The sequence below is a fragment of the Streptomyces sp. P9-2B-2 genome (genome assembly GCF_030406865.1).
In the GTDB taxonomy this organism is placed as follows: Bacteria; Actinomycetota; Actinomycetes; order Streptomycetales; family Streptomycetaceae; genus Streptomyces; species Streptomyces platensis.
The window spans coordinates 8,006,295-8,121,637 of sequence record NZ_CP129126.1 but is presented as its reverse complement, the minus strand read 5'-3'; the positions used below and the strand labels follow the sequence as shown (position 1 = coordinate 8,121,637).

Genomic DNA, 115,343 nt, shown 5'->3' with positions numbered 1-115,343 from the left:
GGCACCTCACTCACCACCTTGCCACGTTCCCCCGCCCACCGTCGGCCCACCACCGGCTGCACCCGCGCACCCACCGAACGTCACCGCCGGAGGCCGTCTGACCTGCGGCGCTGCCGGTCGAGACGACAGCGCCGCGAGCGGGGGCAGCCGCCACCACGAGCCGGGCCGGTCAGCCCGGCTGCGGGGATCCGGCCTCCGAGGCGGCGCCGGCCCGCGGCGCGCCGTCGCACAGCGCGGCGGCGCCGCAGAGGGCGGATTCGGGGCGGATCGGGACCCCGTTGGTGCGCAGCACGTCACGGACGTCGAGGATCAGCGGGAAGACCTCCTGGTTCCAGTCCTCGCCCTGCTCGTCCCAGGCCCGCTGCTCGGCCTCGACCGCCATCCGGTCCTCGGCGAACACCCGCTCGGTGAAGCGCCGGATCAGCGGCCAGGCGAGATGCAGGGCTCCCGGGATCGGCGGCTTCGCGATCATGAGCAGGCCATAGGCGTGATTGGTGCGCTGCTCCGTGTCCTCCGGGACGTAGGCCGCCCAGAGGGAGAAGGACGGGAGGTCGGACTTCTCGGGAACCGCGAGGAGGGTCTGATAGGGGTACGCGGTGCGCACGGTGATGACGTCGGGCGACTCACCGCCGCCGAATCCCTCACCGGACAGCAGACCGGCGCCGCGGTCCTTCTTTCCACCGGCGGAAGTGAACAGATACCGGGCCTCCACGAATTCCGGGCCGGTGTCGTACCCGAGGAGCTCGGGCTGAATGTTGCCGAGAACACCGCGGTGCAGGAACTGGTGGTTCATATCCAGCAGGTTTTCGTGCATGAACGAGTAGTGGCAGTGCACCGTGCGCGAGAACACCATGGTCTTGTGCTTGGCCGAATCGTATTCCGGCAGCTCGGGCAGCGGAGTCGTGGCTGCTTTCTCCGGATCACCCGGGAAGACGAAGACCAGGCCGTACCGTTCGCGGACCGGATAGGAGCGGACCCCGCGCGGCGGCCGGTCGACTCCCTTGGGAAGGTACGGGATCTGCGAGATCCGGCCGTTCCCGCGATAGGCCCAGGCGTGGTAGCAGCAGCGCAGCGTATCGCCCTCCACGACGCCCAGGCTCAGCGGTACCTGGCGGTGGGCGCACCGGTCCTCCAACGCGAAGACCGCGCCGCTCGCACCGCGATAGAGCGCGATCCGCTCCCCCGCGAAGGCGGTGGCGAAGGTCTTGTTCTTCGGCACGTTTCCGGATACCGCGACCGGATACCAGAAATTCGGATTGATGCCCGTACGACGGAGATCGGCCGTCGCTCCGGGGCGGAATTCCCGCATCCGGTCCGGGCCACCGGCCGCCCCGGACGCCGGGCTTCCGTCCCTTGCGGGCTGAGCCTGGGTCATACGTTTCTCCCTCGCGCGCGGGTCAGTGATACGGAACGGGAGAACGTCGGGTATCCGGCGGGACAGCGCGCCGTAGGGGTTCTCCGGGATCACCTTGTGCGTTTCCCCCGGCACGACGGCCATCAGGCTCGCCCCCGAGGGTGACGGGGGCCCGTCCGGCGGATCATTTGCTAGGCCATTCGGCTCCCAGCCATGACTCCGCGGCCGTGGTGGAGCCCTGGCCCGGGGTTGCCAGGCCAGGGCTCACCGCGGTGATCAGGGGCGTCGGACCGGCGCGGCGCATGGCAGCCTCGACGGGCCGCGCCGGGCCGTCACGACCAGCGGACCGGGAGATGCCGTGGGCCGCGGAGCAGGGCGCCCAGCCGCCAGCGCAGGTCGGCCGGGTGGGCGTCCAACTCCAGCTTCGGGCAGCGTTCCAGGAGGGTGCGCACCGCGATCCGGGCCTCCAGGCGGGCGAGCGGGGCGCCCAGGCAGAAGTGGATGCCATGACCGAAGGCCACATGGCCGCGGGCGTCGCGGGTGATGTCGAAGCGGCCGGGGTCGTCGAAGCGGAGGGGGTCGCGTCCGGAGTCGGCGATCACGGGGAGCACGACCTCGCCGCCGCCGGGGATCACCGTGCCCGCGATATCGACCGGGTCGAGGGTGAAGCGGAAGGTGGCGGTCTCCAGCGGCCCGTCGTAGCGCAGCATCTCCTCGACCGCGCCGTCGATGAGGGACAGATCGGCGCGCAGCGCGACGAGTTGTTCCGGGTGGGTGAGCAGCGCCAGCACACCGTTGGCGATGAGGTTGCCGGTGGTCTCGTAACCGGCGATCAGCAACAGCTGGGCCATGCCCAGGAGTTCTTCATGGCTGAGCCGGTCGCCGCCCTCGTCGCTCACCGCGATCAGATCGCTCAGCAGGTCGTCGCCGGGCCGGGCGCGCTTGGTCTCCACCAGGTCGTCGAGGTAACCGGTCATGGCCGTCAGGACTTCCCTGGTCCGCGGCGTGGGGGCGCCGACCATCAGGATGTCGGTCCAGGTGCGGAAGGTGTCCCGCTCCAGGAAGGGCACCCCCAATAACTCGCAGATGACGGTGATCGGGAGCGGGAAGGCCAGCGCCTCGACGAGATCGGCGCGGCCGTCGGGGGCCGCGAGCATCGCCGCCAGCAGCTCATCGGTCAGCTCCTGGACGCGCGGCGCGAGGGCCGCCACCCGGCGCGCGGTGAAGGCGCGGGCCACCAGGCCGCGCAGCCGGGTGTGTTGCGGCGCGTTGGCGCGGAGCATCGACACGCCGCTGGACACCGGCTGCATCGGCTGCGCGGACGAGGCGTGCCGCCACTCCTTCGACAGCCGGGAGTCGCTGAGCGTCGCACGGACCTCGTCATAGCCGACGACCAGCCAGACGGCCGTGCCCTCCGGGAGGCGTACGCGATGCACCGGGCCTCGCTCGCGCAGTCGCGCGTACACCTCGAAGGGGTCGCGGACGAAGTCCTCGCCCATTGCCGCCAGTTCAACGGTTCCCATCGGTTCGGTGGTCATCCGGCCTCCTGTCCGCCGTGGCCTTGCCCCGGGACGACTGGGTACGGGGAAACCCTCCCCGGCGGCGGGGCCACTAACCACGGCCGGAGCCGCGTCTGCCGTCGGCCCGCTCGGGGCCCGCGGCAGACGCGGCATCCAGGACCGGTCCCGTCTACCGCTGGGTCAGGTACAGCAGCAGAGCGGAGATGACGGCCCCGGCCACCCCCTCGATGGCATGGGCGGCGGTGAAGCGGGCGTACTTCCTGAGCCACGGGCGCCGTGACTCCGCGGGAACACGCGGTGGGGGTTGCCGGTCCTCCGCATGATCCTTCATGGGCGTCTCCTTGATCGGTGGTGGTACGTGCGGGCCGTGGCTCGCCGCCGGGCCTCTGGGGAAGGCCCGGCTCAGCTGCCCGGCCTCGTCAGCGCCCCGCACACCCCACGGACAGCGGGGCCTGCGGCTCGGCGAACTGCTGGAGCTCGGGCCCGGAACGCGCCAGCAGCCAGCCGGGGTCCGGGAGCGGCGCGCCGGGGGCCGGATTGGGCAGATGCCGGCGCGGGGAGTAGCCCAGGGCGGTGGCGATGGTGCGCCACAGGCGCGCGTCGATGAGGTTGTCGTCGGCCGCGTGGTGGATCGCCAGGCAGTGCGCGGAGAGCTGGTCCTCGGCGCCGGCGGCGAACCGCCACCAGAAGACCGCCGCGTCCCGCCGGTTGATGGAGTAGAGCAGGCACGCGAAGGTCCGGGCGCCGACCGCGTCGTAGTCCCGGGCGAACTTCTCCAGCCGCCCCCTGTGCCCCCCGCGCAGCACCGACTCGCACAGGGTGTGCAGATGCCGGCGCAGCTCCTCCGGGCCCGCCGTGGCGCTCGGAACGGGCCGGGGCCGCGGGCGTCTGGGCAGCGGCCGGGCCCGGCCGGGGTGCGCCGGGGCCGGGCCGCGGTCGTACCGCCCGTCGGACACCGGGCGGGCCGGGGGCGGTGTCTGCCGCTCGGCCTCGGCGATCCGCTCGGCCAGTCTGCGCGTGAAGGCTTCCGGGTCGTGGTCGGCCAGTACGCTTCCCACCTCATCGGCTTCGGCCTGCAGAATGTCTTCGATGGTCACGACGGTTCTCCTTCCTGATCGTTCCGGAGATAGGAGGCCGCGAGTTCCTTGGCGAGCTGGCGGCCGCGGGAGTAGTAGGTGCGCGCCGTGCCCGGGGTGATGCCGAGGGTCTCGGCGATCTCCTCATAGCTCAGCTGCGCCACACGGAGCCGGACGCAGTCCGCCTGCACCGGCTCCCGGCGGGCCAGTTCGTCCATGGCGCGGTCCAGGGCGTCAAAGGTGCCCAGGTGCAGAATCTGGTCGACGCAGGACTGGTGGAGCCCGGCTTCCGCGGCGGCGGCGCGTTCGCGGCGGGTCGCCCGGTTACGCGAGCGGAGGTAGTCCTTGATGGCGTCCCGCAGGACGCGCAGGCACAGGGCCCGGAAGTTGGGGTGCGTCTGGAACTCGTCCCATTTCGCATGGATCTTCATCCCGGCTATCTGCACCACGTCCTCGGCGTCCTGACGGTGGCGCAGCAGCTGGTACGCATAGCCGAGGTAGCCGTACTGCGCCTCCTTGAAGAACGCGGTGAAGTCGCCCCGGAGGCCGCCCATCGGGTCGGGGCGCAACTGCTGTCCGTCTCCGTAATCGCTCACCGGGCGGCCATCCCTCGGCCTGCCACCGGCGGTCGGACGGCCCCGGGGTGGACCCGCGCCCGAAGGTCCCGTTCCGCACCGCACCGGCTTCCGCGGTCCGGGTCACACAACGTGCTGCCGGCCGGCGGGCCGCAGGTCCGCGAGGCGGTGTGGGTGCTCTCGCGCACACGGGCGCGGAGCACAGCCGGGATCGTCCTGGCCGCGCCGCCCATGGCTGGCGTGCCCCAGGGCCACTGGTAGACCACTGCCTCTCCTTTCGCTGTTCGCGGTGATCTCCCCAGCGTCCGGATGACGCCGGAGAAGACCGCATCTCTTGCCCCTAGACCGCCCGTCAGGCCGTGATTGTTAATCAGATCCGCGGACCAAAATGACCATCCGCAGTCACCCGCTCACGTTGAGCTTCTGACCTGCGGCGTTGGCGGATCGCCCGCGGCGGGAGTGGCGCGGATCACACTCCGGTGCGGGTGGTGCGGGCGGGTGCGCCACCCGCTCGTCGGCCGCCCGCACACGCGCAAGGGCCTCCCGGCACCGACGCGGATGTCGCCATCCACACCGGGCCGGAAGGCCCTCACCTCGTCGGAGTGCCACCCCGGGCGTGTCACCCGTCACCCACGCCGGAAGAACACGCCCGGGCCGCGGTTCGCCAGGGACGGAAGGGGACGTTCCCTGCCGAGGCGCGGGCGCGGTGGCACTGCTCGCCGGGTCATCGCGGCAGCGGACTCCCCCGGGCCCCGGCTGCCCCATGGGCGCTGGTGGCGGAGCGGCCGCTCACAGGTAGGTGTATCCGCCGCCGACGAGCACGCTGCCGGCCACGGTGGTGACCACGACGGGAACGTTGCCGAGCGGACCGGCCGGGGTGAAGCCGATCAGGGCCGTACCCGACGGGTTGACCGAAACCCCGGTCGCCGCCACCCCGTTGAACGTGACCGACGCCCCGTTCAGATTGCTGCCCGTGATCACGAACGCCGTACCGCCCGCGGCACTGCCCGACGGCGGCGACAGCAGGGTCACCACCGGCAGGGGCGGTGCCGTGTAGGTGTAGCCGCCCGGGACCGTGGCGCTGCCCGCCGGTGTGGTGACCACGACCGGGACATTGCCGAGCGCGCCGGCCGGGGTGAAGCCGACCAGCGCCGTCCCCGAGGCGTTGACCGAAACCCCGGTCGCGGCAACCCCGTTGAACGTGACCGACGCCCCGTTCAGATTGCTCCCGGTGATCACGAACCCCGTACCACCCGCGGTGCTGCCCGACGTCGGCGACACCGACGTGGCGACGGGCGGCGGTGCGGTGTAGGTGAAGCCGCCGGCGACGGTGGTGGTCCCGGCCGGTGTGGTGACCATGACCGGGACATTGCCTACGGGGCCGGGCGGTGTGGTGCCGGTGAGCACCGTGCCCGCGGCGTTGATGGACACGCCGAGAGCCGCGACGCCGTTGAAGGTGACCGTCGCGCCGGTGAGGTTGCTGCCGACGATGGCGAACGCGGTACCGCCCGCGCTGGAACCGGTGTTGGGCACGAGGGCGGTGACCGTCGGGCCGGTCGGCGTAGTGACCGTGTAGGTGTAGCTGACCGGGTTGGAGTTGCCCCGGGATGTGGTGGCGACGACCTGAACGGTGCCCGCGGCGTGGGCCGGTGCGAGGACGGTGACCGAGTTGCCGTTGGGGTCCTGGGCGACGATGGTGGCGGGGACGCCGCCGAAGGTGACCAGAGTCGTGCCCTGGAGGCCGGACCCGGTCAGCAGGACGGCGTTTCCCCCGGCGGTCGGCCCGGAGTCCGGAGTGTCGTCGTAGAGTCTGGGATATCTGGGCCAGTCTCCCCCTCCCCCGTCCCCGCCGGGCCAGGAGCCCGGGGCCTGCGGATTTCCTTGCTGCTGTATGACGTCGGACATGACTTCTCCCTGGGCAGCCTCCCGCTCCGTCGCCCTTTCACGAGTCGATTCGTGAACGGGTCATCGCAGAGCGGAAGTTGCCGCCGTCGAATGTTTGGGTGCCTGCGACGGTAGGGTTCCCGACGGATCGGAAGAAGGCGTGTACGCGACAGCAATGATGCGTTCGGCGATCAAAATGACAATACGTAGATGAGCGTCACGCCCGCATCACTTCCCGGCGTACGCCGGGAATCCGCCGCCCCTTTTTCCACGCCGTGGGTGCGGGCGGCGGGCGCGCGGGGAGGTGGCTGGTGGCGTTTCGCACGGAAGACCACTCGCTGAGGTACGCGCACGGGCCCGGGGACGGATAGCACTGTCCCCGGGCCCGTTCCCATCCTGCCGATCGATCCCCTCATCGAGGGGAAGGCCGATTACAGGTGGTAGATGGTGGCGGCCCAGTTGGCCTTCCAATTTCCGTCGCCGTACTGGAGATTGACGGAGCACCTGCCGATATTGCCGTCACAGTTCAGGCTGTTCGCCGGGACCGGAGCCGCCAGCCGGGTGCCGTCGCCGGAGCGGAGTCCCTGGTGGAAGATGGTGGCGGACCAGCTCGCCCGCCAGTATCCGTCACCGAATTGCAGGTTGGCGATGCACTTTCCGGTGTCGCCATCGCAATTCAGCGCGGTCACCGGAACCGGTGCGCGAGAGGCGGACCGGGGTGTCTGGTGGAAGATGTTCGCGCCCCAGCTGGCCTTCCAATTGTTGTCACCGAAGCGGAGGTTGGCCGTGCACTGATAGGTGTCGCCATCGCAGTTGAGCGCCGTCACCGGAACCGGAGCGGCGGTGGCCGGGCCGGCCAGCCCGATGGCGAGTGCCCCGAGGGCAGCGCAGGTGCCGACGATGGTGCGTCGCATAGCCGTGTCCTTCCGTCGTGGGCGCGCAGCGCGCCCGACCACGGAGCAGGATCTGCCGAATTCCCCTCACTCCGAGGCCGCACCCAAGGGCCTTCAACAGAAGGTGTGACGGCCCGCACCCACGCCCGAACCGGATGCGGCGCCGACCCTCGGCATGGGTGGTGAACAGCGCAAACGTTGTGATCCAGGGGCGCGAAGAGGGGCGCATTCATAGTGCCCCCGGTGGTGTGTGGCGCAGGCCCCGAGCGCGGTCCGGCCACCCGCGGCAGTTCCGGCGAAATGGTGCTTCCGTGCGGAGCGGCTGGGGGCATGAGGACACCGCCCAGGCGGGTAGATACTTCGGTTCGCGGCGCCGGGTGGGCGGGGTCCGTCACCGGAACGGGTGACCGGGTGCTCCGGTTGGCGTAGGTGGTCCTGCGAGGTGGCAGGTTCGGTGCTGGGCTGGCGAACAAGCCGTTCACCGGCTGCCTTTGGTGTGCCCCTGTACCTCTTCCGTATCGACTCCGCCTCTGCGTTCCGGGAGCCGGCTTCGCCTGCGTGCGAATTTCCCGAAGCCCCCGGAGCACCGCAGCTCCCCTGAAGGAGAGAAGTGACCACTACCTCGTTGCGCCCGACCGGTGCTCCCGAAATCGAGCAGCTTCCGGAACCGCCGCTGCGCCGATCCAAGGAAATCCAGGGCAACATTCTTTCCGCTTTCAACAAGGACTACATGGCGTTCCGCTACGTCCGCTTCCCGGACGGTGCGGGCGGCCGCGGCTGGCTGTCCGTCATGCTGAATACGGTCTCGGTGTCCGCCACGGTCGAGGACTTCAATGAGGAGTTCTCGCTCTCCCGCCGGGCCTACGGCCAGGACCCCGCCCTCATCGCGACCTGGGTCGGGGTTTCCCTGACGTTCCAGGGCCTGCTTCAGGTGGCCAGGGAACCCGAGAAGGTGAAGAAGGACCTGGCGCCGTTCGAGTCGTTTGTGAAGGGTGCGGACGGACAGGCCGCGAGCATGGGCGACGACGGTACGAGCGCGCCCGAGCACTGGCATTTCGGCTCGGACCGGTCCGGCGTACACGCCGTGCTGATCGTCGCCGCGGACACCGAAGACGCGCTCAACGAAAAGCTCCGGAATATCACCGCCGCGGATTCGGCGCACGGCGTGACCCTGGTCCATCAGGACGACGGCCGCACCCTGACCGGAGATCTGCGCGGGCATGAGCACTTCGGGTACAAGGACGGCATTTCTCAGCCGGGGGTCAAGGACTTCCACCGCGAGGACCGGGAGAACCCCGGATTCCGGGAGAACCGCCCGGGGTCCAATCTGGTCGAGCCCGGCGAGTTCGTCTTCGGTCACAAGAGTGAGAGCGGAGCACCGCCCGAGGCTCCCAAGTGGCTGGACAACGGCTCCCTCCAGGTGGTGCGCCGGCTCGCGCAGGACGTGCCCGGCTGGAATGAGGCCGTGAAGCGCGAGGCGGGCAAATTCCAGCCGCACGGCATCTCCGAGGAGCTGCTGGGCGCGTGTCTGGTCGGCCGCAAGAAGGACGGCACGCCGCTCGCGCAGGGCGAGAACCCGGTGACCGGCGTCGGTCCGGAGCGCAACGACTTCACCTACGAGAACGACGGCAAGGGGGAGCAGACCCCCTGTGCCGCGCACATCCGCAGGTCGCATCCCCGGCACTTCGAGCCCACCCAGAAGCACCGCGTCATGCGCCGCGGCATTCCGTACGGCCCCGCGTACACGGGCGGCAATCCGGACGACGAGCGCGGCCTGATGTTCGTGTGCTATGGCACCTCGCTGGAGCGGCAGTTCGAGTTCCTCCAGCGCGTCTGGTCGAACAACCCCAACTTCGTGCCGGGCGACCCCGGTTCTCCCAACGGCATCGACAAGGTGACCGGCACCATCCGGCAGGGCGGTTCGGGCAGCCCGGATGCCCACATCGAGCTGGCCGACGGCGAGAAGGGCACCGTCTCGATGAACCGGTTCGTGCAGACCACCGGTGCGGTGTACGCCTTCACCCCTTCCATCAGCACCCTGCGCCGACTCGCCGCGAACGAGTCCCTGGAAGCGAAGGGCTGAGCCGCCATGACCGACATCCGCCGTGAGCACACCGGAGCCGAGCGCGCCGACGAGAAGACCTACCAGCAGCTCGCCCGCGAACTGCTGCTGGTCGGCCCCGAGCCGGCCAACGAGGACCTCAAGCTGCGCTACCTCGAAGTACTGATCAACAAGGGGCTGGAGCGCCCCGCCGTCCCCAAGCGCATCCTGATCGTCGGAGCGGGCATCGCCGGTCTGGTGGCCGGCGATCTGCTGACCCGTGCCGGTCACGATGTGACGATCCTGGAGGCCAACGCCAACCGGGTCGGCGGCCGCATCAAGACCTTCCACGCCAAGAAGGGCGAGCCGCCGCCCTTCACCGACCCCGCGCAGTACGCGGAGGCCGGGGCGATGCGCCTGCCCAGCTTCCATCCGCTGACCCTGGCGCTGATCGACAAACTCGGCCTGAAGCGGCGGCTGTTCTTCAACGTCGACATCGATCCGTCGACGGGCAATCAGACCGCCCCCGTCCCGCCGGTGATCTACAAGTCCTTCAAGGACGGCAAGATCTGGACTTATGGCGACCCCAGCCCCGAGTTCCGGGAGCCGGAGAAGCGCAACCAGACCTGGATCCGCACCAATCGTGCCCAGGTGCGCCGCGCCCACTACGCCCAGGACCCGTCCCAGATCAACGAGGGCTTCCATCTCACCGGCTGCGAATCGCGGCTGACCGTGTCCGAGATGGTCCACCAGGCGCTGGAGCCGGTGCGCGACTACTACTCGGTGCTACAGAGCGACGGAAAGCGCGTCAACAAGCCGTTCAAGGAGTGGCTGGACGGCTGGGCCGGGGTCGTCCGCGACTTCGACGGCTTCTCCATGGGCCGCTTCCTGCGCGAGTACGCCGGGTTCAGCGATGAGGCCATCGAGGCGATCGGCACAATCGAGAACATGACCTCGCGGCTGCACCTCGCCTTCTTCCACAGCTTCCTGGGCCGCAGCGACATCGACCCCACGGCCACGTACTGGGAGATCGAGGGCGGCAGCCGGAAGCTTCCGGAGGCGCTCGCCAAGGATCTGCGGGACCAGATCGTGATGGGCCAGCGGATGGTGCGGCTGGAGTACTACGACCCGGGACGCGACGGCCACCACGGCGGACTCGCCGGACCGGGCGGCCCCGCCGTCGCCATCCAGACCGTGCCCGAGGGCGATCCGCAGGGGCCGGTCGAGACCTGGACCGGGGACCTGGCGATCGTCACCATCCCGTTCTCCAGCCTGCGGTTCACCGCGGTGACCCCGCCGTTCTCGTACAAGAAGCGCCGGGCCGTCATCGAGACGCACTACGACCAGGCGACCAAGGTGCTGCTGGAATTCTCCCGCCGCTGGTGGGAGTTCACCGAGGAGGACTGGAAGCGGGAGCTCGACGCGATCGCGCCGGGGCTGTACGACTACTACCAGCAGCGGGGCGAGGACGAGGCCGAGGCCGCACTGGCCGTTCCGCAGAGCCTGCGGGACCTGCCCACGGGGCTGCTCGGCGCCCACCCGAGCGTGGACGAGAAGAACATCAGCGCGCAGCAGGTGGAGTACTACCGCAACTCCCCGCTGCGCAGCGGCGTCCGCCCGGCCACACATGCCTACGGCGGCGGTTCCACCACCGACAACCCCAACCGCTTCATGTACTACCCCTCACACCCCGTCCCCGGCAGTCAGGGCGGCGTGGTGCTGGCGGGCTACTCCTGGTCGGACGACGCCGCGCGCTGGGACTCCTTCGAGGACGCCGAGCGCTACAGCTACGCGCTGCTCAACCTCCAGTCGGTGCACGGCCGCCGGATCGAGGTCTTCTACACCGGCGCCGGCCAGACCCAGAGCTGGCTGCGCGACCCGTACGCCTGCGGAGAAGCAGCGGTCTACACCCCGCACCAGATGACCAGCTTCCACCTCGATGTGGTGCGGCCCGAGGGGCCGGTGCACTTCGCCGGTGAGCATGTGTCGCTCAAGCATGCCTGGATCGAGGGTGCGGTGGAGACGGCCGTACGCGCCGCCCTCGCCGTCCACGAGGCGCCCCCGGCGGACGAGAGCGTCATGGGCGCACGTGCCGCGGCGCCCCGCGAGCGCCGGGCCGCCGCCGGGTCGTCGGATGAGTCACGCGAGGGGGTGCTGACATCATGACCACCTCCCCGACCTGCACGGTGGCCGAGTATCTGGCCCGCCGGCTGGAACAGCTCGGCATCACCCATCTGTTCGGCGTTCCGGGCGACCACCTGGGCCCGTTCCTGTCGACCCTGCACGAGAAGACCACAGTGCGCTGGGTGGGCACCCCCACCGAGGGCGGCGCGGGCCAGGCCGCGGACGGCTATGCCCGGGTGAAGTCCGCCGACGCGGAGATCGTGCTCGGCGAGCAGGGCATCGGCGCGGTCGCGGTCACCTACAGCGTGGGCGCGTTCAACCTGCTCAACTCGATCGGCGGGGCCTTCGCCGAGTATGTCCCGCTGATCGCGATCAACGCCGCGCCGTCCTACGAGCAGTGGCTCAACCAGCAGGCGATCGGCCTGCTCACCTCGCACATGTCGCAGCGCCCGGAGAGCAACCTGGAGGTCTACCGCCAGGTCACCGTGGACGCCCAGGCCATCTCCAACCCGGGGCTGGCCCCCACCCAGATCGACAGCGCGATCACCGCGTGCCTCTCGCACCGCCGGCCGGTCTATCTGGAGGTCATGGATGACGTCTGGGGGGCAGAGTGTCCCGCACCCCAGGGCCGGCTGACGCGGCGCGAGCGGCCCGTCACCGCGAAGAAGCAGCAGATGCTCGACCGCGCGGTCGAGGCATGTGTGGAGCTGATCCGGGAGTACGGCAACCCGATCCTGTGGGCCGGTGAGGAGATCGACCGCTTCCGGCTGTCCGACGAGTTCGAGAAGCTGGTGCACGAGACCCGCATCCCGTTCTGCACCACCATCGGCGCCAAGTCCGTGGTGTCCGAGTACACCCCGGGCTTCTCCGGTGTCTACAACGGCAAGGCCAGCAACCCGAAGGTCGCCGAGGTCTTCAACAACGCGGGCTGCCGTATCGGCCTGGGCTCGTGGGCGACCTCGAAGAACCTCGGCGGCGTGCGGTCGATCGGGGACGACTGGGCGGTCGCCGCCCACGACGGGGTGCATGTCGGCGCCTCGTACTTCCCCGACGTGCAGCTCGCCCGGTTCCTCCCCGCGCTGCGGAAACGCCTGGTGGCCGAGTTCGGCGACGGTGCCTTCGCCGCGGACTACTTCGCCCGCGCCCATCAGGCGGGCCTCGCGGTCCCCGACAGCACCGACGCCTACCTGGCCTCCCAGACCGGCGGACCGTACCCGGAGAACGTGACGTACGACAGCCTCTTCCGGCACCTCAACGCCTTCCTCGAAACGCAGAACAGCGAGCCGCCGCAGGAGCGCAGCAACCCGTTCACGGTGGTGTGCGACGCCGCGTTCGCGCTGATCGGCTCGATGAATCTGCGGATGGCCGAGCGCGCCTCGTACGTGGCGCAGAACAGCTGGCTGTCCATCGGCTACTCGGTCGGCGCGGCCACCGGGGTGGCGCTCGGCCGGAGTCAGGCGGAGAAGCGGCCGATGGTCTTCGTCGGCGACGGCTCGTTCCAGGAGACGTGCCAGGAGATGTCCACGCATGTGCGGCACGGTCTGTGCCCGGTGGTGTTCGTCCTGGACAACGAGGCGTTCTACGGCATCGAGCAGATGCTGGTGCACCCCTGCTACTACCAGGACGGCACCCCGCGCTCCGACGGCGCCGACTTCTACAACGAACTGCACCCCTGGCGGTACGAGAAGCTCGCGGACGTCTTCGGTTCCGCCAAGCACCCGATGCACGGCTTCGCGGTCCGCCGGCACGACGAACTCACCACCCTGCTGAAGCGGATCGCCGAGCCCAGCGACGCGATCAACCAGGGCCCGATCGTGGTGCGGGTGCAGCTGGACCGGCACGACTATCCCGAGGCGCTCAAGTACAAGGTCGCCGAGAACTGTCCGCCGCCCGTCGGCGGGGCGTCGGAACGGAGCAGGCGATGACCGGCCGGTACCCGACTCGGTCGCGTTGACGCAGAGTCTGTTCTGAGACCTCCCTGACGTTGCCCGCGTTCGGGATACGGGGCCCGGCCGGCAGGTGACTGCCGGCCGGGCCCGCGCGCTTCCACGGTCCGGCGTCCGTACCGGGCTGTGTGACAAGCGACTTCGTCGGCTGAACATTCGTCGCACGCTGAACGCCTTGATCACCTGCCGATAGGTTCTGACCATGACTGGTGATTGGCGGACGGACCGGATCGGCGCGGCGCTGCGGGGTGAAAACCCGACGGTGCTGCGGCGGCTGGAGTCCGGGTTCGCGGCGATCGGTGATGTGCAGTTTCTGCCGGGGTACTCGGTCCTGCTCGTGGACACACCGCATGTGCAGCGGCTGTCCGACCTCCCGAAGAGCAAGCGGCTGTCGTTCCTGTCCGACATGGACCGGCTCGGCGAAGCGGTCGAGCGGGCCTGCCGCCGGCTGGACCCGGCCTTCCGGCGGGTCAATCTGGAGATCCTGGGCAACACGGATCCCTTCCTGCACGCGCACGTCTGGCCGCGGTTCGACTGGGAACCGGCCGAGGCGGTGGGCGCGCCGGTATGGCTCTATCCACGCGACCGGTGGAGCGACACCCAGTTCCGGCTCGGCCCACAGCACGATGCCTTGAGGGAAGCCATCGGCAGCGAACTGGACCTGCTGCGCTCCGCGGAGTGAACCGAAGGTGCCCCCGCAGGTGACCATCACCCACCTGAGAGAACCCGACCGGAGTGCTACGACGATGCGGCACGCCGGTCGGTGCCGGACCGGTGCTCCGCGGGACGGCGTTCCGTCTCGTCGACCGCCGCGCGGCGCGCCGCCCAGAGCAGCAGGAGGCAGGCGCACGACGCGAACACCGCATTGCTCAACACGTCGTCCCGCAGGGGGCCGCCGGACTCGGGGCGGGCCGGGAACGAGACCCATACGTAGGGCGGACACGCCCTAGGAGTCGTCGGCGCCCGTCGGCTGGTGGAGGGCCCGGTCCGGGGGCGATGGGGGGAGGAGGAGTTCGGCGACGGCGCCGCCGTCGGGGGCGTTGGAGAAGTGGAGGGTGGCGTCGAGGACCCTGGCCTGGCCGACGGCGATGGTCAGGCCGAGGCCGTGGCCGGTCTTCTTGCCGCTTCCGGAGTGGCTGCTGAAGCGCTGGGGGCCATGGTCGAGGAGCCGGCCGGGGTAGCCGTCGCCGTGGTCCCGCACGGTGATGGTCCGGCCGTCGACGGTCAGGATCACCGGCGGGCGGCCGTGCTTGTGGGCGTTGGAGACGAGGTTTCCGAGCACGCGCTGGAGCCTGCGCTGGTCGGTCTCCACCCGGGCGTCCCGCTCGATGCGGACCTCGGCGGCCAGCCCGGTGGCCAGCACCGCACGCTCGGCCAGCGGCCCCAGCTGATGCAGATCGATGTCGGCCCGCTCCACCTCCGCGTCCAGACGGGAGATCTCCAGCAGGTCCTCGGTCAGCCGGCTCATGGTCCCGATCCGGTCCTGCACCATCTCGGTCGGACGGCCGGGCGGCAGCAGCTCGGCCGCCAACCGCAGGCCGGTCAGCGGGGTACGCAGCTCATGCGCCACATCGGCGGTGAATCGCTGCTCGCTGTTCAGCTTGGCCTGGAGTGCGGCGGCCATCGCGTCGAGTGCGGCCGCCACCGCGGCGGCCTCGTCCTGGGCCTGGTCGGGCCGCAGCACCCGGGGATCGTCCACCCGGGCGTCCAGATCGCCGGTGCTGATCCTGCGGGCGACCTGGGCCGTGCGGTGCAGCCGACGGGTGATACGGGAGACGGCGAACAGCCCGACGAGGAGGGTGAGGGCGATCGCGAAGGCCGAGGAGCCGATGATGGCCCGGTCCAGCCCGCGGAGCGCGGCGGCGCGCTGGGTGTGGTCGAGGTGGACGGCCAGCGCCCTGCCGTCTGCGGGGGTGACGGCCCACATCACCGGGCGGCCCCGGTGTTCGCCGAGCTGGGTGCCGCGCTCGCCGTGCCGCGCCAGGGTGAGCAGCGAGGCGGGGAGGTCGGCGGGGTTCACCGCGGCGTTGCGGCCGAGCGGCTCCCCGGCCACGTACGCCGCCGCGACGGTGTCGAGCTCGGCCAGGGCGGCGCTGCGGGCCTGGTCTTCGGTCTGCCGGCCGACCAGGACGTGCACCAGCACGCCGACCACCGTGGCGAGCACACAGCACATGACGATGACGAAGACGGCGAACTTCCAGTACAGCGTCGCCGTCCATGCGGGCAGCCGCAGCCGCGCACGAGGCCGGCCGGCGCTCATGGCGTCCTCTTCGGTGCGGGGGTGGCGGGATCCGCCTCGTCGAACTCCATGGCCCGCAGCGTCATGGCCTGCGTCCGGGGGTCCCACTCGTAGACGGTGCGGGTGGCGTATCCGGGGGTGCCGGTGGGCTCCCGCAGGATCAGATCGCCGTTCGCGATCTCGACCGACAGCGGAGTCGCGCCGGCGTCCATGATCCGGGTGACCACCCCGTGGCGCAGCGTGAAGACCCATAGCGCCAGGGAGCGATCCAGCGCCTCGATGCCCACGATCAACTCGGGCTTCCCGTCACCGGTCAGATCCAGGTACTGCGGTTTCCGCACCGGGCAGTGCTCCGGTGCGTGGGCGCAGGCGTTGATCCTGCTCTCGGTGGCGGAGTCGAACTGCGGTCCGCCGTCGAGGGCGGAACCGGCGTCCACCTGCGCCTTGACGACGGTGAGCAGCGGCGCCTCGCTGATGTCCCCGGACGGCACCCGGGGCACCCCGGGAACGGCCGCGGGGAGGTTCTCGCCCTTCCCCCGCTCGGGCTGCGGCGCGGGCTTGCGGTTCGGCCACAGCCGCACCGGGGCGGAGGCGGCCGAGGTGTGGCCGGCGCTCTGTGGCTCCCCGCTCTCCGTACAGCCACCCAACAGCGCCGCGATGCCCGTCGCCGCAAGTGCGAGCGACGTCATCCGTACCGGCCCCGGGGCATGCGAGGAGCGGAGCAGAAGCACATCTCTTCCAGTCGTGGTGCGGGCTGAGCCTGTCCGGATCATAGTCGCTGTGCGTTGCCACGCGGCCGGAGATATCCGATATGCCCGAAAGGTAAGGATCAGACTGTTTGCCCCGCGGAGCCTCGGTGTCAGGCTCCGCGGACGCCCAGCCGCGCATAGTCGTAGCCGCCGTAGACGTCGGCAACATGGACATCGGTCAACCGCGGGCTGCGCCAGCTGACGTACTTGCCGTAAACGAACGGCAGGTAGTAGGCCTCCCCGGAGACTTTGTGGTTGATCTCCTCGTAGGTCTCACCGGCCGTGTTCGGGTCGGTTTCGGCGACGGCCTTGTCGAGAAGCTTGTCGAGAGTCGGGGAATCGACTTCGGTCTGGTTGAAGTTGCCGCTCGGCAGGCGCATCCGGCTGTCGACGAGCGGGCGCCAGAAGGCCTGCCCCGTCGGGAAGTCGGCACCCCAGCTCGCGAGGACGATCCCGTAGCCCCGCTTCCGCACCTCGTTCGGCGCCCCGACAAGGGTGGGCATCCGCGCCCCGTCGAAGCGCTCGACCTCCGCCTTGATGCCGATCCTGGCCAGCGCACTCGTCAGCGCTTCTGCGGCGTCGTTGTCCGACGGCCGGTCATTGCGTACCGCGATGGTGGTCGGGAAGCCGTTCGGCCGGCCGCACTTCTTCAGCTCATCCCTGGCCTTGGTCAGATCCGGCTCGCCGCGGTGCTTGAGCACGCCGTACGGATCGAAGGTCGCATCGGCGCCCTTGATGCCGGGCGGGAGCAGACTCGGTGCGAGGTCGCCGCCCGCGGCGGGGCCGCCGAGCGCGGTCTGAAGACTCCGGCGGTCGGCGGCGTAGGCAACCGCCTTGCGGCAGTGGACGTTGCCCATCGGCTGGACCGTCTGCGGAAAGGCCGCGTAGCGCACGAGGCCGGACCGTGGGGTGTCCAGGTTCTTGTTGAGGTCGCGGTCCGACAGCACCCTGGCTCGGGCGGCCGGTCCGAGCCCTGTGGTGCCCAGCGCCAGGTCGCCATCGCCGCTGGTCAGACTGCTGTCCACGGAGTTCTGATCGCCGGTGATCCGGACCCTGATCGCTTCCGGGAGGGCGTTACGGATCGGGTCGGACCACGGCTTCCAGTGGGGGTTGCGCACCAGCTCCAGCGATGTGCCCGGCTGATACGAACGGAACTTGTACGGACCGCTGGAGAACGGCCGGAGACCGTATTTGGCCTTGGTGTCCTGGCTCTTCTTCACGGGCGAGGCGGCGATCGTGGCCAGCAGCTGCTCGAAGTCACCGTTGGGACGGGGCAGTTTGAAGACGATGGTGCCGGGACCGGGCGTCTCGATCGCGGTCAGGCCCTTCGCCGAGGTGTCCTTGTACGGGCCCCGGTAGGTCCCCTCGGGGTCGAGCGCCTCCCTGAGGTAGCCCGGTCCGCCGGTGATGACGTCCGTCGCCCAGAGCCGCTCGATGCCGTACTTGATGTCCTCGGAGGTGACGGGCGACCCGTCCTCCCAGGTGACCCCCTGGCGCAGGGTGTAGGTGTAGGTCCGGCCGTGGTCGGTGATCGTGGCCTTGGATGTGGCCAGATCCGGGGTGAGTACGGTGTCTTTCGACTCCGGGGCGTAGGTCACCAGTTGACGGGTGTAGTAGCGGGCGAAGTTCGCTACGAAGCCGTAGTAGCCGCGCTGCGGGTCCCAGGAGTCGGCATCGATGGAGCTGACGAACTTCAGCGTGCCGCCCTTGCCGCCCCCCGGCTTGAGGATGTGGCCGACAGCGGCGTTGTACGAGGCCTTGGTGACGCCGTCCTTGGACTTGTCCTCGTCGGATTCTCCCCGAGCACCGTTCAGCAGAGCGAGGGTGATGGAGATGCCCGCGACCAGGAGTGCCGCCGACACCACCGCGATGGTCCTGGTCCGGACGGATGCCGAACTTGCCGGGAACCTCGCCGCCTGCCCGTCAGCGGTGCGGGCAGCGTTCGGCGGCGGGGGCTGTCGGGGAGTGGGGGTTTGCGGCTGCGGGTGCGGCTGCGGGCGGTCATCGCTGCGGGACGGCTCGACCGGCGACGGTGACGGCTCGGCCGGCGGCTGGGGACGATGGGCGACATGGTCTGCGTGGGCCCGGTTCCTGGCCAGGGCGATCAGCCCGCCGGTGTTGCGGTTGCGTTGCTGGGGCAGTGGTCTGGCCTTGGCCGCGAGCGCGGCGTAGAGGTGCCGGTAGAGGGTCTGCATGTCCAGCAGGGGCGGGCCGTCGGCGATTCCCTCGGTCAGCGCGGTGATCAATTCGCCGCTGAACGCGGTGAATTCCTCACCGGGCGGGGACAGCGCCTTCCGTGTGGGCGCGGAGGCCGCCATCAGGGACGTGCCGTCGATCAGCGCGTGGTCGGCCACCTGGGTGGTACCGCTCATACCGCCCGCCAGGGCCCGCCCGCTGTAGCAGCAGTCCAGGATCACCACCTTGTGCCGGGCGCCGATCCGCGGGTCCAGGACCGCCCGGCGCACCCACTCGAAGGGCAGCGCGCTGTAGAGCCGCTCCTGATCCGAGCCGGGCAGCGCCAGATACAGCTCGTCACTGTGCGGGTCGATGAGTCCGTGTCCGGCGTAGTAGACGACCAAGGTGTCGGTGGCGCGCAGGGCGACACGGCTGAGGGTGTCGAGCACGTCCTGGGCGCTCGGCGGCTGGGACAGGGCGACGCAGTGCGCGGGCGGCAGCCCCCATAACTCCGGGTCGGTGAACGCCCCGGTGAGCCCGGCCAGATTGCGCTCGACGGCAGGCAGGGCCGGCATGCTCTCGTAGTCATGGACACCGATGAGCAGGGCCTGCGAGGCAGCGGGGTCAGGGAGGATCGTCACGGTGACCGCTGATCCGTTCGGCCTCCGCCGGCGGCGTCCCCGGACGGCTGCGGGCAACTCGGGGGCTGCACGCTCGCGTACCCCTCTCCCGGGCCTGCGCCCGCTGCGCGAACTGATCAGGATGCCGATACTAGAGGGTCTCCGGGTGCCCGTCCGGAGAGCCGGGGAAGTCCCGGGCGCCGGTCGGCGCGGAGGGGCGGCGCTCGCGCGGCGGCGCCCCGGCGCGGCAGACTCAGCCGCCCTGTGCGGACGGGGCCGAGCCTGCCGGACCGGGGCGCCGGCGGCGGATCGCGGTGTGGTTACGGGGCCATCTCGTACGCCCCGGACAGTGCCTCCACGCGCTGCCAGACGCGCGCCGAACGGGCGTCGTCGACGACCGGGCGGCGGACCGCGCCCAGCGCCCAGCTCTGCTGCGCCGCGGTGGCGGAGTCCTTGCCGTGCAGCTCGACGGCGTGTGCGGAGAAGTCCCGGACGAGGACGGCGAACAGTTCGTCGAGCACGTCCTCGTCGAGGCCGGTCAGCTGCGCCTGCTCCAGGATCAGCTGGCCGTGCACGACCAGCGCGAACAGCTGGCCGATGGCGAGCAGCAGATCGAGGTCGCGGCTCTGCTCCTCGTCGGGGGCGGCGGTGGTGACGAACTCGCAGAGCGCGTCGGCCTGTTCGCGGAAGCGGGCGACGTTCGCCACCCCGGCGAAGGCGTCGTAGGCGGTGCGCCAGTCGTGGAAGCGTACGGCGCCCAGACCGCGGGCCGGTCCCTGCCGGAAGAGGAACGCGTCGTCGGCCGCGTCGAGGCGCGTCGGCACGGGCGCGTACTCGGCCGGGTTCAGCAGATGGTTGCCCATGAACTTGAGGATCAGGGCGAGGTTGACGTGGACCGTGCCCTCCAGCTTCGGCAGGCCGCGGATCTCGGTCGCGGCCTGGGCGAAGTAGGTGTCCTTCTCGAAGCCCTTGGCGGCGATCACGTCCCACATCAGGTCGATGACCTTCTCGCCCTCGGTGGTCACCTTCATCTTCGTCATCGGGTTGAAGAGGAGGTAGCGGCGGTCGTCGGGCCCGGCGGAGCGGAAGTAGTCGACGGCGCGGTCGCTGAACAGCTTCATGCCGACGAGGCGGACGTAGGCGTCGGTCAGCTCGCGGCGGACGTGCGGGAAGGCGGTGACGGGACGGCCGTAGAGGATGCGGTTCTGCGCGTGGGTGACGGCCTCGTACATCGCGTGCTCGCAGATGCCGATCGCGCCGGTGCAGAGGTTGAACTTGCCGACGTTGACGGTGTTGAGGGCTGCGTCGAAGGCGGCGCGGCCGGTGTGCAGGATGTCGGCCTCGGTGACCGGGTAGTCCTCCAGGCGGAACTCGCTGACGTACTTCGAGGAGTCGACGACGTTCTTCACCAGGTGGTAGGCCGGGTGGCGGCTTTCGGCGGCGAAGAAGACATAGCCGTCCGGGCCCTCGATGTCGGTGCGGCGGCCGAAGACGGAGACGAGTCCGGCGGCGTTGCCGTTGCCGATGTAGTACTTGGATCCGGTGGCGCGGAAGCCGCCGTCACCGTCCGGCTCCAGCAGCATGTCGGTGGAGTAGATATCGGCACCGTGAGCCTTCTCCGACAGACCGAAGGCGAACACCTCGCCCTGGGAGAGGAGTTCGGCCGCGCGGGCGCGGACGGCGGCGTTGTCGCTCTGCCAGACCGGGCCGAGGCCGAGAATGGTGACCTGCCAGGCGTACCAGTAGTCGAGCCCGTAGAAGCCGAAGATCTCGTTGAGCGCGGCTATCCGGGCGGTGTCCCAGCGCTTGTCCTGGTTTCCCTCGGCGGCGGAGGCCGGGGTGAGGAAGGTCGCGAACAGCCCTTCCTTGCTGGAGAACTCCAGGAACTCCGACAGCCAGGCGCGGGAGCGGTAGTCCTCGATCAGCTGGCGCTTGCCGCGGTTCTCGAACCAGTCGACGGTGGCGCGCAGCAGCCGGCGGGTCTCGGGGTCGAAGTGCGCCGGGTCGTAGGTGCGGGGGTTGAACAGCAGCGGGTCGGCCATGGATGTTCGCCTTTCCGGCTCAGGTTGCGGATTGCGGGTGGTGGAAGAGGAAACTCGGGGCTGAGACTGCCCTGAACGCGGCGGGCCGGGGAGGCGTGTTGCTCACCCGGGCGCCGGTCGGTTCAGCGCTCGGGTCGGAGTCGGTGGAGGGTGGCGAGTACGTCGTCCAGCCAGTCGAGGGTCATGCGCTCGTAGGCGATACCGCCGCGCAGGACGACATGCTGGAGTTCCTGGCCCGCGTCGGGCGTGGCAGGCGCCTCGGGGCCGGTGAAGTCACGCCGCTCCCCCGCCAGATAGTGCGCGAGGCGGTCGCTGTGGATCTGATGGTGCCGCTCGACCTCACGGATCAGCGCGGCGGGATCGTCGAAGGCCGCACCGCGGATCTTCACCGCGAGGTCGTGCCGGACGCTCTCCGGTTCGATCGGCTCGTGCAGCCACTCGGCGAGCGCCGTCCGGCCGAAGGCGGCGACGGAGTACTCCTTCTTGTCCGGCCGGGCCTGCTGCGGCACCTCGCGGACATCGATCCAGCCGTCGCTCTCCATACGCTTGAGGACGCGGTAAATCTGCTGGTGGGTGGCGGTCCAGAAGTACCCGATGGACCGCTCGAACCGCCGGGCCAGCTCATAGCCGGAGCCCGGCTTCTCCAGCAGGGAGACAAGAATCGCGTGCTCGAGCGCCATACCCCGATCCTTCTATGCAACGAGTTGCATAGACAAGAGCCGACGCGGGGGTGAGACACGGCTCACCCGGGTGCCCCTTGGGGCGCTCAGGCGTCGGCGCCCCGAGCGCGACAGCCCAGCCCGCCAGGGCTCCGCCCTCTCAGCCCGTCAGGGTCGGCGCCAGCTGCCATTCGCCGGAGTGGCCGGGTGGGAGTGCCAGGTCGCGGCGGACGGCCGCGTAGTACCCCTCGCGTGCGGTGCGCTGGCGCTGGAGCATGACTGACCATGCTTCCGGGCTGTGCGTCCGGTCTCGCAGGAAGGCTTCCATCTCCATCACTACGACGACCCACTCCCGGGCCTTCTCCACCACGTCCGGGGTGCCCAGCATCAGCAGCGCCTCCCCGGCCGGATCCCGGGCATCAGTGGCCTCGGCCAGGTGTGGCGCCGCTTCCTCGGGTGACAGGGGGTGCGGGTGAGGGTCGTTGCCGAGGTGGGCCGCGATCCGGTACGTCAGGGTGACACTCTTCTTCAGCGCCCTGGCGAAGTCGGCGTAGGTCGTCAGCCGCCGCTCGGCCCAATGGGCCGCCTGCTCGCGACGGAAGCGGACTTGATCGCCGCGCACGCTGACGAAGTACGAGCCCAGGGCGCCGATTACTACGCCGATCAGGGCGGGGAGTTGTTGTATGAACGCCGACATGGCCACACGGTATAGCGCAGTGGCAGGCGCGACTTGATGTCGTTTCCGCCCCGCCCGCCAAGACGCGCTCCTACTCCCCCACCGCCCCATCGGCCAGTTCGCGGGCGATGTCGAGGTGGCCGGCGTGGCGGGCGTACTCCTGGAGGAGGTGGAAGAGGATCCAGATCAGGGTGGGGCGGTCTTCGTCGGGCGGGATCGTTCCGCCGAGGGTGGCTGCCCGGTCCTCCAGGTGGGCCGCCGCGACGATGGCGCGGGATCGGGTGCACTGCTCCTGGAAGAATTTCTTGATGTCCTCGAAGGATTCTTCGGGGCCCACGTGCCACGGTCCTGGGCGGGTCTTGACGTCGGCCCAGGGTTCTTCGATGTGTTCGCCCTCGAATCCCCATTGCAGCCATCGCAATTCCACACAGGCCAGGTGCTTGAACAGTCCAAGGGGCGACCACCCGCTGGGCACACGGCTGGCCCTCAGCTCCGCGTCGGACATTCCCTCCAGCTTGCGCAGCACGGCGTTCCGGTAGAAATCGAGGTACCCCGTCAGCAGGTCGTACGGGTTGGTGAGAGTTACCGGGGGCTCTTCGGCGGGTTCGATTGTGTGGACCATGGTGAGGACCTTAGGGAGGCGGGGGTGGCCTGTCCAGGGTTCGGGTGGGCAGTGCCGAGGGCCCCGTGTAATGCACGGGGCCCGTCGGCGGGAGACGCCGACGGGCCGCAGGGTCAGTCGCTCAGCTCAGCACTTCAGATCGAGGACGTGGATGCTGGGAAGTATTCCCTCTATCCGGTAACAGTGGTTCTTGTCGGCCTCGTTGACGTACAGCGACGTGGAGCCTCCCGACCAGTGCACCTGGACGGTGACCCCGGTGGCTTCCGCGGGGAAATACGCTTTCCAGCTGTCGCCCACCGGCCGGTAGTTGTGGCAGTAGTTCTTCTTCTCTATGCCCTCCGGGCCCTTCCACTCATAGCAGGTGTCGATGAGCGACGCCGCCTGGTGGTCGAACTGGAGATAGTTGTCCGAGGCGGCAGTGGCGGTGGGTGCCGTCAGTACCGCGCCGGCCAGGGCGAGGCCCAGGGTGGCAGCACCGTATGCCAGGGAACGCTTCTTGCTTCGCATGCTGGAATTCACCTCTCGCTTCAATGGTCCGGGCACGCCTAGCATGCCTTGTCGGTTCTCTTCGGGCCCCAGGTGTAGCCGCTCAGCTCGTAGCAGTGGCTACTGCTCAAGTCGGTGATGTGCGGCGATACGTTGTCACCCGCAATTTGCCCGTCCACCGTCACCTCGACCTTGACGCCCTGGGCGTCATCGGGAATTTCCACCCGCCAGTCCGTGCCGATGGCCTTCCCCTTGTCGCAGGAGTCCGGGGTGGTCGAGGACGCCCAGTGGTAGCAGGTCTCGGCGATGAACCAGCCCTTGTTGCTGAAGCTGATGTATTTGCCCGAGCCCGCGGCCGCGGCGGACGGCGCTGTCATCGCGCCGCCGACCAGCGCGAGGCTCAGAGCGGCGACCCCGTAGGCCGCCGACTTCTTGATATTCCGCACAGGTAGACCCTTCGTGAGTGTGTCGCGTGTGGGAGCGGCGGCTCAGCGGCCGTTCTTGAGGGTGGAGCCGCAGGCGACCACGTCGGTGTCGGCGCGTGCCGAGGTGTTGAGCGGGATTTCGGTGCGCAGTCCGGAGATCTTCGCGCCGCCGAACTCGCCACCCTGGATGGTCACATCGGAGACGCGCTGTTCCATGTCGTGGCCCAGCTGGAGCATCCCCTTCTGCCCGGGCTTGATGGTGATCCTGATGTCGCCACTCTTCGACTCGGTGTTGGTCTCGCTGTACTGCGCGGAGGCGCCCACGCCCAGCTTGTCCTTGACCAGGGTGATATCGACGCTGGCACCGACATTCCAGCCCCAGCTGAAGGTGCGGGTGCCGCTGAGCGTCTGGTTTATTTCCGCGGCGCCGGGACTACAGTTCTGAATGGGTCCGATGCCCATCCCGGCGTTGTCCACGTCGAACCACTTGGTCACCTGCTTGGAGTCCAGGGTCGTCGACGAGCAGGACACCTGGCTGTTGTTGCACTGTTCCAGTGCGCGCTTGACCTCTTCCGCGGAATTCACCTGGTAACCGTTGTCGTAGGTGACAGAAGGGCTGCCTTCCTCCACCCACTTGTCGGTGTGGCCATTGACGTCGGGGAGGCTGGAGCCCTGTGCGGCGGATGCCGCGGGCGCCGCCAGGGCGAGCGCGGCGGCGACGGCGCCGAGAGTGAGCGCCATACGGGATACGGAGGTGGATGTGGAGATCAATGTTTCCTCGCTCTGTTCTGGGTCATTCCGATGTGCAGGAAGGTGTGACGGCGGCGCTTTCTGCGATATCCGGGTGGTTCAGCAGCCCGTTTCCTGGAGCTTCGGCCGGTCGACGAGACCGGTGATCTCGAAGCAGTGGTTTCGGTTGGTGTCGGTCACCGCGGCGGTGTCCACCGTGGCGTAGTCGACAATGCTGGTGCTGAGATCGATCTTCGCGCCGGTCGCTTCCTCGGGGAAATACGCCTTCCAGGTGTCATTCACCGGCCGGACGTTGTGGCAGTAGTTCTTGCCCTCGGCGTCACGCCACTTGTAGCAGGTATTGGCGAGGATGCCGGCGTGGTTGGTGATCTGGATGTAGTTCTGGGAACCCGCGTAAGCGGCGGGCGCGGAGAGTACGGTGGAGAAGCACGCGGCCCCCACCGCGAGAAGACCGAATACAGCCCTTTGGTTGATCTGCACGGTAGTTACTCCCTCTTGCACTGTCCGGTGGCGCCGGGAGAATTCGACGCCGTGCGATGAGTAAGTCATGAGAAAGCTGCCGAATCAATTGGATCCGGCTAAGACTTCGGTACCCGGAGATTCCCCTTCGGGGCAACCACGAGAAATGCCACGGGAAGACGGGAACCACAGCTTTCGACCACGAGGAACCACGGTTCGCGCCGGCAGCGGACCACAGGAGCGCCGGCCGCCCACGGCCATACCGAAAGCCCCCCACCCGAAGAGGACGGTGAGGGGCTTCTGCGTGAAAGTGAGGGGCTACTGGCTCAAAAGGGAGGGTCGCGGGGGCTCGCGGCCGTACGACCGCGCTCAGCAGTCCGCCGGGTCGCTTCCCCCGCGGCTCCTGCCCGCTTCGGCCAGCGCCGCCGCCAGGTGTGGGCGTCCGGTGATGCCGAGCTTGCGGTAGGCACCGGTGAGATGGGTTTCCACGGTGCGCAGGGAGACAACGAGGAGTTCGGCGATCTGTTTGTTGCTGTAGCCCTGCGCGGCCAGGGTGCCGACGCGTTCCTCCCCTGCCGTCAGCCCCCGGAGGCCCTGGCTTCCGGAGCGGGCGACGCGTCCGCCGGCGAGGTGCAGCCCCTCCTCCAGTCGGGTGGCGAGCACCGTGGCACCGCACCCGACGGCGAGGTCCAGGCCCTCGCGCAAGGTTCTGCGGGCGCCACGCTTGTCGTCCCGGCGCAGCAGGGCGACACCGAAGTCGTGGCAGGCGCGGGCGAGTTCGAGACGTGCGGGGGTGGGTCGGAGTACGGTCACGGCCTCGGCCAGCAGGTCGAGCCCCCGGGAGCCCGCTGCGGCCAACCCCGCGGCCCGCAGCGCCACCCCGAGGGCCCTGGGGAGCCGGCAGCGCCGGGCGAGGTCCAGCTCCTGTTCGGCCAGCGCGTGGGCCGACTCGGCTTCCCCCAGGGCGAGATGGACGGGCACCGCGCGAGAGCGCCACGGGGACATCGCCGGGCTGACCGTCCCCAGCGCCTCGGAGTGGTGGCCGCACTCGCGGAGCAGGGAGAGCCCGGATCGCGGCTCCCCCTGGGCGATCCGCAGGGCGGCCAGGCTCATCAGGAACCGGGGCCGTTCCCACGCCACTTCCGTCTGTCCCGCCACGGCATGGGTGACCGCGACGCGCTCGGCGGCCTCGACCCGGCCCTGGGCGAGCAGCGCGTCGATCCTGATCGTGTCCAGGGTCAGCGCGTACGGCAGCCGCCCGGTGGGGGACGCGTGGTCGGCGGCGTCCTGAGCCGCGGCGAGGGTCTCGGCGATATTGCCGCGGCGCAGCGCCAGTACGGCGCGGTAGACCGTCAGGGAGGAGACCAGCAGTTCCATGCCCCGGCCGGAGATCTCCCGGGTCAGATGGCGGTTGAGCCGGTCGGCCGTGTCGAGTTCGTCGAGGTACAGCAGCGTCTGGGCGACGAAGTAGTGCAGCGGGAACAGGTCGTGGGAGAACGCCGGCAGGTTGACGGACGCCCGCTCGACGAGAGCGGTGACGTACGGGGCGGGCAGGGCCGCGCGCAGGGCGTGGAAGGCGCGGATGGCGAGCAGTTGGCGTTCGCCCGCCGTACGGTCGGCCGGCTCGTCGTCCCGGTCGGGGGACGGCGCCGGGGCCGGGCCGGTGACGGACGGCCTCTCGAACTCCATCCAAGAGCGCAGCGCGCTCATCCGCAGCGCCAGCTCGCGATCGGCGGCCCCGGGGCCCGCGGTGGGCCGTTCGCTTAATGCCGCGATCTTCCGGTCCACGCTCGACAGATCCGTCCGGGACCCCCGGGAGAGGAGCAGGGAGTAGGCCAGCACCCCCAGGGCGTCGCTGCGGGCCGCCTCGTCGGTCAGCCCTTCCAGTGCGCCGGTGACGCAGGAGATGGCCAGCGCGGCATCGTAATGGCTGGCCGCGGTGCCCAGTTCCAGGAGCACCCGGGCGCGCTCGGGCTCGTCCAGCGGCTGGTGCAGCGCGGAGCGCAGATAGGTCACGGCGGTCTCCGGTGCGCCGCGGCGCAGTGCCTCGGTCGCCGCCCGGCGCAGCGCCGGCAGGACCCAGGAGCCGTGCACCGGGCCGGCCGCCAGCAGATGGGCGGCGACCTCCTCATCGGGGCGCCCGCTCAGACAGGACACCTGGGCCGCCCGCGCATGCCCGACGCCGAGTTCCTCGGGTGACAGCGTGGCCAGCACGGTGTCGCGGACGACGGGATGGGTGAAGCGGGGGTCGCCGTCCGCCCGCAGCAGGCCGAGCGACCGCAGCTCCTCGGCGGCGGACTGCACCACGGCCCGCCCGGTCCCGCAGTACGCGGCGAGCAGCTCCGGCGGCTTTCGGTCGCCCAGGAAGGCCAGGGCCCGGGCCAGCGCCACGACCTCGTCGGACGCCTGGCAGAGCCGGTGGGAGATCTCCCCGCCGAGCGTGGAGAGGGTGACCGTGGGAATCCGGTCCCGGAATTCCGTCGTCGGCTTCACACCGCTGCGCTGGGCCTGGTGGAGCAGGGCGCGGACGAACAGCGGATGCCCGCCGGTGGCGGCGTGGCAGGCGGCCCAGAAGGCCGCTTCCGGCTCCTCGGCGCCCCAGAGCGTCCGCACCAATTGCCCCACGCCGTCCACGTCGAGCGGCTCCACGACGAGGGTGTGGCAGTTCGCGGGCCGGACGAGCTCGGCGAACAGCGGATCGAGCCGTCTGCCCTCGGCGCTGCGGGTGGTCACGGCGATCAGTACGGGGTGGCTGTCCGCGCGCCCGATGAAATGGACCAGCCAGCGCAGGGACGGCTGATCGATCCACTGGAGGGCGTCCACGGCCAGGAGCAGGGGCTGCCGGCGGGCCAGCCGGGAGACCAGTGCGTTCAGTTCCCGCAGCGTCGTCGCCGTGACATTGGCGTTCTCGGGCAGCGGATCCGTGGCGGCGGCGTCGTCCAGGGCCCGGAGCGTGGCCGCCGCCGACCCTGCCAGCAGGCGTGCCCGGTCGGTGTCGGAGACCGCCGCCAGCAGCGGCTTGAACAACTGCCGGACGGCGCCGAAGGCGAAGGCGCGCTCCAGGGGGTGGCAGCGGGCCCGCAGCACACGGAACTGCCCGTTACGCTCCCACCAGGTGCTCAGCAGGGCCGATTTGCCGATGCCGGCCGACCCTTCGAGCTGTACGACGCGGGGACGGCCGGACAGTACCTCGGCGGCCACGGCGTCCATGGCAGCGAGTTCGCGTTCGCGCCCCACCAACGGCCAGTCGTCACCGCACGCGTCACGGGAATGTGCGAACGTCACCAGTTGCTCAACTCTCGTCGTTCTCGTCTGGTTTTCGAGACGTTCCGATGACGACTGCGGTTGCCTGAGCCGGTCGCCCAGATGTGTGTCCGCGGCCGGTGCGTGCCCTTACATCCCGGCGTCGCGTGCAACCATGTCGCAACCTTGCCCGGAGTTAACTGGACCGGCGCCGCCGGGACGGCTCGATGAGCACGATCCGGGCGGGTCCGGGCGGCCCGCACCGTCCCACCGAACGACATCCGTTTCCGCTGGTCAGGAGCGGAAGGGCCAGGAGAGGACGACACATGTACCCACCGGGGACAAAGAATCTGCCGGTCAGCCGCCCCGCCACGAGGCCGGGCCGCTTCTGGAAGCCGGGCCGTTTCTGATGGCCGCCGGCGACGGGTGCGAGACGGCCGCTCCGGGCCCCGCGGCCCCGGAGCGCACGGCGCGGATCGGGCTGACCGCGGCGGCGACCGAACTGCTGCGGCTGCTGCGGAAGGAGCACGGCCCGCTGATGTTCCACCAGTCCGGCGGCTGCTGCGACGGCAGCGCCCCCATGTGCTACCCGGCGGGGGAATTCCGTACGGGATCGTCGGATGTGCTGCTGGCCCGGCTGGGCGTGGAGGGCGTGCGGGAGCCGGTGGACTTCTGGATGTCGGCCGACCAGTTCGCGCGCTGGCAGCACACCCATCTGACGGTGGACGTCGTACCGGGGCGGGGCAGCGGGTTCTCGCTGGAGGCGCCGGAGGGAGTGCGCTTTCTGATCCGCTCACGGTTGTTCACCGAGGAGGAACGCGCGGGGCTCAGCGGCTGAAGCGGCAGGCGGCCGGGTGCCGGGTGCCGGGAGACGCCGGGCGGGCACAGAGTGAGGCCCCACGCACGGGGGAGAGCGTGGGGCCTCACTAGTAGAAACGGGTGGAAGGCGGTTCAGGTTCCCGCACGGTGAAGATTTCGCGAGAAAATCTTGTACGGACCGGGCGCGGTGCCGTCCATCCCGCCCCTCAGGCCTCGCCCTGCACCAACCGTTCCAGCATCTCCTGGAAGTCCGCGTCCGCCACCACCCGCAGCCCGCCCCCGTCCGGCTCGCTCAGCGGGGTCATCACGCCCCGGCGCCACCAGAACACCCTGGGGCTGATGGCGCCCGCCGCGTCCTCGTGACCGGCCGCCGCGAACTGCGCCATGGCCTGAAGCGCCGGGATGACCTGCGCGTCATGGATACGGTGGAACGCCAGCTGGTGCCGGAAGGGCAGCGCGACCAGCGCACCGTCCGGCGTGAGCCCGGTGCCCATGAGCCGCTGCACCAGCTCGTCGAGGACCAGCACCCGGCTCGCGGTGAAGAATGAGTCGCCGAGCAGCACCTCGAACGCCGAGCCGTCGCCGCGCCGCACCGTCTCATGCCCTTCGACCGGCAGCGCCCGCAGATTGTTCATCGCCCGGATCCGCAGCTCGGCCACGTCCCCGAGGTCGGTCAGCGAGTCCTCGCTGAGCATCTGCACCGCCTCGGGCAGATCGAGGGCGAGCACTTCCCGCAGCCCCGGCGCCGGCGCCCGGCCGTAGCGGAAGGAGTCCGAGGCGGGCAGCGTCTCCTGGGCGACCACACGGGGGTACAGACAGGCCCGGATCTCGTCCTCGCTGAGGATCTCCAGCGGCTGCGGGCCGTCCATCGTACGGAGCACCTTGCCGACGTGATCCCGGATCAGCACGGGCCAGCTGCGCTCCCCGCGCCGGTCGCGGTGGCACACCGCGGCGAGGTTGCCGAGGCCGAACTGCCGGCCGGCGGAGTCGGTGACCACGCCCGCGTACGCGGTGACTTCGAGCCCCCGTTCCGCGAAGGCCTGCCGGACCTGTGATCTGAAGACACCGCCCTCGCGCTCGGAGAAGAAGCTGAACTCCCCGTCGCGTGCCAGGTCGCGGGAATCCCGCTTCGGTCCTCGGCGGAACAGGCCCATCTCTTCCTCCCGGCAGCGGCCACGCACAACGGCCATGAATGGGCCGATCGTAACGGGTGCCCCGCCGCCCTCGTCGCCCTGCTCGCCGCCGCTCACGGAGGTGACCGGCGCGGGGAGACGGGGCGGCGGGGACGGGAGGGAGGAGGGAGGAGACGGGACAGCCCTCAGCCGCCGATCGTGACGTCGATACAGGCGTAGAAGGCGTTCGCGGTGTCGGCGATGTTCCAGACCGCGAGGATCTTCTGCTTGCCGGTGAGGCCGCCGAAGTTGACGGTGTGCGAGACCGTCGCCGGTGGCTGCGCACCGCCGTCATTGAACTCGGCGACCTTCCGCCCGCCGGCGAAGTATTGCCAGGTACTGGTGGAATGACGGGCGGTCAGCCGCCAGTTGAAGGTCTGGGAGCTGCCGATCGGGGTGACTTTCCAGCCCTTGCTGTCATCGTCGAGTTCGGCGAACCGGCTGTTGCCGCCGCTACAGCTGGTCAGCCCCTTCGGGCCCTCGACGCTCTGCGGCTCCCACTTGATCGGACCGCATTCGATACTGCCCGCGGCGCACTGCGCCTGCCGGCTGGGCGGCGAGGACACATAGCCGTGCGCGCTCGCCGGGTTGACCGGCAGGGTGACAACGAGCAGCGGGGCGAGGCCCGCACCGAGGGCGAGGGCCAGCTTTCTTTTCTTGTGCATGTCAAACCTTTCGCGAGAGAGGCCGCCACGCGAGAGCGGTGGACCCGACGCCGCCGCGGCGCCGCACGTCCACCCAGGGGGAGCCTCATCGAGGGGGGTGGATGACGCGAAGGTGCACACCAATTGGTCTAGACTTTACTCTCTGACCGCGTACGGTCAAGAGGCGCGGAGTGTGGGAGCGGTGCGGTGCCATGTCGACGGCAGACCATGGCGGCGGCCGCGCGCGTGCCGGACCCTCAGGCGTCCAACTGGCTGCACTTGTAGCCTTCTTGATTCAGCGTCAGGCTTCCAAGGCGCCCCCGTCAGCGAGCGGAAGAGACCCCGGCCGGTGCGCTGGAGGCCCGGACGACCAGGTGCGGAGCGAGCCGGATCGTGCTGCGTGGGCCGGGGTCTGCGGCGGACGGCCGGCGGCTCAGCAGGCGGGCGGCCTCGGCGGCCAGTTCGCCGACCGGCTGGCGGACGGTGGTCAGCGCGGGGTCGGCGAGACCGGCGAGCGGGATGTCGTCGAAGCCGGTGACGGCGACCTCGCCCGGTACGTCCGCACCGAGCTGCCGCAGCCGCTGGAGGGCACCGGCGGCGATGAGGTCGTTGGCGCAGATCAGGGCGTCCGGCCGGGAGGGCCAGAGACGGTCGACGGCGGCGCGTCCCCACTCCACCGAGAAGTCGCCGAGCGCGACGCGCCCGGGGGCTTCGGGGTCCAGCGCCGCGGCCCCCGCCTCGTAGGCCGCACGCCGCTCGACCGCCGCCGACGCGGTCCCGGCGGCTCCCACGAAGCAGGGGCGGCGGCGGCCGGTGGCGGCCAGATGATCGAGTACGAGGGCCATACCGGCGGCGTTGTCGACGGCGACGGAGTCGGCGACGCCGGGGCCGCAACCGCGGTCGAGCAGCACCAGCGGCACCTGGGCAGCCGCGCTCGCCACCGCCTCCCGGCTGCGCCGCTCGTCGACGGGTATCAGCAGCAGCGCGTCGACCCGCCGTCCCAGGAACGCGCCGATCCGGGCCGCCTCGGTCACCGGGTCGTCGTCACAGTCGGCGAGCAGCACGGCCCGCCCCTCGGCGTGCAGCGCATGCTCCAGCTCCCGGACGAGGGAGGGGAAGAAGGGGTTGGTGATCTGCGGCAGGACGAGACCGACGGTGCCGGTGGAGCGGCTGCGCAGGGCGCGGGCCACCTGGTTGGGGCGGTAGCCCAGCCGCTCGGCCGCCTCGCGTACGGTGCGGGCGGTCTCGGCGCCGACCGGACGGGTGCCGGCCAGCACGCGGGAGACCGTGGCGATGGAGCAGCCCGATGCCAGCGCGACGTCTTTCAGCGTGACTTCGGCCACCGTCTCCCGGCTCCCTTCGCTCGGCCCGCCCGGACCGGAGGGAGCATACGCTCACCTGTCCGCCTGGCAAACGTTGTCCCATGCGAGGTGGTTCTCCCCGCCACACCGGCCGCACTTCGTCCCGATAACGCCCGGTAGGCCAGAGATTGAACCGTTGACAACCGGCCAGTCCATGAGTCAAGTTTCCGGAGAACGTTTTCCCATGGTGCGCGCTCGTGGCTGACTTCCCGCCCGGGCTCGCCATGGGTGACCGCCGGGCGCGCTGTGCACCGGAGGCCATGCCGGCCCCGCATCACCACTCCGCACCACCTTTCCGAGCAGCAGAGCAAAGGGGCTCTTCCGTTGGCCAGAAAGATCATCCTCGACTGCGACCCGGGGCATGACGATGCGATCGCCATGCTCCTGGCACATGGCAATCCCGATGTCGAGCTGGTCGCCGTGACGACCGTGGTCGGGAACCAGACGCTGGAGAAGGTGACCCGCAACGCGCTGTCCGTGGCGCGGATCGCCGGGATCACCGGCGTGCCCTTCGCCGCCGGCTGCCCGCGTCCGCTGGTCCGGGCCATCGAGACGGCGCCGGACATCCACGGCGAGACCGGTCTGGACGGCCCGGAGCTGCCCGAGCCGACCATCGAGCTGGACCGCCGGCACGCGGTGGACCTGATCATCGACACCGTGATGTCGCACGGGCCCGGCGAGATCACCATCGTCCCGACCGCGGGGCTGACGAATATCGCGCTGGCCGTCCGCAAGGAGCCGCGGATCGCGGAGCGGGTCCGCGAGGTCGTCCTGATGGGCGGCGGCTACCACGAGGGCAACTGGAGCGCGGTCGCCGAGTTCAACATCATCATCGACCCCGAGGCCGCGCATATCGTCTTCAACGAGCGCTGGCCGGTCACCATGGTCGGCCTCGATCTGACGCACCAGGCACTGGCGACCCCCGAGGTCGATGCGAAGATCGCCGCGGTCGGCACCCGCCCCGCCAAGTTCGTCGGTGAGCTGCTGGACTTCTTCCGCGAGGCCTACCGCGAGAACCAGGGCTTCACCTACCCGCCGGTCCACGACCCGTGCGCGGTCGCCTACGTCATCGACCCGGACGTGATGACCGTACGGAAGGCCCCGGTCGACATCGAGCTGCGCGGTGCGCTGACGGTCGGGATGACCGTCACGGACTTCCGGGCGCCCGCGCCGGACGACTGCACCACCCAGGTCGCGGTCAAGCTGGACCACGAGCGGTTCTGGAACCTCGTCGTGGACGCCCTGGAGCGGATCGGCGACATCGAGGCATGAACACATCCACCGCCAAGAACACCGCCACCGAGATGAGCACCGCCACCGGCCGGCGCCCCGCCGAGGGGACCGGCGGCGGGTCCGGGGTCCGTATAGGCGTGCTGGTCACCGCGCTGCTCGCGGCCTGTTTCGCCTTCCAACTCAACGCCAGCATGCTCAGCCCCGCGCTGAAGAACATCGAGGACACCCTCGGCGCCAGCTCCGCGGAGATCGGCCTCACCCAGACCGCGTTCTTCACCTCGGCGGCGCTGTTCTCGCTCTTCCTCCCGCGGCTGGGCGATGTCATCGGGCGCCGCCGGGTGCTGGCCGGAATGCTCGGCCTGATGGTCGTCGGCTGTGTCGTCGCCGCGCTGGCGACCAGTGTGCCGATGCTGTTCGCCGGCCGGATCATCCAGGGTGTCTCCGGTCCGGTCGTCCCGCTGTGTCTGATCATGCTGCGGGTGGAGGTGCGGGAGCCGAAGCGGTACGGCACCCTGCTGGGCGTGATCACCGCCGTCAACGGCGGTATCGCCGGGGTCGACTCCCTCGCGGGCGGCTACCTGGCCGACAGCCACGGCTTCCAGTCCGTGTTCTGGGCGATGGCGGTCGTCGCCGCCCTGGCTGCCGTCCTGGTCGCCACCCTCACCCCCGAGTCGAAGGCGGCCGCCGCGACCCGGATGGACTGGCCCGGGGTCGCGCTGCTCGTGGTCTCGGTCGGCTCGCTGCTGATCGCGCTCAACGAGGCGGGCAAGCTGGCCGCCGCCAACTGGCCGCTGATCGCCGTCCTGTTCGTCCTCTCCGCTGCTGCCTTCGCGCTGTTCTGGCGGACCGAGAACCGCAGCGGGCACCCCCTGGTCGCCACCAGGCACCTCAAGCAGCGGGCGACCTGGGCGACCCTGCTGACCACCGTGCTCACCATGACCGGCGTCTTCGCCGTCATGAACGGGCTGATCCCGGCCTTCGCACAGGACGCCCAGGCCGGACTCGGCATGAGCGCCGAGCAGTCCGCGTGGTGGACGCTGTCGCCGTACGCGCTCGCCGGGCTCGCCATGGGCCCGCTGGCCGGCCGCCTGGCCGCGACCTTCGGCTACGGGCGCGTCCTGCGGTGCGGTCTGGCCGGGTCGGTGGCGACGGTCGCGCTGATGCTGCTCACGATGCACAGCCAGTCGCAGATCCTGCTGCTGGTGACGTCCGTCCTGGTGGGCATCGCCTACGCGGGCGTGGCGAACATCGTCCTCAACGGGCTGGGCATCGTCCTCTCCCCCAGCGAGAACCCGGGCTTCCTGCCCGGTCTGAACGCGGGCGCCTTCAACCTCGGCGCGGGGCTCAGCTTCGCGCTCCTGTACGCGGTGAAGACGGCCGCGTCCCCGGCGGACCCGTCGTCGTCCGGTGGCTACACCGCCGGCATGATCGCGGGCGTGGTCATCCTGGCCGCGGCCATCGCGACGTCCTTCCTGATCCCGAAGCCGGTGGCGGCCGAAGCTCAGGACTGAGGCGCCCGCCGGACACCACGGGCCGCCCGCCGACCGCGAAATCCGGTCGGCGGGCGGCCCGTTGCGGTGTCCGCCGTCAGTGGTGTCCGCGTGCGGTGTCCGCGGCCCCGCCGAAGAGCCGTGCCACGGCGCGGAAGGGCAGGGTGACGACGGTGGCGAGGGCGCCGCCGATCGACCTGAGAACGTCTGCGATCGCACGCAACATGAGGGGACCTCCGTCATGACCGTCCGGCACCACATCTCAAGTGCCGCCGTCGGCCGGGTCGTTGGGCCGGGAGCGCCTGCCGGGGCGGCAGGTCACCCGGGTGTCGTGTCGTCCGTCCAGCGCAGGATGGCGCCGAGCCCGCCGGACGGTGCCCGCTCGGGGTCACGGACCACCACGATGTCGGCGCCGCTGGCCACCGCCGACCGCACCAGCGCGTCATCCGCCCGTGCGGCAGCCGGACGCGTCTCGCCGAGGTACGGCAACTCCGTGCCCCGTACGCCGAGTTGGTCGACTTCGGAGCCCACCCAGACCTGCCGGGCGATGTCCGAACCGTGCGGGCTGACGAGCAGGGTGTCGATCCGGTGTTCCCGCGCCGCCTCGATCAGGGCGGGGATGCCGGCCGCGGCGTGCGGGGCGCTCTTGCCTCCCGGCCCCGCACCGGTGCGGAAGCGGTCCGCCACCTGCGCGATGTGTTCACGTTCCTGAACTGCCCTGACCTGGGCGATGTCCCGGTCCACCAGCGTACTCTCGGCGCCCGGCGCCCGCCCGCCGTGCTCGCTCTCGTAGGTGAGGGCGCGCAGCGGTTCGGGCAGCTTGTCGTGCACCAGGTGGCGTTCGCGGGCGTCGCCGATCAGGACGATGGCCTCGGCGCCGCACTCCTCGAACGCCTTGCGCACCGCATCGGCGATCTCTCCCGCGTTGTGTTCCCAGGTGTTCTCCACCTTGGCGCGGAAGTGGCCTTCGGACCAGTCGCCCGAGGCGGTGCGGTGCAGGGGCCAGTCGGCGCCGCTGACCTGGCCGGCGTCCTCGGTGCCCCGTTCGCCGAGGACGGCGAAGTCCGCTCCCGCCCGGTCCAGACGGACCACCAGGCAGACCGGGTCGTCGCCGACCGCCGCCAGGAAGGGAGTGACTCTGGGTACCGGCCCCCAGGCCGCGAACGGGGTGGCGGGAGGCCCGGGAAGCGGCGTGTCGAGCACGATCTCACCATGGGCGGCGAACAGCACCCGCCCCGAGTGCTCCCCGGACTCGCCCGCGTGCCGGGTGAGCAGTGCTTCGTGCACCGCACCGCAGGTGGCCTCGTCCGCGCCGAGCGCGAACAACTGCGCCGTGGTGGCGCTCGCCGTCAACTCTTGCTGTTTCTCGGCGTCCTCGGTGCTGTGCGAGATATCGGCATAGACGGATGCCCAGGGGCCTGGCCGGTCGATGACCGGTTGCAGGAGCGAGATTCGCATGGCGCTGCCTCCTTGGCTTCCTCGGATTCCGTGGATTCTCCTGTTGGTGCGTGGGCCGTCATCAGTGGGCTGCCTTACGAATTCCCGTTCCCGAAAGGCGTATGCATCAAGGGCATATGCATCTGCCGTGACGTTCCGTGCCTGACCGCACGTTTTCCGTAGGCGGGCTTGAAAGGGCGCCGCCGGGTTGTTAGGGCTGAGGGAGCAGGGAAACTGGGAGTAACGCGACGGGTCTGTATGACTCGTGGAGCCGGAGGCACCCATGGTCATGGAACACGGAACGGACAAGACCGGCCCCGCCCGGGACGAGATGATGAAGAAGCAACTACGGGGGCAGTTGACGGCGGAGCGTTCCCTGCGGACGGATGAGGAGCATGAACTCCAGCCGGCGGGCGAGGACCAGCCGGTGGCGGCGTGGTCCCCCGAGAGCGAGTTCCGGGGCGGCACACCGAGCGGCATGACCGAGGAGGACGTGGGACTGCGCTCCGAACTCGCCCAGCACCTCGGGCGCAGCCTGTACCCGGCCGACAAGTACGCGATCATCGAGACTCTGCGGCGCAACAACGCACCGGACCGGCTGGTCGCCATGGCCGAGCGGCTGCCCGCCCACGAGCGGTTCGGCAATGTGCAGGGCATCGCCGAGGCCGTCGGGATCGCGACGGAGCACCGGCGCGCCTGAGGCCGGGCCGGTCCGCTCGTCCTGGCGCTGCCGGGAGCCACCAGGAGGCGGACAATTGGTCGTAGAGCACCTGCCGCACCCCGCGGCCGGGCGAAGGGACGGGAAGAGGGAGGGCGGTTATGTCCGACGACGCGATGGGCGACGAGGTCTACCAGCCGCCCAGATCCGACCCCCGGGACAACCCCAACGCGCTCGACATGGAGGACGCCCTGGACGAGCCGGACCTCGACCAGACGCTGGACTCCGGCTATTCGCCGCCCGAGCGGCCCTTCGTGGTGAACCACGAGGGAACCACCGCGCGCGAGCTGCACGACCGTGAATCGCTGGAGCACCGGCTGTCGGTGGAGGTACCGGAGGTCTGCGCACCCGACGGCGACGGGATCGGCGATCTCCCGGGCGGGGTGGGGGAACCGACCGACCTCGAATGCGGCGAGGAACGGGCCGGCCGGCTCGTGGGCTCCGACGAGGGGTTCTGGCGCGGCGGCAGCAATGACATCGCCGCCCGGGACGTCGGAATCGACGGCGGCGCCGCGTCGGCGGAGGAGGCGGCGGTGCATATTGCCCGGGACGACGCGGGGGACGTGGAGCGGGAGGTCTAGGGGGTGTCCGGGCGGATATGAACGTCGAGCACCGATTAAATGGCGCACGCATTGCCCCGGTGACCTGGCCGCCGAGCACGATCGTGTGATGCCGTGTTGCCGCAGCAGATATTCCAGCGGCGTTTCACGGAATACCGAGTGCCGCGGATTCGCCACGAACAGCGATTTTTCGTCGGGCCGGACCGGCTCCACCGGATCGGCATGCGGGCCGCTCAGGACGTCCAGAAGGCCGTCGCTCAGAGGAATCGCGCATGTCGATCACGATGAGCGCCCTGCCGGACATGGCGCCCCCGGTCAGCCGGGCTGTCCCGGGTCCTCGGAGACATGACCGTCCTCCAGCGCCTGGCCGAACGACAGCGTGCGGCCCTTCTTCTTCCGGGGCAGCGGGCGGTAGCTGCCCCGGTCCCAGACGATCACGGTGCCCGCGCCGTACTCCCCCGCCGGGATCACGCCCGCCCATGTGGCCACCTGCCCTTCGTGCCGGTGGCCACATCTCTCACTGTCGCGCGGGGCGCCCGGCGACGCATGTGCGGCCGCCTCGCCTCCGCACGGGACCCGGCCTACACCGTCCTCCCCCAACGTGCCGCCATGGGTCTGCCGCCCGCAGAATGACAGGGGAGCCAGGTGTACCCGGGCGCACACCGGTTAGCCGACAAGGCACCACGGTGTGCCCGCGCCGGCCGACGGCCCGCACCGGACGGTGGCCCTGTTCGGCCCGGCGCTCCGAGCACCATCCTCGACCGCAGGAGTCCACGTGAAGCGACGTCGTCCTCGGATCGTGATCGTCGGAGCCGGCTTCGCCGGTTACGAATGTGCCCGCACGCTCTCCCGGCAGGCCAAGGGGGCCGCCGAGATCGTGCTCATCAACCCCCATGACTACTTTCTGTATGTGCCGCTGCTGCCGGAGGTGGCGGCCGGAATCCTGGAACCCCGCCGGATCTCGGTCTCCCTCACCGCGACCCTGCCGGGCGTCCGGCTCGTCCTCGGCGAGGTCCACGAGGTGGACTTCGATGCCCGCCGGGTGACCTACACCGACCCCGAGGACCGGGACGGTTCGCTGTCCTACGACCGGCTGGTGCTGACCGTCGGCAGCGTCAACAAACTGTTGCCCGTCCCGGGCGTCGCCGAGCACGCCCACGGCTTCCGCGGGATGCCCGAGGCGCTGTACCTCCGCGACCACATCACCCGGCAGATCGAGCTGGCCGCCGAGGCCGAGGACCCGGCCGAGCGGGCTGCCAGGACCACCTTCGTCGTCGTGGGCGCCGGCTACACCGGGACCGAAGTCACCGCCCACGGTGTGCGGTTCACCGACTCCCTGGTCCGCCAGAACACCGGCCTGCGGGACGGCCCACGCCCCCGCTGGCTGCTGCTGGACATCGCCGACCGGGTGCTGCCCGAGCTCGACGAGCGGCTGTCGCACACCGCCGACCGGGTCCTGCGCTCCCGCGGCGTCGAGGTCCGCACCCGCACCTCCGTCAAGGAGGCGACCCCGGACGGGGTCCTGCTGGACGACGGCGAGTTCGTCAGCAGCCACTCCCTGATCTGGTGTGTGGGCGTACGGCCGGACCCGCTGGTCGAGTCCTTCGGGCTGCCCACCGAGAAGGGACGGCTGTGCGTCGACAAGTTCCTGGGCGTGCCCGGCCGGCCGGAGGTGTTCGCCTGCGGTGACGCCGCGGCCGTGCCCGACCTGACCCGCCCCGGTGAGATGACGCCGATGACCGCCCAGCACGCCCAGCGGCAGGGCAAGGTCGCGGCGCAGAATGTGGCGGCGTCCTGCGGACAGGGCACCCCGCGCGCCTACGAGCACCATGACCTGGGCTTCATGGTGGACCTGGGCGGCATCCAGGCCGCCGCGAACCCGCTGCACATCCCGCTGTCCGGCCCGCTCGCCGGGGTGGTCACCCGCGGCTACCACCTCCTGGCGATGCCGGGCAACCGCGTCCGGGTGGCCACCGACTGGCTCCTGGACGCGGTGCTGCCGCGGCAGGCCGTCCAGCTGGGTCTGGTCCGCTCCTGGTCGGTGCCGCTGGACACCGAAACCCCCGAAGTGGCCCGGGTGGGTGGCAGTTCGTAACAGCCGGGGCGACCCGGAAGTGCCGGGACGCCCACTGCGGAGGGTTCTGCTTGGCTGACCGGTGAATGGTCCGTGCGGCGTGTACGGGCGGTGTGTACGGGCGGCGTCCGCAAGCCGTCGGGCACAGGATTCCGGAGGCGAGAGATGGACCTGCACCGCAGCCCGGCCGCCCGGCATGGCGGGACACGATGAGCGGGCAGCTCACGGACCGCGCCGCACCGGGCGACCCGCAGACCTTGCCGGCGCTCCGTATCGTCGCGCCCGAGATCGAGGGCCCCGAGGACGTGGTGGCCGCTGCCGACGGCACGCTCTTCGCGGGGGCCGCGGACGGTGCGATCTGGCGGCTGCGCCTCACGGCGCCGGGCGCGGTGGACAACGCGACGGCCGTGGCCCACACGGGCGGCAGACCGCTCGGCCTGCAGCCGCTCCCCGGCGGTGAGCTGCTGGTCTGTGACGCCCGGCGCGGTCTGCTGTGCGTCGACCCGCGGCACGGGAGCGTCCGGGTGCTCGCCGACGAGGTGGCCGGCGCGCCCCTGCGGTTCGCCAGCAATGTCACCGCGGCGGCGGACGGCACGTTCTACTTCACCGTCTCCAGCCGTCGTTACGGTCTGGACGAGTGGCTGGGCGACTTCCTGGAGCACACCGGAACCGGACAGCTGCTGCGCCTGCGCCCCGGCGGCACGCCCGAAGTCCTGCTGGACGGGCTCCAGTTCGCCAATGGCGTCGCCCTCGCCCCGGACGAGTCCTTCCTGCTCGTGGCCGAGAGCGGGGCCCGCCGCCTCAGCCGCTACCGGCTCACCGGCCCCCGGGCCGGCACCACCGACACCCTGGCCGACGAGCTGCCCGGCTACCCCGACAACCTCTCCCTCGGTCCCGACGGCGCATTCTGGGTTGCCCTGGCCCGACCCCGGTCAGCCGGTGTGGAGTTGCTGCACGGTATGCCGCGCGGGGTCCGGCGGACGGCCTGGGAGGTGACGAAGCGACTGCGGCTCTCGCTGCCTCCGCACCCGACGGCGCGGGTCCTGGCGTTCCGCCCCGACGGCGGCCCGGCCTGGGATCTGACTGCCGAGCGGTCTCCGTACCGGATGGTCACCAGCGTCTGCCGGACGGAACATCTCCTGGCGCTGGGCAGCGTGGCGGAACGCGGTATCGCCGTCTGCGCGTTCTCCGGCGCGGACGGTTCGTCCCCCGCACGCTGACCCGCCGGACGAACGCTGCCCGCCCACCGCGCGTGCCGTGGCGTGCCGGGTCGCTACACCACCCGATCCGCTTCGGCTTCGTCCTCCCCTGGGAGCCGCACATCGCTGACCGCGATATTGACCTCCACGACTTCGAGGCCGGTCATCCGCTCCACCGCGGAAATCACGTTCTCCCGGACCGCCTGCCCCACATCGGGGATGACCTCGCCGTACTCGACGACGATGTCCAGGTCCACCGCCGCCTGTTTCTCGCCGACTTCGACCTTGACACCGTGCGTGGTGGTCGTGCCGCCCCCGGGTACGCGTTTACGCAGGGCTCCCACCGACCTCGAGAGCCCGCTGCCCAGGGCATGGACTCCTTCCACATCACCAGCCGCCAGGAAGGCGATCTTCGCGACCACACCATCGGCGATGGTCGTGCGCCCCAGGCTCCCGGTGTTCCGCGACCCGCGCGCTGCGGACTCGGTCATTGCGCATCACCCCAGTGCTCCATTGAGGGGAAGTCTTCGGCCCTCTCTTCACGCTATGGCCGTACGGGTGACGCTGCCTCCCGAAAGCGGCCGCGACAGCCATCAGCCCCTCGGCGCGGCACTCCGCCTCGTTTGCCGATACGGCAAGGAAGCTTGTCATTTTCGCCGGCTCGGGCGGAACATCCCGGCAAGGGCGGCAGGCCACGGAAACGGCGCTGCCGCACCGCACCGAGGAGCACGACCGAGGAGGACTCTCATGGCCCATGACGTCACCGTCCCGGACGAGGAGTACTGGGACGCCCGCTACGCGCAGAGCGACCGGATGTGGAGCGGCCGCCCCAACTCCGCCCTGGTCCGGGAGGCCGGCGACCTCTCCCCGGGCAGCGCACTGGACCTGGGATGCGGGGAAGGGGCGGACGCCATCTGGCTCGCCGAACAGGGATGGCAGGTCACCGCCGTCGACATCTCCGGTGTCGCCCTCGGCCGGGCGGCCGGGCACGCGACGGCGGCCGCGGTCGCCGACCGCATCATCTGGCAGCAGCACGACCTCGGTGCGACGTTCCCCGCCGGCACCTTCGACCTCGTCACGGCCCAGTTCCTGCACTCGCCCAGCGACGCCATGCCGCGCGAGGACATCCTGCGGAAGGCCGCCGCTGCCGTCGCACCCGGCGGTGTGCTGCTCGTCGTGGGCCATGCGGGACTGCCCGCCTGGGAGCCCGGCTCCGAGGTGCACCTGCCCACTCCGGACGAAGTCCTCGCGGGCCTCGGACTCCCCGACGGCCAGTGGGACCTGCTGCGCTGCGAGGAACACCCGAGCTTCCGGACCTGTCACGACGGAAAGCCGGATCCCCGCACCGACAACACCGTGAAGCTCCGCCGCCGGGCCGCCTGACCCCCGTTGCGCCGACCCCGGCGAGCGGTCCCCACCCCATCGGAATGCGCCAAGTCCCGTACGGCACAGGGGTGTTGACCGCCGCCCGGGTCCGGGCCCCGCGATAAGGTCCTGGCCCCGGACCCGCCCCGGGCCTGCCGGGACCGGGGGCAGCGGGGGCTTGCGGTCACCAAGGACATCTGTCAAAAGGGTGCCGCTCCCGGTGGCAGATCCGTATCGTCTGCTCGCGCCGGAGCCTTCTCGCCCCGGGATCTCCGCACGAGATCTCCCCCGGGCGCCCGTGCCTTCGATGGCAGTGCCAGCAGCTAGGGAGCAATGGTGACACCCCTGATCGTACCCGTCATGATCACATTCGGGATCTTCCTGCTCGCCATGGTGACCGTGGGCATCTGGACGTATCAGGACACCGTGACCTTCTCCGACTTCGCGCTGGGCGGGCGCCGGCTGAGCGCACCGCTGGCGGCGCTGTCCGCGGGTGCCAGTGATATGTCCGGCTGGCTGTTCCTGGGACTGCCCGGCGCGGTGTACGCGGCGGGGATCGGCGCCTCATGGATCGCCGTCGGCCTGGCCCTCGGCACCTATCTCAACTGGCTGCTGGTCGCGCCGCGGCTGCGTACGTACACCGAGCTGGCCGGCGACGCCAAGACGCTCTCGGCGTATCTGGAGGAACGCTTCGAGGACGGCAGCAGAATGCTGCGCCTGGTCTCGGCGACCGTCACCGTGGTGTTCTTCACCGTCTACGTGGCGAGCGGACTCCTGGCCGGGGGCGTGCTGTTCGAGGGCATCTTCGGCGGCGGCTTCGAGTTCGCCCTGACCGTCTTCGCCGTGGTGATCGTCGTCTACACCGTCCTCGGCGGCTTCCGCGCGGTGAGTGTGACGCACTCGATCCAGGCCACGGTGATGTTCTGCGCGGCGGTCGCACTCCCCGCGATCGGCATCGCGACGCTGGGCGGCTTCGGCGCACTGCGCGGAGCGCTCAACCGCGAGAGCCCCGCCCTGCTGGACATGGGGGCGGAGGCCGGCTTCGACGGCAGCCGGTGGACGTCCGGTGGGCCGCTCGGCGCGGTGGCGGTCATCTCCCTGCTCGCCTGGGGGCTGGGCTACTTCGGCCAGCCGCACATCCTGGCCCGCTTCATGAGCATCCGCAGCACCAGCGAGATACCCCGGGCCCGCCGGATCGGCGTGGCCTGGGTGGTCGTCTGCCTGGCGGGCGCCTCGCTCGTGGGACTGGTCGGAATCGCCGCGCTCGACCAGGCACCGGACAACCCGGAGACCGTCTTCATCGCACTCTGCGCCCAGTTGGTGAACCCCTGGGTCGCCGGCATCCTCCTGGTCGGTGTGCTCGCCGCGATCAAGTCCACCGCGGACAGCCAGCTGCTGGTCTCGGCGATGGCCCTCACCGAGGACTTCTACCGGGCGTTCGTCAAGCGGCAGGCCTCGGACGCGTCCATGGTGCTGGCGGCCCGCGCGACAGTGGTCGCGGTCGCGCTGGTGGCCTACGTCATCGCACTCAGCGGCGGCGCCGTGCTGGACATCGTCGCCTACGCCTGGGCGGGCTTCGGTTCGGCCTTCGGCCCGGTGATCCTGCTGTCGCTCTACTGGCCGCGGATGACGCGAGCCGGGGCGATGGCCGGGATCCTGACGGGGGCGGCCACCGTCGTGCTGTGGAAGCACATCGACCCCCTCCTCGGGCCGCTCCAATCCGGCATCTACGAGATGGTGCCGGGGGTCCTCGCGGCCACCGCGGCGGCACTGCTCTTCGGCAAGTTCGTCGGCCGCCCGCCGCGCCGCACCTGGTCGGGCTCCATGGAACGGAAGCCCGCCACGACGGTTCCGGTCGGCTGAGGTCAGTGTTTCGCCTCGGCGGCGCACGGCGGGGCCTGCTCCTGGGTCGTCAGACCCTGCCGGTAGGCACCGCAGGCGACCACGGAGACCGCCCCCTTGGCGCCCTGTCGCAGGAGCACAAGGGTCTTGTCGACCGGGGCCGCGTTGGCGCCCGCCAGGTAGGAGACGTAGCCGGTCGCTCCGTCGAAGCTCATCCCGCTGGTGAGCGCGGTCAGCATGGACCGGCGGTCGGCGTGCTTGTCGCGATACGTCACATCGGCCGCCCGGGAGAGGACATGGAAAGCGTCGTACGCCACCGCCGCATGGCCGTCCTCGCGCCAGGGGTCGGCGCCGTCCGTCGTGTCGCGCACGAAGCGGTCATAGACCTCGACGAACTCCCGGGTCTTCTGACTGGCCCGCTTGTCCGTGACCGGCATCCGATGTGACGAGTAGTAGAGCCGCAGCCAGCGCTTGTCGCTGAAGGAGCCGGTCTGCGCCACCATCGTCAGCTCATTGCCGCCCAACACCGTGATGTCGTCCTCGATACAGGTCCCCTGGGCGTTCAGCGCGTTGATGAAGGCGATGAAGTCACGGGCCCGCGCGGACCAGACCACCACGGAATTCGGCTGCGTCTTCAGCGCCCGGCACACCGTTTCCGCCAGGTCGTGGGCGCTGGAAACCCGGGGGGTGCCGGCGGGCGCCCGCCGGAAGTCGCCGTCCTGCGCGAAATTGATCACCTGCGAACTTCCCGGGAAGTCGTGGCTGAACTTCCCGGTCAGGCTTCTGCTGTACAGATCCGCCGGACTCTGCACGATGACGGCCTGTTCCGCCGGGGCGCAGCCGCCCTCCCCGTTCCGCCGTTCCACGATGTCGAACTTGCCCGCGAAGTCCGCCCCGATCCGGGACTCCGCGCTGTTGGCCGGCGCGAAGGGCCAGTAGCTCTGGTTGTCCCCGTCCAGCATCTCGTCGGCGGTGGCCGTGGTCCCGACGGTAGGGATGCCCGCCGCGCTGAGCACCTTCAGGGCGGCCCGGGTCTCGTCCCGGCTCTGGGAGTAGCCGAGGACGCCGATGACCTGCTCGTAGGGCTTGCGACGGCTGCCATCGTTCTGCTCCGCGACGAGCTTGCGCGCTTCCTGCTCGGCGTCCCGGAATTCCGCTCCGGCGCTGCGCACCTCCACCCGCAGCGGCACCCGGGTGTCATCGGAAATGGCTTCGTCGTTAAGCCTCCGCTGCCACAGGGCGATACCGCGCAGTTCCGGGATGCTGCCGTCGAACCGGGTGTTGATCTCGGTGGTCGGCCGGTTCGACTCGAAGGCCACCACGGTGCGGACCGTGCTGCCGGCCGCGGCGAGGGCCTCGGCCCGCTTGTTCTCCTTACGGATCGCACCGGTGGCGGCGTCGTACCACTCCTTGGGCCGGACGCCGACCGGCTCCGCCTGCGCGGAAGCGGCGACGGAGTCGTCCCCGCCGACGCAGGGATGGGCCGGCGGCCCCTGGACCACCCCGAAGACCCATACGCCGAGCACGGCTGCGGATACCACCGCGCCGGCCGTCACCAGCGAGGTCGTGGTCTGCCAACTGGTGCTGAAAGTCTTCGGGTTCACCTGCGGAATGGGCAGGCCGTGCCGGGTCAGGGGTTCGTCGCGGAAGGTCACGAGGACCGCGCGGCCGTCCTTCTGGGTCAGCTGGAGTCCCGCCTGCGTGAGGTTGCTCTCCGCCGGGCCGCCCAGCTCCGCCAGCAGCGCGTCCGAGGGCCGGCCCACCGCGATGACCAGCGGCCCCGGCGGCTGCGCCGCGGCACGCGCCCGGTGGAACGCGCGCAGGAACCGCTCGGCCTGCTCCGCCCCCGCCGTTCCCTCCCGGGGCACCTCCACCAGCAGCACCGGCCGGGCGGTCCGGCGCCGCCGCCTGGGCAGCAGCCGGCCGGGCTGCGGCACCCGCAGATCCTCCAGCAGCGCCCGCACCAGCAGATCCTCCAGCCGCTGGAGCGACTCCTCCCGCTGGGGGTGCGCCTCGTCGAGCGCCAGTCGCAGCACCTGCCGCTGGGCCATGTCGTCCAGCACCCGGAAGAGATTCTCCTTGCCGCGCTCGGCGTGGAGTTCGGCACCCAGCCACCGCGTGCGGCGGAACGGTGACAGACGCATCGGCCGGACGAGCTCCCGGGTCTTGCGGAGCGCCCACCACCAGCGCGGAAAGGTCTGGGTGAGCGGCAGCCAGAGGACGCCGAGCAGCCAGCCGTAGAAACTCGCGGCCGGAGGGCTCTCACCGCCGCCGAGCTTCCAGAGAACGGCCGGCAGCCCGCCCCGCCGCACCCGCTGCTCATAGGCCCGGTCACGCAGCGCCTTGGCACCGGCGGCCGCCCCGGCACCGGCGCCGTGTTCCATGACGTCCGCGATCACATCGCGCAGCAGCGAGAATTGCGGAAAGCGGTCCGGGGTCAGGTGCCGGGGAATCCCGTATCCGAGCCGCTCCCCCGCCACCGCGGCCAGCGGACCGCTGCCCGCGGCCCCGGCTTCCAGTACGGCGTGCGGCAGGAGTTTTCCCATGTCGTCGAGCGGCTGGCGTAACGCCTCGACGACCCGGCGGACCCTTCTGTCGTACTCCTCGCCGTGCCCCGGCACCCGCAGCAGGAACAGCGGCGGCTTGGTCGACAGATACGCGCGGTCGGCGGGAGCCACCGCCGTGGGAAGCTGCGCGACGAACGTGTCGGCACCGGTGTCGTCAGGAAAATGCGCAGGCACACCAAAAGGCACGGTCATGATTCCCCCGAATCCAAGTCACCCCACCCACAAGTGATTTCCACCATATCCGAATGCCCCTGCGGCAAACCCGGGAACGCGTCATCTCCGCACGCGAAGAATTCGATCACATAAGCCCCTCGCGGAATTCGCCCGCCGCCTCGGGGCGTATATGCCGCGACGGAAAGATCCTCTGCCCACGGGCAGAGCAGGACGGCAGGATGTGACTCGGTGCGACACAGCACGGAGCCCCTCGACCGTCGCCGACCGGGCGCAGTACCCGCATGCGTACGGGGTCGTCCACGCAACTCGCGCCCCGCCTACCAGGGTTGCTCCCCGGCCCGCCGCCACCAGGCCCGCCCGCCACATCAGACCCACTTCAATGCGTGTCGACACCTTCACCACAAGTAAGTGAACTGTCCGCATAGCGGGCGTTCACGCCGTACGCGGAACACGTTCCCCAGACTCGTCAGGCTCACCGAACGTCACCACCAATGAACAGGCACGACCATGAGTCGGACAAATACCCGGTCCCCCCAGCACTCCCCGGAGGCCGGGCAAAACTCCGAGTCCGTGTTGTCGCACGGCCTCAAGCAGCGCCATCTGTCGATGATCGCCCTCGGCGGGGTCATCGGCGCGGGGCTCTTCGTAGGCTCCGGAGTCGGCATCGCCGCGGCCGGACCGGCCATCGTCCTCCTCTTCATGGGCACCGGCGCGCTGGTCATGCTGATCATGCGGATGCTCGGCGAGATGTCCGCGGCCCGGCCCTCCACCGGCTCGTTCTCGGTGCACGCCGAGGAAGAGGTGGGCTCCTGGGCGGGCACCACCTCGGGCTGGATGTACTGGCTGATGCTCTGCGCCGGTGTGGCCGCCGAGGCCACCGCGGCGGGCACGATCATGCACCAGTGGGTGTCGTTCATCCCGGCCTACGGCTGGGTGGCGATCTTCATGGTGTTCTTCTGCGCCAGCAATCTGACCGCGGTCAAGAACTTCGGCGAGTTCGAGTTCTGGTTCTCCGCGATCAAGGTCACCACGATCGTCGCGTTCCTGGTGCTGGGCCTGCTCGGCATTCTCGGAGTGTTCGGCGACGCCCCCGGCACCAGCCATCTCACCGGCCACGGCGGCTTCTTCCCGACCGGTGCCGCCGGGCTCGCCGCCGGGCTGCTGACCACCATTTCCGGGTTCGCCGGTCTGGAGACCGTCACCATCGCGGCCGCCGAGTCCGACAACCCGAGCCGGAACGTCGCCCGCGCCGTCCGCACCGCCGTCTGGCGCATCGCCGTCTTCTACATCGGCTCCATGGCCGTCGTCGTCACCCTGGTGCCGTGGAACGACCCGAAGGTCGCCAAGGACGGCCCGTACGTCACCGTGCTCGACACGCTCGGCATCCCGGCGGCCGGCACGATCATGCAGATCGTGGTGCTGGTGGCGCTGCTCTCCGCGATGAACGCCAACATCTACGGCTCGTCGCGGATGGCGTACTCGCTCGTCAGCCGGGGCCAGGGCCCGCGCTTCCTGGCCAAGGTCACCAGGGGCGTGCCCGCGGCGGCGGTCCTGGCGTCCTGTGTGTTCGGCTTCGCGGCCGTGATCGCCGGGATCGTCTGGCCGACCACCGTGTTCGCCTGGCTGCTGAACATCGCCGGCTGCTCGGTGCTGGTCGTCTGGTCCATCGTCTGCCTCACCCAGCTGAAGATGCGCCGCCGTCTGGAGCGCGAGGCCCCCGAGCAGCTCTCGGTGCGGATGTGGGCCTTCCCCTACCTGACCTGGCTCACCTTCGCCGCCATCCTCGGTGTCTTCGCCGTCATGGCCGCCAGCCCGGACGGCCGCCAGCAGCTCATCGGCACGGCCGTCGTGGTGGCGGCGCTGGCCGGCGCCGGACACCTCAAGCAGCGGCGCGACGAACGGGCCGCCGCCAACAGCTGAGCCCGTACATCGCTACGGCCGGTCCGGCGAATCTTGCCGCGGTCGCATCAGGGCGGCCCGCCCAAAGGCGCGGGCCGCCCTGATGCGCCCTGAAGGCGACCTGATCTGCCGGACCGGCCCCGGGACCCACTCACTTGTTCCCGACCGGCGGGCAGTAGCCGGTCTTCTCGCCGATGGTGTTGATCTCGGCATTGGACCTGGAGTCGCCCGCGTAGTTGACCTGGTCGGTGCAGCTCGTCCCGGGCTTCTTGGGGGTACCCGAGGGCTTGTCACCCTTTTCCGGCGTCGGGCAGTGGCCGGTCTTCTCGCCGATGGTGTTGATCTCGGCATTGGACCTGGAGTCGCCCGCGTAGTTGATCTGGTCGGTGCAGCGCGCCCCGGACTTCTCGGCAGTGCCCGTCGTCGCGCCCTTGGCGGAGTCCTGAGCGGTCTTGCCCGCGGAAGTGGGACGGGCGGACGAGGAGGGTGACGAGGCATCGGTGCCGCTGCCCTGGCAGGCGGTGAGCCCGAACGCGGCGACCGTGATCACCATGGCGGCTGCGGCCTTGCGGGCGTGGCGGAGGGCGGTGTGCGACATGTTCTTCCCATTCGATCCAGTGCTTCGGGCTCGGAAGAACAAGACTGTCGGCCGCTGCTGATGATCTACCGCTGTCTGACTAACGCCCCACTAACGTCCGGGCCGATGACGGGTGTTGCGCCGGGTCCGCCGGGTCGTTCCTGGTGAGCGGCCCGAACGACCGGGCGCGGTGGTGGCGTGCGCGGTCAGGCCCTGCCGTGCGCGGTCAGGCCCTGCCGTGCGCAGTCAGGCCCTGGCGTACGCAGCCAGGCCCTAAGCCTGTCCCCGGCACATCGACGCGGGGGGCAATCAGGTGCCGTCGCCCCGCCAGATGTTGTCGAAGGCGGCCTTCTCGATGGTGCGGCGCTGCCGCTCCGCTTCCAGCTCCGTGACCGCGTCGTGGACGGCGGCGAGCACGGTGGAGACCGCGTCGTCGACGTCGACCGGCTCGTCTCCGGTGCCTGTGCCGTCGATCCCGGCGGCCGTCGCGAGGGTGGTGAGGACGGCCTCCCGCGAGGTCCAGCGGTCCATCGCCCGGCGGCGGGCGGGCGAATCGGCCAGCACCGTCTGCCCGGCCCCGAAGGGCCGCCAGCGGTGGTGTTCCCGGGTGAGCTCCCCGTCGTCCTCCAGGGCGCTCAGATAGGCCGCCGCCAGGCCGTGACCCCGGCGCCACAGCCAGTCGTCGACCGACTCGTACGGCGGCTGCTGGACGAGCGAGGACGCGGCCTGGTCCAGCAGGCGGTCCGGGAGCGTCGGCCGGTAGCCCGGCACGATCCGCTCACCGTCCAGTCGGACGGCGTCGGCGCTCAGCAGATCGATCAGTTCGGCTCCCGCGAGCGCGAGTGACAGGTCGCCCCGCTCCAGAGCGCGACCGGACTCCGCGTCCATGGCAACGATCAGCAGGTCCCGCGGTGTGGTCATGGAGTGCTCCCTGTCCGGGGCATCAGCAACGGTGAGTCCATGAGCGGCCGACCCGGCCCCTTGTGTGACGCCGAGCGCCGCCGCCGCACATGCCGCAGCCCCGTCTTGGCGACGGCGAACAGCGCAAGCCACCCAGGCTCCGGTGGCCGCGTATCGGTCTCCGGTCCCATGGTCGCGCGTCGGACCGCTGCTCGCCCGCCGACCGCCCCGGCCGACCACCGGGCACGCCCACGACGGCTTGTCCGGACCTGCCCGAAATCCAGTGAAGAATGACCAAAGCGACTGCTAATGTCGTCAGTTCATCTACTTCGAGGACTGTGCATGACCGTGCCCACTCCGTCCGACGGCCGGCAGCCCGGTGACCGGATACCGGACGACCACGACCCGTGGAGACCGCCGCCGCCCGGCACGACGCCCCCTCCCCGCTGGGAGTCGTACCCGATGGCGCCCCTGCCGGCGCCGCAGGCCCGCAACGGCATGGGCATCACGGCCCTGGTACTCGGCATCGTCGGCCTCGTCCTCGGCCTGCTCATCATCCTGTTCTGGATGTCCTGGCTGCCGGCCCTGCTGGCCGTGATCTTCGGCTCCGTCGGACTGAGCCAGGCGCGACGCGGCCGGGCGACGAACAAGGGCATGGCACTGGCCGGTGTGATCCTGGGCGGGGTCGGCCTGCTGGCCGCGGCCGGCGGCGCCGTTCTCACCGTCACCGCGGTGAAGAAGGTCACCGACGACGCGCGCGCCAAGGTCAAGGAGGTGAAGGCCTCCGCCTCGGCGTCGGAGAAGGCCCGCCACCTGTCCTTCGGCGAGTCCTACACCTTCGAGAACGGACTCAAGGTCACGGTGGCCAAGCCGAAGCCGTACACCCCGGATGACTACGTCCTCGGCCACGCCAAGGGCAACAAGGCCGTCCAGGTCATCGTGAAGGTGCTCAACACCGGCACCCATCGGGTCGAGGTGGACACCGGCCTCCCCGAAGTCAGCGACGCCGACGGAGCGTCGGCGGAGCTGTTGATCGACGGCAGCGGCCGCCAGAAGGTCATCACCGGCTACGTCCTCCCCGGCAAGGAGGCCATCGGCAAGTACGCCTTCTCCCTGCCGCCCGACGCCGCCGACAAAATCGAGGTCGAGTTCAGCCCCGACGCCATGGAGTGGAAGGACGCTTACTGGAGCGGGCCTACTACTGGCTGAGGGGGCGCCTCGAAGCCGGCGCGGGGCGTCTACAGCCCCATACCCGGCGTTCGACTGCCCTTGGCCGCACCTTGAGCCTCCTGGCTAACTACGCTGATAGCCAAGGTAATTGATGCTGTGTCAGCATCTTCATCGGCGTGGATGACGATGCAGGTCTGGTAGTCCTGGCCGGTCAGGCCATGGCAGACGCCGTTGTCGCCGCCTGACTACGCGCCGGTGATGATCCATATGAGGAACAGCGTCTGCACGGCCAGGAACGTCCACATGAAGACGCGTCTGGGCTTCTTCTGTGCCGGGGCTTGGGTTCGGGTTCGACGGCAGGCGGGTGGGCGGTGCTGTGTCCCCAGCCTTGGAATTCCTTGCTCATGATCTTTCCTTCTACGGGACGGGTGTGCTGGTCGGCACGAGCGTGCCGATGAAGATCCCCCCGAGGCGCGCCGCTGTGAGGCGCATGGCGTGCTCTTCACCGTCCTGACCGAGGACGGGAACGTTGATGGTGGCGCCCGCGACGCGGGAGTCTCCCGGCCGCGTCTGTCCCCCCAAGACGGATCACGCCTACCGGACCGTTCCCTTGAGCGCGGGGGTCGTGAAGGCCCCGAAGGAACATCGTGCCCACTATCCCGGCGGGCCGGATGATCCAGTGTGCGTGAAGGGCCCGATGTTCACCAGGTGCCTGTGGCCGAAGGCCGTCAAGGATGCGGGCCTGCCGAGGAAGACCGGCATGCACACCTTGCGGCACACCTACGCCAGTCTGCTCATTCTGCACGGGGCTGACCCAAAGGCCGTTGCTGTACGGCTCGGTGACACCGTCGCGGTCGCCCTGGCCATCTACGCGCACCTGTTCCCGGAAGAGGATCAGGGCACGCGCGAGGCCGTTGAAGACTTCTTCGGAAGTGCCCCCAATGTGCCCGGCCCCTCACCCGACGAGGTAAAGGACCAGGTCATCGAGCCCCCGTCACCCGATTCGGGCGATCCCCCGCGTCGCCCGAATCGGGCAGCTTGACCGGATCCGTTCCAAGGACGGGGATCCGGGGTCATACTGACTGCGTTGGCCCCTAGCCAGTCAACGCAGGAGTTACAGGATGTCCCCCCGCAGCGCATCGGTCAATGAAGAATTGCGGCGGCGCTCCCGTGAGCGGCTGCTCCAGGCGACGGTCGAGCTGGTGGGCGAGCACGGCTATGAGGCGACGCGGCTCGCGGACATCGCCCGGCAGGCGGGGGTCGCGCGGGGGCTGGTCTCGTACTACTTCCCCGGCAAGCGGCAGTTGCTCCAGTCCGCCGTGCACCGGCTGATGCATCGCACGCTCCAGGCCGCGCTGGAGCGTGCCCCGCGGCCGAGCGGACCGGAGACGGGGCAGGAGCTGATGGCGCGGGCCATCGACGCGATCCTGGGGCTGGCACATGAGCATCCGCTGCTGATGCGGACGCATATGGCGGGGATTCTGACGGCCGAGGGGTTCATCCAGTGCCCCGAGCAGCAACGGCTGGCGCAGTTGCTGCGGGAGACGGTCGTGGCGTACGGCTCGTCCGATCCCGATGCCGACTATCCGTTGCTGCGGGCGCTGTTGATGGGGTCGGTGGTGGCGATGCTGCTGCCGGGAGCGGCCATGCCGCGGGCGCGGCTGCGTACCGAGCTGTTCCAGCGGTACGGGCTGGCGTGGGAGTTGGGGGTCCCGCCGGACGAGGGGGCGCCCGGCGGGACGCGGGCACCGGGACCGGTGCCGGGCGGTCAGCGGTAGTCAGGCTGGGTCTGGGCGTTGAGTTCCCGGAGCCGTACCGACTTGGCGCTGTCCGTGCGCCGGTCGTCGAGGGCGAGGATGTCGAAGCCCTTGGCGATGTCGTTGGAGTAGACGTGGCCGTTGTAGTAGTACGCGGACCAGGCGCCGCCGGTGACCAGTGAGTCCGTGGAGAGCGGACCGCGTTCGAAGTAGCCGATCTCCTTGGGGTGCGCGGAGTCGGTGAAGTCCCAGACGGAGACGCCACCCTGGTACCACGCCTGGACCATGAGGTCGCGGTTCCTGGCCGGGATCAGCGAACCGTTGTGGGCGACGCAGTTCTCGGTGTCGGCCTGGTGGCGCGGGATCTTGTAGTAGCTCTTGAAGACGAGCTTGCGGTGGCTGCCCTTGCCGGTGATGTCGTAGATGCCGTCGGCACCGCGGTTCGGCCCGGTCTGCTCGTTGCAGGTGGCCGCCACGCCACCGCCCAGCTCATCGGTGAACACCACCTTGTTTCCCCGTTCGTTGAAGGTGGCCGAGTGCCAGAAGGCGAAGTTGACGTTGTCCTGGACCCGGTCGATGACCTTGGGCGCTGCCGGGTTCGACAGATCCATGAGGATGCCGTCGCCCATGCAGGCGCCCGCGGCCAGCTTCAGCTTCGGGAAGGTGGTGATGTCATGACAGCCGGTGGTCTGCGAGACCCCCGGGTTGGCGGGACCGCCGGGGTTGCCGCCGTCCGGGAAGAGCACGGGGAAGTCGATGACGGCGGCCTTCTCGGGTGCGGCACGCGGGACCTTGACGACGGAGATGCCGTCGTGCGGCGGCCGGCAGTCGGGGAAGGCCTCGCTGGGTGCGTACGACGAGACATAGACGTAGACGTTGCGGCCCTCGGGGAGCAGCGTGTGGGTGTGCGAGCCGCAGGCGGTCTCGACGGCGGCGACGTAGCGGGGGTGCTTCTTGTCGCTGATGTCGAAGACCTTGATGCCCTCCCAGGAGGACTTCTCCGTCGCGGGCTGGGTGGTGCTGGCGCAGGAGTTGTCGCTGCGCGAGGAGTCCGTGGACAGGAAGAGCAGGTTCCCGGAGACCGAGATGTCGTTCTGCGATCCGGGACAGAGCACCTGGCTCACGGTCCTGGGGGCCGCGGGCCGGGAGATGTCGTAGATCACGAAGCCGTCGTAGTTGCCGGCGAACGCGTACTTCCCCTGGAAGGCGAGGTCCGAGTTGGTGCCCTGGAGCGCCTGCTTGGGGAGGTGTGCCAGCGGGCGGACGTTGTCGCTGTGCACGACCTCGTCCACGCCGGGTATCTCGCCGTTCCTGATCGCGGCCCGGGCGTCCGCCTCCTGACCGCGGCTCACCTCCTGGGCGGCGGAGGGGTGATCGCCGGGGTCGGGGGTCGCGGCCGCCGGTCCGGCCACGAGGAGAGCGGCGGCGAGCCCGAAGGCCGCGGTCACCGCTCCGAGGGATCTGCGCCGCACGCGGGGTCTGTGCAACGACGTCACGAGGACCTCCCTGAAGTCCGTTCCGAGGTGAACGGTTCTCGGCCCCGAGTATCGCGCTGCTCATGTACATATCAAGAGGAGCGGAAGAAGATGTCACACCCCGGCACCCGCGGAAGCGGGCGGACGACGGCCGGGCGGCCCCCATGGATGGTCCGGCGGACAGGAGGGTGTGCGGTGAAGCGTCCCAGGAGAGCGAGCGTCCTTGTCGCGGCCGGCTGTGGGCCGGTGCTGGCCCTGGCCCTTGCTCTGAGCGGCTGTTCGGCCGATGAAGACGCCAAGGCGAGCGCAGCTAACGGACCGAAGGTGCTGGCGCCGGGCAGGCCGGGAGAAACGGCCCGGACCCTCACCGCCGACGAGGCCAAGAAGGCGCGCCGCGACGACTCCCCCAACCCTGCGGACCTCGCCTACGTCCAGATGATGATCCCGCACCATCAGCAGGCGCTGGTGATGACGGACCTGGCGAAGCGGTACGCCGACAGCGGGCAGGTGGGACGGCTGGCGGGGCGGATCGCCGCGGCCCAAAGACCCGAAATCGGCGCCATGAAAGGCTGGTTGAGCAGCCACGGCGGGGATCACGAGGCGGGCGGGCACCCGCACCACGACGGGGAGATGCCCGGGATGGCGACCGCCGCCGAGCTCGACCGGCTGCGGGCGGCGCGCGGCGCGCGGTTCGACGCGCTCTTCCTGAGGTTGATGATCGCCCACCACCAGGGGGCGGTCTACATGGCGACGGAGGCGCTCTCGGAGGGCAACAACGCGCTGGTGGAGGAGATGGCGAGCGAGGTCATCGCGCAGCAGGGCGCCGAGATCGGGCGGATGCGGCGGATCCAGGCCGAGTTGACGCCCTGAGGCCACGCCACCAGGGCCTGCCTCCCCGGCCCCCGTGGGCCGGCGGCGCGGCATCCGGCACCGCGGACCGGCCCGCGGAGATCGGGGCGACAGGCCCTAACGCTTGTTGTGACGTGGCGTCAGCAGACCCTCGTCGCGGGCACCGGCGATCAGCCGCAGCGACCTCCGGCGGTTACGGCCGGTGGCGTGCATGACGGCCAGCACCGGATCGCGCCCCTCCCGCTGCGCCTGCCGGTATGCGTCCGCAGCGATCTTGCGGCGCTCACCGGCCCGCGTCCGGGCGAGAACGGCGGAGCGGGCACGCTCGGCCGGTGGGGCGGAGGGGGACGACGGAGACGACGGGGACGGCTCCGCGGCGTCGGGGGACGTCGAGGACGCGGTCGGGGACGTCGAGGACGCGGTGGGGGACGTCGAGGACGCGGCGGGGACGGACGCGTCGGCGGGGGCGGACCGCCCGGAGGTCTGCTCCAGGGGCTGCTCACAGCTCAGCTCACCGCTCGGCTCGGTGGGAGAGTCGGTGGACGGAGTCGCAGACGGGTCGGCGGGGTGGCCGATGCCGGAGTCCGGTGCTGTCCGGTGCGGTACGCCGTCACTCTGGCCAAGCCCTGTCGCGCCCATCGCGCCCGTCGACCCCGCTTCCGACGCACCCGCTCCCGTCACTCCCGCCCCCGTCGCCTCACCCGTCGTACGCGTCGCGCACTCCGCCGCCCCAGCCGCCGATCCGGCCACCGCTTCCGCCCCAGCCGCCGCCTCCGCCCCGGCCGCCATCGGTGCCGATTCCGGCTCGCCCACCGGCGCCGAACCGCCCGTCGGCCGAGCATGCCGCGTCGGCCCCTGCGGCGCCGCCGGCCGCGACGCCCGCAGCGGATCGGCCACCGCACCGCATCCCGGCTCCGCCCGCGGCCCGGCCTGCGGCCCTCCGCCCCGTTCCGGTCCCCCGTCCCGTTCCGGTGCGGCGTCCGCCGGGCCGGCCTGTCGTGGTGTGGGGCGGGTCTTCCGTGGCTGCCCGGTGGCCGCCCGGAAGGCGTCGTCGAGGGGGCCATCGATCCAGCGGGCGAGGTCGGCGAGGCCGTCGAGGGTCAGCGGCGGGTCGGCCCGTACGTCCTCGACGGTGATGTGGTCGTCGGAGACCGTCACGAGGACATCGACCCGGGCGCCGTCGGCGAAGGTCAGCCGGGCGCTGCACCAGGGGCCCAGCGGGTCGAGCCGGGGCAGCGGGCACCCGGGACCGGCGGAGCCGGCCGGATCGTCGGGGGCGGCGGGGTCGGGAGCGGGCGCGGCGGAGCCGTGCGCCTGAAGCTCCCACGTGGGCCACTCCAAGGGCGCGCCCTGGGCTTCATATCGGTGATTAACGGTATAAAAGTCACTTTCCGACACATTGAAAACCTAGCCCCCGTTCACCCGGCCCAGTAGCGCGGCACGCTCATCCCACGGGGAGCAACCCCGATAGCGCATCTCCCGTCGCGCGCCCGCCGGTGCGATCCTGGGGGTATTCCGCGGAAGGGGCCACTTGTGCTTCGTGTCGCAGTGATCGGTTCCGGGCCCAGCGGCGTCTACACCGCCCAGTCCCTGATCGAGCAGCAGGCCGTACCGGACCTTGAGGTGTACGTCCTGGACCGCCTGCCCTGCCCGTACGGTCTGGTGCGCTACGGCGTCGCGCCGGACCACGAGAAGATCAAGTCGTTGCAGAACAATCTGCGCACGGTGCTGGAGCATCCCCGGGCGCACTTCGTGGGGAATGTCGAGGTGGGGGCCCCGGGGCTGGGCGTCGCGGAGTTGCGGGAGATCTTCGACGCGGTGGTGTTCTGTGTGGGCGCCGCCACCGACCGGCATCTGGGCATCCCCGGCGAGGAGCTGCCCGGCAGCCATCCCGCGACCGAGTTCGTCGCCTGGTACAGCGCGCATCCGGACGCCGCCGCGCTCCGCTTCACCCTCGCGGCCAGGTCCGCCCTGGTGATCGGGGTGGGGAATGTGGCGGTGGACGTGGCGCGGATGCTGTCCCGTGGTGCCGCCGAACTCGCTTCGACGGACATGCCGCAGGGGCCGCTCAGCGCACTCGCGGACAGTCGTGTCCAGGACGTCTGGATGGTCGGCAGACGCGGCCCCTCCCAGGCCAAGTTCACCACCAAGGAGCTGCGGGAGCTGGGCTCCCTGCCGGATACGGACGTACGGGTGCGGCCCGAGGAGCTGGCCCTGGATCCGGCCTACCAGGACCCGGGCGCGCTGCCCGCGGTGGCGCGGCGGAATATCGCGGTGCTGCGCGGCTGGGCGGAGCGGCCGGCGGCCGGACCGGAGCGCCCGGACGCCGCGCCGGAGTCGTCGCCCGCGCGCCGTCGCCGCCGTATTCATCTGCGGTTCTTCCTGCGGCCCGTGGAGATCCTGGGGGATGCGGGCGGCGTGCGCGCGGTGCGGTTCGAACGGACGGCGCCGGACGGGCACGGCGGGGTCTCGGGGACCGGTGAATTCGAGGAGATCGAGGGCCAGTTGGTGCTGCGCTCGGTCGGCTACCGGGGGACGCCACAGCCCGGTCTGCCGTTCGACGAGACGACGGGGACGGTGCCGCACCAGGCGGGGCGGGTGCTGCGGGACGGCTCGCCGCTCCCGGGTGTGTATGTGGCGGGCTGGATCAAGCGGGGCCCCACGGGGGTGATCGGCACGAACCGGCCGTGCGCGAAGGAAACCGCGCTGTCGCTGCTGGCGGACGCCCCCGCACTGGCGGAGCACGCCTCGGCCGGCGATCCGGTGGCGGCGCTGATCCGGGCGGGGCAGCGGCCGGTCACCTGGCCGGGCTGGCTGGCCATCGAGGCCGCCGAGGCGGAGTGGGGCCGCGACCTGGGGCGGGGCACCGTCAAGCTGCCGGACTGGTCAGGGCTGTTGGACGCGGCGCACACGGCGGAACGGATCAGCTGATCGGCGGGCCGGTCGGACCGGGTACGGGGGGGGCGGATCGGGTACGCGCGCGGCTGGACGGGCTACGCGGGCGGATCGGGTGCGTCCGCCGCCGAGGCGCCGTACCGGCTGCCGCCCGTTCACTCCTCCCCGAGGTGGCGCGCCTGAAGCTCCGCCCCCTGGAGGACGGCGTCGATCAGGCCGGGGAAGAGTGCGTCCAGGTCGGCCCGGCGCAGTCCGTTCATCTTGGCCGTGCCCCGGTAGAACTGCTGGATGACGCCGTGCTCGCGCAGCACCCTGAAGTGGTGGGTACAGGTCGACTTGCTGACCGGGAGTTCGATGTCCGCGCAGTTCAGCTCGCCCTCGGCGGCCGCCAGGGCGCGGACGATCCGCAGCCGCATCGGGTCGGCGAGCGCATGCAGCACCTCGGCGAGCCGGATGTCCTCCTGAGCCGGGTGCTCCAGCGAACGGGAGCCCGGCGGGGTGCGCGGGGCGGTGGTATCGGTCGGCATGACGGCTCCTGATTCTTCTGCGGGGCGCGGTAGGGCCTGGCGTACCGACCCGCCCGCTCATTGTACGAGAAGCGTCGTAGTTTGACATCTGCCGTAGTACGACGACTATCGTATGACTGCGGGTTCCGGCCGGTACCCGTTCATTTTCAGGTACAGGAGCCTGCTGTGAGCGCATTGTTCGAGCCCATCACCCTCCGCTCGCTGACCGTCCCGAACCGCCTCTGGATGGCCCCGATGTGCCAGTACTCCGCGGCCCCCGACGGCCCGGCGGCGGGGGCGCCCGGCGACTGGCACTTCCAGCACCTGGCCGCGCGGGCGACGGGCGGAACCGGCCTCATCCTCGCGGAGGCGACCGCGGTGAGCCCCGAGGGGCGCATCAGCCCGTACGACCTGGGGCTGTGGAACGACACCCAGACCGAGGCGTTCCGGCGCATCACCGACTTCCTCAAGGCCCAGGGGACCATCCCCGGCATCCAAATCGCCCACGCCGGAAGGAAGGCGTCCACCGAGCGCCCCTGGGTGAACCGCGGCGGCCCGGTCCTCCCTGGTCAGCGTCATGGCTGGGAGCCGGTCGCGCCGAGCGCGGTGCCGTTCGACGACGGGTTCGCGACCCCGGCGGAGCTGTCCGTGGCGCAGATCCAGGAGCGCGTCGCGCAGTTCGGCGCGGCGGCCCGGCGGGCGCTGGCGGCGGGCTTCCAGGTGGCCGAGATCCATGGTGCGCACGGCTATCTGATCAATGAGTTCCTCTCCCCCTTCACCAACCGGCGCACCGACGAGTACGGCGGCTCGTACGAGAACCGGACCCGGTTCGCACTGGAGGTCGTGGACGCCGTACGGGCGGTCTGGCCCGACGAACTGCCGGTCTTCTTCCGGATCTCGGCGACCGACTGGCTCACCGAGGACGAGAGCGACGCGCGCGAGGGCTGGACGGCCGACGACACCGTGCGCTTCGCCCACGACCTGCGGGAGCACGGCGTCGACCTGCTGGACACCTCCACGGGCGGCAACGCCCCCGACGCCAAGATCACCACGGGGCCCGGCTACCAGGTGCCGTTCGCGGAGCGGGTCAGGAAGGAGAGCGGTCTGGCGGTGGGCGCGGTCGGTCTGATCACCGAGGCGCGGCAGGCCGAGAAGATCATCGCGGACGGCCAGGCCGACGCCGTGCTGCTCGGCCGGGAGCTGCTGCGCTCCCCCAGCTTCGCGCAGCAGGCGGCGCGGGAACTGGGTGCGGAGATCCCCGTGCCGCAGCAGTACCTCCGGGCCGTCTGAGGCCGTCGGACGGGCCTGCGGCATCCGCGGCGGGAGCCGGTGCCGCACCGTCCGACCTGCGCGGATATCCACCGGGACGCCATTGTCAGTGGTCGGGTGCAGACTTGCCACTATCTGAGACAACGGCGTCCCGGAGGTGTTCCGGCATGACTGACGTACTACTCGCGGTGGGCACGCGCAAAGGGCTCTTCATCGGCCGTCGGCGGCACGGTGACTGGGAATTGAGCGGTCCCCATTTCCCCGCCCAGGCGGTGTACTCCCTCGGGATCGACACCCGCCGCACGGCCCCCCGGCTGCTGGCCGGCGCCGACAGCGCCCACTGGGGCCCGTCGGTCTTCCACTCCGACGACCTGGGCGAGACCTGGCACGAGCCCGCCCGCCCCGCGGTCAAATACCCCACGGACACCGGGACTTCACTGGAGCGGGTGTGGCAGCTGCATCCGGCCGGGCCCGCCGCCCCCGATGTGGTCTACGCGGGCACCGAGCCCGGCGGCCTGTTCCGCTCCGACGACGGCGGCGAGACCTTCGAGCTCGTCCGGGCGCTGTGGGACCACCCGAGCCGGGAGCAGTGGGTGCCGGGCGGCGGCGGGCTGGCCGTCCACACGGTGGTCACCGACCCGCGGGACGCCGACGCGGTCACCGTCGCCGTATCGGCGGCCGGGGTCTTCCGCACCCGTGACGGGGGCGCCAGCTGGGCACCGTCCAACACGGGCGTCAAGGCGGTCTTCCTGCCGGATCAGCATCCGGAGTTCGGCCAGTGCGTCCACAAGATCGCGCAGGACCCGGTCGACCGCGACCGGCTGTATCTACAGAACCACTGGGGCGTCTACCGCAGCGATGACGCGGGCGCGACATGGACGGATATCGGCAGCGGGCTCCCCTCGGACTTCGGCTTCGCGGTGGCCGCGCATCCGCGCACGGGGGATGTCGCCTACCTCTTCCCGATCACCGCCGATATCGACCGGGTGCCGGCCGAGCGCCGCTGCCGGGTCTACCGCACCGCCGACGCCGGCCGGAGCTGGGAGCCGCTCAGCGCGGGCCTGCCGCACGAGGACCACTACGGCACGGTGCTCAGGGACGCGCTGTCCGTCGATGACAGCGACCCCGCGGGGGTGTATTTCGGCAATCGCAACGGCGAGGTGTACGCCAGCGCGGACGACGGCGACAGCTGGCAGCAGCTCGCCTCCCATCTGCCGGATGTGCTGTGCGTACGGGCTGCCGCCGTGGCCTGAGGAGGGAGCATGGAGGGCGGGGAGAGCGCCGGAGCACCAAGTAACGGAGCGGTGGGACAGGACAGTTGGGGCGTCCCGCCGCTCCGGGCGGCCGGGCTCGGGCCATCGGTTGAAGAGGAGGGGCCCGCGGCCAGTAGGGTGATCCCGTGGCTGCACAACCTCTCCAAGACATTGTCGAACCGGGCTGGGCCAAGGCACTTGAGCCGGTCGCCGGACGGATCGCCGCGATGGGTGATTTCCTGCGGGCGGAGATCGCCGCGGGACGCACCTATCTCCCGGCAGGCAACAACGTGCTGCGCGCCTTCCAACAGCCCTTCGACGAGGTGCGGGTCCTCATCGTCGGACAGGACCCCTACCCCACCCCGGGGCATGCGGTCGGGCTCAGCTTCTCCGTGGCGCCGGACGTCCGCCCGCTGCCCGGCAGCCTGGAGAACATCTTCCGCGAGATGCACTCCGACCTCGGACTCCCCCGCCCCTCGAACGGCGATCTGACGCCATGGACCCGCCAGGGCGTACTGCTGCTGAACAGAGCACTGACCACGGCCCCCCGCAAGCCCGCCGCGCATCGCGGCAAGGGCTGGGAGGAGGTCACCGAGCAGGCCATCCGGGCGCTGGTGGCGCGCGGACGCCCGCTGGTGTCGGTGCTGTGGGGGCGCGACGCACGCAATCTGCGGCCGCTGCTCGGCGAGCTGCCGGCCGTCGAGTCCGCCCACCCCTCCCCCATGTCCGCCGACCGGGGCTTCTTCGGCTCGCGGCCCTTCAGTCGGGTGAACGAGCTCCTGGAGCGACAGGGCGCCCAGCCCGTCGACTGGAGGCTGCCCTGACCCCGGGCGATAGTGTGCCCAGCATGACGAATGCGAACATCCCTGCGGGTTGGTATGCCGACCCGCAGGGCACCCCCCACCAACTTCGCTGGTGGGACGGGTCCCAGTGGACGGAGCACACCCACCCGGGACAACAGGCCGCGGCGCCCGCCCAGGGCCAGGCATCACAGCCCGGCCCCCAACAGGTCCAGCAGGCGCCCGCGCAGCAGGCCATGCAACAGGCCGCCCAGCAGCCCCCGCAGCAGCAGATGCCGCAGCAGTTCGCTCCGCAGCAGTCCGCGCAGGCGCCGGGCCAGGCGCCGTATCCGGGTCCGCAGCAGGGCGGCGCGCCGCACGGCCAGGCCTACGGCTACCCGCAGCAGGCGCCCGGCCAGCCGATGCCCGGCCAGCACATGCAGCAGATGCCCGGCCAGCCGATGCAGCAGCCGTACGGACAGCAGCCGATGGCGGGGCATCCGGGCGGGAACCCGGCCGCGGTGCAGCAGCAGGTGCAGCAGAAGGCGGGCGTGGCGCCCGGCGGGCCGGGTGGTGGCACCCTGTTCACCGAACCGGTGCTGGTGGTCAACCAGAAGGCCAAGCTCATCGAGGTCACGAACGAGTACAGCGTCTTCGACCAGCACGGCACCACCCTGGGCGCGGTTGTCCAGGTCGGCCAGAGCACGGCCAAGAAGGTGCTCCGGGTGGTCTCCAGCCTCGATCAGTACATGACCCACAAGCTGGAGATCCGGGACGCGTACGGCCAGCCGCAGCTGGTGCTGACCCGGCCCGCGAAGATCGTCAAGTCCAAGGTGATCGTGCAGCGTCCGGACGGTTCGCCGGTCGGCGAGATCGTGCAGCAGAACGCCATCGGGAAGATCAACTTCGCGATGATGGTCAACGGTCAGAAGATCGGCGCCATCAAGGCGGAGAACTGGCGCGCCTGGAACTTCGCCATCGTGGACCACGCCGACACCGAGGTCGCCCGGATCACCAAGACCTGGGAGGGCCTCGCCAAGACGATGTTCACGAGCGCGGACAACTATGTCCTGCAGATCCACCAGCAGCTGCCCGACCCGCTGCTGAGCCTGGTGGTCGCCACGGCCCTGACCGTCGACACCGCGCTCAAGCAGGACGCCCGCGGCTTTGGGTGAGCCGGCCGGCCGCCGCCCGGACACCCTCCGGGCCGGCCTCGTCCTCGGCGTCGACTCGGGCGGCTCGGGGCTGCGGTGCGCCGTCGCGCGCGCCGACGACGCCGAGGCCCGGCCGTTGGCCGCCCGCTCCTCGGACGAGCCGGTGCGCACCGGCCCCGCGGGGATCGACGCGGAGCATCTGCTGTCCCAACTGCTGCCCGCTGCAACGGAGTTGGCGCGGGAAACGGGTGCCGACGGGTTCACTGCGGTGTGCGTGGGGGCGGCCGGTATGGCCACGCTGGGCGAGGAACTCCGCGCCCGGCTGCCGGGCGCGCTGGCGACCGCCTTCGGGGTACGGCAGGTCGCCCTCGCCGCGGACGCGGTCACCGCGTACGCCGGGGCGCTGGGCCAGCGGCCCGGTGCGGTGGTCGCCGCGGGCACCGGCATGATCGCCCTGGGCACCGACCTGACTCCGGAAGGCGGTTGGCGCCGTGCGGACGGCTGGGGCCACCTGCTGGGCGACTGCGGCGGCGGCGCCTGGATCGGCCGCGCCGGGCTGGAGGCCGCACTGCGCGCGTACGACGGACGCCCGGGCGGCTCGGCCGCCCTGCTGGCGCGCGCGGAAGCGGTGTTCGGGCCGGTCTCGGGGCTGCCCGGCGCGCTCTACCCGCGCCCCGACCGGCCCGCCGTGCTGGCCTCGTTCGCCCCGGAGGTCGCCCGCTGCGCCACCGGGGACGACGAGGTCGCCCTCGGCATCCTGCGGGCCGCGGCGGGCCATATCGCCGATGCCGCGGCCGCGGTCTGCCCGCCGGGCGCCGGCAGCGCGGTGGCCTGTACCGGCGGGCTGTTCGGCATGGGTGAACCCCTGCTGGCTCCGCTGCGCACAGCGCTCGCCGAGCGGCTGCCGCAGGCCCGTACGACGCCCGCCGCCGGGAGTCCGCTGGACGGGGCGCTGACCCTCGCAGCGGCGCTAGCCTGCGACCGTCTGAGGCTGCCCACGGATCGGAAGTTGTTGCAGATCACACGCCCTGCGCCGGGGTGACGCGCGGGATAAATCGGGACGGATACCGCTCCACCCAACCCTCCCTCCGCGCGAGGGTGGTCCGAGGCGTTAGCATGCGACGCCATGAGTTCCCCCACTGGGCCCGCACCTGGCTCGCCCGATTTTGACGCCGCCTCCCCGAGCCCGGGAGCCGCACCCGGTCTGCCGGTTCGTATGCCGCGCAGGCAGACCGGCCGCCACCGCAAGCCGGAACCGCTCGCCGCACCCGAGGGCGCGCCCGCCCTGGTGCTGGCCGTACCCGGCACTCCGTCCGGCGCCTCGCGCAGCCTGGCGGAGGAGGTTTCCAGCATCGCCCGCTCCGAACTCCCGGGCCTCGACGCCCGGATCGGCTATGTCGATGGTGGCGACGACGAGTTCCCGTCCCTGGAGGCCGTGCTCGCGCACGCCGCCGCCGAGCACAAGGACCGGGTGGGCGCCGACGGACAGCCCGACCCCGGCCCCGCCGCCGTGGTGGTGCCGCTGCTGGCCGGACCGGACAGCGCCCTGCTGCGCCGGATACGCCAGGCGATGATGAACAGCGGCTCCGGCGCCGAGCTGACCGATGTCCTCGGCCCGCACCCGCTGCTCGCCGAGGCGCTGCACGTCCGGCTCTCCGAGGCCGGTCTGGCGCGGGCCGACCGCGCCCGGCTGTTCACGGTCGCCACGGCCGCGGACGGCATCATCCTCGCCACCGTGGGCGGCGAGGAGGCCGTGCAGGCCGCCGGGATCACCGGCATGCTGCTCTCCGCGCGGCTCGCGGTGCCGGTGCTGGCCGCCGCCCTGGACCAGGAGGGCGCCATCTCCCGTACCGCCGAGCAGCTGCGGGAGTCCGGTTCGCAGCAGCTGGCGCTGGCTCCGTACCTGATCGGCCCGGAGATCAGCGACGGCCTGCTGGGGGCGGCCGCGGCGGAGGCCGGCTGCGCGTCGGCCGAGGCGCTGGGCGCCTACGGCACGGTGGGCCGGCTGGTGCTCTCGAACTACGCGGCGGCGGTGGGGATCACCCTTCCGACTCAGGCGCAGGGGGTTCCGGTCCGCTAGACGACAGAGCCTCGTCCCCGGGACCGGACACCGTTCTCCGAAGGGCCGTCCTCGCGCAGTGCGCGGGGCGGCCCTTCGCCGTGTCCGGGCGGAGGCGATACGTCCGGTTGCGCTCCGAGCGGCGCAGACGCCCACCAGACGGCCCGGCAGGGCGAAGGGGGCGGTGCGGGGCAGGCGGACGGCCATACGTCCGCGAGAGGCGCACACAAGGCGTCTGCCGTCCCCCTGACGCGCCGACCGATGAGTCCGAACCTCCGACCAGGTCTAACGTCCTGTCGAGGCCATCGCCGACCGCTCGCCCCCGTGGGCGGAGCGGGCAGCCCAGGAGGGAAGTTCATGACTCACATCGATGTCGTCCGCGCCGCCTTCGCGGCCTATCTCGCCCAGGACCGCGCGGCCATGGACCGCTTGCTCGCCGAGGATTTCGTCTTCACCAGCCCGCAGGACGATCACATCGGCAAGGCCGCGTTCCTCGACATCTGCTTCCCCACGGCGGACCGGCTCCGGCGGCAGGAGCTCCTCGATGCCGTGGCGATCGATGGTGAGCAGGTCTTCGTCCGGTACGCCTACGAGCTGACGACGGGCGAGCAGCATCGCAATGTCGAGGTGATGACGGTGCGGGACGGCCGGGTCACCGAGACCCAGGTGTACTTCGGCGGGAATTTCCCGCAGGGGTGAGGCGGTCGCGGGCAGGTCAGGCGAAGACCACGCAGGAGGCGGCCGGTGCCTCGACGGATCCGGCCCGGGCCGGGATGCCGGTCGCCGGGTCGACGGTGAACCAGGTGACGTCGCCGGAGCGCTCGTTGGCGGTGTAGAGGTGCCGTCCGTCGGGGTGCAGCGCCAGGTCACGGGGCCAATGGCCGCCGCAGGGGACGGTGGTGACGAGCGTCGCGGTGTCGCCGGACGCCCCGAGGGACAGGACCGAGAGGCTGTCATGGCCCCGGTTGGCGGCCCAGGCGAACCGGCCGTCCCGGGAGATGACCAGCTCGGAGGGGAAGGTGCCCTCCGTGGCGGCCCCGTCCGGGAGGAGGCGGGTCTCGCCGAGCGGCGTCAGCACGCCCCGGTCGGCGTCCCAGCGGCAGACGGTCACCGTCGGATCGAGTTCATTGATGACATAGGCATGGTCGCCGCGCGGGTGGAAGGCGAGATGGCGCGGGCCGCTGCCTGGCCGCAGGCCCGCCTCCGTGTGTACGGTCAGCGCCCCGTCACCGGCACCGAGGGCGCAGCTGCGTACCGAGTCGGTGCCCAGGTCGACGCTGAGCAGCCAGCGGCCGCCGGGGTCGGGCAGTACGGCATGGGCGTGCGGGCCCTCCTGGCGGTCGGTCCGCGGGCCGCTGCCCTGGTGGGTGAGCACGGTGGCGGGGCCGGCGAGGGTGCCGTCGGCCCGTACGGGGAGCGTACTGACGCTGCCGGAGCTGTAGTTGGCAGTGAGGAGCCGGCCGTCGGCCAGGGTGAGGTGGGTGGGGTCGGCGCCGTCCACGGGGACGGCGGGGGCGAGCAGCTCGGGCCCCCGTGGGGTGAGAGCGAAGGCGGCCGCGGCACCGTCCGGGGTCTCGCTGACCGCGTAGAGGTACCGGCCGTCGGGGCTCGGCGCCAGGTAGGAGGGGTTGGGGACGGCGTCGGTGGAGTGCAGCGGGGTGAGGGCGCCGGACTCCGGGTCGACGGCCGCGGTGGTGATGCCGAGGCCGCCGGCCGTGGTGAACGATCCGATGTAGGCCCGCAGGCCGTTGACGCCCGTCCCCACTGGTCCGCCCTTCGTCCGCCTGCCCGTTGAGGTGCTGCGGCGACGCTAACAGGCAGGGGCGGGGCGTCCCGGGCGATGGCCGGTTCCCGCCGTCGGGCCCCGGACCCTACGCACTCCGGAGGGCTCTCAGGACGCCGTGGAAGGGCGCGGGCCGCCCATCCGCCGGGCAGCGAAGCAGCAGGTCAGGCGTCGACCAGCTCGGAGCGCGCGGAGCCGCGCAGGGGCGCGGAGAGGTCGGCCAGCGCCCGCTCCAGACCGTGCAGATGGACGAGCGCGGGCTCCGCAGCGGGCGGCTGCGACACCGCGACGGCGGCGGCCGCCGGGCGGGTGCTGCGCGGTGCGGTGAGGGCCTCGACGGCGGCTTCCACGCGCTGGCAGGCGGCGGTGAGCCGGGCGTCGTGGGAGGCCTCCGGGTCGGCGGCGATGGAGGCCAGGCCGCGGACCTCACGGGCGCAGTCGTCGAGCAGCGCGAGCACCTGCCGGGCCCGTTCCTTCCGGGCGCGCAGCGGGCTGAGGGGGTGCACCAGCGGGGCGAGCGAGAGCCGTACCCGGCTCAGCAGCGGTGCGAGTTCGGCGACGTGCGGGGCGGGGTCGGCGGTGGTGGAGCCGGCGAGGCGGGCGGCGGCCTCGGCGGTGCACCGGTGGACGCAGCGCAGGGCGCGCTGGATCCAGGCGTCGGTGGTGGCGTGGGTGGTGACGGGCAGCACGAAGAGCACGGCCAGCGCCGCGCCGAGCGCCCCCACGCCGGTCTCGGCGAAGCGCAGTGCGAGCAGCGCGGGGTCCAGTACTCCCAGCAGCCCGTACAGCAGCCCGGCCATCAGCGTCACCGCGAGCATCATCCAGGTGTAGGAGACCGCGGCGGTGTAGAAGATGCCGAAGACGCTGACCGCCACGAGGGCGACCGTGGGGACGAGCGCGCCGTGCAGCGGGACGGCGACGACGAGGCCGAGCGCGATGCCGAGCACCGTGCCGAGGGCCCGGCGGAAGCCGCGGACCAGGGTCTCGCCGCGCGAGGTGGTGTTCACGAAGATCCACCAGGTGGCGCCGACGGCCCAGTACCACCGCTGCTCGCTGAGCAGCTGGCCGACGAGGAGGGCGAAGGCGCTGCCGGCGGTCGCCTGGATCGCCTGGCGGGTGGTCGCCCGGGCCAGCCCCCGGGCGCTCGGCGGGACAGGCACGCTCACCGCAGGCAGCCGGAGCTCGTAGCACCACACGGCGAAGCGGACGGTGGCGGCGGCGAGCAGTGCGAGCGTGACCGCGGTGTACAGCTCGGGCAGCTGGTCCGGCACCGTGTGCAGGAACTGCGTCGCGAAGAAGGTCATGAACGCGAACACGCCCAGGGCATGGCCGCGCGGCCCCCAGCGGCGGGCGTAGACCCCCGCGCCCACGACGGCGACGAAGACCGCGTCCCGGCCCACCGGGTGGTCGTGCAGCAGCGCCGCGACGGCGAGCACCGGGAAGCCGACCGCGGGCAGCAGAGCGGTGGTGACCAGCTGGCCGCGGACCGTGGCATCGGTGACCGTGAAGAGGGCCAGCAGCGCGGCCAGCCCGCCGGTGATGGCCGCGACGAGCGAGTGGCCGGTAAACGCGCACACCGTGACCGCCAGGCCGATGCCGAGGACGGCCCGGGTGGCGCTGCGCAGCCGCAGCAGGCCCGGATCCGGAGCCACGAACACCCTCTTCAGCACAGCTTCCGCCCCTTCGACAAGCCCGCATGAAAAAGGCGCCGCGGGAGTCCGCAGCGCCATCGACGGGGCCATCACAGCATCATGTCGGCAGGTTGCTCAACAGAGGCTGTGATTGCTGGGCCATTGGTACAGTCGCAGTGCCTCCCTGGCCGCCAGAAGGAGGCCAATGGACAGGGGCGTGACCGAGGGTGACGGTTCCTTTTCAGCCACTCGCGAGGAGATCATTGACATGGCCGTGGACGCCCTGGACGCCAAGATCCTGCGGCTGCTCCTGGAGCAGCCGCGCACCAGCGTCCGGGAGTACGCACGCCTCCTCGGCGTCGCCCGGGGCACCGTCCAGGCACGACTCGACCGTCTCGAACGGGACGGGGTGATCACCGCATACAGCCCCCGGCTGTCCCCCGCCGCGCTCGGCCACCCCGTCCTCGCCTTCGTGCACATCGAGGTCACCCAGGGGCATCTGGAGGAGGTGGCCGACGCGCTGGCGGAGGTGCCGCAGATCATCGAGGCGTTCTCGACGACCGGCGGCGGGGACCTGCTGACCCGGGTGGTGGCACGGGACGCGGCGCATCTGGAGGATGTGATCCAGCGGCTGATCAGCCTGCCGGGCGTGGTCCGCACCCGTACGGAGATCGCGCTGCGGGAGCGGGTGCCGCACCGGATGCTGCCGCTGGTCGAGGCGGTGGGCGGCGCCGGGCCGCGCTGAGCCGCGCCGGGCCGCGCCGGGCCTCGCTGAGCCGCCGCTTGGCATCCTGGTGGGCATGAGCACCTCCCCCGGCTCCCCTGACCCCTCCGTCCCGCTCGCTCCGGTGATCTTCGATCTCGACGGCACCCTGGTGGACAGCGAGCCGAACTACTACGAGGCGGGCCGCCGGCTGCTGGCCGCCCATGGGGTGCCCGACTTCAGCTGGGAGCACCACACCCGCTTCATCGGCATCGGCACCCGCGAGACGCTGGAGGCGCTCCGCCGGGAGTTCGGCCTCGATGTTCCGCTGGAGGAGCTGCTGACCGGCAAGAACCGCACCTACCTGGAGCTGGCGCGGGCGCACACCGAGGTCTTCCCCGAGATGCGGGCTTTCGTGGAGCGGCTGTCGGCGGCCGGGCATCCGATGGCGGTGGCGTCCGGCTCGTCACGGGCCGCGATCGAGGCGGTGCTGGCCGGCACCGGGCTCGATGCGCTGCTGACCACGGTCGTGTCGGCCGAGGAGGTGGCGCACGGGAAGCCGGAGCCGGAGGTGTTCCTGGAGGCCGCGCGCCGGCTGGGTGTCGATCCCGCCGGGTGTGTGGTGCTGGAGGACGCGGCACCCGGTGCGCTCGCGGCACACCGGGCGGGGATGCGGTGCATCGCCGTCCCGTATGTGCCCGGCACCGCCGACGACCCGGCGTTCGCGAGCGCCGGGCTGCTGTTCAGGGGCGGCCAGCAGGAGTTCACGGCGCAGGCCGCGTACGACTGGCTCCGGCGATGAGGAGAGGAGGAACGAGGGCGGCGGTTGCGGAGATGACGAGACGGGGCGAACGGCCGGGTGGGGGGTGAGCCCCCGTGCCCGGCGGTGGCCGGTGCCGCAACACCCGGCCACCGTCAGGCACTTCTTGCCCTAGGGGGCGCTCAATGCGGGGACGTCACTCCAGGCCGACGGACTTGCAGGCGGCGGTGACGCCCTCGCAGAGCAGGTCGGTCCGCACGGCGCCGTCGCGCACCACGGTGTTCTTCATATTCTTCTTGGTGACGATCTGCGCCTTGAACAGCCGGGCGGGGATACCGGACTTGCTCTTGCTGTCGGCGGTGGTCGTCGTCAGGGACTTGATGCTCTTGCCGCGCAGCAGACGGAAGGCGATTTCGGCGGCGGTTTCGGCCTCCGGCCGGACTTCCTTGTAAATCGTGAAGTACTGCGTTCCGGCTACCACCCGCTGGAGCGCGGGGAGTTCGGCGTCCTGGCCGCCGACCGGCACATTCTTGATACCGGCCGACTTGAGCGCCGCGGCGATGCCGCCCGCCATACCGTCATTGGCCGAGTAGACCGCGTCGAAGCCCTCCGCGCCCTGGGCGTTGATGAGGTCGGTCATCTCCTTCTTGGCCGCCGCAGCGGACCAGTCGGGGATGTCCTTCTCGAAGACGATCTTATGCACCTTGCCATCGAGGACCTCGTGCGCACCCTTCTTGTAGGCCGGCGCATTCGGGTCGGTCGGCGAGCCGTTCATCATGACGACATCGGAAGTGGCCGCCTGGGAACCGAGGGCGGTAAGAATCCCCTGCGCCTGGAGCCGGCCGATCTTCTCGTTGTCGTAGGAGACATAGGCCGCGACATCGCCCTCGGCGAGCCGGTCGTACGCGATGACCTTGACGCCCTTCTTGGCTGCCGAGTCCACCCAGCTCTTGGCCGCCGCGGCGTCGACCGGGTCCAGAATAATGACCTTGACGCCCTTCTTCACCAGCGCGTCGAACTGTCTCTTCTGGTTGTCGACCTGCTGCTCGGCATTGTGGTAGTCCACTTTGCATTCGAGGCAGAGAGAGGCAATACGCGACGAAATGATACGGCGGTCGAACTTCTCATAGCGGGCCGCTTTGCTCTCCGGGAGCAGCAGCCCTATGGAGTCCTTGCCCGCACCGGCATCCTCTTGGTCGCTTCCGCAGGCAGCCAAGGGTGCTGCCAGCGAAATCACCACTGCGCCGGTGAGGGCACGCCGCATTATTGCATTCATTTCCGGTACCTCCAAAGGGGCCGCCTGACCGGCCCAGAACGGCTGAAGTGAACGCCACCTGCGGCCCTAACGTCAAGAATCAAAGCCACAACGATATGAAAGCGAGTTGTGAGTTGACTCTCTGAACCACCGTCACCCGGCGGGCGTGCCGGACAGTACCGAAAAGTTCAATTCGTTCCGTATCACTCCGGAACGTTCCATTTACCGGTCGGTCACTCGCCCTCGAATCCGGAAGTGTAACGCGCGGTAACACCTCCCCCTTCCCCGCTGGCCGAGCCGTCAACCAGCCTATATTCGCACGGAGTTGCACGATCATGCCGGACCCCGGGCGCACGGGCGACACGATCGCCACCTTTCGCCCCGCGCACCGAGCCGCGCGGAGAGCGGGAAAATAGATGCGGGACACAGCTTTCCGGTCGGTCACAGAGCCCCCGCGACGCCGGTCGCCCCGGCCAGGACAGCTGCTGCGCCAATCGCCGCCGCACCGGTGACGAGAAACCTTGCCGAATATTTACCGTTCCCGCGCCGCAATCAAATACTGCGAGGCAAAGGGAATTCCCAAGGAATCTCGTCAGCTTGCTTTTCTGCCGCCCGCCCGTCACCCGGCCGCCCGTCCCGTTCGATGAGATCCTGAGGAAGAACGGGCGACCCGCCGATCCCCCGCAGACGCCGGTGGGCGGCGGACGGCGCCCGGTGCACCTGGGTGCAGAGCAAGGTGACGGACATGAGCACGGCGTGGCAGCACACCCCCATCTCCGCCGACGGCCGGCTGGGACCCGCGAACCAGCACCCCGGCCGCAGCGACCCGGCCTACCGGCGCCGTCGTGACGCGCTGGCCGCGCGGGCCGAAGGCCATCGGGTGGGGGCGCCGTACCCGGCCGTCGACTACACCGAGGACGAGCACCGCACCTGGCGGGCGGTACACCAGGCGCTCGGCCCGGCCCATCACGCCCACGCCTGCCGCGCGGTGCTGGACGCCGGGGAGGACGCGGGCATCCGCGCCGACCGGATCCCCCAGCACACGGAGGTCAGCGCCGCCCTCACCGCCCGCACGGGCTTCGCCTTCACCCTGGCCGGCGGGGTGGTGCCCAATGAGCGGTTCCTGGGGGCGATGGAGCACGGCTACTTCCATGCCGTGCAGTTCGTCCGCCATCCCGCCGTTCCGCTGTACGCGCCCGAACCGGACGTTCTGCACGATGTCTTCGGGCATGGCGTCCATCTGTCGTGCGCGCGCCTCGCCCGGCTGTACCGGCTCATCGGACAGGCCGCCAACCGGACCGAGACCGCTGAGGCCCTCGACATCCTCAGCCGGGTCTACTGGTTCACTCTCGAATACGGGCTGATCACCGAGGCGGGCACCCCCAAGGCCTTCGGCGCAGCCCTCCTGTCGTCCTTCGGCGAGATCGGCGCCCATGACGGGCGGACGATCCGTCCCCTGGACCCCCGCGCCGCGGCCGCCACCCCGTACCGCATCTCCGGCTACCAGCCCGTCCTCTACACCGTCCGCTCCCTGGAACATCTCGAAGACGTCCTCGGCACCTTCTGCGCGGACTTCGACGACGAGAGTGCGAGCCGGCTGCGCGTCCCGGCGCTCTCCCGCGACCGGGCGTAGCTACCGCGTATCACCCGGCGTGCCCGCGGCCCCCACCTGCCGGGTCAGCCGACCCAGCCACCCGTGAGACCGAGCACCGCCGAGCCGTCCAGGTCGGTGAGCTTGGTGCCGGTGAACTCGCGTGCCCAGTCCGAGGTCTGGAGGCGGAACGCGGGCCGGTCCGCGGTGAGCGCCTCCAGTACGGCCCCGGCGGCCTCGGCGGGAGTCTGCGCGCCGTTGAGGAACTGCGCGACGGTGCGGTCCAGGTATGCCTGCAAGGCGTCCGCGTACGGGCCCGCGGCGGCGACCTCGGCCGCCAGGTCGACCCCGATGTTGTTGACGAACTCGGTCGCCACGGCCCCGGGCTCGACCACGGACACGGCCACACCGAGCCGGGCCGCCACCGGCGCCAGGCTCTCCATGTAGCCCTCGACGGCGAACTTGGCCGCGCAGTACGCCTCATTGAAGGGCTGCCCGATGATTCCGCCGACGCTGGTGACGGTGATCAGACGGCCGCCGGTGGCCCGCAGATGCGGCAGCGCCGCCTTCGAGACATGGAGCACGCCGAAGAAGTTCACCTCCATCACCGCGCGCACATCGGCCACGCTCTCGTTTTCGAGGGTGCCGAGGTGTCCGGCACCCGCGTTGTTGATCACGGCGTCGAGGCGCCCGTGATCGGCGATCACGCCGTCGACCGCGGCGGCGACGGAGCGCTCGTCGGTGACGTCCAGCTGCCGGACATCGAGCTCCACGCCCGCTTCCTCGGCCGCCTTGCGCAGCGCACCGGAGCGGCCGGTGTCGCGCAGCGTCGCCACCACCCGCCAGCCGGCCTGCGCCGCGGCGACCGCGGCGGCCAGCCCGATGCCGGAGGACGTGCCGGTGATCAGAACAACCTTGGACGAGGGGGAAGAGGGGGAAGACATGGCGAACCTTTCGGGGCGTACGAAGCTTGTTTAAGTGCGTGTACACACACCATAAGCATTATGTGTGCGCACACGCAACCGGTAACCTTGCCGCATGGCGAAAAGGAAGCTCACCCAGGCCGAGATGCCCGTGGCCGATCACGCCTTCTACGGACTGGTCTGGGCCGGAACCGTGCTCACCGAACGCGTCGACCGCGCCCTGAGCAAGGCCCATGACCTGCCGGTCTCCTGGTTCGAGGTGATGCTCTGGCTCGCCTCCAGCCCGGACCCGGTCCCGGCCTCGGTGCTCGGCAACAGCACCATGCTCAGCCGCAGCCAGGTCTCCCGCGTCGTCGACGCGCTCCAGAGCCGCGGCCTGGTCACCCGTACGCCGTCGGCGCGCGACGCCCGCTCCGTCGAGGTCTCCCTCACCCCCGAGGGCCATCAGCTCTTCGAAGCGGCCGACGACACCCGGCGCGCCTGCCTGGCCCCGGTCTTCACCGACCTCCTCGACCGGCAGGACCTCGAAGCACTGAGCACGGTGTGGCAGAAGCTCAAGGCCAACAAGGAGGGCTGATACGGGGAATTCGGGGCCGGTTGGCGGCTTCGAGCAGTCCCGACCGCCGACAGAGCCCCCGCGCCTCCGCCCTCCTCAGTGGCCGATCGTCCGCGCGATGTCCAGGGTGAGGCGCTGCCAGGGGTCGCGTGGGTCGCGGTGGGTGAGGTCGGCGATGCGGCGCAGGCGGTAGCGGAGTGACTGGGGGTGCAGGCCGAGGCGTCGGGCGGCGGCGTTCGCGGAGCCGGTGTCGAGGTAGGTGGTGAGCGCCGCCATGAGGTGCTGGCGGCCGGGCTGGGTGAGGGGGCCGAGGATCAGGCGGCTGAGGTGTTCGGGCGGGGCGGTGGGGCGGCCGCCGAGGAGGGCCAGGACCTGGGCGTCGCCGTCGGTCAGGACCCGCGTGGGCTGGTGGGCGTGGGCGGGCGCCGTGTCCAGGGCGTCGGCCGCGAGACGGTAGGCGACGGCGATCCGGTCCAGGCTCTCCCCCGAGATCGCACAGCCGCGCAGGCCCCGCTCGTGCAGGGCCTGCGGTGCCCGCTCGCCGGCCGCGGCGGGCAGCAGCAGGACGAGGCGGGAGCCGCGGACCGTCACCGGCGAGGTGCCCGCGCCGCCGGGGCCGACGAGGGCGACGAGGAGTCCGAGGGCGGCTTCCCGGGTCACGGCGGGGCCGGCCGCGTCCGTGGGCTCCGCCACCAACAGGCAGTACGAATCCGGGAGTTGGACGCCCAGCCGGGCGGCCCGGTCGGTCAGGGCCCCGATGGAGGCATGCCGACCGGTGATCAGGTCGTCGAGGAGCAGCCGCAGCGCCCGGTCGCGGTCCCCGGCGAGGTCCTCGCTGGTGGCGGTGTACGCCGTGGCCATCTCTTCGGAGAGTGTGTCGAGGGTGGTCAGTGCCATGCGGGTGAGCGCGAAGGCGTCCGGTGCGCCCAGTGGGGGCCGGGCGGCCGCGATCTCGTCCGTCAGGACCGTCGCCGCGACCCGGTAGGCCCGCAGGACCGCCGGCATCGGGCGGCCGTCCGCGGCCCGTGCCGCCGCGATGCCGCGGAACCGGCGGAGATCGGCGGGGGTGAGCGCGCCGTCGGTGACCCAGAGATGCAGCAGCCGGTCCAGCGCCCAGGCGGCGATGGCACGGACCTCGTCGAGCCGGCCGTCGTCGAGCACCGCGTAGGCCGGTACCTGCTCGCGCACCGCGGCGACGATCGCCGTGACGACCCGCGGGGCGGCGAGCAGCTGCTGCCGGATGCGCTCCCGTTCCTCTGTCACAGGGTGATGATTCCACCCGCGTGTTGTGCGCAGCGCGGTGGACGGGACTTGTCACTGTCGCCAGGATCTCCGGGAGCACGCAGTCTCAGCGACGAGAGGCGGGACGTACGGATGGCGAAGCACTGGGCGGACTTCCAGTACGAGATCTACCTTCACGGCATGACGGGCGCCGTGCCGCGGCTGCCGACGGATCTGACCCGGCTGGAGCGGCTCGCCGAGCAGCGGCTCGGGCCCGGCCCGGTCGGTTATGTGGCGGGCAGCGCGGGCACCGGCAGCACCGCCGTCGCCAACCGGGCGGCACTGGACCGCCGGCGGATCGTCCCGCGGATGCTCCGCGATGTGCAGGAACGCGATCTGTCCGTGGAGGTGTGCGGCCGCGCGCTGCCCGCGCCGCTCGCGCTCGCGCCGGTCGGGGTGCTGTCGATCATGCACCCGGACGCCGAGTCCGCCGCCGCGCGGGCCGCCGCGGCGCAGGGCGTGCCGTACATCCTCTCCTCCGCCTCCAGCACCCCCATGGAGGAGGTCGCCGAGGCGATGGGCGACGGGGAGCGGTGGTTCCAGCTGTACTGGGCGAAGGACCGCGAGGTCACCAGGAGCTTTCTGCACCGGGCGAAGGCGGCGGGCTACACCGCGCTGTTCGTCACGCTCGACACCCCGCTCCTCGCCTGGCGGCCGCGCGATCTCGACCAGGCGTATCTGCCGTTCCTGCACGGTGTGGGCACCGCCAACTACTTCAGCGACCCCGCGTTCCAGGCAGGGCTCGCCAAGCCGGTGCACGAGGATCCCAACGCGGCGGTCCGGCACTTCGTGGGGATGTTCGCCGACCCCGCCAAAACCTGGCCCGACCTGGCGTTCCTGCGGGAGAACTGGGACGGCCCGATCGTGCTGAAGGGCATCCTGCACCCGGATGACGCGCTGCGGGCCGCCGACGCCGGGGTGGACGGGGTGGTCGTCTCCAACCACGGCGGCCGCCAGGTGGCGGGCTCCGTCGCCGCCGCCGACGCACTGCCCCGGGTCGTCGAGGCGGCCGCCGGGCGGCTCACCGTCCTCTTCGACAGCGGTATCCGCACCGGCGACGACATCTTCAAGGCGCTCGCCCTGGGCGCCAAGTCCGTGCTGGTGGGGCGGCCTTACGCCTACGGTCTCGGCCTCGACGGACAGGCCGGCGTGGAGCATGTCCTGCGCTGTCTGCTCGCCGAGTTCGACCTCACCCTCGCCCTGTCCGGGCACTCCCGCCCCGCCACCCTGACCGCCGACGACCTGATCGAGGAATCCGTATGACCAGCGCGCCGCACTCGGCCCCGGAGCCGCAGCCCGTGAAGAACGTTCTCGCCGTTGTCTCACCGCATGTCGGCGGCCGGGCCGCCGGTTCCGCGCTGGCCGGTCTGTTCCCCGGCCGGGCCCGGGTCACCGTCGTCGAGTCGGCCGACGAGGACCTGGCGGCGCTGCGCGAGGCGCATCTGCTGATCACCGGGCTGAGTCCGGTCACCGCGGGCCATCTCGCCGCCGCACCGCAGCTGGAGCTCGTCCAGTGCGCCAGCCACGGCTTCGACTACGTCGACCTGGACGCGGCCCGCACGCGGGGCATCCCGGTCTGCAACATCGGCTCCAGCGGCGCGGAGAAGCAGAATGTGGCGGAGCAGACCTTCGCCCTCATGCTCGCCCTCGCCAAGCAGCTGGTCCCGGCCCACACGGCCCTGGTCGAGGCCGACTGGGCGCTGCCGCGCCTTCAGCAGTCGCTGACCGAACTCTCCGGAAAGACCCTCGGCATCATCGGCCTCGGCCACATCGGCGAGGAAGTGGCCCGCCGCGCCCTCGCGTTCGACATGACCCTCGTCTATACGGGGCCGCGGCCCGCCGGACCGGAGACCGAGGCCCGGCTCGGCGGCGCCCGGCACCTGGACCTCGACGCACTGCTCCGCACCTCCGACTACGTCACCCTGCACGCTCCACTCACCGACCGGACCCGCAACCTCCTCGACGCCGACCGGCTCGCCCTCCTCAAGCCGACCGCCTTCGTCATCAACACCGCACGCGGCGCCCTCATCGACCAGGACGCCCTCGCCGACGCCCTGGAGGCGGGCACCCTCGCCGGGGCCGGGCTCGACGTCTTCGACCCCGAACCGCCCACGGCGGCGCTGCGCCTGCTCAAGGCCCCGAATGTGGTGCTCTCCCCGCACGTCGCGGGCGTCACCCGGGAGACCCTGGTCCGTATCGCCCTGGCCGCGGTGCAGAACGTCGTCGGCCATCTGGAGGGCAAGCCGCTGCGGGACGTCGTGTCCTGACGGCGGGGCGCCGGGTGCGCGCTCCCTCCTGAATTTCGGCCATAGTTCGGGGTTCCGGTCAGCGGGTTCGTGCACAGGGGCGGGCGGTGCGGTGGCGCGTTCCTGGCGCGCCACCGCCATTTCTCGACACCCCCGACGGCCGGGCCCCCGGCGACTGGAGTAGCGTCCGCCCGGCATCGGCTCCGAGGCCCCACCAGGAAAGGCTGGCGCACGCGCGTGGAACCCCGTGGACGTACCCGTTGGGCGATCGGCGGACTGCTCGCCGGCGGTATCGTCGTCAACTTCCTTGACCGTACGGCGATATCGGTGGCGAGTTCCTCGATCGCCGACGAATTCGGGCTGGACCTCCAGCAACTCGGGGTGGTGCTCTCGGCGTTCACCTGGTCGTACTGCCTGGTGCAGTTACCCGCCGGCATGCTCGTGGACCTCCTGGGGGTCTCGCGGCTCACCCGGATCGCCTCCGCGCTGTGGGCCGTCGCGGGCCTGCTGACCGCGGTGGCCGGCGGGGTCGGGCCGGTCATCCTGGCGCGGCTGCTGCTCGGGGTGGCCGAGGGTCCGTCGATGGTGGGCGCCTCCAAGGCGACCGCGGCGTGGTTCCCGGTCAGTGAGCGCGGGATGGCGACGGCCCTGTTCGACGGTGCCACCAAGCTGGCCAACATGGTGGCGTTCCCGGTGCTGGCGTTCGTGATGAGCGAGTGGGGCTGGCGGGCCGGGTTCCTGTTCTGCGCCGCGGTCAGTGTGCTGTTCACCGCCGTGTGGTGGTGGGGCTACCGGGACCCGTCCGAGTACCGCTCCCTGGGGCCGGCCGAGCGGGAGTTCATCCTCCGGGGCGGGGCGCGGGACACCGACCGGGGCGGGCTGCGGCAGTTCCGCACGGCGCTGCGTTCCGGCCGGGTCTGGGTCGTGGCCTGCGGTTTCGCCTGTTACGGCTACACCATCAATATCGTGCTGACCTGGATGCCGGAGTTCCTTCAGCGGGAGTTCCATGTGCGGCTGTTGCAGTCCGGCCTCTACTCGATGGTCCCGTGGGCGGTGGCGACGGTGGCCGAACTCGCCGTGGGCGGCTGGCTGGTGGACCGGCTGATCCGCCGGGGCCGCGACCCGTGGGTGGTCCGCAGAACGGTGCTGACCTGCGGACTGGCGCTCGGTGCCACGATCGGCGCCGCGGGCGGCGCCGGATCCCCCGCCCTCGCGGTCTTCTGGATGTCCCTCTCCCTGGCGGGGCTGGCCATCGCCGCGCCGGTCGCCTGGGGGCTGCCCGGCCTGCTCGCCCCGCCGGGCGCGGTGGGTGCGGTCAGCGGGCTGATGAACTTCCTCAATACGGCGGCCACCGCGGGCGGTGTGCTGCTGACCGGCTGGCTGGCGCAGGTGAGCGGGTCGTTCGCCACGCCCTTCCTGTTCGCGGTCGGCGTGCTGGCGGTCGGGGTCGCGCTGTACTGGAGGGCGCTGCGCCCGGCATCGGTACGGGACGCGGTCCCGGCCCGGGAGCTGCACAGGGTCTGAGGCCGCATCGTCGCCCGATGCTTTAATCCTGTACTTGCACATGGTGTGCAGTAGCTGTGTCGGTCATCACAGATTCGGCCTCCCACCCCCGGGAATCCCTACTATGGCTGGGCAGTTGTCGGCAGGGGGGCGTGGAAAGCGGCTATGCAGATCGTCGGCCCGATTCCACGCCGGTCAGACATGACTCCGGAGCACCCCCGGCAGTCGCCGGAGCCGACAGTCCCGGCCACCCCTCCCCCGGCATCGAACGCCGCCGCGGCCGAGGTGCTCCGCCGATGAACGACACCTCTGTATTAGCGACCTGCCTGGCGCGCTTGTCCTGGCCACCGGAGCGGCTGGCCCGTGAGATCAACCGGCGGTGCGGCAGCGGCACCATCAGCAGCAAGGCTCCATACAACTGGCTGAAGGGCGCCTGCCCCCGGCGCCGGCTGCCGTACATCATCGCGGCGATCCTGTCCGACCACCTCGGTGAGCCGATCACGGTCGAGGCGCTGTGGCCCGGGCACTTCGCGTCCGCGGTCCCGCCGCAGCGGCGAAGCTCCGCCCAGCCGCGCCCCGCGGCGCCTGTGCGGCCGCCTGCCACCCTCGATCCGCTCACCGCGTCGGTGGACTGGCTGGTGGCCGACGACGCACTGCCGCCGCCCTCGCGGGCGCGCGGCGAGGAGATTCCCGGGGTCGCGATCGAGATGCTGACCGCCAGGATCCAGCAGCTGCGTCAGCTGGACGACAGCGGCAGCAGCGGGCTCGTACTGGACTGGGCGCTCCAGGACCTCCAGTGGGCGGAAAGGCTGGCCGCCAAGTACTCCTACGACGCGTCGACCGGACGGCAACTGCACCGCATCATCGCCGAACTCGGCCAGCTCACTGCCTGGCTGACGGCAGATCAGGGCCAGGACGAGCTGAGCAGCGCCCGCTTCCTGGCCGCCCTGGGCGCCGCACGGGCCGCCGGTGACCGGCCGCTCGCCGCGTACATCATCTCCTGTATGAGCTACCGGGCCGGCTGGGCCGGCCGGCCGGAGGAGGCGCTGCGGCTGATCCGGATCGCCCGCAAGGGGTCGGCGCAGGAGGACATGGGCATCGGCCAGGCGCTGCTGGCCACCCGCGAGGCCCGGGCCCATGCCAGTCTCGGTGACGAGGCGGCCTGTCAGCGGGCTCTGGACGAGGCGGCCGAGCTCAGCCGGGCGGGCCGGCCCCCGGCCGAGCCGCTCTGGGCGTACTGGCTCACCCCCGCGGTCATGGTGGCCGACGCCGGCCGGGCCTGGCTGGAGTTGGGGTGCCCCGAGCGGGCGGAGCCGTATCTCACGCGCGGGATCGACCTGCTCCAGGGCAGCCAGCCCCGCAACCTGCTGCTGCACAGTGCCTCACTGGCCGAGGCGCGGCTGGCGCGCGGCGAACTCGACGGCGCTGCGGCGGCTGCCACGGACGCGCTGGCGCTGGCCGAGCACGTCAGCTCGCAGCGCGCCCACGCGCGGCTGATGGCGCTGCGGCGGCGGTTCGTGCGGTACGACAGTGCGGTGGCGCGTGACATCGCGCAACGGGCCGACGCGCTGCTGGCGGCGGGCCGGGCGCGGGCGGTGTGCTGAGACGTGGCCACGAGCACCCGTCGGCCGCCGTGCCGTTCAGGGACCGTCAGCAGGGCCCCGGCCCCCGCTCGTCGTGCGGTGGCGCCGGGCGGCGTCCGGCCCGTCGCCCCCTGAGGGCCGGGCCTCACCCGCGCGCCCCTTCCCATGGCACGACCCCTCGACACGGAACGGCATCCAGGAGAAACAGGAACATATGCGAGTCACTCACGAGGCACCGCTCGCCCCGATGACCACGCTGGGTCTCGGAGGACCGGCGGCGGTCCTCTTCGAGCTGTTCGACCCCGCGGACTTCCCCGAGTTCGTCGCGCTGGCCGACGCCTCCCCGGGCCGGCCGGTCTGTCTCGGCGAAGGAAGCAATGTCGTGGTCAGCGACGCCGGCTGCGAGGGCGCGGTGCTGCGGATGAGCACCAAGGGCGTGCGGCTGACCGGCCGCACCGACGAGGGGCGGGTGCTGGTCGAGGTGCAGGCCGGACACCTCCTCGGCGACCTGGTCGACACCACCGTCGCCGAGGGCCTCACGGGCATGGAGATGCTGGTGGGCATCCCCGGGACCACCGGCGCCACCCCGGTCCAGAATGTCGGCGCCTACGGCCAGGAGACCGCCGACTGCCTGGTGGAAGTGACCGCGTGGGACTGGGAGCTGGGCCGGATGGTCACCCTGGACGCCGCGGCCTGCGGGCTGGGCCACCGCACCAGCGTCTTCAAACACTCCCGCCGGTGGACCCTGCTGACGCTGGTCTTCGCGCTGCGCCGGTCCGAGCTGAGCGCGCCGGTGACGTATCGGACGGTGGCCGCCGCGCTCGATGTCCCGGTTGGGAGCCGGGTGCCGCTGGACGAGGTGGCCCAGGCGGTGCTCGCGGTCCGGCGGAGCAAGGGAATGGTGCTGGGCTGTAGTGGCACCGACGACAGATCGGTCGGCAGTGTGTTCCTCAGCCCCGAGATCTCCCCCGCCCAGGCCGACGGCCTGCGGGCGCGCAACGCCCCCGTGAACCGCTTCCCCGACGGCTCGACGCGGGTGAGTGCGAGCTGGCTCATCCGGCAGGCCGGTTTCGAGCTGAGCACCCCGATCGTCACGGGCGTGCGCGTTTCCTCGCTGCATTACACCCTGGTCGCCGACGAGGGGGCGACCGCCGCCGGTTTCACCCGGGCGATCGAGCTCGTACAGCAGGAAGTGCTGCGCCGCACGGGGGTCCGGCTCACCTCCGAACTCGACTTTCTCTGAACCTTGTCCGAGGGCCGCGCGGGGGCCGCAGTGGAGGCGTGCAGCCGGCGCGCTTCAACAGGTCAACTCCGGTTCAGGGCACGGGCGTTGCCCTCGCCGGGCGGGCTTTAAACGCTCTTGACGAAGATCGCGACCTCGTATGAAATACCCCGGCGGTTGCGAAATATCTCCGCAACAACCGGAAATACTCCGGAATTAAATTTTCTTTCCCTGGAGGGGACCATGGAGAACGTCACCATCAACCTGGACGAATTCGACCTCGACCTGGACATGGAGATCATGGAGTCGGCCACGACCGCCGTGAAGGCGCAGGACTCGAAGCTCATGACGCAGGTCTGCCGGCCCACCGCTTGGCCCTGCACCTGACACACCGGTGCGGGGTGCCGCGGGACATCGCTCCCACGGCACCCCACACCATCGTCGGGTCAAGCGGTGTCAGGGGAACGGGGCGGGGACAGGCGTGAGCGGTACGGGTGATGTGCGATTCGAGTGCGGGAAAGTGGCTCTGGTACGGGCCGCGGCCCTCCCACTGCCCTCGGACGATCCCCCGGCCCCCGAGCCCCGGCCGTCCGTCGAGGCCCCGCACGAGGAAGCCCGACTGCGCCGTCAGATCGCGGAACTGGCCACCGACGCACGGCTGATGACGGCGGTGAGCCTGGCCAGCGCGAGCCTCGCGGACGAGGTGGACCGCGCCGTCGCCGGGGAATCGCTCCGGCTCAAGTCGCTGCGCCGTATCGCGAGGTCGCTGACGAAATACCGCTCACGGATGTCCCACCGCCCCACCCCGTTCGGCCTGTTCGCCGGGGTCGGCCTCGCCGGATTCGAACCCACACCCGCACGGGAATTACTCGGAGACGGGCACACCGTGACCCGGCCGGACGCGGCCTGGCTGGACGGCGTGCTGGAGACGCTGCGCGACCTCCCCGCCGTACTGGAGCGCTCGCAGCTCACGGCCAACAACCTGCACACCGTACGGGACGGACGGCTGGTGCTCGTCGACCACCACGACCCCACCGGCGAACGGCAGTTGGCGGGGTCGGTGCGCCACACCCGGGTGGTCCAGCACCTATTGACGGCCGCGGCGCGGCCCACGCCGTTTCCTCTGCTGGTGGAAGCGGGCCGGCGAGCGTTCCCCCACGCGCCCGAAGGCGCGGTCGAGGGCAGCATCACCCAGCTCGTGCGCGGCCACTTCCTGCTGACCGACCTGACGCCGCCACCCGACTGCACCGCCCCCCTCGACCACGTACGCGACCGGCTGCACGGGGTCGACCATCCGACTGCCCGTGAACTGTGCGCGGTACACGATGAGTTAGCGACCCTGGATGTCACACCTCCGGAGGACCGGCGGGCCCGGCTGACCGCGCTCTCCGCACGGATGCGGGCGCTGGAGCCGGCTTCCGACGTCCTCCAGACCGACCTGTCCCTGGACGTACGACTGACCCTGCCGCCCGAGGTGGCCCGGGAAGCGGCACAGGCCGCGACGGTGCTGTGGCGGACCTCCCCCGTCCACCGCGGCAATCCACACCTGCGCGACTACCACCTGGCCTTCCTCGAACGGTACGGCACCGACCGCGCGGTGCCGGTCCTGGAACTGCTCGACGACGCCCGGGGGTTGGGGCTCCCCCGCGCCTATCGGCAGCCCGAAGCCGTGCCCTCCCCCGAGTCCGGGGAGCGCGACCGGGTCCTCGGCGAGCTGCTGATGGACGCGGCGCGCCGTGGCATACGGGAAGTGGTGCTGGACGAGGAGACCGTGCGCGCCCTGGAACCGGCGGAGCGCGGGCCCGCCCCGCTGAGCATGGAGGTGGGCGCCGAGCTGGTGGCTCCGCGCTGGGAGGCGCTGTGCGCCGGGGACTTTCATCTGGTGCTCGCGCCGCAGGCGGTGTCGCCGCTGGCGGGGGCGATGTTCAGCCGATTCGCGCCGGTATTCGGCCCCTCGGGCACGCAGGTTCAGGATCTGGCGCTGCACGCCGAGCAGAGCGCACCGGACGACGAGATTCCGGCCTGTGTCGCCTACCGGCCCAGGGTGGCGCGCTCCGCCAATGTCTCCGCCGTTCCGCAGTGGCTGACCCATCGCATCCCCCTGGGGGTCGGCCCTGCCGCCGCGGAGACGGCGCACGATCTGCGCCTGGAGAACCTCGCGGTCCACGCGGACAGGGAGGGCCTCCGGCTCGTAGACGGCGCGACCGGCCGCCGGGTGCGCCCGCTCTCGTACTCGATGCTCCATCCGGCCAACGGTCATCTTCCGTACGTGGCACGGTTCCTGCTGGAGGTCGGGCAGGAAGGCCGGTCCTTCTGCGCACCGTGGAGCTGGGGACGCTGGGTCTCGGCTCCCGCGCTGCCGCGGGTGCGGCACGGCCGGACCGTGCTCTCCCCGGCGCGCTGGCTGCCGGACCGTGCCCTGCGCGCGGCGGCCGACCGTGGGGACGAGGAGTGGGGTGAGCAGGTCGGGGAGTGGCGGCGGCGCTGGGATGTGCCCCGGCGGGTGCTGCTCACCAAGGCCGACCACCGCGTCGCGGTCGATCTCGACGATCCGCGCCATCTCCCGGTCTTGCGGGACGAGGTGCGGCGAGCGGCCGGTCTGACGCTGGTGGAGCAGTACGGGGGCCGGGCGGAACGGCAGTGGTTCCGGAGTGCCGAGGGCCCCCATGCCGCCGAGTTCGTCTTTCCCGTCTTCGCCCGGTACGCGGGCCGGGGCACCGCGCACGACACCCGGCAGACCCGGCCAGCCGCGGCGCCGGTACCGCCCCTGATGGACGGCCCGGACGGCGGCCGGAGCACGCGTCCCCATCTGCCCGGCGGCGAGTGGCTCTACGCCAAGCTCTATGTGCCCGCGGCCCGCCAGCCGGAGGTGCTGGCCCGTCACCTCGGCGCGCTGACCGACCCCGAGCTGCTGCGCAGGGCGGGCGCCGACCGCTGGTTCTTCCTCCGTTACGAGGACCCGGCGCCGCACATCCGGCTGCGCTTCCACGGCACGCCGGATTCCCTGTGGCCGGTGCTGCTGCCCGAACTCCACTCCTGGGCACGGGAGCTGGCGGCGGCGGGGCTCCTCGGGACGGTGGTCCTGGACACCTACGAACCCGAGGTCGAGCGGTACGGCGGACCGGCCGCCCTGGGGCACGCCGAGCGCGTCTTCCACGCCGACAGCGAGTCCGTCGTCGCGCTGCTGGCCATGGCCCCCGACCAGCTGGACGATCCCTCGCTGCCGGCCGCGCTGGGCATCCTCGACATCCTCACCCGCCTCGGCTCCCCGGACGAGGCGCTCGACTGGCTCAGTAGCCCGTCGGTGCTGGCGCACCGTGGAGAGGTCCCGCGGTCCCGCAAGCAGGAGGTCGCCGCGCTGCTGGACGCGCACGCCCGGCCCCGGCCGCCGGTCGCGGCGGACGGCTGGGGCGTGGGGTGGAGCACCCGCGGCCCGGCGCTGGACGGTCTGGGTGAGGTGTTGTCGGCCGGTGCGACGGACCGCGACCGGACGGAACGGATCGCCCTGAGCCTGGCCCATATGCACTGCAACCGGCTGCTCGGCCCACGGCCCGAACTGGAACGGACGGCGCAGGTGACGGCCCGTGAGGCGCTGGCACGGTGGCTCGGACGGCGGCGGAACAACCGATGACCGCACCCCTCGCGCTGTGCGACGCGGCGTCCGACCTCGCGTACCGCGTCGCCGATCTGCTGAGCTCACCGGAGCAGGTAGCCGGTACGGCACACGAGGCGTTCACCGCACTGCCGCCGGAACTGTGGCAACCCGCCTGGCAGCCCGCGTCGCTGCTGATGGGCCACCCGGGCATCGCGCTGCTGCACACCAGATGCGCCCGGAACGACGCCCGGTATGCGGCAATCGGGCACGCCCATCTCGCGGTGGCCGTCGCGGCGACCACCGACGCCGGTCCGGCCGCTGTCGGTGATCTGCTGCTGCCCGCACGGCTGCACGCCGACGCGCACGGCGGCTATGCCCGGCTGCTGGCGCGCTGCGCCGAGGTACACGCCGCATACGTCCGGGCCCGTGTCGCCCGGTTGGCGGCCCGGCAACAGGAACACGGCCCTGGGCTGGCGGCCGACGACTACGACGTGATCTCGGGCCTGGCGGGCGACGCCCGCGGCCTCCTGCTGGCGGCCGACCACGGCGACGAGCGATGCGCGCAGGCGCTCCGCGACGTCCTCGCCTATCTGGTCCGGATGACGCATCCCGTGCGGTCCCCGGTGGCAGGCGGAAGCCCAGTGCCGGGGTGGTGGTGCGCCCCCGACCGCTACCTACTCCCCCGTGACCGCGAGGAGTACCCGAGAGGTGACCTCAACGTCGGTGTCGCGCACGGGATTTGCGGGCCCCTGGCGCTGATGGCGCTGGCCTACCGGGCCGGACACCGGGTGCCGGGGATGGCGGACGCCCTCCGCCGTATGGCCGACTGGGCGGTGAGCGTGGGCTACACCGACCACCTGGGCATGCGGTGGCCCGGCCGCGTCGCCGCTACGGAGGCAGCCGGGGAGTCTTCCCACCCGCCCCAGGAACTCCGGCCGCCCTGGGAGGCGGGAGCGAGGAGCCGGCCGGGGTGGTGTTACGGGACAGCCGGTATCGCCTGGTCCCTGTATCTGGCCGGGCGGGCGCTCAGTGACGGTCAGCTGACGGCCCTGGCGGAGGACGCGGTCGGCGGTCTGGTGCGCCGCCCGCTCGATGCCGCGGTATCCACCGACCCCGGCTTCTGCCACGGCCGTGCGGGCGTCCTCCACACCGTCAGCCGGATGGCCGTCGCCACGGGGCGCACCGAGTGGTGGGCTATGGCGGACGACCTCGCACAGGAGCTGGTGGCGGAGTACGACCCCCGAACTCCCTTTGGGTTCCGCCAGGTTGTGCCGCCCGCCCCCGGGTCGGTGTCCGCAACGCACCGGGTGCACCATCCAGGGCTGCTGGACGGCGCCGCCGGGATCGCACTCGTCCTGGTTGATTACGCCGACGCCCGCCGGGGAGGCGGCGTGGATGAGGTGAACGGATGGGACGCGGCGTTTTTGATGGGGTGACGTGGGCGGTCGTGGGGTGGGGGCGGTGGTCGCCCGTGGTGACGCGGCGGGGCGGGGCGGATGCCCGGCCGGTCAGAATCCTGCGGCTGTCGACGGACGCGGCCTCCCTCATGGGCTGACGCTGCCGCTCGTCGTGCCGGGCGTGCGCCAGCCATCGGCTCGTGACACGGCACAGCCCGGGTGCCCCGCCCGGTCAGAACCCTGCGGGTGTCGGCCGGATCTCGAAGCCCGTCAGCCCCTCCGGCTCCTCCTCCCCTACGGACACCGCGTCGACGGTGGCCAGGGGCGGGCCCTGGTGCGCCCAGTCCACCAGCTTCTGTACGCGCTCGGGCTCGCCCTCGTACACGGCCTCCACCGTCCCGTCCGGGAGGTTGCGCACCCAGCCGGCCACTCCCAGGCCGTCGGCCGTGCGCCGGCAGGTGTCGCGGAAGAACACGCCGTGCACGTCTCCGGAGACCACCACCCGTCTGCGGATCATCCGTGTCTCATCTCTTCACCTCGTCACCTCGTGCGCCCGGCCCGGCCTTCCGAGCGCAGATATATCCCGGGCCCTCGGTCACCGGGCGGCGCCACGCCCGGACGGCGCACGGCTCACGGTGCGGCCGGCGGCCGCGGCGGCACAGGCGAAGACGGTGGCGTCGCGAACGGCCGCCCCGCCCGGATCGTTGTTGAAGTAGGTGTAGACGTCGGCCCGGTCCGGCCAGGTGTCGGCGATCCGCCGGGCCCAGGTGGTGAGCGCCTGTCTGCCGTAGCGCGGCCAGGGTTCCGCGCGGCCTTCGTGGAAGCGCAGATAACCCCAGTCGGTGGTCCGCCACAGGGGCGTCACGGGCCGGGAACCGCGGTCCGCCCAGCACAGCGCGGCGCCCCGCCGCTCCAGCACCGTACGGATCTCCGCGGTCCACCACGACGGGTGGCGGGGCTCGACGGCGACGCGGGTTCCGGCGGGGAAGCAGCTGAGACAGTCGTCCAGCAGTCCGGCGTCCGCCTTGAGTGTGGGCGGCAGTTGGAGCAGGACGGGCCCCAGCCGGGGGCCGAGGGCGGCGGCCCGCGACATCATCCGCCCGACCGGCTCCTGCGGCTCGCGCAGCCGCTTGATGTGGGTCAGATAGCGGCTTGCCTTCACCGCCATCACGAATCCGTCGGGGGTCCGGTCCCGCCAGTCCGCGAAGGTCTTCTCCTCCGGCAGCCGGTAGAAGGCGGCGTTGCTCTCGACGGTGGCGAAGTGCCGTGCGTACTCCTCCAGCCACAGTCGCTGCGGCCGGTCCTGCGGGTAAAGGACCTCGCGCCAGTCCTTGTACTGCCAGCCGGAGGTTCCGACGAGGACGGTCATATCCGCATCCCTGCCCGGTCCGGGGCGCGGCATATCAGTCACCTCAGCCACCTCGGTCACCTCAGTCATCTCGGTCGCCTCAGCCACCTCAGCCACCTCAGCCACCGGATGTCAGTCACCGGGCATACCGCGGGCCTCCTGCCTTGGGGCGTATCCGCAATGTCCCGTCGTCCGCCTGGGGAGGGCGGGGCTCGGGGCGCCCTCAGCGTGCGCGGCAGACGCCGCGAGCCAGGCGGGACGTCCGGGCGGCCCCGCCCTGGCGCCGGGCGCCCGGCCCCGGCCGTGTCATGCGGCCGCATGCGAACCGGCCGGGTCCGATATCCGCTGGTGCACATCGTGGTGGATGGGGGTCCGCGAGCCGGTCAGGGGGACCCCCGTGCCGCCCTGGCGTATCGCGACGATCTCGGCCGCGATCGACAGGGCGGTCTCCTCGGGGGTACGGGCCCCGAGGTCGAGGCCGATCGGTGAGCGGAGCCGGGCCAGTTCGCGTGCGGTGAGGCCGGCCTCGCGCAGCCGGCGGTTGCGGTCCTCGTGGGTGCGACGGGAGCCCATCGCGCCGACGAACGCGACCGGCAGCCGCAGGGCCACCGTCAGCAGGGGGACATCGAACTTGGCGTCGTGGGTGAGGACGCACAGCACCGTACGGCTGTCGGTTTCGGTGCGCCGTAGGTAGCGGTGCGGCCAGTCGACCACGAGGTCGTCGGCCTCCGGGAAGCGGGCGCGGGTGGCGAAGACGGGGCGGGCGTCGCACACGGTCACGTGGTAGCCGAGGAGTTTCGCCGTCCGCACCAGCGCCGCGGCGAAGTCGACGGCGCCGAAGATGATCATGCGGGGCGGCGGCACGTTCGACGCGACGAACAGGGTCAGCGCGCTCCCGCAGCGCGCGCCGCGCTCCGAGAGGGCGAAGGTGCCGGTGCGGCCCGTGTCCAGCAGGGCGTGGGTCTCGTCGGCCACCGCGCGGTCCAGCTCGGCAGCTCCGTCGAGGTCGCCTTCGTACGAGCCGTCGGGGTGGACGAGCAGGGGGCGGCCGAGGAGTTCGGCCGGTCCACCGGTCACGAGGGCGAGGGCCGCCGCCGCTCCCCCGGCGGCGGCCGCCAGCGCGGCCGCCCACACCTGTCGGCCCGGGGTATCCGCGCGGATCGGCGTGACCAGCACCTCGATGGTTCCGCCGCAGGTCAGCCCTACCGCGAAGGCGTCGTCGGCATCCGGGCCGAACTGCTCCAGCACCACCTGGCCGTCCTGGAGCGCCTGGGCACACAGGTCGTGGACCGCCGCTTCCACACAGCCGCCGGAGACCGAGCCGATGACCGTGCCCCGGCTGTCGACGGCGAGGGCGGCGCCCGGACCGCGCGGCGCGCTGCCGTCGACGGCCACGACCGTGGCGACGGCGACGTCCCGCCCCTCCGCCAGCCAGCGGTGCAAGGCGTCGGCGAGGTCAAGCATCCCGGTCTCCTCCTGGTGCGGTGCCGGCCTGCAGGACGCGGTCGGGGCGGATCGGCAGATGGCGGTGGCGTACACCGGTCGCATGCCAGACCGCGTTGGCGATGGCCGCCGCGGCCCCCACGATCCCGACCTCGCCGATGCCCTTGATGCCGACCGGGTCGTCGGGGTCCGGGTCGTCCACCCAGTCCGCCTCGATGGGCGGGACATCGGCGTGCGCGGCGAGGTGGTAGCCCGCAAGGTCGGCGCCGACATGGCCGCCCGAGGCCTGGTCCCGGGCCGCCTCCTCGTGCAGCGCCATGGACAGCCCCCAGGTCATACCGCCGATGAACTGGCTGCGGGCGGTCAGCGGGTTGACGATTCGGCCCGCGGCGAAGATGCCGAGCATCCGCCGCACCCGCACCTCGCCACTCGTGACGTCCACGGCGACCTCGGCGAACTGCGCGCCGAAGGAGTGCCGTTCCTTCTTCGCCAGCGCCCTGACGGCTTCGCCGGTGTCCGCCCGTGCCGTGATGCCCTGCGGCGGTATGCCGCCGCCCAGGGCCAGTTGCTCCCGCAGCTCGCGTACCGCGGCCGTGATCGCCCAGGCCCAGGAGCGGGTGCCCATCGAGCCGCCGGCGATCATCGCCGGGCCGAAGTCGCTGTCCGCGATCTGTATATGGATCCGTTCCGGAGCCACCTCCAGCGCGTCCGCGGCGATCAGGGCGAGCGCGGTCCGTGCTCCGGTGCCGATGTCGGCCGCGGTGATCCGTACGGTGAAGGTGCCGTCCTCCTCCGCCGTCACGGCGGCCGTGGACGGCGCGACCCCTGAGGGGAAGGTGGCCGCGGCGGTGCCGGTCCCGAGCAGCCAGCGCCCTTCGCGGCGGGTGCCGGGGCGCGGATCCCGGTCCGCCCAGCCGAACCTGCGGGCGCCCTCCTGGAAGCAGGCGAGCATCCGGCGGCTGCTGAAGGGCAGGCCGGAGACCGGGCCCACGTCCGGTTCGTTGCGTGCGCGCAGTTCGATCGGGTCCATACCGCACTTCTCGGCGAGCTCGTCGAGCGCGGACTCCAGCGCGAACGAACCCGGCGCCTCGCCCGGTGCCCGCATCCAGGTCGGCGTCGGGACATCGAGCGGGACGACGCGGTTGACGGTGTGGTGCGCGGCGGCGTCGTACATCGGCCGTCCGAAGTTGGCGCTGCGCTCGACGAATTCGAACACGGTCGAGGTGAGCGACTCCGCCTGGTGGTCGAAGGCACGCAACCGCCCGTCGACGTCGGCGCCGAGCCGGACCCGCTGCACCGTGGGGCTGCGATAGCCGACGACCGAGAACATCTGCCGGCGGGTCAGAACGACCCGGACCGGGCGGTGCAGGACGGTCGCGGCCATCGCGGCGAGCACCGCATGCGGGCGGGTCGCCTTGGAGCCGAAGCCACCGCCGACGTGTTCGGACCGCACCCGCACCGAGCCCGGGTCGAGCGAGAACAGCTGCGCCAGTTCCTCCGCCACGAACCTGCTGCCCTGATTGGAGTCGACGACCTCCAGCCGGCCGCTGTCCCAGCGCGCCATCGCCGCATGGGGTTCCAGCGGGCTGTGGTGCTCTTCCGGTGTGGTGTATTCCGCGTCCACGACCACGGCGGACGCGCTGAGTTCGGCGTCCAGGTCGCCCTTCGCCGTCTCCGCCGCCATGGTGGGGGAATTCTCCGGTGTGTACATCCCGGGCCGCCCGGCGGAGAAGGCGACATCGTGCGGCTCCTCGTCGTACCGGACGACGAGCCGTTCGGCGGCTTCCCTGGCCTGCTCGGGGGTCTCCGCGACGACCAGCGCCACCGGCCAGCCGACATACGGCACCCGGTCGTGCTGGAAGACCTGAAGGATCGGGTCGGGCGGAGCGAGCGTCCCCTGGTAGTCCCCGTTGACGCGCGGGGCGTTCTCATGGTGCAGGACGGCGAGGACGCCGGGCAGGGACAGGACGGGCGCCGACTCCACGGAGCGGATCCGGCCGCGGGCGATGGTGGACAACACCAGCCAGCCGTGGGCGAGTTCGGCGAACGGGACCTCGCCCGCGAAGCGCGCCGTACCGGTGACCTTGTCCCGGCCCTCCAGACGGGTGTGAGCCGCGCCGACGGCCCCGGTCACCGCGAGGTTTTCCGTGGTGGCGGTCATCGGGCGGCCTCCTCGGCGAGTTCGGTCAGTACGGCCACGACGAGGTTGCGCATCAGGGTCACCTTGTATCCGTTGTGGGGCAGCGTCTCGGCGGCGGCGAGTTCGGCGTCCGCGGCGGCGGCGAACGCCGCGGCGTCCGCCGGGCCCCCGGTCAGCACCCGCTCGGCCGTCCGGGCCCGCCACGGCCTGGATGCGACCGCCCCGAAGGCGAGGCGCACCTCGCGGACGACACCGTCCCGGACATCGAGGGCGGCGGCGATCGAGCCGATCGCGAACGCGTACGACGCGCGCTCGCGCACCTTCCGGTAGCGGGAGGCGGCGGCGACCGGGGCCGGCGGCAGGGTGATACCGGTGATCAGCGCGCCGGGCGGCAGTGCGGTCTCCCGGTGGGGGGTGTCGCCCACCGGGAGATAGAACTCCGCGAGCGGCAACTCACCCGGACCGTCCGCGGTTTCGTACGAGACGACGGCATCGAAGGCGGTGAGCGCCACCCCCATGTCCGAGGGGTGCACGGCCACACAATGCGCGGAGGCGCCCAGGATCGCGTGGTTGTGGTGCTCACCCTCGACGGCCGGGCAACCACTGCCGGGGGCGCGTTTGTTGCACGGCTTGGCCGAGTCGGTGAAGTAGCCGCAGCGGGTGCGCTGGAGCAGATTGCCGCCGACCGTGGCCATGTTGCGCAGCTGCCCCGAGGCACCGGCCAGTACGGCCTCGGCCAGCGCCGGGTAGCGCCGACGCACCTCGGGATCGGCGGCGAGTTCGCTGTTGGTGACCGTCGCGCCGATGTGCAGCCCGCCGTCGCCCCTCGGCTCGATCCGGCCCAGGGGCAGGTCACGTACGTCGACGAGCAGCGCGGGCCGCTCCACCCCGGCCTTCATCAGGTCGACGAGGTTGGTGCCGCCGCCGAGAAAGCGTGCGTCAGGATCGGCCCCGAGCAGCGCCACCGCCCCGGCGACCTCGGTCACCCGCTGATATCCGAATTCCCTCATGCCGTCAGCTCCCCCTCCGCCGCGTCGCCCGTCCGTCGGGCCTCGGTCTCCGCCGCCTGCGCGACCGCCTGCACGATCGACACATAGGCACCGCAGCGGCACAGATTGCCGCTCATCCGCTCCCGGATCTCCTCGGCGGTCAGCGCGGGCGCTCCCGCTTCGGGGCGTACGTCGGCGGTCACGGCACTCGGCCAGCCCGCCGCATGCTCCTCGATCACGGCTATTGCCGAACAGATCTGCCCCGGTGTGCAGTAGCCGCACTGATAGCCGTCGAAGTCGAGAAAGGCCTGCTGCACCGGATGGAGCCGGTCGCCGTCCGCCACACCCTCGATGGTGGTGATCTCCCGCCCCTCGGCGGCGACCGCGAGCTGGAGACAGGAGACCGCCCGGCTTCCGTCGAGCAGTACCGTGCAGGCACCGCATTGGCCGTGGTCACAGCCCTTTTTGGTGCCGGTGAGATCGAGCTGCTCGCGCAGCGCGTCGAGCAGGGTGGTGCGGTGGTCGACGGGCAGCGTGCGCTTTTCGCCGTTGATGTTCAAAGTGATGACGCTGGACGTCGATAGAGCCATGATCAGCCTTCTTTCGCATGGGTGAGGCGCAGCGGGCCGGCCCTGAAGGCGTGCGGGCCGACCAGGACATCGAGCTGTCCTTGTCGCGCGGTGCGAGAGCGTCGGAGGGGACGGACCCGCAGGTGGTTCGGGAGGGAGGCGCTGTACGTGGCGGCGTCGGCTGGGGCTTCTGCGGCGGCGTGGTGGCCGAAGAGCCGGTCGCGGGGTCGCGGACCATCCCCATCGGCCGCATCCGGCGGTATGGTGGACCTAAGCGGACAGCTGTCCGCTAGCTTCGAAAAATCTACCGGACAGTTGTCCGCTTAGCAAGACCCGGCCGTCGGTGGATTCCGGGTGGAGGACGAGTGCAGGAGAGAAAGCCCGCGCCGGTGCGCTCGGACGCACAGCGGAATCGCGAACGCATCCTCGAAGTGGCCCTCGCGGAACTGACGCGGTCGGCCGACGCCCCGCTGAGCACGATCGCGAAGAAGGCGGGCGTCGGGCAGGCGACCTTCTACCGCAACTTCCCCAACCGCGAGGCGCTCGTCCTCGAGGTCTACCGCCACGAGGTGCAGCAGGTCTCCGCCACCGCGTCCCAGCTGCTGGAGACGCACGCACCCGACCAGGCCCTGCGGGAGTGGATGGACCGCCTCGCCCAGTACGCCATGGCCAAGGCCGGCCTGGCCGACGCGATGCGCAAGACCACCTGCACACCCGGCGCGCTGGCCGGCCTGGGCCACGGCCCGGTGACCTCAGCCGTCGCCCTCCTACTGAAGGCGAACGAAGAGGCCGGCACCATCCGCCCGGGGGTGACCCCCGACGACTTCGTGCTGGCCATCTCCGGCCTCTGGCAGATCGATCCGCAGGGTGACTGGCACGGGCGCGCCGAACGCCTCCTGGACCTCGTCATGGACGGCCTGCGCGCGGGCGCTCCGGGTGCCTGAGGGGGACGGTTCGGCCAAGCGGGCGCCGTACGGGGCCAGACGATCCGGCCGACGCCCAGCGCTCACCGCCCCGAGCAAGGCAACAAGGCCCCCGGCGGCACCCAGCTGTAACACCCGCCCGCCTCCTCGCCGAGCCAGCCGTTGACGCTGTGCAGGCCCCGCTCGTTGATCTGCGCGTCATGGATGCCGTAGGCCCGTTCCGGCTTGACCGCCCGGACGAAGTCGATGGCCTCGGACGTACGCAGCCACGACGCCTGCACGGGCACGAGCAGCGTCTCCACCAGCTCGTCCGGCACATGGAGCGAGTCGCCGGGGTGGTAGAGGCGCTCGTCGATCAGGTAGCCGAGATTGGCGCAGTCCGGGAGGTCCCCATAGATCCGCGCATGCCGGCCGCCGTGCGCCGTGACCTGGAAGCCGGCCGCGCTGAACTCCTCGTCCGGCTCCACCTCGATGACGTCCAGGAGGCCGCCGAAGTCCGCGCCCTTGGGAGCGTAGACCGGCGCACCGAGCCCCTTGAGGCGCAGTACATCGACATGGTCGGCATGTTCGTGCGTCACCAGGATCGCGTCGGCACCGTGCAGCGCCCGCGCCTCGCTCCAGATACCGGGGTCGATGACCAGTGTCCCGCCTCCCGGACGCTCCAACCGGACACAGGAATGGGTGTACTTGGTGAGGCGCATCTTGCGGAGAGTACGCGTCCGGGGTACGGGCGTCGACCCTCCGCAGCGGCCGTGCGGCAGGGCTCCGAAGGCGTCGCCGAGCGGCCGAAGTCGGCCTGGACCGGCCTCCTTTTACATCCTGTCCGCCACATCGACGCTCCGATAGGCGAGCTGTCGTGGCGTCAGTGTGAGGGTGAGCCGGTGCCTGGCGGGGGCCGACGCCTTCCCCGCGGCGGCGTCCGTGACGACCCAGGTGCGCACACCCGATCGTGCCCGGGGGTCGCGCTCCAGCTCGACGGTGAATTCCAGCTCGATCGGTCCCATGTCGAACTGGAGGTCACCGCCGTCGAACGATTCGGTGGCCGCGCGCAGATCGTCGCGTACGGCCTGCACCGCTTCGGTGAGGTCAATCCGGTTCCGGTCCATGCTCCGCTGCTCTCTGTGTGGCTGTGCGACGTGGTCGACGGGTTCAACACGATGGATCTCTACATACGCCGGGATGCCGGCCAGTCCCGAGGTGGCCGAGTACGCATCGGCCTCCGCCGCCAGGTGGTAGGCGGACAGCGCCTCGCCCGCGACGTCCCCGGTCTCCCCCTCTCCTCCCGTCAGTACGGCGTGCAACTGCTGGGCCCGGCTCCGTTCCGCCGCCAGCGCCGTGTTGCCCCCTATGGAGAGCTGGTCATAGATCACCAGGGACTCTTCCAGGGGGATCAGGGCCTGCTCCCGCTCGGCCCCGGCGGCCAGCAGGGTGGCGAGGTTGTGCAGACCACGGGCCAGCTCCGGCGCCACGCCCGGGTCTTCCTCGAACAGCTCCCGGTAGCCGGTGATCGCCTGGTGCGAGGCGGCGACGGCCTCCGCCGTGCGGCCCGCCGAGCCGAGGATCAGCGCGAGGCATTCGAGCGCGTTGCAGCGCAAGCGCAGCGCGGGCGGCCGCACATGCGCCGCCAGCACATCGGTGAACGCGAGGCACTCCTGCAACACGTCGACCGCCTCCTCGGCCGCCCCGAGTTCGGCCAGACAGAGCCCCAGCTGAAGCAGCGCATGTGCCAGCCCGGTGCCGACGGAGACGGGGTGGTAGCGGTCGACGAGTGCCCGGTGAATCCCCACCGCCTCCTGCGCGATGAGGAGGGCTTCCTCTCCTTCACCGGCGGCCCGAAGTTGCTGACAAGTAGTCAAGAGCCGGTCCGCGAGCTGCGGGCCATAGGTCCCGAAGTCTTCCTCCGCTTGTGCGCGCAGCCGGTCGAGTTCCCCGCTCCGCTTCCTATCCGGCGTGCTCATCGTCACCCCCCATTGCCATGGCTTGTTGCAGCAGCGTCAGTGCCAGCGCGGAATCGAAGATGTCCGCGCTGCCCACCGGGGTGTGCCAGCTCATGAGTTTTGCCGGCCCGTCGCCGTGCGGCGCGATCGCCGCGGCGATCACGGCCTCGTCCGCCGCCGTCGGTTGGCGGACGACCGCGGCGTCCGGCACCGCGACAGGAACGGGGTCGACGGCCGTCAGGCTCTTCACCAGCGCCAGCCGTCGGGCCCCTCCCATCGAGGCGATCAACGGCGCATGCCGAAGCTCCGCGGACACCATCGCCGCCTTCGTCCCGTCGAACACCGCTTCCAGATCGCGCACTTCACCGGCCTGTGTGGCGGCCTTCAGCGTGGCGAGGAAATGCCCCGTGAAGGCCGTGTGATCCGCCCCGTCCGAGTCCTGGGACGGCTGGTTGGGGCCGCTGGAGGCGATGACGCAGACACCGTCGGCGTGGTCGTCGGGCAGCTCCTCGTCGAGCGGGATCTCGACCTCCGGTTCGCTGAGGCGCAGGTCGCCCGCACCGCTCAGCAGTCCCGTGGCGACCCCGCTGAAGCAGCAGTCCAGGACGATGATCCGGATCGCGGCCGGGGAGCTCCGGACCAGCCGGCGGACCGTCTTGTACGCCAGCCCCGTGGTCTCGATCGAATCGGGGCTCGACGACTGGGAAGCCAGATACAGGTCGCCGTCGACCTTCCAGCCGTGCCCCACGTAGTACAGCAGCAGTACGTCGGTGGCAGACTCGGCCGCCCGCTTGATGGCGACCCGCATCCCCTCGCCCGTCCGCGGGTTGGAGACCATCCGGCACTTCTCACGGGGAAAGCCTCCGCCATCGGACGGTGCGAGCACACTGCGCAGCCCCGCCAGATTGTGGATCGCGGCCGGCACCTCGGGAAACTCGTGGTCCTGGTACTCCGACACCCCGATCAGCAAGGCATACGAAGCGTCGAACCGCGGCAAACGGGCCAATGCTTCACTCTTCGCCGAGCTGCCGGATGACGCGCGCGATCTCCTCGGCGTCCGTCCCGCTCACCGTCACGGTCCGGCCGTTCCGCTCGAAACTCATGGCCAGCTGCGGGGCGTTCATCTTCTTCCACTGGGCGACGGTGTAGCCCAGGGACCCCGCACTGAAGCCGGAGCCGACGATCAGCTGCACCAGATCGAGCACAAAGCCCAGTTCGCCCTCGACCGGCGCGGCACCGACCAGTTGCACCTCGGCGTGCCGGCGGGCGTCCGGTTCATCGAGCAGCCATTGATGGAGACTCGCGGCCAACTCCCCTGCGGTGTCGGCACCTTCACACCGGATCGTGATCTGCACAGGGGGCCTCCGGTCCACGAGCGAATGTGGTCCGAGCATAGAGCGCGGCGGTGCGCCCGGACGGCACTTTACCCATACCGCGACAGCACCCTCAGCGACCGCGCCTCACCCCAGCGGGTGCGCCTCCGCCGCGTCCACGGGTGGTTCACCACCCGCTTCGTTGAACGCCGTGAGCGCCTCGATGAGCGCGGCCCGCTGCGCGGGGGCGAGGCGTTCGACGATGGCGGCGATCTCCGCGCGGCGGCGGGCGGTGACCTCCTCGACCGTGCGCCGCCCCTCGTCGGTGAGCTGGAGCAAGGTCTCGCGGCGGTTGTCGGGGTTGGCCTGACGGAGCGCCAGGCCCGCCGTGATGAGCCGGTCCACCATGCGCATCGCGGTCGACGGGGCGACCTGGAGGAGCTCGGCGAGGGCCACGAGCTTGGTGGCGCCCCGTGTGGAGAGCACCACCAGCATCCGCAGCTGCGGCAGCGTCACCCGCTCCTCCACCTCGCCGAGTGACCGCGCGGACACCGCGACCAGCAGCCTCGACGCCGTGAGCACCGCCTGGGTCACCGCATCCACATCATCCACGCCCCTCGTGGGGGCCATGCGCTCCGCCATCTCCCCTTTCTACCGCCCGGAATCTTCCGGCGTCGCCATAGGACGCCGGAACGCGCCTGGCCTGCGGCTCTCCTGATGCTTGCCCCCTAGCCACCGCCCGGCAATGCGCACTATGCAAAGGTTGCACGGGCCACAAGCCGACACAGGACACATTTCTGGCGCGTCTCCCCATTCGTCTCTACCGGGCAGGGCTCGGCGCGCTCTTCGGCAAACGGCTGCTCCTGCTGCACCACACCGGCCGACGCACCGGAATCCGCCGCCAGGTCGTCCTGGAAGTCATCGCGTACGAGCGGGACGGGGACCGACTCAGCTGGACCGTCGCCGCCGGGTTCGGCCCGTCCTCCGCCTGGTACCAGAATCTGCGGCACTCGCCACGGACCGTGGTGCAGAGCGGCAACCGCCGGTACACCACCACGGCCCGCTTCCTCTCCCCCGAGGACGGTGGCGCCCTGATGGCCCGTTACGCTCCGGCGCACCCGCGGCTGGCGCGCCGACTGTGTTCCTTCATGGGCTTCGACGTCGACGGCAGCGAAGCCGCCTACCGCCGGGCGGGGCACCGCATCCCGTTCGTACGCCTTGAAACCTCTCCCGGCCGGCCGCGCGGGTAACCCGGGGTCCCTGACTGGACACCTGCACTGTCAGTGGCAGCTGCCAGGATTCTGCTTATGACGATCAAAGACGTAGCCCGGCATGACGTGAGTGAGCAGCGGATCCAACAGGCGCTGGAGGACATCTGGGGGCGGGCCTTCAGCCGCTGGCACACGATGCAATACGACTGCTACTCCGATGCGGAGCTGGCGGGAATGCGCGACGAACTCCTCGACCACATAGCCGCCCGCACGGTGGCGGACCCCGAGCCCGGCACCGCCCCGTCACGCATCGTCCTGCGCACCGCGGCCGAGTGCGCCATGGGGCTCCTGGACCTCGGCTGCTACCCCAACGGCGACCAAGAGATCTCCTTCACCCTCATTGACGAGAAGCTCAGCAGCGAGGACACGGACTTCGAGGCCGTTGTGGAGCAGGTGGCCACCGCGGAGAGCTGGCTGGCCGCGTTCGCGCTGTCCGTGATCAGCGGCATGGTCTGGGAACGGGATCTGGTCATCGGGCTGCTGCTGCGCGGCGACATCGCGCCTGACATACACAACGGCGTGCCGCACTCGAAGCTGGAATCGAAGTCGGATCCGGGTGAGCTGGCGGAAATGGACGCCTTGTGCGGCTACCTCGCCCAGGCGGAAGGGCATCTGCCCCGGCACTGGCCGTCGGTCCCGCTGTGCAAGCCGACTGAGGGCGAGCGCGCCGAGGCAAAGCGGCAGCTGGATACGCTCGATGCGCTGACGCCGGACCAGCGCCTGCTGCGGGTGCTTCTGGAGGACGACCAGTTGGCCTTCGAGGAGGCCCTGGAGCAACGCCTTGTCCAGCACCGGGAGAGCGCACCCTTCGACGCGGCACCCCGCAGCCTTCTGCCGCACCACACCATCGCCCTGGCCGCACTGGCAGTCCAAGTACACGGCTGGGACTTGCGCGTCCGGTCCGCCTACCTGCCGCAGGCGCTGCTGAGTGCCCCTGAAGGCGCGCCGTCGGTCAGTGGCTGAACCGGTGCCCCGCACCGCTGTTTCGGGCACTGCCGCAGCATGAGGCAGTGCCCCCTGCGCGCACGAGCGCCGGCATGGTAGCTCATCGTCGCCGGCCGCCCCAGGGATTTGCGCATCGTCGCTGAATCGATTTCTTTGCTCAATGCAAACGTTAGCGTGACCGTGCCCCAACAGCCCCAAGGGCGACAGCGCTCCGGCGGCCCTCGCGCGCAATCAGGAGGCACGATGAAATCTCATGCACGGAAAGCCCAGCCCACCGCGAGCCGTGGCCGTCTGATAGCCGCCGCGGTCGCCCTGCTCGCGGTCATCGCGAGCGTATCCGTGTGGCTCGCACAGAGAAACAGCTCCGCCGACGAGTCGCACTCGGCCCATCTTCCGGCCGCGAACGCGGCCCTGGCCGGGCCGCAGGGAGGTAATGCGGGCCCACTCAGCGCCCTGGACAAGACCTTCCTCACCAAGGTCCGGCAAGCCGGGCTGTGGGAGATGCCGGCGGGCCGGCTCGCCCAGACGCACGCTTCGAGCGAAGCCATCAAGCGCGCCGGTATGCACCTGCTGGAGGGGCACAGCAATCTCGATGAGCTGGCCCGTGAGGACTCCGAGGCGCTGAGCGTGCCCATCCCCGACGAGGCCACCGCCGAACAACAGGGCTGGGTGGACCAGTTGAAGGAAGCCCGGGGCCAGGCCTTCGACCAGCTCTTCGTGGACCTGCTCCGGGCTTCCCACGGCAAGATCTTCATCACGATCGGCGAGGTGCGCGCCACCACCAAGAACACCCTGATCCGGCGGCTGGCCACCCAGACCAACAACACCGTCCAGGACCATATGGGCGTACTGGAGGACACCGGCCTGGTCACCGAGGCGACGCTGGACGATGTCGCCTCGACCATCCCCAAGTGACCAGCCACGGACCGGACTTGGGCGCGGTCCGGGAAGCCGCGCGCCTGCCGGGGCGGCACGGCTCCAGAGGTCAGTCGCCCCAGATCTTGCGGTAGGCCTGGCGGTAGCCCTCGGAGTCCCAGGACAGTGCGCCGCCGCTGTTGCCGGCGGTGGCGATGTGGACGGGGGCGACGTACCCGCTGTCCGGGGCGCCGGTGAAGGCGCGGTTGAACTCGTCGACGATCTGCCAGCCCTGTTCGGAGAGCGGCTCGGGCACGGTGGCGGCCTGGAACTCCTTGCCGTTGACGCGCTGGAAGGCCGACGGATCGCCGTCACCGGCACCGATGTTGAACGGGGCGCCGGCGCCGTCCTTGCCCGCGGCGCGCAGCGCGGGCGCGGCGTGCTGGAAGTACAGGTCGTTGATGGCGGCGGAGTAGGTCCACTTGCTGCCGAAGCGGGACAGCAGGGAGCGGACTTCCTTGATGGACCGGCGGTTGACCTCGGGAATGGGCATGTTGGTGTAGCTCAGCAGCTTGGTGCCGGAGCAGGTGGCGAGTTCCTTCTTGATCAGGTCGGACTTGCGCTTCGCGAACGGCACCGTGGCGTCGGTGAACAGGACGACGCCCGCGCGCCCGTTGGACCGGGCGATGATCCAGTCGGCGCTGATCTTCGCGACATCCTCGACCCGGGAGGTGACATTGCTGAAGAGCTTCGGTTCCTTGCTGGGGCCGGGAGCCGGGGCGGCGTGCCAGCCGATCAGCGGAATTCCCTCAGAATTCGCCTTCTTGACCTCTGCCGGGGCGACCCCGGGGTCGAACCCACTGATGACGATGCCATCCGGCTTGAGGCTGAGCGCCTGCTTGAAGGCGGCCCGCTGACCGTCGGGCGTGCCCTGGCCGTTGAGCGTGCGGGCGTGCCATCCAACGATCTTGGCGGCTTCCTGCACACCTTGGGCGACTCCGGCGACACCGGGGTTGGTCAGGGTCTGGCCTATGTAGACGACGGTCTTGCCGTGGACGGCTTTGGGGCCGGTGGTGGGGCCCCGCCAGGGGGCGTTGACCGCTTCCGCCTTCTTGACCGCCTGCTTGGCCTTCGACAGGACGGCAGGGCATCCGGGCTCGGCGGAGGAGTCCCGGTGGGACGCGGTGGCGCCGGTGCCGGGTTCACAGCCGGCGGAGGTGGCCATGACCAGGAGTGCGGCGGCGGTCACGACCGCCTTGCGGGTGGGGTGCACGGGTCTCCTCGCAGGGCGGGATGAGGGTACGGGTTCGGGGGTGGGGGAGACAGGCTACGGGTGGCGGTGCCCGGCGGAGCAGCCGCCTTCGGGAACGAAGGGCGCATCCCTCCGGCACACGTTCCCGGTGCGGAACGAGCCGCTCCGCGCGCCCCGCTCCCCGCGGAATCCGGCCAATCATCCCATCCGCCGGTTCTGCTCTCCACAGGGGAGACAACGGGCCAAACATGACAAAGAGTTGAATACCTCCTGGCCATTAGTTGTCATGTGTTGCATGCCCGTGCACAAGCGGTAGTGTTCACGGCCGGTTGGGTATGTGGCGCAATCTTTTCGTTCGCGTTCGAATGAAACCTCGAAGCGTCACTTTCCCTCCGTCGTCAGCGGTCGGCAACAACAACACCTCGGTCACCGCTCAGGAGCACGTCGTAAGGAGGCCTGGGTGTCTGTGGACACAGTGGACCCGTCACACGAACCGGACCGGTCCCGGCGTTCACCGATGAGGCCGTGGTTCCGTCCGCAGACGAGCGCGCTCCTGGACCGGTGGCCGTTCCGGCGGAAGCTCAATGTGCTGGTGATCGCGCCGGTCGCGGTCGTCGGCGTGCTGCTGGGCATCGGCGTCACCACGGAGATGGACAAGGCCCTGGACGCCGACCGGACCGCGGAGCTGGTGCGGGACAGCGAGCAGGTCACCAAGCTGATCAACGACATCCAGGCGGAACACCGGCAGGCGCTGCTGCTGTCCGTGGAGCAGGAGTCGGCCCGGCCCGGTGCCGCCCTGCCCTCCACGTCCGCCTACCGCCAGGCGCAGCAGTCGACCGATCAACAGGTCACCGCCGTGCAGTCCGCGTTCGGACCGGACCTGCCGAAGGACGAGGCGCGGGCCCTCACCTACATCCGGGGCCTCGCGGTGCTGCGTGACAAGGCCGAGCGGGGCTCGGTCCCGGCCGCCGGCATCGACCCCGCGTACGCCGCCGCGGTCGACTACCTGATCGACGGCATCGGACTGGACCGCTTCATCGGCACCTCGTCGTCCTCGGTCACGAACCTTCTCGACACGGTGCTGCGCACCGACGCCGCCCACGCGGCCTTCGAGAGCGGGGTGTTCTCCGCCCAGACCCGGGACGCCAACGCGCTCACCGAGTACACCCGCGCGGTCGGCGCCCACAAGCTCTACGACGAACAGTCCGAACGCTTCGGCCGGATCGCCGGCCCGGACCAGATGCTGCGCCTCGGTGGGATCGAGCGGGATGCCGAGGAGAACGGCATCGAGGCCCAGTTCGCGGAGCTCCAGATCGACCCCGGCTCTCTCCAGGGCCAGAGCCCGCAGCAGCTGCGCAAGGCGATGGCCGCCGGAACCCGGCAGGCCGGGGCCCGTCTCGACATCACCCGGACGCTGATCGAGCAGATCGCCGACGAGGCCGACAGCCTCTCCGCGAGCGCCCTGCGCAACGCGCTGGCGATGCTCGGCCTCGCCCTGCTCGGCTTCACCTCCTGGCTCACCTTCTCCGTGCTGGTCCGGCGCTCGGTGGTCCGCCCCCTGACCGCCCTGACCGGCGCCGCCGAGCAGGTCGTCGACGTGGCCGGCGAGGAGCTCGCCAGGGTCGAGGACGACGAGTCGCCGGAACGCGCCCCGCTGCGGGCGCGGCCGATTCCCGTCCCGGTCCGCGACGAGATCGGCCACCTGGCCGAGGCGTTCAACCAGGTGCAGGTCACCGCCGCGGCGCTGCTGGAGCGACAGGTGCTCAGCCGCCGCAACGTCGCCGAGATGTTCGGCAACGTCGGACGCCGGGTCAGCAACCTCACCTCACGCCAGCTGATGCTGATCGACGCCGTGGAACGCGAGGAGACCGACCCCGACGTCCTGGAGCGGATGTACCGCATCGACCACATCGCCGTACGCCTCCAGCGCAACGCCGACAGTCTGATGCTGCTCGCCGGAATCCGGGACCCCGAGGTGGAGGCCCGGCCGACCACCCTGGTCAACGTCATCCGGGCGGGGCTCGGCCAGATCGAGGGCTACCAGCGGGTGTCCCTGCGGTCCGAGACCGAGGTCACCGTCGGACCCGACATCGTCGACGACCTCACGCTGCTGCTCGCCGAACTGCTGGAGAACGCGGTCTCGTTCTCACCGTCCGACAGCCCCGTCGAGGTGGTCGTCCGGCCCGGCACCGACATCACCGCGGACGGCGGCGCGCTGATCGAGATCATCGACCACGGCCTCGGCCTGAGCGCGGAGCGGCTCGACGAGGAGAACTCCCGGCTGATCCGCCGGGAGCGGCTCGACCTCGTACCGACCAAGGTCCTCGGCCTGTTCGTGGTCGGCAGCCTCGCCCGCCGCTCGGGCATCCGGGTCACCCTGAGCCGTACTCCGGGCGGCGGCGTCACCGGCACCGTCTGGCTCCCCGCCACGCTGCTGCTGGCCGTGCAGCCCGTCGGCACGCCGTCCACAGCGGCGGACGTCACCGGGGTCCGGGCCGCGTCGGCGCCCCCGGCGACCCCCGAGCCTGAGCCCGGGTCCGATTCCACCGCCTCCGAGCCCGACCCCGACCCGGCCGCTCCCCTGCCGGTGCGGACCCCCGCCACCCTGCCCGAACGGCGGTCCACCGCCCCGTCGCAGCAAGGCGAGCTCCCCCGGCGCCTCCCGCAGCGTACGGACGAGGAAGGGGCCGGCGCCGCGTCCGAGCCGCGGCCGGCGGACTCCGCCCGCCCGCTGCGACGGCGGGTACGGGGCGCGACGCTCCCCATGACCACCCCGCCGCCCGACCGAGCCGCCCAGGACGTGCGCACACCGGTCGACGCCGACGCGGTCCGCTCGGAACTCGACGAATTCGAAGCCGCCGTACGCCGGGCGGAGCAGGAAACCGCTCCGCCCCCGAGGGATTCAGCTCCCCCGATACACCAGCAACCCCGGAAGGAGTCGGGCAGTGAACACGCCGACAGGTAAGAGCGGTTCCGAGCGCGCGGAACCCATGGATCTGACCGCTGCCGCGGCCGACTTCACCTGGCTGCTCGACCGGTTCGCCACCCAGACCGCCGGTGTCGTCGACGCCATCGCGGTGTCCTCCGACGGACTGCTGATCGCGGTCTCCCAACTGCGGGAGCAGGCCGACTCCGAGCGGCTCGCGGCGATCGTGTCGGGTGTCACCAGCCTGGCCGCCGGCGCGTCCGGCAACTACGGCCTGGGCGGCCTCAACAAGGTCATCATCGACCTGGAGGGCGGCCATGTCCTGGTGTCGGCCATCGGCTGCGGCGCCGTCCTCGGCGTGGTGACCTCGAAGGAGGCGAAGCTCGGCAACATCGCGTACGAGATGACCCTCTTCGCCAACCGGGCCGGGAGCGCGCTCACCCCCCAGCTGGTGCTGGAGCTGAAGAAGAACGCCGGCGCCACACCGGCCCGCTGACCGTTCCACTCCGCGGAGGCGGGATACAGGTGCTGAGAAGAGAATCATGATGGCGGACGGCGAACCAGAGCCGGGCCCGTCGGAGCCGGCCGGCCGTGCTCCCGCGATCCGGCCTTTCCTGCTGACCGCCGGCCGGGTGGCGGGGGGCGGCACCGGCCCACCGCTCCCGGTCGAGACCCAGGTCGTGGCGACCTCGTCCGGGCTCTCCGCCCTGGGCACGCTCGCCTTCGAACAACACGACATCGTGGCCGCCTGCCGACGGCCGCAGTCGGTGGCGGAACTGGCCGCGCGGCTGCGCCTGCACCTGAACGTGGTCCGGGTGCTGGCGGAGGACCTGCGCGCCGCCGGACATCTGGCGGTCCACGTCCCGGACGCCGGCACAACCCAGGACATTTCCGTACTGCGAAGGGTGATCGATGGTCTCCGTGCCGTCCCCGACTCACGGGGCACACTCCGTGACAGCGGTTGAACAGCCGCCGGTACCGGTCAAGCTGGTCATCGCCGGCGGCTTCGGCGTCGGCAAGACCACGGCCGTCGGCGCGATCTCCGAGATCCGGCCGCTGACCACGGAGGCCGCCATCACCGAGGTCGCGGCGGGCGTCGACGATCTCACCCACACCCCCGGCAAGACCACCACCACGGTCGCCATGGACTTCGGCTGCATCACCATCGACCCGACGCTGAAGCTCTATCTGTTCGGCACGCCGGGCCAGGACCGCTTCGGGTTCATGTGGGACGACGTGGTCGAGGGCGCACTCGGCGGTCTGGTCATCGTGGACACCCGCCGCCTGGACGACTGTTACGCCGCGGTCGACTACTTCGAGCACAAGGGCATCCCCTTCGCCGTCGCCGTCAACGCGTTCGACGGCGAGGTCCACCACAACCTCGATGAGGTGCGCTGGGCACTGGACGTCTCCGACCACGTCCCGCTGGTCGTCTTCGACGCCCGCAACACGGGCTCGGTCCGGGACGCCCTGCTGGTCGTACTCGAAGTCGCCCTGTCCCGCGCGGAAAACACCGTGGCGGGCTGACTCCCGGCCCCGCCGCACCCCTCCCCAGCCCCATAACTACCGGTAAGTGATCAGTTTCACTCGGTATGGAACCCCGCCCGCGGACCACGCCGCCCTCCCGACTGTCATGATCCCTACCGATGCGGAATCCAGCTGATTCCGCACGCACCGAAATGACGGCGAAATCAGGGGTGTTGGCGTGAAGTTAGCGTGGTCGTGGCGGGCTGTGCGACAGCGGACGGGGACCGGCGCGAGCCCCGTCCCGAGCGGGCCGGGGGTGGACCCTCGGGCCCCTCGCTCACGGGCGGCGAGGCGTTACGCAGCGGTCGGCGCGGTCGCCGTCCTCCTCGGCCAACTCCTCAGCGGACACCCCGCCGTGGCACAGGCCGTCGCCCTGCCGGGATCGGCGTTCCCCCTCATTCTCGACGTGGATATGACCCCGAATCCGGTGTGCAGCGGCCCCGTGCACGGCCGGGTACAGGTCTACGACCCCGCCGCGGCGAAGGCCGGAGCGACCGTGGAGTGGCGGGTACGCGCCGGGGCGAAGCAGCTGGCCGGCGGGCGTCTCGCCATGACCTCCAGTGTCGGCACGGCGACGTTCGACATCCCCTTCGACGAGGTGCCGGCAACCGAGACCGCATTGCAGATCGACGCCCGTACCGCCGCCTCCTCCGAGGACGAAAAGCCCGGCCGCTACGGCAAGATATGGCGGGACACCATACGCCGCGGATGCGACCCGGTACGGGTGGCCTCCGTCGGTGACTCCGTGGTCTGGGGGCAGGGCCTGGACCACGACCAGAAGTTCCCCTATCTGACGGGTCAGATGCTCGGCCGGGAGACCGGCCGGGGCCATCAGCAGCTGGACTACTCGATCTCCGGCGCGGTGCTCGACGCACCCGAGCTGCCCGCGGGCAACAAGGACGCGGCCTGTCTGCGCACCACGGAGAAGCAGGATCCGGACGGCGACGGGGAGATGGAGTTCGGCGAGGTCACCCAGCAAATGCCGGATGTGTTCTGCCAGTTGGAGAAGGCGGGCGCGCAGGCACGGGCGGGCGGCTACGGCCTGGATCTGGTCGCCATCAACGGGTGCATCAACGACCTCGACCCCTTCTTCGGCATCGGCGTCGGCATCACCCCCGGCTCGGAGAGCCTGCCCGAGGCGGTCAAGCGCGAGTGCTCCGGCGTCGGCGCGGCCCCGGAGAACCCGGCGAAGGACGTGCCCTACTTCAGCGGTGCGAAGGTCGGCTACGGCGGACGCGGCATGCAGGCGGCCATCGAGAAGGCCCACTCCTTGCCGGGGCACCCGAAGGTACTCGTGGCCGACTTCTACTACGCGCTGAGCCGCAGCAGTTCCCCGATCCCGCTGAAGCGCTGCTCGGCCCCGGGCATCACCGCGGCGCGGCTGCTCTCCTGCAAGGGCGCCCTCGGCAGGGTGTCCGAGCGTTACGAGCAGTACACCCAACTGGCCAACGCGGCCTACCGACAGGCCGCGACCGCCGCCAACAAGACGTCCTCGGACGGCCCGTACGCGACGGCGGCCGACGGACTCTTCACCGTGGACAATGCCGTGCTCACCCCGGACTCCAAGGTCTGGGGCACCCCGGTGACCGACCCGGCGTTCCCCCTGCGCACACGGGCCTGCCCCGAGCTCAGCGCCACTCCGGTGCAGTGTCTGAGCGCGGCCGTCGGCCATCCCGACATCGAGGGCGCCCGGCAGTACGCCGAGTCCTTCCTCCTCAACCCGAGCCTGCGCGAGTGGTTCCACCTCCCCCGGCAGGGCCCCCGGGCCCAGCTGAAGGCCCCCGAGCACGCGCACGTCGGCAGTGAGGTCCCCCTGTCGGTCACGGTGGACGGCAAGGCACCCGCCACCGGATACCGCTACCACTGGTACTTCGGCGACGGCACCCAGCGGGAGACGGACGAGGCGGCCGTCACCCACGCCTACGACCACAAGGGGCCCTGGCTTCCACGGCTCGTGATCACCGGCCCGGACGGCAAAAAGGCCCTGGTCGAGGCCCCACGGGCACTGACCACCGACTGACGCACCACAGGCCCGGCACACCACGAACTGACGTATCACGGGGCCGACACACCACTGACTAACGCACCGCGCACTGACGCGACAACAAAGGGAAAGCACCATCCAAGGGGCGGCTCGCAGACGCGGGCCGTCCCTTGGCGTCGCGCGTGCCCCGCGTCCGCTTCCAGGTCTCCGCCAGGTCTCCGCCGTCGCGAAGACGCTCCCGGCTCTGGCGCGAGCGGCCGGAGAACGATGAGGTGGGCTTCCACGTCGAACAGTCGGACGAGGGCCGCGCGCCCGGCACCGCCCCGTGATGGCACGGGACGGCCCGGACAGCAGCCGCGCGGACGGGAGGAGTGCGGGCATGGAGTTGGAGCTTCGGCACCTGAGGGTGCTGTGTGCGATCGCCGACGCCGGGAGCGTGGGCCGGGCCGCCTCGGACCTGGGGTACTCACAACCGGCCATGAGTACCCAACTCCAGCGCATCGAGGGGCACTTCGGCCATCCGCTGTTCGTCCGGAACACCTCAGGTGTGGAACTGACGCGGTACGGCACGGAGGTCCTGGCGCAGGCCCGTGACGTACTGGCCCGCGCCGCGGCGATCGGCCGCCGCCCCGCCCCGGACGGTACGAGAACCCGCCGCCCCCTCCGCCTGGCCGCGACCAACTCGCCGGTCCTGGCCGGCATGCTCATCCGCCTCCGCAACCAACTGCCCGAGCTCGCGCTCACGGTGAGCAGCGTCTATCCCTCCTCGGAGATCGTCGAACTGCTGGAACACGGCGAGGTGGACGCCGCGATCGCCGCGGACTACCCCGGTCGGGAACTACGCCACTCAGCCACCGTCACCCACCGCGGGATCGTCACCGAACCGTCCTTCGTCGCCCTGCCGGCCGGCCACCGGCTCCGGCACTGCCCCGAGGTGACGCTCGCCGACCTGGCCGACGACGCGTGGTTTCTGACCCCGGACGACGGGGCCGGCTGGCCGGGAGTGTTCTACGCGGCGTGCCGGGCGGCCGGATTCGCCCCGGCGGCGGTCCATGAATTCCTGGGCGACCAGCAGCAGTTGCAGAACATGATCGCCGAAGGCATCGGCGTCTCCATCGTGCAGGCCACGCTCCGGCCGATCCCCGACGTCCTCGTCAAACCGCTGGTCGGCACTCCCCTGTGGTGCCGCTATGTGCTGGCCTGGCGCCGCGAAAGTGCCGCCGACGAACTCGCCGACACCCTCTTCGGCTCCGCCGCCGCGTCCTACCGGGCACTCATCGCCCAGTCCCCCCACTTCCGGACCTGGGCCTCCCGAACCTGGAGCGTGACCAGACCGTAGGGCTTGGTTGCATACCCCGGCTGGCAATACTCAACAGGTCGCCAACGAACGGCAGTTGCAGGCACTCGGCCATCAAGGCCTCCCTCTCCCGGATGTTATGACGAACCCACCTCAGGTGCTATGTCACACCTTATTGTCGCGGTCGGTGTGCGCTGAGAAGGTGCCACTCACGCCTCAGCTCGATCCCGAGGCGCATCTGTCCACGAAGGAGCATGGATGCGCTACCGCTTCCCCCTGCCCAGATGTGCGGCAGGCGGCCTGGCCGCCTGCCTCGCCACCGTCGGCCTGCTGGCCTCACCGGCACTGGCGGCCCCACACTCGCCGACCCCCGACCGGCCCGCCCCCGCGTCCCGGACCGCCTCCCACCCCGTACCACCGACCGGCCCGACAGTCGGCGCGAACGAAAGGTCCGCGCTTCAGGGCCGTCCGCGCGGCATCGCCCAACTGCCCCCGCTCAGCGCGAAGAGTCCCCCCACTTCTTCGACTGCGGCGGGCCACCGGAAGGGCGCGGACCACGGTGCCGCGGCGGCGTGCAGCCCGTCCGACTTCGGCAGCCGGACCGGCCCCGAACTGGTCACCTTCATCGAGGCCTCGACCACGGAGTGCGTCAACACTCTGTTCAGCGTCACCGGCAAGGACGGGTACAACGTCTTCCGCGAGGACCAGATGGTCACCGTGGCCAACGCCTTCCAGGGCAGGGCGATCACGTATCCCGGAAACAACTCGGAGCACACCTGGCAGCTCGTGCTGTTCCTGCGCGCGGGCTATTACGTGCAGTCCAACCACCCGGACGACGTCGGCGACTACGGCCCGACCCTGGCGACGGCCTCCCGGGGCAGCCTGGACGCGTTCTTCGCCAACTCGCACTCCAAGGAGGTCACTTCGGACAACGGCGACATCCTGGGCGAGGTCATCATCCTCTCGGACAGCGCCAACGAACAGGGCCGCTACCTGACCACCTACAAGCAGGTGCTGAGCGCGTACAACAGCTCCTACAACGACATCCCGAGCATGCTGGCCGCGGTCAACGACGTCTACACCCCACTCTGGCGCGGGAACTGGAACCCCGACTACGTCAAAGCGGTCACGGCCGATCCCAGCATCATCGACACCCTCAACACCTTCGCCCTCGACCACCTGGACATGCTGGGCACCGACAACTCCTACCTCGACTCCAACGCCGGGATGAATGTCGCCCGGTACGTCGAACACGCCGCGCTCCAGGAGAAGGTCCGGCCCCTCATGAAGGGCCTGCTGGACGCCTCGAAGATCTCCGGTCCGACCGCGCCCCTGTGGGTCACCGTCGCTTCCCAGGCCGACGCCTACGACAAAGCCAACTGCTCGTACCTCGGCGTCTGCGACCTGTCCGACCAGCTGACCAAGGCGGCCCTGCCGACCACCCACAGCTGCGACGCGACCCACACCGTCAAGGCACAGTCCCTCACACCCGAGGAACTCGACACCACCTGCGCCAGCGTCCTGGCCCAGGGCGCGTACGTACAGAACCTGGTGAAGAACAACGGTCCGATCCCCGGCCAGTACGAATCGACCATCGACCTCGTCGTGTTCGGCAGCCGCAAGGACTACCAGACCTACGCCGGGGCCATCTTCGGCGTCGACACCAACAACGGCGGCATCACCATGATCGGGGACCCCACCAAACCCGACAACAAGCCCATGTCGATCATGTACCAGCGGAGCGACGACAACGGCTTCCCGGCCCGCATCTGGAACCTCAACCACGAGTACACGCACTACCTGGACGCCCGTGACGACATGAAGGGCGACTTCGGCCAGCAGACATCGGTCCCGGACATCTGGTGGATCGAGGGCCTCGGCGAGTACATCTCGTACAGCTACCGCAAAATCACCAACACCCAAGCGGTCACCGAGGCCGGCAAACACACCTACAAGCTGAGCACGCTCTTCCAGAGCACCTACGACAACAGCGACGTCACCCGCACCTACCCCTGGGGCTACCTCGCGGTCCGCTACATGTTCGAGAAACACCCCCAGGACATCGCCACCATGCTCGAACACTTCCGCACCGGCGACTACACCGGCGGCTACGCCGTCTACAACACCGACATCGGCACCCGCTACGACACCGAATTCGACTCCTGGCTCACCACCTGCGCCTCGGGAGCCTGCACCACCAAGGCGACCGCGAAGCCCACACCTTCAGCACCAAGGCCTCGCGCCTGACCTGACCGTCCACTGAGTGAGAGCTTCGGCCCCGGGTGCTTATTGGCCCGGGGCCCCTCCGCCAAGCGGACCAGGACCCGCGGACCAGGACCAACGGCCGATCGCGTCCCTGCCGACCCGGGCTATACGTTCCTTGCACCACCATCCGATGGGTCCTGCCAAGGGCCCGTGCGCCCCAGAGGAACTCCCATGCGCGTCACCGGCTTCGACCACCTCGTTCTGAACGTCGCCGACATCGAGCGATCGCTCGCCTTCTACTGCGGGCCGCTCGGCCTGGAGCCGGTTCGGGTGGACGACTGGCGTGCGGGCGCGGTGTCCTTCCCCTCCGTGCGCGTGAGCCCGACAACCATCATCGACCTCATCCAGGGGCCACGCGAGGGCTCCAACGTCGACCACCTCTGCCTGGTCGTCGAGCCCCTCGACTGGCAGGAGGTCATCGACTCGGGCGAGTTCACAGTGGTGGACGGCCCCGGACCGCGCTTCGGCGCCCGCGGCGAGGGCCAGTCCCTGTACGTTAGCGACCCGGACGGCAACACCGTCGAGCTGCGTTGGTATCCGCAGGACGCGTAGAGGGTGGCGACCGATCTGCATTGGCCCGCCTGATGGGGTTACCCCCACTCCCAAACGGTGGGCCGCCGGATAGGCACCGGCATGTACGTGCGGCAATCGTGTCCTACACAGGTTTTCCGCTTGCCTGGCCGCGACGGCGCCCCGACACCCAGTACCGGGAGCCGACAGCCCGTCAGGCACTCCGGAAGGCCACCTGAAGGATCACTAGGGGGAATAGTGGACCGCTCCATGAAGCGCGCTCTCTCGCGCCGTACGTTACTGGCCGGTGCCGCGGGAGCCGGTGCGGGAGTCGTGTGGGGAGCGGCGGGGAGGGCCGTTGCCGGCGGCTGGGGGCAGCCGGTGGAGCAACGGGCGGTGGACGCCGAGGTGGCGCGCCTGAACCACGGGCTGATCGAACTGCGGCGGGACCTCCACCGGCATCCGGAGGGGCCGGGGCTGGAGCAGCGCACCGCCGGTGTGGTGGCCCGGGAGCTGCGGGCGGCCGGGCTGGCCGTCACCACGGGGGTGGGCGGCCATGGCGTCGTCGGCATCCTGCGGGGCTCACGTCCGGGCCGGACCGTCGCGTATCGGGCGGACATGGATGCGGTGCCGCCCAAGGACATCGTTGGGGGCGGTACGGCACCGGCCCATCTCTGCGGGCATGACGTCCACACCACGGTTGCCGTCGGCGTCGCACAGGTCCTGGCACGGCTGCGCGGGCAACTGGCGGGGACGGTGGTGTTCCTCTTCCAGCCTGCCGAGGAGAACCTGTCGGGGGCCCGTGCGCTGCTCGACACAGGCGTGCTGGAGCGCACCCGCGTGGCGGAGATTCACGCGCTGCACTGCGGGCCGTTCCCCGTCGGCCGGTTCGCGGTGACCCCGGGCTTCGGGATGCCGGGCCAGGACAAGGCGGAGGTGACTGCCTCCGGGCCGGACGCGCCCGACGTTGCGCGGCGACTGGCCGCCGAGATCGGCGCGCTCGCAACGGTGGCACTGCCGCAGACTCCCGCGGACCTTGAGCGGATCGTCGCCGACGCCCGGACTCCGAACGGGCCACTGGCCGAGTTCGTGGCAGTCCGGGCCCGAGCGCAGGAGGCCAAGGTGAGTGTGTCCTACCGCTGTTGGCCTCCGGAGCGGTACCTGGAAGTACGGCAGGACGTCCGGCGCCTGGTCACGTCGTACCCGGAAGCCGGGCTGAGCTTCCCCGCCGAGCCGTTCCCGGCCATGGTCTGCCCGGAGCACGACGCCCGCGCGCTCGCACACCACCTGCGGCGCACACTCAGCCGGGACGCGGTGACCGAGCTCCATGCCGCCTTCCCTCCCTTCAGCGGCGAGGACTTCGCCCTCTACTTGGACCGCATCCCCGGCACGTTCACCTTCCTCGGCGTCCGCGCCCCCGGCGCCCCCATCACCACCAGCTACCCGCACTACCCCGACTTCGCCCCCGACGAGCGCGCCATCAGCGTCGGCGTACGGGCGATGGCAGGCTGGATCGCGGAGCGGGCTCACGGGGTGCATGGCCTGCAAGGTGAGGCAAGCGGGTCCGACCGGTAGGTGCGCCCGGCGGTGACGGGCCAAGCCGGCGGCGTGGGGCAGGATGGCTGAGCTTCGAGCAGGCCGTGCACCGCGACGTCAGGCCCGATGCGCCAACAGGTCGTCCAGTTCGGCTGCGAAGAGCAGTGCGGGGTCGAAGCCCATGTTGGTGAAGTGGCCGGCGAGTTCCAGGGACAGCACGCCGTGCAGGCGGGCCCAGAAAGCCAGGGCCCGGTGGAGGGCCGCTGGCGGGGCGGGGTGGCCGTCGGCCCAGTCGCGGTGGTCTTCGAGGTGGGCCCTGAACGGAGCCGCGGGAGCGTCCGGAGCAAGCGCCGTGCACGCGTCGAGCAGAGTCCCCATGATCTCGGAGGCGATGCCGGTGATGTCCTCGGGCGCGTGGTAACCGGGGACGGGCGTGCCGTAGATGAGGAAATACCGCTGGGGGTCGTCCAGGGCCCAGCCGCGCAGGGCGTGTGCGAGTCCGGCCAGGTCGGCGCCGGTGGTGGAGGCC

At 71.0% G+C, this 115,343-nt stretch carries 100 protein-coding genes and 3 pseudogenes (1 of these 103 only partly in view); 51 read left to right on the top strand and 52 right to left on the bottom strand.

Annotated elements, in window-relative coordinates:
* Positions 1–169 precede the first annotated feature (169 nt).
* From QT196_RS35625 to QT196_RS35595, 7 genes are all read right to left on the bottom strand, one after another.
* Positions 170–1,309, bottom strand: coding sequence for an aromatic ring-hydroxylating dioxygenase subunit alpha (locus QT196_RS35625; RefSeq protein WP_290356797.1), 1,140 nt, complete (start codon positions 1,307–1,309; stop codon positions 170–172).
* Between the two features lie 377 nt (positions 1,310–1,686).
* Positions 1,687–2,892 (bottom strand): cytochrome P450, encoded by a 1,206-nt coding sequence (locus tag QT196_RS35620; protein ID WP_290356408.1) that lies wholly within the window; start codon positions 2,890–2,892, stop codon positions 1,687–1,689.
* Between the two features lie 151 nt (positions 2,893–3,043).
* The gene (locus tag QT196_RS35615) at positions 3,044–3,205 is read right to left on the bottom strand and encodes a hypothetical protein (RefSeq protein ID WP_158092604.1); all 162 of its coding nucleotides are present in this window, start codon (positions 3,203–3,205) and stop codon (positions 3,044–3,046) included.
* 88 nt (positions 3,206–3,293) lie between these two features.
* Positions 3,294–3,971, bottom strand: coding sequence for a hypothetical protein (locus QT196_RS35610; RefSeq protein WP_168482751.1), 678 nt, complete (start codon positions 3,969–3,971; stop codon positions 3,294–3,296).
* A complete protein-coding gene (locus QT196_RS35605) occupies positions 3,968–4,546 on the bottom strand; it encodes an RNA polymerase sigma factor (RefSeq protein WP_168482750.1) in 579 nt (192 codons plus the stop codon). Before QT196_RS35605 ends, QT196_RS35610 begins: the two co-directional genes overlap by 4 nt.
* Positions 4,547–5,314: 768 nt before the next feature.
* On the bottom strand, positions 5,315–6,430 hold the full coding sequence (locus QT196_RS35600) for an IPT/TIG domain-containing protein (RefSeq protein WP_290356406.1): 1,116 nt from the start codon (positions 6,428–6,430) through the stop codon (positions 5,315–5,317).
* A gap of 410 nt (positions 6,431–6,840) precedes the next feature.
* Complete coding sequence (locus tag QT196_RS35595; protein WP_168482748.1) at positions 6,841–7,323, bottom strand: hypothetical protein; 483 nt, start codon at positions 7,321–7,323, stop codon at positions 6,841–6,843.
* A 589-nt stretch (positions 7,324–7,912) separates the two neighbouring features.
* Here QT196_RS35595 and QT196_RS35590 point away from each other — a divergent pair.
* The 4 genes from QT196_RS35590 (at position 7,913) to QT196_RS35575 (ending at position 14,095) form a co-directional block, all read left to right on the top strand.
* Positions 7,913–9,385, top strand: a complete 1,473-nt coding sequence (locus QT196_RS35590; protein WP_211117495.1) for a Dyp-type peroxidase — start codon at positions 7,913–7,915, stop codon at positions 9,383–9,385.
* Between the two features lie 6 nt (positions 9,386–9,391).
* The gene (locus tag QT196_RS35585) at positions 9,392–11,509 is read left to right on the top strand and encodes an FAD-dependent oxidoreductase (protein ID WP_168482747.1); all 2,118 of its coding nucleotides are present in this window, start codon (positions 9,392–9,394) and stop codon (positions 11,507–11,509) included.
* Entirely contained in the window at positions 11,506–13,392 is a 1,887-nt protein-coding gene (locus QT196_RS35580) for a thiamine pyrophosphate-binding protein (RefSeq protein ID WP_168482746.1), read from the top strand. Before QT196_RS35585 ends, QT196_RS35580 begins: the two co-directional genes overlap by 4 nt.
* A 223-nt stretch (positions 13,393–13,615) precedes the next feature.
* A complete protein-coding gene (locus QT196_RS35575) occupies positions 13,616–14,095 on the top strand; it encodes an HIT domain-containing protein (protein WP_168482745.1) in 480 nt (159 codons plus the stop codon).
* A 264-nt stretch (positions 14,096–14,359) separates the two neighbouring features.
* On the opposite strand, the gene QT196_RS35570 is transcribed toward QT196_RS35575, so the two are convergent.
* The 12 genes from QT196_RS35570 to QT196_RS35515 form a co-directional block, all read right to left on the bottom strand.
* Complete coding sequence (locus tag QT196_RS35570; RefSeq protein ID WP_290356404.1) at positions 14,360–15,673, bottom strand: HAMP domain-containing sensor histidine kinase; 1,314 nt, start codon at positions 15,671–15,673, stop codon at positions 14,360–14,362.
* Positions 15,670–16,341 carry a hypothetical protein gene (locus QT196_RS35565; RefSeq protein ID WP_248001468.1) on the bottom strand — a complete coding sequence of 224 codons (672 nt, stop codon included), beginning with the start codon at positions 16,339–16,341 and terminating at the stop codon, positions 15,670–15,672. Before QT196_RS35565 ends, QT196_RS35570 begins: the two co-directional genes overlap by 4 nt.
* 170 nt (positions 16,342–16,511) lie before the next feature.
* Positions 16,512–19,217 (bottom strand): ABC transporter substrate-binding protein, encoded by a 2,706-nt coding sequence (locus QT196_RS35560; RefSeq protein ID WP_290356402.1) that lies wholly within the window; start codon positions 19,215–19,217, stop codon positions 16,512–16,514.
* A gap of 299 nt (positions 19,218–19,516) precedes the next feature.
* Complete coding sequence (locus QT196_RS35555; RefSeq protein WP_168482742.1) at positions 19,517–21,238, bottom strand: acyl-CoA dehydrogenase family protein; 1,722 nt, start codon at positions 21,236–21,238, stop codon at positions 19,517–19,519.
* A gap of 122 nt (positions 21,239–21,360) precedes the next feature.
* Positions 21,361–21,918: a PadR family transcriptional regulator gene (locus QT196_RS35550; RefSeq protein ID WP_168482741.1), complete on the bottom strand. Its 558-nt coding sequence runs from the start codon at positions 21,916–21,918 to the stop codon at positions 21,361–21,363.
* A gap of 139 nt (positions 21,919–22,057) precedes the next feature.
* On the bottom strand, positions 22,058–22,594 hold the full coding sequence (locus QT196_RS35545) for a hypothetical protein (protein ID WP_266732851.1): 537 nt from the start codon (positions 22,592–22,594) through the stop codon (positions 22,058–22,060).
* A 70-nt stretch (positions 22,595–22,664) separates the two neighbouring features.
* Positions 22,665–23,195, bottom strand: coding sequence for a DinB family protein (locus QT196_RS35540; protein WP_168482739.1), 531 nt, complete (start codon positions 23,193–23,195; stop codon positions 22,665–22,667).
* A 126-nt stretch (positions 23,196–23,321) separates the two neighbouring features.
* A complete protein-coding gene (locus tag QT196_RS35535) occupies positions 23,322–23,702 on the bottom strand; it encodes a hypothetical protein (protein ID WP_168482738.1) in 381 nt (126 codons plus the stop codon).
* Between the two features lie 38 nt (positions 23,703–23,740).
* Complete coding sequence (locus tag QT196_RS35530) at positions 23,741–24,127, bottom strand: hypothetical protein (RefSeq protein ID WP_168482737.1); 387 nt, start codon at positions 24,125–24,127, stop codon at positions 23,741–23,743.
* 42 nt (positions 24,128–24,169) lie between these two features.
* Complete coding sequence (locus QT196_RS35525) at positions 24,170–24,847, bottom strand: hypothetical protein (RefSeq protein ID WP_168482736.1); 678 nt, start codon at positions 24,845–24,847, stop codon at positions 24,170–24,172.
* 108 nt (positions 24,848–24,955) lie between these two features.
* Positions 24,956–25,336 carry a hypothetical protein gene (locus QT196_RS35520; RefSeq protein ID WP_266732845.1) on the bottom strand — a complete coding sequence of 127 codons (381 nt, stop codon included), beginning with the start codon at positions 25,334–25,336 and terminating at the stop codon, positions 24,956–24,958.
* Between the two features lie 348 nt (positions 25,337–25,684).
* The gene (locus QT196_RS35515; protein ID WP_168482734.1) at positions 25,685–28,600 is read right to left on the bottom strand and encodes a LuxR family transcriptional regulator; all 2,916 of its coding nucleotides are present in this window, start codon (positions 28,598–28,600) and stop codon (positions 25,685–25,687) included.
* Between the two features lie 367 nt (positions 28,601–28,967).
* Between QT196_RS35515 and QT196_RS35510 the strand changes: the two genes are divergently transcribed.
* Positions 28,968–29,396, top strand: a complete 429-nt coding sequence (locus QT196_RS35510) for a DUF779 domain-containing protein (protein ID WP_290356401.1) — start codon at positions 28,968–28,970, stop codon at positions 29,394–29,396.
* Between the two features lie 187 nt (positions 29,397–29,583).
* Here the strand turns inward: QT196_RS35510 and QT196_RS35505 are convergent, their stop codons facing one another.
* The 3 genes from QT196_RS35505 to QT196_RS35495 form a co-directional block, all read right to left on the bottom strand.
* A complete protein-coding gene (locus tag QT196_RS35505) occupies positions 29,584–30,531 on the bottom strand; it encodes a hypothetical protein (protein ID WP_168484213.1) in 948 nt (315 codons plus the stop codon).
* Between the two features lie 164 nt (positions 30,532–30,695).
* Positions 30,696–31,214: a lytic polysaccharide monooxygenase auxiliary activity family 9 protein gene (locus tag QT196_RS35500; RefSeq protein ID WP_266732840.1), complete on the bottom strand. Its 519-nt coding sequence runs from the start codon at positions 31,212–31,214 to the stop codon at positions 30,696–30,698.
* A gap of 302 nt (positions 31,215–31,516) precedes the next feature.
* Positions 31,517–32,536 carry a LacI family DNA-binding transcriptional regulator gene (locus tag QT196_RS35495; protein WP_266732838.1) on the bottom strand — a complete coding sequence of 340 codons (1,020 nt, stop codon included), beginning with the start codon at positions 32,534–32,536 and terminating at the stop codon, positions 31,517–31,519.
* A gap of 342 nt (positions 32,537–32,878) precedes the next feature.
* Between QT196_RS35495 and QT196_RS35490 the strand changes: the two genes are divergently transcribed.
* Together QT196_RS35490 and QT196_RS35485 are read left to right on the top strand one after the other, a co-directional pair.
* Positions 32,879–33,826, top strand: a complete 948-nt coding sequence (locus QT196_RS35490) for a nucleoside hydrolase (protein ID WP_290356400.1) — start codon at positions 32,879–32,881, stop codon at positions 33,824–33,826.
* A 32-nt stretch (positions 33,827–33,858) separates the two neighbouring features.
* The gene (locus tag QT196_RS35485; RefSeq protein ID WP_168484212.1) at positions 33,859–35,298 is read left to right on the top strand and encodes an MFS transporter; all 1,440 of its coding nucleotides are present in this window, start codon (positions 33,859–33,861) and stop codon (positions 35,296–35,298) included.
* Between the two features lie 76 nt (positions 35,299–35,374).
* On the opposite strand, the gene QT196_RS35480 is transcribed toward QT196_RS35485, so the two are convergent.
* Both QT196_RS35480 and QT196_RS35475 read right to left on the bottom strand, forming a co-directional pair.
* A complete protein-coding gene (locus QT196_RS35480; RefSeq protein WP_266732834.1) occupies positions 35,375–35,503 on the bottom strand; it encodes an LPFR motif small protein in 129 nt (42 codons plus the stop codon).
* 92 nt (positions 35,504–35,595) lie between these two features.
* Complete coding sequence (locus tag QT196_RS35475; RefSeq protein ID WP_168482729.1) at positions 35,596–36,735, bottom strand: Vms1/Ankzf1 family peptidyl-tRNA hydrolase; 1,140 nt, start codon at positions 36,733–36,735, stop codon at positions 35,596–35,598.
* Positions 36,736–36,997: 262 nt separating this feature from the next.
* Here QT196_RS35475 and QT196_RS35470 point away from each other — a divergent pair, with 262 nt between their 5' ends.
* Both QT196_RS35470 and QT196_RS35465 read left to right on the top strand, forming a co-directional pair.
* Positions 36,998–37,414: a DUF2795 domain-containing protein gene (locus QT196_RS35470; protein ID WP_168482728.1), complete on the top strand. Its 417-nt coding sequence runs from the start codon at positions 36,998–37,000 to the stop codon at positions 37,412–37,414.
* Between the two features lie 119 nt (positions 37,415–37,533).
* Positions 37,534–38,013, top strand: a complete 480-nt coding sequence (locus tag QT196_RS35465) for a DUF5709 domain-containing protein (protein WP_168482727.1) — start codon at positions 37,534–37,536, stop codon at positions 38,011–38,013.
* Positions 38,014–38,094: 81 nt separating this feature from the next.
* Here the strand turns inward: QT196_RS35465 and QT196_RS35460 are convergent.
* Together QT196_RS35460 and QT196_RS35455 are read right to left on the bottom strand one after the other, a co-directional pair.
* A pseudogene (locus QT196_RS35460) lies at positions 38,095–38,241 on the bottom strand (cysteine hydrolase); the annotation flags it as partial.
* 96 nt (positions 38,242–38,337) lie between these two features.
* A pseudogene (locus QT196_RS35455) lies at positions 38,338–38,472 on the bottom strand (DNA polymerase ligase N-terminal domain-containing protein); the annotation flags it as partial.
* Positions 38,473–38,791: 319 nt separating this feature from the next.
* Here QT196_RS35455 and QT196_RS35450 point away from each other — a divergent pair.
* Both QT196_RS35450 and QT196_RS35445 read left to right on the top strand, forming a co-directional pair.
* Positions 38,792–40,087, top strand: a complete 1,296-nt coding sequence (locus tag QT196_RS35450) for an NAD(P)/FAD-dependent oxidoreductase (protein ID WP_211117642.1) — start codon at positions 38,792–38,794, stop codon at positions 40,085–40,087.
* Between the two features lie 188 nt (positions 40,088–40,275).
* Positions 40,276–41,286, top strand: a complete 1,011-nt coding sequence (locus tag QT196_RS35445; RefSeq protein ID WP_168482725.1) for an SMP-30/gluconolactonase/LRE family protein — start codon at positions 40,276–40,278, stop codon at positions 41,284–41,286.
* Between the two features lie 53 nt (positions 41,287–41,339).
* Here QT196_RS35445 and QT196_RS35440 read toward each other — a convergent pair whose 3' ends face one another.
* A complete protein-coding gene (locus tag QT196_RS35440; protein WP_168482724.1) occupies positions 41,340–41,756 on the bottom strand; it encodes an Asp23/Gls24 family envelope stress response protein in 417 nt (138 codons plus the stop codon).
* Between the two features lie 256 nt (positions 41,757–42,012).
* On the opposite strand from QT196_RS35440, the gene QT196_RS35435 reads away from it, so the two are divergent.
* Together QT196_RS35435 and putP are read left to right on the top strand one after the other, a co-directional pair.
* Positions 42,013–42,648 (top strand): class I SAM-dependent methyltransferase, encoded by a 636-nt coding sequence (locus QT196_RS35435; protein WP_290356399.1) that lies wholly within the window; start codon positions 42,013–42,015, stop codon positions 42,646–42,648.
* 342 nt (positions 42,649–42,990) lie between these two features.
* Entirely contained in the window at positions 42,991–44,493 is a 1,503-nt protein-coding gene (putP, locus tag QT196_RS35430) for a sodium/proline symporter PutP (protein ID WP_248001467.1), read from the top strand.
* A 2-nt stretch (positions 44,494–44,495) separates the two neighbouring features.
* Here putP and QT196_RS35425 read toward each other — a convergent pair whose 3' ends face one another.
* Positions 44,496–47,213 carry an ABC transporter substrate-binding protein gene (locus QT196_RS35425; protein WP_290356398.1) on the bottom strand — a complete coding sequence of 906 codons (2,718 nt, stop codon included), beginning with the start codon at positions 47,211–47,213 and terminating at the stop codon, positions 44,496–44,498.
* Positions 47,214–47,720: 507 nt separating this feature from the next.
* On the opposite strand from QT196_RS35425, the gene QT196_RS35420 reads away from it, so the two are divergent.
* Complete coding sequence (locus QT196_RS35420; protein ID WP_168482720.1) at positions 47,721–49,133, top strand: amino acid permease; 1,413 nt, start codon at positions 47,721–47,723, stop codon at positions 49,131–49,133.
* A 130-nt stretch (positions 49,134–49,263) separates the two neighbouring features.
* On the opposite strand, the gene QT196_RS35415 is transcribed toward QT196_RS35420, so the two are convergent.
* Positions 49,264–49,710 (bottom strand): hypothetical protein, encoded by a 447-nt coding sequence (locus tag QT196_RS35415; protein ID WP_168482719.1) that lies wholly within the window; start codon positions 49,708–49,710, stop codon positions 49,264–49,266.
* Positions 49,711–49,998: 288 nt separating this feature from the next.
* Entirely contained in the window at positions 49,999–50,610 is a 612-nt protein-coding gene (locus QT196_RS35410) for a GPP34 family phosphoprotein (RefSeq protein ID WP_168482718.1), read from the bottom strand.
* A gap of 321 nt (positions 50,611–50,931) precedes the next feature.
* Here QT196_RS35410 and QT196_RS35405 point away from each other — a divergent pair, with 321 nt between their 5' ends.
* The 3 genes from QT196_RS35405 to QT196_RS35395 all read left to right on the top strand — a co-directional run bounded on the left by QT196_RS35405 (position 50,932) and on the right by QT196_RS35395 (position 53,537).
* Positions 50,932–51,798: a DUF4190 domain-containing protein gene (locus QT196_RS35405; RefSeq protein ID WP_168482717.1), complete on the top strand. Its 867-nt coding sequence runs from the start codon at positions 50,932–50,934 to the stop codon at positions 51,796–51,798.
* 586 nt (positions 51,799–52,384) lie between these two features.
* The gene (locus QT196_RS35400) at positions 52,385–52,801 is read left to right on the top strand and encodes a tyrosine-type recombinase/integrase (RefSeq protein WP_290356397.1); all 417 of its coding nucleotides are present in this window, start codon (positions 52,385–52,387) and stop codon (positions 52,799–52,801) included.
* Positions 52,802–52,880: 79 nt separating this feature from the next.
* The gene (locus QT196_RS35395; protein WP_290356396.1) at positions 52,881–53,537 is read left to right on the top strand and encodes a TetR/AcrR family transcriptional regulator; all 657 of its coding nucleotides are present in this window, start codon (positions 52,881–52,883) and stop codon (positions 53,535–53,537) included.
* Here the strand turns inward: QT196_RS35395 and QT196_RS35390 are convergent.
* The gene (locus tag QT196_RS35390) at positions 53,528–55,012 is read right to left on the bottom strand and encodes a hypothetical protein (protein WP_168482714.1); all 1,485 of its coding nucleotides are present in this window, start codon (positions 55,010–55,012) and stop codon (positions 53,528–53,530) included. The two genes, QT196_RS35395 and QT196_RS35390, sit on opposite strands and share 10 nt — an antisense overlap.
* Positions 55,013–55,186: 174 nt before the next feature.
* Here QT196_RS35390 and QT196_RS35385 point away from each other — a divergent pair, with 174 nt between their 5' ends.
* Entirely contained in the window at positions 55,187–55,861 is a 675-nt protein-coding gene (locus tag QT196_RS35385; RefSeq protein WP_248001466.1) for a DUF305 domain-containing protein, read from the top strand.
* 96 nt (positions 55,862–55,957) lie between these two features.
* Here the strand turns inward: QT196_RS35385 and QT196_RS35380 are convergent, their stop codons facing one another.
* Entirely contained in the window at positions 55,958–56,479 is a 522-nt protein-coding gene (locus QT196_RS35380) for a DUF6214 family protein (RefSeq protein ID WP_168476354.1), read from the bottom strand.
* 222 nt (positions 56,480–56,701) lie between these two features.
* Positions 56,702–57,238 (bottom strand): annotated as a pseudogene (locus tag QT196_RS35375) (DUF6214 family protein); the annotation flags it as partial.
* A 135-nt stretch (positions 57,239–57,373) separates the two neighbouring features.
* Here QT196_RS35375 and QT196_RS35370 point away from each other — a divergent pair.
* Entirely contained in the window at positions 57,374–58,771 is a 1,398-nt protein-coding gene (locus QT196_RS35370; RefSeq protein WP_248001465.1) for an FAD-dependent oxidoreductase, read from the top strand.
* Positions 58,772–58,890: 119 nt separating this feature from the next.
* Here the strand turns inward: QT196_RS35370 and QT196_RS35365 are convergent, their stop codons facing one another.
* Positions 58,891–59,262, bottom strand: coding sequence for a helix-turn-helix domain-containing protein (locus QT196_RS35365; RefSeq protein WP_168482713.1), 372 nt, complete (start codon positions 59,260–59,262; stop codon positions 58,891–58,893).
* A gap of 165 nt (positions 59,263–59,427) precedes the next feature.
* On the opposite strand from QT196_RS35365, the gene QT196_RS35360 reads away from it, so the two are divergent.
* The 7 genes from QT196_RS35360 to QT196_RS35330 all read left to right on the top strand — a co-directional run bounded on the left by QT196_RS35360 (position 59,428) and on the right by QT196_RS35330 (position 66,454).
* Positions 59,428–60,531 carry an NADH:flavin oxidoreductase/NADH oxidase gene (locus QT196_RS35360; protein WP_290356395.1) on the top strand — a complete coding sequence of 368 codons (1,104 nt, stop codon included), beginning with the start codon at positions 59,428–59,430 and terminating at the stop codon, positions 60,529–60,531.
* 146 nt (positions 60,532–60,677) lie between these two features.
* Complete coding sequence (locus QT196_RS35355) at positions 60,678–61,763, top strand: sialidase family protein (protein ID WP_290356394.1); 1,086 nt, start codon at positions 60,678–60,680, stop codon at positions 61,761–61,763.
* A gap of 146 nt (positions 61,764–61,909) precedes the next feature.
* Positions 61,910–62,587 carry a uracil-DNA glycosylase gene (locus QT196_RS35350; RefSeq protein ID WP_085922346.1) on the top strand — a complete coding sequence of 226 codons (678 nt, stop codon included), beginning with the start codon at positions 61,910–61,912 and terminating at the stop codon, positions 62,585–62,587.
* Positions 62,588–62,610: 23 nt separating this feature from the next.
* On the top strand, positions 62,611–63,717 hold the full coding sequence (locus tag QT196_RS35345) for a phospholipid scramblase-related protein (RefSeq protein ID WP_168482710.1): 1,107 nt from the start codon (positions 62,611–62,613) through the stop codon (positions 63,715–63,717).
* Positions 63,710–64,738, top strand: a complete 1,029-nt coding sequence (locus tag QT196_RS35340) for a BadF/BadG/BcrA/BcrD ATPase family protein (RefSeq protein WP_266732811.1) — start codon at positions 63,710–63,712, stop codon at positions 64,736–64,738. Before QT196_RS35345 ends, QT196_RS35340 begins: the two co-directional genes overlap by 8 nt.
* A gap of 174 nt (positions 64,739–64,912) precedes the next feature.
* Positions 64,913–65,776 (top strand): hypothetical protein, encoded by an 864-nt coding sequence (locus QT196_RS35335; RefSeq protein ID WP_168482708.1) that lies wholly within the window; start codon positions 64,913–64,915, stop codon positions 65,774–65,776.
* A 336-nt stretch (positions 65,777–66,112) separates the two neighbouring features.
* Positions 66,113–66,454: a nuclear transport factor 2 family protein gene (locus tag QT196_RS35330; RefSeq protein ID WP_290356392.1), complete on the top strand. Its 342-nt coding sequence runs from the start codon at positions 66,113–66,115 to the stop codon at positions 66,452–66,454.
* A gap of 16 nt (positions 66,455–66,470) precedes the next feature.
* On the opposite strand, the gene QT196_RS35325 is transcribed toward QT196_RS35330, so the two are convergent.
* Together QT196_RS35325 and QT196_RS35320 are read right to left on the bottom strand one after the other, a co-directional pair.
* On the bottom strand, positions 66,471–67,520 hold the full coding sequence (locus QT196_RS35325; RefSeq protein WP_290356391.1) for a lactonase family protein: 1,050 nt from the start codon (positions 67,518–67,520) through the stop codon (positions 66,471–66,473).
* 182 nt (positions 67,521–67,702) lie between these two features.
* Positions 67,703–69,208, bottom strand: coding sequence for an FUSC family protein (locus QT196_RS35320; protein ID WP_290356389.1), 1,506 nt, complete (start codon positions 69,206–69,208; stop codon positions 67,703–67,705).
* A 229-nt stretch (positions 69,209–69,437) separates the two neighbouring features.
* On the opposite strand from QT196_RS35320, the gene QT196_RS35315 reads away from it, so the two are divergent.
* Both QT196_RS35315 and QT196_RS35310 read left to right on the top strand, forming a co-directional pair.
* Positions 69,438–69,914, top strand: coding sequence for an Lrp/AsnC family transcriptional regulator (locus QT196_RS35315; protein ID WP_168482705.1), 477 nt, complete (start codon positions 69,438–69,440; stop codon positions 69,912–69,914).
* A gap of 55 nt (positions 69,915–69,969) precedes the next feature.
* Positions 69,970–70,674, top strand: coding sequence for an HAD family phosphatase (locus QT196_RS35310; RefSeq protein WP_290356388.1), 705 nt, complete (start codon positions 69,970–69,972; stop codon positions 70,672–70,674).
* A gap of 154 nt (positions 70,675–70,828) precedes the next feature.
* Here QT196_RS35310 and QT196_RS35305 read toward each other — a convergent pair whose 3' ends face one another.
* Positions 70,829–71,908, bottom strand: coding sequence for a substrate-binding domain-containing protein (locus QT196_RS35305; protein ID WP_248001464.1), 1,080 nt, complete (start codon positions 71,906–71,908; stop codon positions 70,829–70,831).
* 724 nt (positions 71,909–72,632) lie between these two features.
* On the opposite strand from QT196_RS35305, the gene QT196_RS35300 reads away from it, so the two are divergent.
* Positions 72,633–73,520 (top strand): phenylalanine 4-monooxygenase, encoded by an 888-nt coding sequence (locus QT196_RS35300; protein WP_168482703.1) that lies wholly within the window; start codon positions 72,633–72,635, stop codon positions 73,518–73,520.
* Positions 73,521–73,564: 44 nt separating this feature from the next.
* Here QT196_RS35300 and QT196_RS35295 read toward each other — a convergent pair whose 3' ends face one another.
* Positions 73,565–74,422, bottom strand: coding sequence for an SDR family oxidoreductase (locus tag QT196_RS35295; protein ID WP_266732800.1), 858 nt, complete (start codon positions 74,420–74,422; stop codon positions 73,565–73,567).
* Between the two features lie 94 nt (positions 74,423–74,516).
* Here QT196_RS35295 and QT196_RS35290 point away from each other — a divergent pair, with 94 nt between their 5' ends.
* Positions 74,517–74,978: a MarR family transcriptional regulator gene (locus tag QT196_RS35290; protein ID WP_168482701.1), complete on the top strand. Its 462-nt coding sequence runs from the start codon at positions 74,517–74,519 to the stop codon at positions 74,976–74,978.
* A gap of 75 nt (positions 74,979–75,053) precedes the next feature.
* On the opposite strand, the gene QT196_RS35285 is transcribed toward QT196_RS35290, so the two are convergent.
* A complete protein-coding gene (locus tag QT196_RS35285) occupies positions 75,054–76,220 on the bottom strand; it encodes a helix-turn-helix domain-containing protein (protein WP_290356387.1) in 1,167 nt (388 codons plus the stop codon).
* Between the two features lie 111 nt (positions 76,221–76,331).
* On the opposite strand from QT196_RS35285, the gene QT196_RS35280 reads away from it, so the two are divergent.
* The 8 genes from QT196_RS35280 to QT196_RS35245 all read left to right on the top strand — a co-directional run bounded on the left by QT196_RS35280 (position 76,332) and on the right by QT196_RS35245 (position 87,823).
* Positions 76,332–77,501 (top strand): lactate 2-monooxygenase, encoded by a 1,170-nt coding sequence (locus QT196_RS35280; RefSeq protein WP_168482698.1) that lies wholly within the window; start codon positions 76,332–76,334, stop codon positions 77,499–77,501.
* Positions 77,498–78,505 carry an NAD(P)-dependent oxidoreductase gene (locus tag QT196_RS35275; protein ID WP_168482697.1) on the top strand — a complete coding sequence of 336 codons (1,008 nt, stop codon included), beginning with the start codon at positions 77,498–77,500 and terminating at the stop codon, positions 78,503–78,505. The genes QT196_RS35280 and QT196_RS35275 overlap by 4 nt, the downstream gene beginning before the upstream one ends.
* Before the next feature lie 216 nt (positions 78,506–78,721).
* Complete coding sequence (locus tag QT196_RS35270) at positions 78,722–80,008, top strand: MFS transporter (RefSeq protein ID WP_290356386.1); 1,287 nt, start codon at positions 78,722–78,724, stop codon at positions 80,006–80,008.
* A 275-nt stretch (positions 80,009–80,283) separates the two neighbouring features.
* Complete coding sequence (locus QT196_RS35265; RefSeq protein WP_168482695.1) at positions 80,284–81,591, top strand: hypothetical protein; 1,308 nt, start codon at positions 80,284–80,286, stop codon at positions 81,589–81,591.
* A complete protein-coding gene (locus QT196_RS35260) occupies positions 81,518–82,813 on the top strand; it encodes a UDP-N-acetylmuramate dehydrogenase (RefSeq protein ID WP_323139138.1) in 1,296 nt (431 codons plus the stop codon). The genes QT196_RS35265 and QT196_RS35260 overlap by 74 nt, the downstream gene beginning before the upstream one ends.
* A gap of 222 nt (positions 82,814–83,035) precedes the next feature.
* Positions 83,036–83,179 carry a hypothetical protein gene (locus QT196_RS35255; protein WP_168482693.1) on the top strand — a complete coding sequence of 48 codons (144 nt, stop codon included), beginning with the start codon at positions 83,036–83,038 and terminating at the stop codon, positions 83,177–83,179.
* A 133-nt stretch (positions 83,180–83,312) separates the two neighbouring features.
* Positions 83,313–86,423 (top strand): lantibiotic dehydratase, encoded by a 3,111-nt coding sequence (locus QT196_RS35250; RefSeq protein WP_290356385.1) that lies wholly within the window; start codon positions 83,313–83,315, stop codon positions 86,421–86,423.
* Positions 86,420–87,823: a lanthionine synthetase C family protein gene (locus tag QT196_RS35245; RefSeq protein ID WP_266732787.1), complete on the top strand. Its 1,404-nt coding sequence runs from the start codon at positions 86,420–86,422 to the stop codon at positions 87,821–87,823. Before QT196_RS35250 ends, QT196_RS35245 begins: the two co-directional genes overlap by 4 nt.
* Before the next feature lie 193 nt (positions 87,824–88,016).
* Here QT196_RS35245 and QT196_RS35240 read toward each other — a convergent pair whose 3' ends face one another.
* The 6 genes from QT196_RS35240 to QT196_RS35215 form a co-directional block, all read right to left on the bottom strand.
* Entirely contained in the window at positions 88,017–88,301 is a 285-nt protein-coding gene (locus QT196_RS35240) for an acylphosphatase (protein ID WP_211117494.1), read from the bottom strand.
* Between the two features lie 78 nt (positions 88,302–88,379).
* Complete coding sequence (locus tag QT196_RS35235; protein ID WP_266733035.1) at positions 88,380–89,153, bottom strand: DUF72 domain-containing protein; 774 nt, start codon at positions 89,151–89,153, stop codon at positions 88,380–88,382.
* Between the two features lie 285 nt (positions 89,154–89,438).
* On the bottom strand, positions 89,439–90,596 hold the full coding sequence (locus QT196_RS35230) for an XdhC/CoxI family protein (protein WP_266732785.1): 1,158 nt from the start codon (positions 90,594–90,596) through the stop codon (positions 89,439–89,441).
* A complete protein-coding gene (locus QT196_RS35225) occupies positions 90,589–92,736 on the bottom strand; it encodes a xanthine dehydrogenase family protein molybdopterin-binding subunit (protein WP_168482689.1) in 2,148 nt (715 codons plus the stop codon). Before QT196_RS35225 ends, QT196_RS35230 begins: the two co-directional genes overlap by 8 nt.
* Entirely contained in the window at positions 92,733–93,725 is a 993-nt protein-coding gene (locus QT196_RS35220) for a xanthine dehydrogenase family protein subunit M (RefSeq protein ID WP_168482688.1), read from the bottom strand. The genes QT196_RS35225 and QT196_RS35220 overlap by 4 nt, the downstream gene beginning before the upstream one ends.
* Positions 93,722–94,294 (bottom strand): 2Fe-2S iron-sulfur cluster-binding protein, encoded by a 573-nt coding sequence (locus tag QT196_RS35215; protein WP_168482687.1) that lies wholly within the window; start codon positions 94,292–94,294, stop codon positions 93,722–93,724. Before QT196_RS35215 ends, QT196_RS35220 begins: the two co-directional genes overlap by 4 nt.
* A gap of 344 nt (positions 94,295–94,638) precedes the next feature.
* Here QT196_RS35215 and QT196_RS35210 point away from each other — a divergent pair, with 344 nt between their 5' ends.
* Positions 94,639–95,217 (top strand): TetR/AcrR family transcriptional regulator, encoded by a 579-nt coding sequence (locus QT196_RS35210; RefSeq protein ID WP_290356384.1) that lies wholly within the window; start codon positions 94,639–94,641, stop codon positions 95,215–95,217.
* 62 nt (positions 95,218–95,279) lie between these two features.
* On the opposite strand, the gene QT196_RS35205 is transcribed toward QT196_RS35210, so the two are convergent.
* From QT196_RS35205 to QT196_RS35185, 5 genes are all read right to left on the bottom strand, one after another.
* A complete protein-coding gene (locus QT196_RS35205; protein WP_290356383.1) occupies positions 95,280–95,897 on the bottom strand; it encodes an MBL fold metallo-hydrolase in 618 nt (205 codons plus the stop codon).
* Between the two features lie 111 nt (positions 95,898–96,008).
* The gene (locus QT196_RS35200) at positions 96,009–97,154 is read right to left on the bottom strand and encodes a trypco2 family protein (RefSeq protein WP_168482684.1); all 1,146 of its coding nucleotides are present in this window, start codon (positions 97,152–97,154) and stop codon (positions 96,009–96,011) included.
* Positions 97,138–98,139: a caspase family protein gene (locus tag QT196_RS35195; protein ID WP_168482683.1), complete on the bottom strand. Its 1,002-nt coding sequence runs from the start codon at positions 98,137–98,139 to the stop codon at positions 97,138–97,140. The genes QT196_RS35200 and QT196_RS35195 overlap by 17 nt, the downstream gene beginning before the upstream one ends.
* 4 nt (positions 98,140–98,143) lie before the next feature.
* Complete coding sequence (locus QT196_RS35190) at positions 98,144–98,488, bottom strand: hypothetical protein (protein ID WP_290356382.1); 345 nt, start codon at positions 98,486–98,488, stop codon at positions 98,144–98,146.
* Positions 98,489–98,593: 105 nt separating this feature from the next.
* A complete protein-coding gene (locus tag QT196_RS35185; RefSeq protein WP_168482681.1) occupies positions 98,594–99,088 on the bottom strand; it encodes a MarR family transcriptional regulator in 495 nt (164 codons plus the stop codon).
* Between the two features lie 56 nt (positions 99,089–99,144).
* Between QT196_RS35185 and QT196_RS35180 the strand changes: the two genes are divergently transcribed.
* The 3 genes from QT196_RS35180 (at position 99,145) to QT196_RS35170 (ending at position 101,577) form a co-directional block, all read left to right on the top strand.
* Positions 99,145–99,696: a nitroreductase family deazaflavin-dependent oxidoreductase gene (locus QT196_RS35180; RefSeq protein WP_323139144.1), complete on the top strand. Its 552-nt coding sequence runs from the start codon at positions 99,145–99,147 to the stop codon at positions 99,694–99,696.
* A gap of 57 nt (positions 99,697–99,753) precedes the next feature.
* A complete protein-coding gene (locus QT196_RS35175; protein ID WP_290356381.1) occupies positions 99,754–100,680 on the top strand; it encodes an immunity 49 family protein in 927 nt (308 codons plus the stop codon).
* A 225-nt stretch (positions 100,681–100,905) separates the two neighbouring features.
* Entirely contained in the window at positions 100,906–101,577 is a 672-nt protein-coding gene (locus tag QT196_RS35170) for a DUF4142 domain-containing protein (protein WP_266732771.1), read from the top strand.
* Positions 101,578–101,647: 70 nt separating this feature from the next.
* Here the strand turns inward: QT196_RS35170 and QT196_RS35165 are convergent, their stop codons facing one another.
* Complete coding sequence (locus QT196_RS35165; RefSeq protein WP_266732769.1) at positions 101,648–102,790, bottom strand: substrate-binding domain-containing protein; 1,143 nt, start codon at positions 102,788–102,790, stop codon at positions 101,648–101,650.
* 571 nt (positions 102,791–103,361) lie between these two features.
* On the opposite strand from QT196_RS35165, the gene QT196_RS35160 reads away from it, so the two are divergent.
* From QT196_RS35160 to QT196_RS35120, 9 genes are all read left to right on the top strand, one after another.
* A complete protein-coding gene (locus QT196_RS35160) occupies positions 103,362–105,734 on the top strand; it encodes an ATP-binding protein (RefSeq protein ID WP_266733031.1) in 2,373 nt (790 codons plus the stop codon).
* Positions 105,715–106,191 (top strand): roadblock/LC7 domain-containing protein, encoded by a 477-nt coding sequence (locus QT196_RS35155; protein WP_042157854.1) that lies wholly within the window; start codon positions 105,715–105,717, stop codon positions 106,189–106,191. Before QT196_RS35160 ends, QT196_RS35155 begins: the two co-directional genes overlap by 20 nt.
* A gap of 49 nt (positions 106,192–106,240) precedes the next feature.
* The gene (locus QT196_RS35150) at positions 106,241–106,660 is read left to right on the top strand and encodes a DUF742 domain-containing protein (protein WP_168484204.1); all 420 of its coding nucleotides are present in this window, start codon (positions 106,241–106,243) and stop codon (positions 106,658–106,660) included.
* Positions 106,608–107,222, top strand: a complete 615-nt coding sequence (locus QT196_RS35145; protein ID WP_168482679.1) for an ATP/GTP-binding protein — start codon at positions 106,608–106,610, stop codon at positions 107,220–107,222. The genes QT196_RS35150 and QT196_RS35145 overlap by 53 nt, the downstream gene beginning before the upstream one ends.
* A 355-nt stretch (positions 107,223–107,577) precedes the next feature.
* On the top strand, positions 107,578–109,242 hold the full coding sequence (locus tag QT196_RS35140; protein WP_290356380.1) for a PKD domain-containing protein: 1,665 nt from the start codon (positions 107,578–107,580) through the stop codon (positions 109,240–109,242).
* Between the two features lie 343 nt (positions 109,243–109,585).
* On the top strand, positions 109,586–110,545 hold the full coding sequence (locus QT196_RS35135) for a LysR family transcriptional regulator (protein ID WP_168482677.1): 960 nt from the start codon (positions 109,586–109,588) through the stop codon (positions 110,543–110,545).
* Positions 110,546–110,761: 216 nt separating this feature from the next.
* Complete coding sequence (locus tag QT196_RS35130) at positions 110,762–112,750, top strand: collagenase (protein ID WP_266732759.1); 1,989 nt, start codon at positions 110,762–110,764, stop codon at positions 112,748–112,750.
* 189 nt (positions 112,751–112,939) lie between these two features.
* Complete coding sequence (locus QT196_RS35125; protein WP_290356379.1) at positions 112,940–113,320, top strand: VOC family protein; 381 nt, start codon at positions 112,940–112,942, stop codon at positions 113,318–113,320.
* A gap of 228 nt (positions 113,321–113,548) precedes the next feature.
* Entirely contained in the window at positions 113,549–114,853 is a 1,305-nt protein-coding gene (locus QT196_RS35120; protein ID WP_290356378.1) for an amidohydrolase, read from the top strand.
* A gap of 78 nt (positions 114,854–114,931) precedes the next feature.
* Here QT196_RS35120 and QT196_RS35115 read toward each other — a convergent pair whose 3' ends face one another.
* Positions 114,932–115,343 carry the 3' portion of a TetR/AcrR family transcriptional regulator gene (locus tag QT196_RS35115; RefSeq protein ID WP_266732756.1) on the bottom strand. 254 nt of this gene lie beyond the right edge of the window, so only the last 412 of its 666 coding nucleotides appear in the window; its start codon lies beyond the right edge, outside the window — the gene reads right to left on this strand; it ends in the stop codon at positions 114,932–114,934.

Excerpts from the sequence above, each read along its gene's own strand:
- QT196_RS35565 (WP_248001468.1), bottom strand. The coding sequence starts at position 16,341 with ATGACGTCGCTCGCACTTGCGGCGACGGGCATCGCGGCGCTGTTGGGT.
- QT196_RS35440 (WP_168482724.1), bottom strand. The coding sequence starts at position 41,756 with ATGACCGAGTCCGCAGCGCGCGGGTCGCGGAACACCGGGAGCCTGGGG.
- QT196_RS35395 (WP_290356396.1), top strand. The coding sequence starts at position 52,881 with ATGTCCCCCCGCAGCGCATCGGTCAATGAAGAATTGCGGCGGCGCTCC.
- QT196_RS35475 (WP_168482729.1), bottom strand. The coding sequence starts at position 36,735 with ATGCGAATCTCGCTCCTGCAACCGGTCATCGACCGGCCAGGCCCCTGG.
- QT196_RS35585 (WP_168482747.1), top strand. The coding sequence starts at position 9,392 with ATGACCGACATCCGCCGTGAGCACACCGGAGCCGAGCGCGCCGACGAG.
- QT196_RS35290 (WP_168482701.1), top strand. The coding sequence starts at position 74,517 with ATGGCGAAAAGGAAGCTCACCCAGGCCGAGATGCCCGTGGCCGATCAC.
- QT196_RS35310 (WP_290356388.1), top strand. The coding sequence starts at position 69,970 with ATGAGCACCTCCCCCGGCTCCCCTGACCCCTCCGTCCCGCTCGCTCCG.
- QT196_RS35470 (WP_168482728.1), top strand. The coding sequence starts at position 36,998 with ATGGTCATGGAACACGGAACGGACAAGACCGGCCCCGCCCGGGACGAG.
- QT196_RS35240 (WP_211117494.1), bottom strand. The coding sequence starts at position 88,301 with ATGATCCGCAGACGGGTGGTGGTCTCCGGAGACGTGCACGGCGTGTTC.
- QT196_RS35230 (WP_266732785.1), bottom strand. The coding sequence starts at position 90,596 with ATGCTTGACCTCGCCGACGCCTTGCACCGCTGGCTGGCGGAGGGGCGG.
- QT196_RS35410 (WP_168482718.1), bottom strand. The coding sequence starts at position 50,610 with ATGACCACACCGCGGGACCTGCTGATCGTTGCCATGGACGCGGAGTCC.
- QT196_RS35415 (WP_168482719.1), bottom strand. The coding sequence starts at position 49,710 with ATGTCGCACACCGCCCTCCGCCACGCCCGCAAGGCCGCAGCCGCCATG.
- QT196_RS35500 (WP_266732840.1), bottom strand. The coding sequence starts at position 31,214 with ATGCACAAGAAAAGAAAGCTGGCCCTCGCCCTCGGTGCGGGCCTCGCC.
- QT196_RS35600 (WP_290356406.1), bottom strand. The coding sequence starts at position 6,430 with ATGTCCGACGTCATACAGCAGCAAGGAAATCCGCAGGCCCCGGGCTCC.
- QT196_RS35315 (WP_168482705.1), top strand. The coding sequence starts at position 69,438 with ATGGCCGTGGACGCCCTGGACGCCAAGATCCTGCGGCTGCTCCTGGAG.
- QT196_RS35200 (WP_168482684.1), bottom strand. The coding sequence starts at position 97,154 with ATGAGCACGCCGGATAGGAAGCGGAGCGGGGAACTCGACCGGCTGCGC.
- QT196_RS35550 (WP_168482741.1), bottom strand. The coding sequence starts at position 21,918 with ATGGCGCTCGAGCACGCGATTCTTGTCTCCCTGCTGGAGAAGCCGGGC.
- QT196_RS35175 (WP_290356381.1), top strand. The coding sequence starts at position 99,754 with ATGACGATCAAAGACGTAGCCCGGCATGACGTGAGTGAGCAGCGGATC.
- QT196_RS35465 (WP_168482727.1), top strand. The coding sequence starts at position 37,534 with ATGTCCGACGACGCGATGGGCGACGAGGTCTACCAGCCGCCCAGATCC.
- QT196_RS35525 (WP_168482736.1), bottom strand. The coding sequence starts at position 24,847 with ATGGCGCTCACTCTCGGCGCCGTCGCCGCCGCGCTCGCCCTGGCGGCG.
- QT196_RS35485 (WP_168484212.1), top strand. The coding sequence starts at position 33,859 with ATGAGCACCGCCACCGGCCGGCGCCCCGCCGAGGGGACCGGCGGCGGG.
- QT196_RS35120 (WP_290356378.1), top strand. The coding sequence starts at position 113,549 with ATGAAGCGCGCTCTCTCGCGCCGTACGTTACTGGCCGGTGCCGCGGGA.
- QT196_RS35595 (WP_168482748.1), bottom strand. The coding sequence starts at position 7,323 with ATGCGACGCACCATCGTCGGCACCTGCGCTGCCCTCGGGGCACTCGCC.
- QT196_RS35300 (WP_168482703.1), top strand. The coding sequence starts at position 72,633 with ATGAGCACGGCGTGGCAGCACACCCCCATCTCCGCCGACGGCCGGCTG.
- QT196_RS35245 (WP_266732787.1), top strand. The coding sequence starts at position 86,420 with ATGACCGCACCCCTCGCGCTGTGCGACGCGGCGTCCGACCTCGCGTAC.
- QT196_RS35150 (WP_168484204.1), top strand. The coding sequence starts at position 106,241 with ATGGCGGACGGCGAACCAGAGCCGGGCCCGTCGGAGCCGGCCGGCCGT.
- putP (WP_248001467.1), top strand. The coding sequence starts at position 42,991 with ATGATCACATTCGGGATCTTCCTGCTCGCCATGGTGACCGTGGGCATC.
- QT196_RS35215 (WP_168482687.1), bottom strand. The coding sequence starts at position 94,294 with ATGGCTCTATCGACGTCCAGCGTCATCACTTTGAACATCAACGGCGAA.
- QT196_RS35145 (WP_168482679.1), top strand. The coding sequence starts at position 106,608 with ATGGTCTCCGTGCCGTCCCCGACTCACGGGGCACACTCCGTGACAGCG.
- QT196_RS35535 (WP_168482738.1), bottom strand. The coding sequence starts at position 23,702 with ATGCGAAGCAAGAAGCGTTCCCTGGCATACGGTGCTGCCACCCTGGGC.
- QT196_RS35570 (WP_290356404.1), bottom strand. The coding sequence starts at position 15,673 with ATGAGCGCCGGCCGGCCTCGTGCGCGGCTGCGGCTGCCCGCATGGACG.
- QT196_RS35615 (WP_158092604.1), bottom strand. The coding sequence starts at position 3,205 with ATGAAGGATCATGCGGAGGACCGGCAACCCCCACCGCGTGTTCCCGCG.
- QT196_RS35265 (WP_168482695.1), top strand. The coding sequence starts at position 80,284 with ATGAACGACACCTCTGTATTAGCGACCTGCCTGGCGCGCTTGTCCTGG.
- QT196_RS35580 (WP_168482746.1), top strand. The coding sequence starts at position 11,506 with ATGACCACCTCCCCGACCTGCACGGTGGCCGAGTATCTGGCCCGCCGG.
- QT196_RS35365 (WP_168482713.1), bottom strand. The coding sequence starts at position 59,262 with ATGCCGACCGATACCACCGCCCCGCGCACCCCGCCGGGCTCCCGTTCG.
- QT196_RS35355 (WP_290356394.1), top strand. The coding sequence starts at position 60,678 with ATGACTGACGTACTACTCGCGGTGGGCACGCGCAAAGGGCTCTTCATC.
- QT196_RS35125 (WP_290356379.1), top strand. The coding sequence starts at position 112,940 with ATGCGCGTCACCGGCTTCGACCACCTCGTTCTGAACGTCGCCGACATC.
- QT196_RS35405 (WP_168482717.1), top strand. The coding sequence starts at position 50,932 with ATGACCGTGCCCACTCCGTCCGACGGCCGGCAGCCCGGTGACCGGATA.
- QT196_RS35185 (WP_168482681.1), bottom strand. The coding sequence starts at position 99,088 with ATGGCGGAGCGCATGGCCCCCACGAGGGGCGTGGATGATGTGGATGCG.
- QT196_RS35435 (WP_290356399.1), top strand. The coding sequence starts at position 42,013 with ATGGCCCATGACGTCACCGTCCCGGACGAGGAGTACTGGGACGCCCGC.
- QT196_RS35335 (WP_168482708.1), top strand. The coding sequence starts at position 64,913 with ATGCCGCGCAGGCAGACCGGCCGCCACCGCAAGCCGGAACCGCTCGCC.
- QT196_RS35380 (WP_168476354.1), bottom strand. The coding sequence starts at position 56,479 with ATGGGCGCGACAGGGCTTGGCCAGAGTGACGGCGTACCGCACCGGACA.
- QT196_RS35135 (WP_168482677.1), top strand. The coding sequence starts at position 109,586 with ATGGAGTTGGAGCTTCGGCACCTGAGGGTGCTGTGTGCGATCGCCGAC.
- QT196_RS35205 (WP_290356383.1), bottom strand. The coding sequence starts at position 95,897 with ATGCGCCTCACCAAGTACACCCATTCCTGTGTCCGGTTGGAGCGTCCG.
- QT196_RS35130 (WP_266732759.1), top strand. The coding sequence starts at position 110,762 with ATGCGCTACCGCTTCCCCCTGCCCAGATGTGCGGCAGGCGGCCTGGCC.
- QT196_RS35235 (WP_266733035.1), bottom strand. The coding sequence starts at position 89,153 with ATGACCGTCCTCGTCGGAACCTCCGGCTGGCAGTACAAGGACTGGCGC.
- QT196_RS35540 (WP_168482739.1), bottom strand. The coding sequence starts at position 23,195 with ATGGTCCACACAATCGAACCCGCCGAAGAGCCCCCGGTAACTCTCACC.
- QT196_RS35575 (WP_168482745.1), top strand. The coding sequence starts at position 13,616 with ATGACTGGTGATTGGCGGACGGACCGGATCGGCGCGGCGCTGCGGGGT.
- QT196_RS35505 (WP_168484213.1), bottom strand. The coding sequence starts at position 30,531 with ATGGGCCTGTTCCGCCGAGGACCGAAGCGGGATTCCCGCGACCTGGCA.
- QT196_RS35625 (WP_290356797.1), bottom strand. The coding sequence starts at position 1,309 with ATGCGGGAATTCCGCCCCGGAGCGACGGCCGATCTCCGTCGTACGGGC.
- QT196_RS35275 (WP_168482697.1), top strand. The coding sequence starts at position 77,498 with ATGACCAGCGCGCCGCACTCGGCCCCGGAGCCGCAGCCCGTGAAGAAC.
- QT196_RS35445 (WP_168482725.1), top strand. The coding sequence starts at position 40,276 with ATGAGCGGGCAGCTCACGGACCGCGCCGCACCGGGCGACCCGCAGACC.
- QT196_RS35480 (WP_266732834.1), bottom strand. The coding sequence starts at position 35,503 with ATGTTGCGTGCGATCGCAGACGTTCTCAGGTCGATCGGCGGCGCCCTC.
- QT196_RS35280 (WP_168482698.1), top strand. The coding sequence starts at position 76,332 with ATGGCGAAGCACTGGGCGGACTTCCAGTACGAGATCTACCTTCACGGC.
- QT196_RS35305 (WP_248001464.1), bottom strand. The coding sequence starts at position 71,908 with ATGAATGCAATAATGCGGCGTGCCCTCACCGGCGCAGTGGTGATTTCG.
- QT196_RS35220 (WP_168482688.1), bottom strand. The coding sequence starts at position 93,725 with ATGAGGGAATTCGGATATCAGCGGGTGACCGAGGTCGCCGGGGCGGTG.
- QT196_RS35545 (WP_266732851.1), bottom strand. The coding sequence starts at position 22,594 with ATGTCGGCGTTCATACAACAACTCCCCGCCCTGATCGGCGTAGTAATC.
- QT196_RS35170 (WP_266732771.1), top strand. The coding sequence starts at position 100,906 with ATGAAATCTCATGCACGGAAAGCCCAGCCCACCGCGAGCCGTGGCCGT.
- QT196_RS35620 (WP_290356408.1), bottom strand. The coding sequence starts at position 2,892 with ATGACCACCGAACCGATGGGAACCGTTGAACTGGCGGCAATGGGCGAG.
- QT196_RS35255 (WP_168482693.1), top strand. The coding sequence starts at position 83,036 with ATGGAGAACGTCACCATCAACCTGGACGAATTCGACCTCGACCTGGAC.
- QT196_RS35420 (WP_168482720.1), top strand. The coding sequence starts at position 47,721 with ATGAGTCGGACAAATACCCGGTCCCCCCAGCACTCCCCGGAGGCCGGG.
- QT196_RS35510 (WP_290356401.1), top strand. The coding sequence starts at position 28,968 with ATGGCCGCCGGCGACGGGTGCGAGACGGCCGCTCCGGGCCCCGCGGCC.
- QT196_RS35345 (WP_168482710.1), top strand. The coding sequence starts at position 62,611 with ATGACGAATGCGAACATCCCTGCGGGTTGGTATGCCGACCCGCAGGGC.
- QT196_RS35330 (WP_290356392.1), top strand. The coding sequence starts at position 66,113 with ATGACTCACATCGATGTCGTCCGCGCCGCCTTCGCGGCCTATCTCGCC.
- QT196_RS35295 (WP_266732800.1), bottom strand. The coding sequence starts at position 74,422 with ATGTCTTCCCCCTCTTCCCCCTCGTCCAAGGTTGTTCTGATCACCGGC.
- QT196_RS35555 (WP_168482742.1), bottom strand. The coding sequence starts at position 21,238 with ATGGCCGACCCGCTGCTGTTCAACCCCCGCACCTACGACCCGGCGCAC.
- QT196_RS35225 (WP_168482689.1), bottom strand. The coding sequence starts at position 92,736 with ATGACCGCCACCACGGAAAACCTCGCGGTGACCGGGGCCGTCGGCGCG.